This is a genomic window from Streptomyces lacrimifluminis (assembly GCF_014646095.1).
Classification (GTDB): Bacteria; Actinomycetota; Actinomycetes; order Streptomycetales; family Streptomycetaceae; genus Streptomyces; species Streptomyces lacrimifluminis.
Genome location: NZ_BMMU01000003.1, coordinates 1 through 114,635 on the forward strand (window position 1 = coordinate 1; position 114,635 = coordinate 114,635).

Below are 114,635 nucleotides of genomic sequence, written 5' to 3' on the forward strand. Positions count from 1 at the left end.
TGTGTTTACTGCATCAAAGGAACCTCGCCCTCCCGAACGGGAGAGACGGGGTATCAACAAATTTGGCGTTGATTTTTGGCACGCTGTTGAGTTCTCAAGGAACGGACGCTTCCTTCGTACTCACCCTCTCGGGCTTTCCTCCGGGCACTTTCCCTTCGGTGTTTCAAACTCTATCAGTGATTTTCCGTCCCCCTGACCATCGTTCAGCAAGCATGCAGAACGAGACCCCGGGATAGGATCTGACAAGTTGGATGCTGCCAGGCAAGGACACTTGATCGCGTCACTCAGCCCCGGGCAGGAGAACGACTGTACACGGGCTGTCGGAGCGGGCGCAAATCGATTGCCGGTCCTCCAGGACGCCAACCGGCGTCTCTCCCACGGAACCGGCACTTCATATGACATACGCTGCTCAACAGCGTGCCGTCCGGGAACAGGCAGCGACGGCCCGTATGAATCTCCACCCCCGGGAGGCTTCCCTTGACCACCGTGACGTCCCCTCTTGCTGGACGTGCCATCGGACTGGCCGCCGTGCCTGATCCGGTCTTCTCCGGGGCCATGGTCGGCCCCGGCACCGCGATCGACCCCGTGCGTGAACCCTCGGAGGCCGTCGCCCCCGTGACCGGAGTCATCGTCTCGCTCCACCCGCACGCCTTCGTCATCGTCGACGACGAGGGCCACGGCGTACTCACTCATCTCGGTATCGACACCGTGCAGCTCAACGGCGAGGGCTTCGAACTGCTCGTCAACAAGGGTGACACCGTAACGCGTGGTCAGAGCGTGGTTCGCTGGAACCCGGCCGCCGTGGAAGCTGCCGGCAAGTCCCCGGTGTGCCCGGTCGTGGCACTGGAAGCCACGGCCGATTCCCTCTCCGATCTGATCGAAGACGGCACGGTCAAGGCCGGCGACAGCCTCTTCGGGTGGCAGTGACGTCAGTGCCGGTCCATGACGGTAAGCAGGAAATCCACCGCGGCGGTGGGACCCGCCGCACTATCGGAGACGGTGAGATGGAGACAACGCTGCGAGGCGTCGGCGTGAGCCACGGTGTGGCGATCGGCGAAGTTCGGCACATGGGAACCGCAGTACTCGAACCTCCGGCCAAGCAGATCCCGGCGGAGGATGCAGAGCGCGAACAGGGTCGTGCCCGCCAGGCCGTGGATGCTGTGGCGGCGGACCTGAACGCACGTGGCAACCTCGCGGGCGGCGAGGCCCAGGCGGTGCTCGAGGCGCAGGCAATGATGGCTCAGGACCCCGAGCTGATAGCGGACGTGGACCGGCGTATCGCGGTCGGCAGTACGGCGGAGCGGGCCGTGTACGACGCGTTCGCCGCGTATCGCGCTCTCCTGGCGGGTGCGGGCGAGTACCTCGCTGGTCGCGTGGCCGACCTCGACGATGTGCGGAATCGTATCGTGGCCCGGCTCCTCGGGGTGCCCATGCCCGGCGTCCCCGACAGCGACGAGCCGTACGTCCTTATTGCGCGCGACCTCGCACCCGCCGACACGGCGCTGCTGGACCCGACCCTGGTGCTCGGCTTCGTCACCGAGGAGGGCGGGCCGACCAGCCACAGCGCGATCCTGGCGAGGGCCCTCGGTGTCCCCGCTGTGGTGGCGTTGCCCGGTGCGGGTGAGCTTGCCGAGGGCACCGTGATCGCGGTGGACGGCAGCACGGGGGAGATCTTCGTCGAACCCAGTGCGGAGAAGAAGGCTCAGTTGGAGGCCGCAGCAGCCCAGCGCAAGGCGGCACTGGCAGCCTCGACCGGGCCTGGCGCCACCTCCGACGGCCACAAGGTGCCGCTGCTGGCCAACGTCGGCGGGCCCGCGGACGTACCGGCTGCCGTCAAGGCCGGGGCCGAGGGTGTCGGTCTCTTCCGTACCGAGTTCCTCTTCCTGGACGACAGCAAGAACGCGCCGTCCGAGGCGAAGCAGATCGAGGCGTATCGCCAGGTCCTCGAGGCTTTTCCCGAGGGACGCGTCGTCGTTCGGGTGCTCGACGCGGGCGCCGACAAGCCACTCGACTTCCTGACGCCGGCCGACGAGCCGAACCCGGCTCTGGGTGTGCGCGGTCTTCGGACCCTGCTCGACCACCCCGATGTGCTGCGTACGCAGCTGACGGCGCTCGCGAAAGCCGCGGAGGGGCTGCCTGTCTACCTTGAGGTCATGGCTCCGATGGTCGCGGACCGTGCCGATGCCAAGGCGTTCGCGGACGCGTGCCGTGCGGCCGGGCTGCGGGCGAAGTTCGGTGCCATGGTGGAGATTCCGTCGGCCGCGCTGCGGGCGCGCTCGATCCTGCAGGAGGTCGAGTTCCTGTCCCTGGGAACCAACGACCTCGCGCAGTACACCTTCGCCGCCGACCGTCAGGTGGGTGCGGTTTCCCGTCTGCAGGATCCGTGGCAGCCCGCGCTGCTCGACCTGGTTGCGCTGGCCGCCGAGGCGGCAAGGGCCGAGGGCAAGAGCTGTGGTGTCTGTGGGGAGGCTGCGTCGGATCCGTTGCTGGCATGTGTGCTTATCGGTCTGGGTGTCACCTCTCTCTCCATGGGCGCGGCTTCGATTCCTTATGTGCGGGCATCGCTGGCCAAGTACACGCTGGCGCAGTGCGAGCGGGCCGCCGCGGCGGCCCGGGCTGTGGACAGCGCCGACGAGGCTCGTGACGCTGCTCAGGCAGTGCTGTCGGGCGAGTAGTCGGCCGCTCGGCCCACGTGTCCGATCAGCTGTTCGGGCGGGCTCAGGGCAGTCCGTTCGTGCGAGGGGCGTTTCACTTCGTGTGGAACGTCCCTCGCACGTTTCCCGTTTCCCGTTCAGTGAGCGTGGCCCGTCGTGGGTTCCTCTCCGAGGTCGGGGGGTGTGCAGTAGTCGACGTCCGATTCAGGGGAGATGAGATCGCCCGATTCGGCGTCGGTCGGGTAGGCGGGACGCATCGCTGCGTCCCGCCCCCCTCAGAACCGTGCGTGCGAGTCCCCCCGCACACGGCTCAAGCGGGTCTCTAGGACCTCGCGCTCTCCGAGCGGTCGTGCCCGCCAGCGTGAAGTTGCTGGTGGCACTCCGTGTGACGCAGTTCCAGGTTGTTCAGGTCATCGGAACCACCGTTGACCTTGTGGATGACGTGGTGGACGTTGAACGCCCGGCGTGACCGGTCGAACCATGCCACCCAATCGCGGAGATTGTCCGGCTCGTAACCGGCCCCCTCCATGAGATCCAGACCGCAGCCAGGGCACAGGCCCTTCTGACGGACAGCCAGCCGGATGACGAGCTTGCGCTCGGTTTGCGGCATGCCCCTCTTCCGGGTCCTGTTCGCCCAGTACTCCGCCTTCGCCGGATCGTCCTTCGACACATTCGCCGGGACGCCCCTGCGGTAGCGGGTCTGGGTCCACCCGAACTTGAGCAGGTATGTTCCATCACGGGGACCGAACACCCACCTGTCCTTCGGGCGGCTCGGGTTTTGATGGCCCCAGTACCTGTTGGCAACCCACACCCGACCCTTTCTGCGGTGCCTATTCAGCGCCCATTTCCATAACGTCCGGAACACGTAGGCGTCGAGCGCCCTGTATTCCGCACGTGCGGATACGGGCGAGTAATAGGCGCACCAGCCACGGATGAAGGGATTGAGCTTGGCAGTGATCGCCGTCTCGTTCCCACCATGGATGGTGATGATCTCCTTGATCCTCTTCCTGGCTCTCTGCACAGCCTTTCTCGTCGGCCTCAAGAGGGTTGAGCCGTTTCTGTACGTCCTGACGTTCATGCCGAGGAAGTCGAATCCCTCGGTCGTGCGGATCACGCCGGTCTTTCCTTCGTTCAAGGTCAGACCTCGCGGACCCAGCCAGTCACGCAGCTTCAGCATCCCCTCGTGGGCGTCCCGCTCTTCGTGGTACATGACCACGAAGTCATCGGCGTATCGCACCAAGACCGGGGAGTCCAAGTGTGTCTTGAGCATCCCCTTAACGACCTTCGTCCGCACACCGACGGCTGTTTCCATCCCGTTCAGCGCAATGTTCATCAGGAGCGGGCTGATCACCCCACCCTGTGGAGTTCCCTCCACAGTGGCGGAGTACGTTCGCCCCTCCAGAACACCCGCCCTCAGCCACCCTCTGACCGCCTTACGGGCCGGGAACGACCCGAGTTGCGACATGAGATGGCCGTGGTCGATACGGTCGAACGCGGCCTCCAGGTCCGCCTCAAGGACCCACTTACGTTTTCCCCTGCTGACGACCGTATGGATCATCTCCAGGGCGTCGTGGCATCCCCTTCCTGGGCGGAAGCCGTAGGAGCGCGGATCAAAGATCGCCTCCCACTCCGGTTCCAGGGCGTTTTTCACCCTGGCCTGTTCCACTCGATCCCTGATGGTGGGGATACCGAGTGGCCGCGTCTTCCCGTTCGCCTTCGGGATGAATACCCGGCGCACCGGCCTGGCCTTCGAGGCACTGTTTTCCGAGACCTCCGCAGCCAAACGGCCACGTCGCTCCGGGGTCAGCACCTTCTCTCCGTCCACGCCGGCTGTACGCCGTCCGGTGCTCTGCTGCGTCACCCGTCGCACGCTCTGAAGCGTGTTGGAGTGCGAGCGGAGCATGAGCTTTTGCAGGTTCCTGACCTTGGCCAAATCACCTGCCTGCGAAGCCTTGAAGATCCTCTGACGAAGCCGTCGTACCTCGTTCTCCACCTTGGCCCAGTCGGTTCCGTGCCAGTCGGCGGCGAAGTCGGGGGTTCCGTTCCGGGAGTTCACGTCTCCCTCGACGCTCGTCTCGTTCAACATTCCCTCCTTGTCTAACTTGCGCCCTCGTGCGGGCGGTTTCTCAGGTTCTCTTCACAGACCTACCTGGTCCGCTTGGGCATATCCGGCGGGTTGGACCGGAGGGGTGGAGCCCCCTTCCATCCCGGTCATTCCCCTGGGCTTTCGCCCTACCGGCCTTGGCTTCTCGGACCATCCTGTTCCCGTCGGAGACTTGTGCCTTCGTTGCCTCCGGCCTACCCCTGGTTAGGGGGACTCCGACGGGGTTTCCGGGTTCCTCTCCTGTGAGACTGCGGACGGGTCGGGTGCCGCCTCTGATCCGGGGCCGAGGTGATCCTCCGCGCGAAGTGCACTCTCCGCGCGGCTCGTTGTGCACGCCTCAATTACCTGGCGTCCATCAGTGCCCTTCATCGTGTCTCTTGCTCCTGCTCCACGACGTCGCTATATCGGATCTTTAGTAACAGCGGTTCGCTCGCTCACCCTTTCGTCCTTCCTCTCGTCTGTTGGGCCTTGGCAGGCTTAGCCCTCTTGGACTTGAGCCATCCGCTTAGCACCCGAGTCTTGCGACTCACGCACCGGATGGTGAGGACCGACTTTGATCACAAGTCGTGGTTGTGCGGTCTCCTTTCACCCCCACTCACGGGGAGAGGCTTTTCCCGTCGCACGTGCAGTAGGCGTCGAAGACCTCGCCGGCAGTCAGCGGTTCGACACCGTTGCCGCGCAGGTGCCAGCCGTAGATGCGGTCGGTGGTGGCGGGGGCGGTGGTGCGCATGACCAGGCCTCCGGGGCTCTGGGTGGCGAGGCCGAGTGCCAGAACCGTGGTGAATTCAAGCGCTTCGGCCTCGTCGAGTCCTGTCCCGCCTTCCCCGTCGTCGTCTGCGTGGAGGACTGCGACGAGTGTTTCGGCTGGTGTCGTGACGCTGCAGACGAGGTGCCTGTTTCCCTGGGGTGCGGTGTCGAGGATGCGGACGAGGAGATTCGAGGCACGGGCGAAGGCTGCGCGTCCGATGTCCTCACCACAGGATGCGCAGGCGCCGATGCGTGCCAGGAGTGTGGCCGCGTACTCCCAGGTCGCCTGGCGGACGGCCTCGTCGACCAGGTGTGCAACCAGTTCGGCGAGGGGTTGGCCGTCGTACGGAACGGTCGGGCCCGTGGTGGCGAGTTCCGCTGTGAAGCGGGTGCGGCTGGACGGGGCGTCCGGGTCGAGGCCGGTGGCGGTGCAGAATTCGGCGTACTCCTCGGGGTCGAAGAGCGCGACGGTGGTGTGGTTTCCCTGGGCTGCAAGGCTCTTCAGGAGAGCTTCCACCTCACGGAGGTAGTTCGCGTGGTTCTGGAAGGTGAAGGTGCGGTAGCGCCGCATCGCCCGGAAGTCGTGCTCGTCGGTGAGCAGGCCGATGGTGCCCGCGATTTCGCGGCGCAGAACGCGCCGCATGGTCGGGTGGCCGGTGTTCGCCATGGTTCCCCCTGTGCGCTGTCGATCAATGCTCACTCACAGTAACGGGAGCCACTGACAATGACTTTCGGGTCAGGCGGTCGCGGACGAGGCGGTGTTGAATCATGCAGGTCACAGCGATGCCGATACCGAATCCGGTCCAGCCGAGAGGGCCGGCGGCGATGGCCGCCGTGACAGTCAGTGGGCCAATACTGCGCTGGACGGCTTGCGCGAGTCCGTGGACCCCGAGGTACGCGCCCTGAGCGGTGTCGGAGGCGAGGGCGACGGAGAGTTCCCAGGAGACAGTGGCATGGAGCATCTCGGCCAGGGTGAAGGCGGCGGCCGAGGCAGTGAGGAACAGTGTCGCGGAGGCGGCCGTGCCGGTTGCCGACAGCGCCATGGTGACGCCGCCCAGGGCGAAGACCGCGGAGAGCGGGAGCAGAAGCGTGCGAGCGGCTTTGGTGGTGGCGCCGAAGCGGGCAAGGGGGACCTGGAGGGCGACCACCATCACGTTGTTGAGAACCATCAGCAGCGGTGCGAGGCCGGTCGGTGCGCTGCTGGTGTGGGCGATCCAGAGGGGCAGGCCGACCTTGAAGACGGCGTCGTCGAGGAAGAGGACGGTTTCGGTGGCGACGTAGGCGAGGTAGGTGCGATCGCGCCAGGGATTCGCCGGTCTGGTCGTGGGCGTGGCGTCGGACGACGTGGTTACCGTGCGGGAGGGCGAGGGCGGTTCGGCGCAGCGGAGGGTGAGAATCGCGGTGGCCACGAACGTGAGGGCGTCGCCGACGAGAAGCCATTGGTACGCCGCGGTCGTGCCGAGGGTCAGTGCCGCAGCGGCGGCGAGGCCGCCGAGTGCCCAGCCCGCGTTGGCGGCCGTCCGGTTGATCGCCTGGTAACGGACGCGGTCCGGTCCGGCGACGCGGGTGGCGTAGAGCTTGGTGATGACGCTCGACGCGCGGTCGCCGAAGCCGCCGACGGCCGTACACCCGAGGAGCACCGCGTAGTGATCGGTCGTGAGCAGGACCAGCGAGGCCAGGGCGCGTATCAACTGGAGGGCGACCAGGACGCGCGTGAGCGGAAAGCGGTCGGCGAGGCGGCCGCCCATCGGCGCTCCGGCGATGCCGATGGCTCCGGCGGCGGCGACAAGGGTGCCGACCTGCGCGATGGAGAGGCCGGACACGTAGGTGAAGTACAGGACGGAGACGGATGCCCACAGACCGCTGCCGACGCGGTCGACGAGGGTGATCAGGAGCATTCTGCGGCCGTGGGGGCCTCCTGGTACGCGGTCTGTCCAGGCGGCGGCACGGCGCAGTGGATTCACGTCTCCCCTTGCTTCAATTTATGTACTGATACATACTTGCCAACGTGGCAACACAATATGGGATCAGTGGTACGACGGCCAAGGGAATTGCCTCGTCCGTCGAAAGAGGTGTGTCCGAGGGGTTGTTGGGGCCGGGGGTCGCACTGCCTCCCGTGCGTCGGCTCGCCGATGAACTGGGGGTGAGTCCCGGGACGGTCGCGACGGCGTACAAGGAGTTGCGGCAGCGCGGGATCGTGGTCACGCGCGGCCGGGGTGGAACTGTCGTGGCGGCTGCTCCCGCGGTCGCCTCGCGGCGGCCTCCCAGAGTCCCGGACGGGCTGCGCGACCTGGCCGGCGGTCACCCGGACCCCCAGCTGCTTCCCCGGCTGGTGCCGCCCTCGCGCCTCTCTCCCGGTGCCCGGTCGCATCGCGCGACGCCCCGGGTGACGCGGCTGGAGCATGCCGTCCGGGAGTGGCTCGGCCCCGACGGGGTGCCGACGGAGCACGTGGCCTTCGCGCACGGAGCGCTGGATCTGATCGGGCGACTGCTGTCGGTGGAGCTGCGACCCGGCGATGCGGTGGCCATGGAGGACCCCGGCTACCACCATCTGCTCGACCTGGTGACCGCGTTGGGGCTGCGCAACGTCCCGGTAGCCGTGGACGACGAGGGGCTGCTTCCGGAGGCACTGCGAACGGCACTGCGGGCGGGTGTGCGGGCCGTCGTGTGCAGTCCGCGCGCGCAGAATCCGCGCGGCGGGTGCTTCTCGGCGGCGCGCCGGGACGCGCTGGTCGCGGTACTGCGGGAGGAGCCGGAGGTTCTCGTGGTGGAGAACGATCACGCCTCCGCCGTCGCGGACGCTCCCTTGTACACGCTGACCTCGGGTGGGCTTGCCCGGTGGGTGCACGTCCGCACGGTGAGCAAGTTCCTCGGGACCGACCTGCGGTGGGCCGCTGCGGCTTGTGACCCGACCACGCTGGCCCGCCATGACGGACGGATGCTGCTGACGTCCGGCTGGGTCAGTCATCTGCTCCAGGAGACCGTGTACGGGCTGATGACGGACGACGGCACGCGCGCGTTGGTCGCGCGTGCGCGGGAAACGTACTCACTGCGTCGGACCGCGCTCCTGCAGGAGCTCGAACGGCATGGGATCCCGGCCCATGGGGCGAGCGGGATGAATGTGTGGGTGCCCGTGCCGGACGAATCCGCTGTGGTGAACGGGCTGCGGTCGTACGGATGGTGGGTCGCGTCCGGGGCGCGGTTCCGGCTCGCGTCCGGGCCCGCGGTGCGGATCGCGGTGGCCGGCCTCCAGTCGGCCGACGCGGCGCGGCTGGCCTCGGACTTCGCCGCCGTGCTGGTCGAGTCCGAGGCCACCTACGGTGGTTGACCGCTGTTCCGGGTTGCCCGTCAGCCGCGCTTGCGGGCCAGCTCCTCGTAGAAGTGCAGCAGGTCGAGGTTGTCGATGGAGCCGGGGTTGACGGCCTTCTCCAGGGGGCTGCCCTGGAGAAGGCGTTTCACCGGGACCTCGATGCGTTTGCCCGTGAGGGTGTGGGGAACTCCGGGGACCTCGATGACCTCGTCGGGGACGTGGCGTGGGGAGAGTTGTTCCCGGATGGTCTGTTTGATGCGGTTCAGGAGGGCCTCGTCGAGGACGGCTCCGGGCGCGAGGTGGACGAAGAGCGGCATCCAGTAACCGCCGTCGGGTTGTTCGACGCCGATGACGAGGGATTCCTTGATCTCGGGGAGTCGTTCGACGGCTTCGTAGATGTCGGCCGACCCCATGCGTACGCCCTGGCGGTTGAGCGTGGAGTCGGAGCGGCCATGGATGATCACGGAGCCGCGCGAGGTGAGGGTGATCCAGTCGCCGTGGCGCCACACGCCGGGATAGGTATCGAAGTAACTGTCGTGGTACCGGCTGCCGTCGGGGTCGTTCCAGAAGTGGATGGGCATGGACGGCATCGGGTTGGTGACCACGAGTTCGCCGACCTCGTCCACGAGGGGTCTTCCGCTCGGGTCCCAGGACTGGAGGTCGGTGCCCAGTCCGGGCGCCTGGAGTTCGCCGATGTGCACCGGGAGGGTCGGCACGGCTCCTGCGAAGCAGGAGCACACGTCCGTACCACCGCTGACCGAGGCGATCCACAGGGCGGCCCCGCTCGCCGCGAACTCGTCGTGCAGCCAGCGGAATCCGTCGGGGGGCAGCGGCGATCCGGTCGTGGCGACGCACTGCACCTTGGACAGGTCGAACTCCCGGGCGGGGTGCACTTCGGCCTTGCGGCAGGCCATGACGTACGCCGCCGAGGTGCCGAAAAGGGTCGTCCCCGTACGGTCGGCGATCCGCCACTGGGCACCCGTGTCGGGGTAGCCGGGGCTGCCGTCGTAGAGGACGATCGTGGTGCCCGTCAGGAGGCCGGAGACGAGGAAGTTCCACATCATCCAGCCGGTGGACGTGTACCAGAAGAAGCGGTCCTCCGGCCCCAGGTCGCAGTGCAGGCCGAGTTGTTTGAGGTGCTCGACGAGGATGCCGCCCTGGGACTGGACGATCGCCTTGGGGAGGCCGGTCGTGCCCGAGGAGTAGAGCACCCACAGAGGGTGGTCGAAGGCGACCTGCTCGTAGGCGGGGGTCACGTCCGAGGACGTGAGGATGGACCATTCCAGGGCGTCTTCGGGGGGCTCGGTGCCCAGCAGCGGGATGTGGACGACGGCGCGCAGGGTGGGCAGTTCGCGGCGGAGTTCGGCGACCGTGTCACGACGGTCGTGCTCCTTGCCGCCGTAGCGGTAGCCGTCGACGGTGAACAGCACGACCGGTTCGACCTGCTGGAAGCGGTCGAGGACGCTGCGGGCGCCGAAGTCGGGCGCGCAGGACGTCCATACGCCGCCCACGGCCGCTGTGGCGAGCAGAGCGACCACTGCCTGGGGAACGTTCGGGAGATAGCCGCTCACGCGGTCGCCTGGGCGCACTCCGAGCGCACGCAGCTCGGCGGCGAGGGAGCCGACCTGGCGGCGCAGCTCGGACCAGGTCATTGGGCGGGGTTCGTGGTTCTCGTCGACGTACAGGAGGGCCGGTTCGTCCCCACGGGTGTCCGCGGCGCGCAGGGCGTGCTCGGCGTAGTTGAGCTTCGCCCCGGGGAACCATCGCGCGCCGGGCATCGAGCGATCGCCGAGCACGTGCGCGTATGGCGTCGAGAAACGCACGTCGAACCACTCGGTGACGGCCTGCCAGAACGTGTCCAGCCGGTCCACGGACCAGCCGTGCAGTGCCGCGTAGCCACCGTCGGCGGGGGCCCCGTGCCGCTCGGCCGCCCACGCCTGGAACCTGGTGATCCGGGCCCGGGCGACGCGTTCTCGGTCGGGCTCCCAGAGGGGCGTGGGGTTCGTGGTGGACATGGGGCGGCTCCCGGACTGTGCGCGTGACACGGCTGACACGGACCATGCCATCTGATCGACTCCGGCACCAGGGCGCGCCGCGCGGGGGCCGTGTCATGGAGATGAAGATGTGCTCCCTGCCAGGGTGAACGGCTGCTGAACAGTGCGCCCATCGGGTGAAGTCAGTGGCAGGCTGAGGAGCATGGAAGGTCGTGACCTGGTGCGTTCGGTGAAGGCTGTCGGTTCGGCGGGGGTGACCCAGGGGTTGCGTACCGTACGGGCCGCCTGGCGCCGGAGGCGTGCCGACGCTACCGGGCTGCCGCCTCGGGGCACCGAGCGCGCGCGGGTGCCCGGGCCCGTGCTGAACGTGGAGCCGGAGCCCGGTGGCGGTGTCGTCCGGTTCGCGAAGTCCGAGCTGCGGATCGTTGTCGCCGTCAACGGGGCGGTCTTCTGGGGCTGGGACGGGGCCGGTCCCGAGCCGTCGTACGCACTCGCCGGCCGCTGTCCGGAGCCGGATCCCCGTGCCTCGCTGGAGCCGGACACGGAGGGTGGCTGGCGGGTCGTTGCCGAGCGGGTGACGGTCGTGGTCTCGCGGCACGGAGCGGTGGAACTGCTCACCCCCGGAGGGGTGAGACTGCGACGGGAGTTGCCGCCTCGCTGGTGGGAACCGGTGGGCGGTGGCACGAGCCGCTGGACGCAACGCTCCGAGGTGGCCGCGGACGCGCGGTTCTTCGGGCTCGGCGGGCGTGCCTCGGGACCTCGGTTGCGCGAGGGGACGTACCGCCTGTGGAACACGGACCCCGCTCGCGCCTTCGGTCCCGGCGACGATCCGCTGTCCATCACCATGCCGGTGCAGTTGGTGGTGGCCGACGCGGCGACCCATCTGGTGTTCCAGGACACCTCCTGGGACGGCACGGTGACGCTGCGGGAGGGTGAGGAGGGCGCGGGTTCGGGCCATGACCGGGTCGGCACGTCCGAGCTGCGGATGGACGGTGGGCCGCTGCGCTGCTGGATGGTAGTGGGCACCCCCGCGCGCGTGCTGCGCACCTGGGCCACGCTCACGGGTGCGCCCGCGCTGCCGCCTTCATGGGCGCTGGGCCACCACCACGCGCGTGGGGGCCCTGGCGGCGAGCAGGCGGTGCGGCGGATCGTCGCGGGCTATCAGGAACACGATCTGCCGCTCGACGCGGTCCATCTCGGCATCGGCCACCTGGACGGGCACCAGGTGTTCACCGTCGACGAGGAGCAGTTCCCGAAACTGCCGACGCTCGCCGAGGATCTGCGGCGCGACGGCATACGACTGGTGTCGGTCGTCGACCCCGCGGTCACGGCCGAGCCGGGCAACGCCGTGTACGACAGCGGGAGCGCCGAGGACGCGTTCGTACGGGATGCGTCGGGGCAGCTCGTCCGGGGAGTCGCCCGTTCCGGGGAGTCGGTGCACCCCGACTTCACGCACGCGCGTGTGCGTGCCTGGTGGGGCCGACTGTACGAGGAGCGGCTCGGGCAGGGGTTCGCCGGTTTCTGGCACGACATGGACGAGCCCACGTCTTTCAGCGCTTTCGGAGAGTCGACCCTTCCGCGTTCGGCCCGCCACGTCCTGGAGGGGCGCGGCGGCGACCATCGCGAGGCACACAACGTGTACGGCCTGTGCATGGCCCAGGCCGCCTTCGAGGGGCTGCGTGAACTGGCGCCGGAGGAGCGGCCGTTCATATTCTCGCGCTCCGGTTGGGCCGGTATGCAGCGCTACGGAGGGGCGTGGTCCGGGGGTGTGGAGACAGGCTGGCCGGGGCTGCGGGCGTCGCTGTCGCTGGTCATGGGTCTCGGGTTGTGCGGGGTGCCCTACTCGGGCCCCGATGTGGGCGGCTTCGGCGGGAGGCCGTCGCCGGAGCTGTATCTGCGGTGGTTCCAACTGGGCGCCCATCTGCCGCTGTTCCGCACGCACTCGAGTCTGCGGGCGGGGCACAGGGAGCCCTGGGAGTTCGGTGCGGAGGTCCTGGCACACGCGCGCGTGGCGCTCGTCGAACGCCGGCGTCTGCTGCCGTATTTCATGACCCTGGCTCATCTGGCCCGTCGCACGGGGGCGCCCTATGTGCGGCCGTTGTGGTGGGGGGCGCCCGAGGAGCGGGCTCTGCGGGACTGCGAGGACGCCTTCCTCTTGGGTGACTGTCTTCTGGTGGCGCCGGTGCTCGACCCGGGTGCGGACCGGCGCGCGGTGCAGCTGCCGCGCGGGCGCTGGTACGACACGGTGACGGAGCAGGCGTACGAGGGGCCCTGCCAGGTGCTGGTCGACGCCCCTCTGTCGCGGATTCCGGTTCTCGCGCGCGCGGGCGCCGTCGTACCCGTGCGGGACGACGACGGCGGCCTGGAGTTGGAGGTGTGGGCGCCCGCCCGCGGACGTACCGGGGGCGGGCTGGTGGTGCAGGACGCGGGTGACGGGTGGGAAGAGCCGGAGATCGAGCGGTACGTCACGCGTTGGGAAGGGCGTCGGCTGGTCGTCGAGCGGGACGGGGAGGACGGCGTGAGAGAACCGGCCCACCCTGTGCGCGTACGAGGACTCGGCGGGCGCTGAGGGAGCTCAGTAACGACCCTCGAACCACGCGCGTGCGGCCACCGTGTGCAGCGGGAAGGCGAGCTCCTCCGGCCTGCGCAGAAGGTGCCAGCCGTCGGTCTCGTCCGTGGCTGCGGACTGCGGCAGTTGGTCGGCCGGGCGTTCCGGCAGGGTTCCGAAGAGCAGCAGGTGCCCGTCGGGCGAGCTCAGCGCGTCGACGAGCCGGACGTCGCGGCTCGCCGCCTCGATGCCTGTCTCCTCCCTGAGTTCACGGACCACGGCCTGCCGCCAGTCCTCTCGATGGTCGACGTACCCGCCGGGCAGGGCGGTGCCTCCGCGCGCGGGGTCGATGGTTCGGGTGATGACGACCAGGGCGGTGCCCTTGGTGTCGTACACGGGCTGGAGTGCCACTGCGACGGGCAGCGGGTTGCGGTAGGCCACGGTGCCGCAGGCGGGGCAGGTGCGGGGCCAGCCGGAATCGCCCTCTCCGTAGGGCGCTCCGCAGCTCGAACAGTGGGAGCCCGGCGCGGAGTTGTCGGTTGATAGTTGTTTTACGGACACGCGGCGGACTGTATCCGATCATGCGGACGGAGGCCTTCCGGGGGCACCCCTGGAGCCTGTCGCGGCGGGGACGGCCGGAACCACCCCCGTGGACTCCGGCCGTCCCTACCGATACGACGACGCACACAGGGCGTGTGCGGTTCTGTGCGACGGCTGCCCAATCCGAAGTGACCGTGCCACACTTCTGACGTTCCGTCAGATCCAGTTATCTGGAGGGGATGTGGCACGCATCCGTACACCTGTGGTCGCCGGGTGGTTCACGGAGGACGGGGACGACTTCCGGCTCCTCGGCACCCGCTGCTCGGCCTGCGCCTCGGTTTTCTTCCCCCGTGAGGACGTCCACTGCCGCAACCCGGGGTGCCGGGGCGGCGGGTTGGACGAGGTGCCGCTGTCCACGCGTGGGCGCGTCTGGTCGTACACCGACGGCCGATACCGGCCTCCGTCACCGTATGTGACCGATCCGGAACTTCCTTGGGAGCCGTACGCGTTGATCGCTGTGGAGCTGGAGTCCGAGCGGATGGTGGTACTGGGACAGGCTGTTCCCGGGGTCACCGTCGCCGATCTGACGGTGGGCATGGAGGTGGAGGTCGTCCCGGGGGTGCTCCACGAGGACGCGGAGACGACCTGGACGACCTGGCACTGGCGGCCGACGGGGGCGGTGAAATGACCGGAGAGGTGGCAGTACTCGGTGTGGGCATGCACCCCTGGGGCAAGTGGGGGCGAGGCTTCACCGAGTACGGCACGGCCGCCGCGCGCGCGGCGCTCGCCGACGCGGGGGTCGACTGGCGGGACGTCGACTCGGTCGTCGGCGCGGACACCGTGCGCGGCGGCTATCCCGGGTACGTGGCGGGGGCGACGTTCACCAAGGCGCTGGGCTGGCAGGGTGCCCGGGTGACCAGCGTGTACGCGGCGTGCGCGTCGGGGGCACAGGCGGTCGCCGTCGCACGCGCACAGATCCTCGCCGGGCTCGCGGAGGTGGTGCTCGTCGTGGGCGCGGACTCGGCGCCGAAGGGGTTCTTCCGGCCGGCCGGCGGGGACCGTTCCGACGATCCGGACTGGCTGCGGTTCCGGGTCCTGGGGGCGACGAACCCGGCGTACTTCGGGCTGTACGCGCGGCGGCGAATGGCCGTGCACGGCGACACCCTGGAGGACTTCGCGCAGGTCAAGGTGAAGAACGCCGCTCTGGGTGCCCTCAACCCGAACGCGCGCTACCGCAAACGGGTCACCGCCGACGAGGTCGCCGCGTCCGCGGTGGTCGCCGATCCCCTTCGGCTGCTCGACATCTGCGCCACCTCGGACGGCGGGGCCGCGCTGGTGCTGACCGGCATGGAGTTCGCGCGCCGGCACGGGGTGGCGGAGCCGGTGCGGATCCGGGCGGTGTCCACGGTGACACCCCGGTACCCCACCACCGTGCTGGACCTGCCGGACATCGCCACGGACTCGGCGGCGTCGGTGGAGCCGGCGGGCGGGACCTTCCGGGCGTCGATCGCGCGGGCAGCCTACGAGGAGGCGGGCATCGGCCCCGAGGACCTCTCCCTGGCCGAGGTCTACGACCTGTCCACAGCCCTGGAGTTGCAGTGGTACGAGGATCTGGGTCTGTGCGACGAGGGCGAGGCGGCGAAGCTGCTGCGGGAGGGCGCGACGGCCCTGGGCGGGCGCATACCCGTCAACACCAGCGGTGGCCTCGCCTCTTTCGGAGAGGCGGTGCCCGCGCAGGCCATCGCCCAGGTGTGCGAGCTGACCTGGCAGTTGCGGGGCGACTCCGGTGACCGGCAGGTCGTGGGAGCACGTGTGGGTATCACGGCCAACCAGGGCCTGTTCGGGCACGGTTCCTCCGTGATCGCGGTGCGGTGAGGCGCAGGTGCCCGGGCGGATCGCATGGGGTGGCTCACCCGGGAACTTTCACACTGCGTGATCAGCCGGAAATCGTGCGTGAACACCTCGTGAACTGAACTCGGGCGGACGTCGGGGGCGCGATCATGCTCCCGTGCCCTCCTGGACGGACGCTCTCCGTTTCGCCTTCCAGCCGGTCGTCAACCTGACGACCGGCGGAGTCGCGGCGCTGGAGATACTGGCCCGCCCCGAGAGCGGCGACATCCTCGCCTGGGCTCGCCGTGACCCCGAACTCGACGGCCGACTGGCCGCGTTGGCGGTGAGGGCGGCGGCCGGCCGGGAGACGCTGCTGCCGTTCCACGTCAACGTGTTCGCCGGCACCCTCGCCGACCTCGGCGGGCTCGCCGCCCTGTACGAGGCCGTGCGCGAGGCGGGGCGGCTGCCGTGGGAGGTGACGGTCGACGTGGGCCCGCCGTTCACCCACGTGCCGCAGCGGGCACTGCTGGAGGCGGTGTCGGCGCTTCGGGAGCAGGGCTTCCGGATCTCTGCCGACGGCGTCGGCGACGGGGACGTCCCGCTGAGGCTGCTCACGGACCTGGCCCCCGACCTGGTGAAGCTCGACGCGTCCCTGCTGGCCCGGCCTGCGGCGGTGCGGGCGATGCGGACTCTGTGCGAGCAACTGGGCGCACTGCTGTCGGTGGAGGGTGTGGAGACCGAACTGCAGTGCGCCGGCGCGGTGTCGGCCGGAGCTCAGCTGGCCCAGGGCGTGCTGTTCGCCCCGCCGGCCAGGCTTCCCGTGGTGGACGTGTTCGTGCCGCCCGTCTCCCCGGGGACGGACGGCACGCCCCGCCCCGGGCCGTCGGTGCGGCAGTTCGTCCGACCCGGCGCACTGCTGCCGGCCACCGCGCCGGCGGGCCGGGTACGGGCGCTGCTGACGGCGTCGCCCGACGTGTCAGGTGTGGTGCTCGTGGACGAGGGCGGCGTTCCCGTCCGGTCGGTGGACCGGTCCCGCTTCATGCTGTCGATGTCGGGGCGCTACGGGCACGCCCTGTACGCCGACCGGCCCGCCGCCAACCTCGGCGACGCGCCGCGCACGGTCGCCGTCGACGCGACCGCCTGGGAGGTCCTGGACGTCGTCGCGGACGGCGACCGGGACCGTACGTCGGACGACGTGGCGGTCGTCGACCGGTCCGGGCGGTGTGTGGGCGTCGTACGGCCGGCGGATCTCGTACGGGCGCTCGCCGAGAACCGGGTCGAGGAGGCGGCGGGACTCAATCCGCTGACGCGGCTGCCGGGTTCTGACGTGATCACCTGGGAGGTGGACCAACGGATCGCGGACGGGCGGGCGTTCGCGCTGAGCTGGCTGGACGTCGACCACTTCAAGCGGGTCAACGACGGTGCCGGGTTCGCGGCGGGTGACGAGCTGATCCGGTCGGTGGGGCGGGCGTTGTCGCACGCGGCGTCCGGCGACACGCGCGTGGGGCACATCGGCGGGGACGGCTTCCTGGTGCTGGCGGACCCGGAAGGTCTCGACCCGCTTGCGTCGGCCGTGCTCGACGCGTTCTGGTCCGCCGGCGGACATGCCGTCACGCTGTCCCTGGCGACGGTCCTGTGCGCGCCCGGCAGCGTCATGGACCACCGGCAGGCCGCCGCGTGCCTGGCACCGCTGAAGCAGGCGGCCAAGTCCCTCGACGGGGCGAGCTGGGTGCTCGGACGGGCGGGTCTGCCCGGGCACGAGATCCGGCGGGGTTCGCGGGTGGCACCCGCCCGGGCGAGGTGAGAACGGCGGCAGCGGAGGAGCCGCCGCACGGTGACCGCCACCGCGACCCCCGAGGAACGAACGCCTCAACCATTGTCGTCGGCGACCTTGACGCCCACAGGAGGTCGGAGAACACTTCCGGTGTCAGTCGGCATCGCCGCACATTCTCGGCGTATCACGACAATGCGCCGTGCGGGCCCCGCTGAGCCACGGGCCCTTCCCTGCGTGCGATTCGGCTGCGGCAGCACGCTCGTCACGGACGCCGGGTGGGCGCGGGAACTCCCCGCCCTCGGCTGAAGTAGCCATGGGAACGTACTCTGCACGGTCGGCCGGGGCCGGATCGCCCCGGGCGAGGGCCCAGGAGCCGCCATGAGCAATGGGGACGTCTTTGTCGGCGAGATCATCGGTACAGCGATTCTGATCCTCTTCGGCGCCGGCGTGGTCGCCGCTGTCGTACTGAACCACTCCAAGGCGAAGGACGCCGGCTGGGCCGTCATCACGTTCGGCTGGGGCTTCGGGGTGCTGGCCGGGGCATACACCGCCGCACCGCTGTCCGGCGGGCATCTCAACCCCGCGGTGACCGTCGGTATCGCCTTCGACACCGGAGACTGGGACCAGGTGCCCGTCTACATCGCCGGGCAGATGGTCGGCGCCTTCCTCGGCGCGATCCTGTGCTGGCTGGTCTACTTCGCCCAGTTCCAGGCCAACGCGGAAGAGGAGACCGCCCAGCCGACGCTCGGGATCTTCTCCACCACGCCCGCGATCCGCAATCCCGTCGCGAACCTCGTCACCGAGATCATCGCGACCATGGCTCTGGTCCTGCCGATCCTTGCCTTCGGGCTCACCGAAGGGCTCGGCCAGTCCGGCACGGCGATCCTGATCGTCTCCTTCCTGGTGGTCGGCATAGGCCTGTCGCTCGGCGGTCCCACGGGGTACGCCATCAATCCGGCCCGCGATCTGGGCCCGCGCATCGCCCACGCCCTGCTTCCGATCCCCAACAAGGGCACCTCGGACTGGAGTTACGCGTGGATCCCGGTGGCGGGGCCGCTGATCGGCGGCGCGCTGGCGGGGATCGTCTTCACCGCAGCCTTCTGACGCACACACGCCTTTCCGGGCCGCAGACTTCCGGAGCTTCCCACGAAAGGGACGTCATGACGGAGAAGTTCGTCGCCGCGATCGACCAGGGCACCACGTCCAGCCGCTGCATCGTCTTCAACCAGGACGGCGCGATCGTCGCCGTCGACCAGCGCGAGCACCGCCAGATCTTCCCCAAGCCCGGGTGGGTGGAACACGACGCCACCGAGATCTGGTCCAAGGTCCAGGCGGTGGTCGCGGGCGCGCTCGCCAAGGCCGGGCTGCGCGCCGACCAGCTCAGCGCGCTCGGCATCACCAACCAGCGCGAGACGACGGTCCTGTGGGACCGCGCCACGGGCAAGCCGGTCCACAACGCGATCGTCTGGCAGGACACGCGTACGGCGACGCTGTGCCACGAACTCGGCGGCACCGACGGGCAGGACCGTTTCCGCCAGCAGACCGGGCTGCCCCTGGCCAGCTACTTCTCCGGCCCCAAGGCGGCCTGGCTGCTGGACAACGTGCCGGGGCTGCGCGCCCGCGCCGAGCGCGGTGAGATCGCCTTCGGCACCGTCGACTCCTGGCTGATCTGGAACCTGACGGGCGGCACGGACGGCGGACGGCACGTCACCGACGTGACCAACGCCGGCCGGACCATGCTGATGGACCTGGAGACCCTCCAGTGGGACGCGTCCATCCTGGCCGCGATGAACGTCCCCGAGAAGATCCTCCCCGAGATCAGGTCCTCGTCCGAGGTGTACGGCACCGCGGTGGGCCAGCTCGCGGGCGTCCCCGTGGCCTCCGCGCTGGGCGACCAGCAGGCCGCGGTGTTCGGCCAGGCCTGCTACGACGTGGGGACGGCCAAGAACACGTACGGCACCGGCAGTTTCCTGCTGCTCAACACCGGCAACCGGCCCGTTCCCTCCAAGAACGGTCTGCTGACCACGATGGGCTACAAGATCGGCGGCGAGGCTCCCGTCTACTGCCTGGAAGGGTCCATCGCGATCACCGGCGCGCTGGTGCAGTGGTTCCGCGACCAGCTCGGCATCATCCGTACCGCCGACGAGATCGAGACCCTCGCGGCGAGCGTCGACGACAACGGCGGCGCGTACATCGTGCCCGCGTTCTCCGGCCTGTTCGCGCCCTACTGGCGGTCCGACGCCCGCGGGGTCGTCACCGGCCTCACGCGGTACGTCACCAAGGGGCATCTCGCGCGCGCGGTGCTGGAGGCGACGAGCTGGCAGACCCGGGAGGTGGTGGACGCCATGTTCCAGGACTCCGGGGTGAGCATCACGACCCTGAAGGTGGACGGCGGCATGACGAAGAACAACCTGCTGATGCAGCACCAGGCGGACGTCCTCGGGGTGCCGGTCATCCGCCCGAGGGTCTCCGAGACGACCTGCCTGGGAGCGGCGTACGCGGCCGGGCTGGCGACCGGGGTGTGGAACGACCTCGACGAGCTGAAGACGCACTGGCGGAAGGACGTCGAGTGGACCCCCGCCATGGAGGCGTCGGTCCGCGACCGTGAGTACCACAACTGGCGCAAGGCCGTGGAGAAGAGCTTCGGCTGGGAGGAGGACGGCCGGGGCTAGAGCCACCGCTCGCGCGTCACTCCACGCACGCACGCGCGTGGCCTGGGACCGCGGCCCGTACCCCGGTCGGCGGGGGTACGGGCCGTGCGCGTGCGCAAGGGTGAGGAGCCGTCAGGTGGTGACGGCCGCGCGGCGGTCGGCCGCGTACGCCATCGCGTGCTGGACGACTCCGATGAGGACCTCCTTGACCGACTCCCGGTTGCGCGCGTCGCACAGCACGAGCGGCACGTTGGGGTCGAGGTCCAGCGCCGCGCGGACGGACTCCGACGGGTAACGGGCCGCTCCGTCGAAGCAGTTGACACCGACCAGGAAGGGGATGGAGCGCCGCTCGAAGTAGTCGACCGCGGCGAAGCTGTCCTCCAGGCGGCGGGTGTCGGCGAGGACGACCGCACCCAGCGCGCCGGTGGCGAGCTCGTCCCACAGGAACCAGAAGCGGTCCTGCCCGGGTGTCCCGAAGAGGTACAGCACAAGGTCCTCGCGGAGGGTGATGCGGCCGAAGTCCATGGCCACGGTGGTGGTGTTCTTGCCCTCCACCCCTCTGATGTCGTCGACCGGGCGCCCCGCCTCGGTGAGCAACTCCTCCGTGCGCAGCGGCCTGATCTCGCTGACCGCGCCGACGAGGGTCGTCTTGCCCGCGCCGAATCCGCCGGCCACGAGGATCTTGAGGGTGACGGGCTCGACCGGGGGCTTGCCGCGCTCAGAACGCCCGAAGATCATCGGTCTCTTCTCCTGCTGGTTCGGGGTCGGTCGACGGTGGGCCGTAGCCCCCGCCGCCCGGGGTTTCCATGACGAGTACGTCGCCGGGATCCGGCGTCCGCCGACTCGCCGCCGCCGAGCACGGCGACCGTGCCGACCGCGCGTTCGACGCGCCATTGTCCCCCACCGCCGCCACGCCGAACGGCCGTGTACGCACACGGGACGCGTCTCGTGAGCGGACCGGCCTTTCTGGACAGCGGGACCTGCGGGGAGCCGATGCGGGCGGCCGGTGCGCCGACTGCCTGTTCGCGGGCGAGGTGGAGGCGGCTGTACGCGCAGACCATGACGGCGGCGCGGATCCCGTCGGCGGAGGCCTCCTGGCGTACGCCTGTGACGGCCGCGCCGGTGTACCGGACGGGGTGGCCGGCGAGCGGTTCGTGGGTGGGCGGGCCGCCGTCCGGGCACCGCTCGACGACGTCGGTGAGCAACCCGCCTCCATCGGCCCGGAACCGTCGGTCTGTCACGTCCCCACCCCGCTTCCGTGCTGCTCAGAGCGCCCGGAGGCCGTTGATGACGTCGCGCAGAATATTCTCGTCCACCAGCTCGGCGGGGGGCACGGGACGCGTCACATGGACCATTTCCTCGTCCACGAGATCTCCGATGAGGACCCGCACCACACCGATGGGGAGATTGAGTTCGGCAGCGAGTTCGGCGACCGACTGGGGGGCGTCACGGCAGAGTTCGACGATGTCCACGTGTTCCGGGGACAGCGTGCGATCCGCTTCCGGGTCGTCCGCGTGCGCCTCCGTGACGACCACCGCGATCAGGTCCAGGCGGTGCTGGGCCGAATGGCTGGTGCGGCCTCGCGTCATGGCGTACGGACGGACGACCGGTCCTGCCTCGTCGTCGAACCAGTGGCTTCTGGGGTGGCCGTCTCCGCTCATGTCATCCCACTACCCGCCTGCGGGCAGATCGGTGCGCGGAGCAGCCGCCAGATGCACACCGACACGCTTCACCAGGAGAGTCATCTCGTAGGCGACCTGGCCCACGTCCGAGTCCGCGTCCGAGAGCACGGCCAGGCAGCTGCCGTCCCCGGCTGCCGTCACGAACAGAAAGGCGTCGTCGAGTTCGACGACCGTCTGGCGGACGCTGCCGGCGTCGAAGTGACGTCCCACGCCCTTGGCGAGGCTGTGGAACCCGGAGGCGACGGCGGCCAGGTGCTCGCTGTCCTCCCGGCTGAGGTCCCTGGAGACCCCGGTGGGCAGTCCGTCGCCGGAGAGCACGAGCGCTCTGCGGATGCTGGCGACCCGGTCGACAAGGTCGTCGAGGAGCCAGTTGAGCTCCCCCGACGCCTTGTCGCTCGCGGTGTGGCCGGTCGTCTTCGGTGCGGTCATCGACCGTCCCCCTTACTCGTTCCTTGCCCTGTGCCGTCCTGGGCGCTGTCGCCCTCGGCGTTCTCGTCACGACCGCGCTGCCAGCCGCGCTGCAGCGAGGCCATGCGGCTGCGGACCTCGTCGGCGTCACGGTCGAAGACGTCGGCCCCGTCCTGGGGACGTGGCTTCACCCGTTCGGCGCGCCGCTCCGGACCGTCCCTCAGCTGCGGAGCCAGGTTTGCCTGGCGTACGCGACGGGGCAGCCCTCCCGTACCGGGCGTGGCGGCGTCGGCCGCCGCACCGGGGCGGGAGGCAGTCCCTGCGGAGCCACCGCGCCGGTCACGCTGCGGGAGCGCAGGGGCTTCCGGCGACCGGTCGCCGAAGCCGTTACGGCCGGTCTCCGCGCGCCCGCCGACGCCACGGGCGGGCACGTCGGGACGGCCGCCGACGGATCGGTCTCCGAAGCGCGAGGCAGACAGTTCCGTGCGGTCGGTGAAGCCCCTGGAGCCCGCTGAATCCGTGCGGTCGTCGAGGCCACGGCCGATGTTCTCCCCTCTGCCCTCCCAACGCCGCACCGGGGACCCGGTGCGGTCGCCGAAGCCGTCACCCGGCTCTGTCTCGCGGCGCACCGGCGTCTCACCCCGGCGCCGGGCCGGGAGCGGGGCCAGTGTGTCCGGGTCCGTCGAACCCGCACCCTCCGCCGGCTGTTCGTCCGACGACGCGTTGCGCCGGGGAGGCTGTTCGGAGACCGGACGGCCGTGCGAGCTGACCAGCTTCGGTGTACGGCGGCGCGGCAGCGCCATGGGATCCCCCGACCGGCCGATCGTAGCGTCGGGGGCGGATGCGCCCCAGCCTCCGGCGGGTTGCTGGTTCTGCTCACGCGGGACGTCGCTCGTATCGCCCGTCGCTCCGGGCATCGAGCGGTGCGGCCGGGAGAGTACGCCGTGTTCGCTGTCCGCGTCGCCGAAGGAACCGGGAATGTCGTCGAGGGCGTCCAGGTCGACCGGCGCCTCCAGTTCGACCGGCCCGTCGATGAGCGAGGCGGGCAGGCCGGGGAGACGCACGGGGGCCGGAGAGAGCGCTGCCCTGCGGCTCTCCCCGAACTCGGTCTCCTTGGAGGGCTGGGCGCGGTCGAGGCGGAAGCCGATGCCGTTGGTGTCCGGGACGTCGTCCGTGAGGAGTGCGTCGGGGACGAAGACGACCGCCGTGGTGCCGCCGTACGGGGACGGCTGGAGGGAGACCCGGACGTTCTGCCGCTGGGCGAGCCGGCTGACGACGAACAGGCCGAGCCGGTCCGTGTCGGACAGCTCGAACTCGGGTGTCTCGGCGAGCCGCAGGTTGGCGTCGAGAAGGGCTTCGGCCGCCATGCCCAGACCCCGGTCGTGGATCTCCAGGGTGAAGCCGTTGGCGACTCGCTCGCCCAGAACCTGGATGGCCGTGTGCGGGGGCGAGAACACCGTGGCGTTCTCCAGGAGTTCGGCCACGAGGTGGGTCAGGTCGGCGACGGCGGGGCCGGTGACGGCCATCCGCGGCAGCCTGCGGACCTCGATGCGCTCGTAGTCCTCGACCTCGGCGACGGCGGCGCGTACGACGTCCATCAGCTGGACGGGTTTGCGCCACTGCCGGGAGGGGGCGGCTCCGGAGAGGATCACCAGGCCTTCGGCGTGCCGACGCATACGGGTGGTCAGGTGGTCGAGGCGGAACAGGTCGGCGAGTTCGTCGGTGTCCTCGGTCCGGCGTTCCATCGTGTCGAGCAGGGTGAGCTGCTTGTGCAGCAGGACCTGGCTTCGGCGCGCGAGGTTGACGAAGACCTCCGAGACCCCGGAGCGGAGTTCGGCCTGCTTGACGGCGGCCTCGACGGCAGCGCGCTGCAGGGTGTTGAGGGCCTGACCGACCTCGCCGATCTCGTTCTTGTCGTACTCCAGGCGTGGCACCTCGGTCTCCACGTCGACCTGTTCGCCGGCCGACAGACGCCGCATCACGCTGGGCAGCCGGACGCCGGACGCCTCGTGGGCCTCCAGGCGGAGTCGGCGCAGGTCGCGGATGAGGGCGCGGCCGATGCGTACCGACAGGAAGAGCGAGAACAGCAGGGCGACCAGTCCGAGGACGCCGGCGACGACGGCTTTGACGATGACCCCCATCGCCACCGGGCGGACCCGGTCCTGGTAGCGGTCGCCCGACTCGTCGTTGAGCTTGCGGAGTTCGTCGAGGACGTCGCCGGCGGTGGTGTCCCAGCTCTTGGCCGTGACGCCCCGCGGCTTGCCCGACTCGGCGCCGATGGCGGCCTGTTCGGCCACCCGGAGCGGTGCGGTGGAGGCGCTTTTCCAGAACCGTTCGTAGCGCGCGCGGTCCGTCAGCGGGAGCAGCGGCAGGCTGACGTCGTACATGACGGTGCGCTGTGCCACGAGGTCGGAGATGTCGCGGGACTCGTCGCGGGTGAGTCTGCCGACGACCAGGGCCGAGCCGAGCAGGGCGTCCTCGCGGGAGAGCAGTTCGCGCGCGCGGGCGGCGTTGACGAGGGCGCGGGCCTGCTTGTCCATCTCCAGGTTGTCGATGATGTGGAGATTGGCGAGCAGGACGTAACAGGGGTCGACCAGATGGTTGTAGAGGTTGAGGGCCTGGGACCGGGTGACGGTGCCTTCCTCGACGCTGCGGCGCAGCGGGCCGATACCGTCGAACGCCTCCAGGACGGCGGTGAGCCGCTCGCTGTCGCTGTCGCTGATCGAGTTGCGCACGTCGGACTTGTCGGCGTTGCCACGGATCTTGTCGATGACGTCGTCAGTGGCGGTGCGGCTGCGCCGAAGGGCGGCCAGGGCATCGGACGTACGAGGGTCGGCGAGATAGACGAGGGTCTGGCGCCGCTCCTGCTGAAGCACGCGTACAGCGTCCTCGGTGGGGTAGCTGACTTTCTCCACGACCGACGACACATTGAACAACTCGGCCGCCTCACGCCCCGTGAGTACGGTGGCGAAGCCCCAGATCGCGGTGAGGGACACCAGCGGCACGAGAAGCAGCGCCACGATCTTCCGGCGGATGGACTTCCCGCGAAAGCGCATGGCCTCCCCCAGCTCGCCCCCGTCGAGGCGGGGGTACACATGTGCGTCAATAATCGGCGTGAGCCTACTACTGACCCACACAGAACTCGAAGACCTGTCTGATGGCTGAACTGCCGTGCTCCGGGCGAGACATGGCGAGTTGTCCGATCATTACGGGAGATTGCCTCCTGGAATCCGGCATCGACCGCGGGACGGAAGCCGTCGGTCAACTTGGCCGTTTGGCTGGTTTTTTGCGTTTGACGGGAATCTTCGAGACATGCCGAGCGTCTTTGTACACAGGAGATGGGTGGCGGAGCCGTCAGTCAGGGTCCGCATCCCGCGTCCAGGCCGCGTAAAACAGCGTAAGCCGGGCAACCACTGGGGAGACCGGTGTCACCGACACCGGGACGGGCGGTCTGCTGGGCGGTGGGGAGTGACACGTGATGGGCACGGCGGAACGACGCGAAGCGCTCGGGAACAGCGTCGCGGCACCTTTGGTGGTGCGTGGGGGTCTCAGGAGCATCAGTACGGGCCGGGGCATGGACGGCGGCAAGGACAGTGACGGCACCGGACCGTCCTCCGCCTCCGTCGAACAACTTTCCCGGCCCGTCAGGGCGGAGGCGCAGCCCTCCTACCGACAGCTGTGGGTCGAGGAGCCGGCGCGTCGGCGCCGACTGCCGGACTCCGTACGTACGGCGGCCGTGCGGGCGGTGCTCGTCATCTCCGTCACGCTGATCCAGGCGATGGTGGCCTTCCTGTCCACGCTGGCCGGTTCCTGGCTGGCCTTCCCGATGGTGATCAGCAGCGTGGCCAGTACGGTGGTGGCCACCTGGGCGGCCCTCGACGTATGGGTGACGCGCCAGGTCTGGCGCCAGCGCAACGGCGTGGTGTCGACCCCCAGCAGCACAGCACGCGCACTGCGGCGCGAGCGCCGCAAGGCCCGACGGCATGCTCGGGCGACCGCCCGGACCCAGGAGCGCATACGCAGGCAGGGCGGCGGGTCCGGGCAGCTGTCACACCCCTGAGGACCCTGGGACGGGGCAGACCCTCGCAGGGGGCACGCTCTGGGCCCTGAACAGCCGCACGTGTTCGAGGATGGTCAGTCGCAGGCAGGCTTCCACGCGGGCGGGGCGGCCTGGCCGGGCCGAGCTGAGCCATATGAACGAGCGCGTGCGGCAGCTGGTCCGTCGCGTCGCGTCCCCTCCGCCACTTCTACGACCCGGCGCCGACTCGGCGGTTCGATGAACGCCGCCACCGGCGGTATGCCGGCTCCCCTGCGCATTCCTCAGCGCCACCGAGGCGGCGGAATCCGCGCCGTGCCCACCGCCAGCAGTTCGAGCACTCTTTCGATTCGCGCGGCCGGATAGGACCTTCGACGACATCGCGGACACGCCGGAAGGATGGTGTGCTGGTTGCCGGACGAGGAGTTCACCGACAGAGCCCCCGGTCGCAGCACTTCACCGAGCACCCGATCGGGCGTGTCGAGGATCACATTCGGCATGAACCGTTCTCGGCCGGAAAGGGGCACAACCGGAAGGGCGCCTTCAGCACGGCGCTGACCAGGAGGAACGAGAACATGCCCGAACTCTTCATCGGCGGTACCTGGAGATCCGCGCTCGACGAGCGCACCCGCGAGATCCGCTGCCCCGCCGACGGCTCCCTGGTCGGTGTCGTCGACGAGGCGGGCGGCAAGGACACGGTGGAGGCCATCAGCGCCGCCCGCCGCGCTTTCGACGAGGGTCCCTGGCCGGGTACGCCGGCCGCCGAGCGCGGCGACCTGCTGCTGCGCGTCGCCGACCTCATGGTCCGCGACAAGGACGAGCTGGCCCGCGCGGAGTCCCTCGACACCGGGAAACGACTGGTGGAGAGCGCCTTCGACATCGACGACATCGTCAACTGCTTCCGCTACTTCGGCCGGCTCGCGGCAAACGAGACCGGACGGGTCATCGACACCGGCTCGCCGGACGTGGACAGCCGGGTCGTCTACGAGCCGGTCGGTGTCTGCGCGCTGATCACCCCGTGGAACTATCCGCTCCTCCAGACCGCATGGAAGGTGGCCCCGGCACTGGCGGCCGGGAACACCTTCGTCCTCAAGCCGAGCGAGCTGACCCCGCACACCGCGATCCATCTGATGCGGCTCCTGGAGGAGGCCGGACTGCCCGCGGGCGTGGCCAACCTCGTCCTCGGTGCCGGTCCGGAGGCGGGTGCGCCGCTCGGCGACCATCCGGACGTCGACCTCCTCTCGTTCACGGGCGGACTCCAGACCGGCCGCCGCCTCATGGCCGCGGCGGCCGGAACCGTGAAGAAGGTCGCGCTCGAACTCGGCGGCAAGAACCCCAACATCGTGTTCGCCGACGCCGACTTCGAGACGGCCGTCGACATGGCGCTCACCGCCGTGTTCCTGCACTCCGGACAGGTCTGCTCGGCCGGGGCCCGGCTGCTGGTGGAGGACTCACTGCACGACCGGCTCGTGGACGAGGTCGTCCGGCGGGCCCAACTGATCAGGCTCGGCGGCCCGTTCGACGAACAGGCCCAGACCGGCCCGCTGATCTCCGCGGCACACCGTGCGAAGGTCGAGGCGTATGTCGCCCAGGGCCTGGCCGAGGGCGCGGTGCTGCGCTGCGGCGGGGAGCGTCCCCAGGGACTCGACGACGGCTTCTACTACCCGCCGACGGTGCTCGACGAGTGCGACGCCCGCATGACGGTCGTACAGGAGGAGTCGTTCGGTCCGGTGCTCACCGTGGAGCGGTTCACGGACGAGGCGGAGGCGGTCCGGCTCGCCAACGACACCGTGTACGGGCTCGCCGGGGGTGTCTTCACCACCGACGAGGCCAAGGCGGCGCGGGTCGCGGCCCGGTTGCGGATCGGCACGGTGTGGATCAATGACTACCACCCTTACGTCCCTCAGGCGGAGTGGGGCGGCTTCAAGCAGTCCGGCTTCGGCCGCGAGCTCGGACCCTCGGGACTCGCCGAGTACCGCGAGGCGAAGCACATCTACCGGAACACCGCTCCTTCGGCACAGGGCTGGTTCGCGTAACACCCCTTGTGCGCCTTTTGCGTGCTCTCCATGCGCCATTCCCCTTGTGTACGCCCTGAATGTGCGCGCCCACTGTTCCCGGCACCCGCAACGAGCCGCTCCCTCCCGCTCCCCGGTCCCCCAGGAGTCCGCTCATGGCAACCACCGACCGACCAACAGGCCCAGGGCATACGGACGACGCCGAACTCGCCGAGTTCGGGTACAAGCCCGAGCTCAAGCGCACCCTCGGCAACTTCCACACCTTCGCGGCCGGGATCAGCTACATCTCGATCCTGACCGGCACCTTCCAGCTGTTCTACTTCGGTTACGGCAGCGGCGGCCCCGCGTACTGGTGGTCGTGGCCGATGGTGTTCGTCGGCCAGTTCATGGTCGCCCTCTGCTTCGCGGAGCTGGCCGCCCGCTACCCCGTGGCGGGCTCGGTCTACAACTGGTCGAAGAAGATCGGCAATCCGCACCTGGGCTGGCTCGCCGGCTGGATGATGCTGATCGCCTCCATCGTGTCGATCGCGGCGGTGGCCCTCGCCTACCAGCTCACGCTGCCGCAGATCTCCGACGTGTTCCAGATCGTCGGGGACGGCACCGGCAAGTACGACGTGGCCACCAACGCGGTGATCCTGGCCGGCGTGTTGATCCTGTTCACGACCGTGGTGAACGCCTTCGGCGTCAAGCTGATGGCCACGATCAACACGGCGGGTGTCTTCATCGAGCTCGTCGCCACGGTCGTCCTGATCGTCCTGTTCGCCGTGCACATCACCCGTGGTCCGCAGGTGGTCCTGGAGACGAACGGCACGGGCGCGGGCCACGGCGCCGGCTACCTCGGCGCGTTCCTGGTGGCCTCGCTGGCATCCGCGTACGTCATGTACGGCTTCGACACCGCCGCCTCGCTCGGCGAGGAGTCCCGCGACCCGTCCCGGAACGCGCCCCGCGCCATCATCCGGGCGATCGTCGCCTCCTTCGTCCTCGGCGGTCTGATCCTCCTCCTCGCGCTGATGAGCGTCTCCAGCCTGAAGGGCGAGCAGCTGTCCACGGACGGCCTGCAGTACATCGTGCTAGACGTCCTCGGGCCGACGGCCGGCAAGGCGATGCTGTGGTGCGTTCTGATCGCGGTCACCGTCTGCGCGCTGGCCGTCCACACGGCGGCGATCCGGCTGGCGTTCGCGATGGCCCGCGACAACAACCTGCCCGCGTCCTCGCTCCTCGCGAAGGTCAGCCCGCGTTTCCAGACGCCGGTGCTGCCGGCCGTGATCGTCGGTGTGCTGGCGCTGTCGATCCTGGTGGTCAACATCCGCCAGCCGCAGATCTTCACCGTCGTCACCAGCATCGGCATCATCATGATCTACCTCGCTTATCTGGGGGTCACCGGCCCGATGCTCGTGGCGCGGCTGCGCGGCAGGTGGCAGCCGGCCGGCGACGGCAAGTTCTCGCTGGGCCGCTGGGGACTGCTCGTCAACATCGGGGCCGTGACCTGGGGCACCGCCATGACGATCAACCTGATCTGGCCGCGGGCCTCGGTCTACAACGCCACCGCCCCCTTCCACTGGTACCTCCAGTGGGGCGCCGTGCTGTTCGTCGCGGTCATCGCGGGTGGCGGCTTCGCCTACTACTGGTTCGTCCAGCGGCACCGGACGGGTGTGCTCGCCGGACACCGTCTTGAGGAGAACCCGGCCGCGCCGGCCGCTCCCCTCGCCGCCCCGGCGGCAGACTGAAGGAGGTCAACCCCACATGGACCAGCCGATCATGGACCAATCACTCATGCACACCGATGAGTTCGACTATGTGGTGGTGGGCGGTGGCACCGCGGGCAACGTGGTGGCCGCGCGGCTCTCGGAGGACCCGTCCGTCACCGTGTGCGTACTGGAGGCGGGCCCCAGCGACGTCGGCGACGACGACGTCCTCAGACTGGAGCGCTGGATGGGCCTGCTGGAGTCCGGCTACGACTGGGACTACCCCGTCGAACCGCAGTCCAGCGGCAACAGCTTCATGCGGCACGCCCGCGCGAAGGTGCTCGGGGGCTGCTCGTCCCACAACTCCTGCATCGCCTTCTGGGCCCCGGCCGAGGATCTCGACGACTGGGCGGCGGCAGGCTGTACGGGGTGGAGCGCTGCCGACCTCTTCCCGCTCTACCGGCGTCTGGAGACCAACGACGCCCCCGGCGACCACCACGGCCGCACCGGCCCGGTGAAGCTCCGTACGCTGAAGAGCGAGGACCCGTGCGGCGCCGCCCTGCTGGAGGCGTGCGCGCAGGCGGGCATCCCGACCACCCCCTTCAACACCGGCGACACCGTGGTCCGCGGGGCCAACTGGTTCCAGATCAACTCCGACGAGAACAACATCCGTCAGTCGTCCTCCGTCGCCTATCTCCATCCGGTCATGGGCAAGCGGCCCAACCTGGAGGTACGGACAGGAGTACGGGCGAAACAGCTCGTGCTGGAGGGACGCCGGTGCGTGGGCGCCGAGTACCTCGACCCGGATCTCATCCACACGAGGACCGTACGGGCGCGCCGCGAGGTCATCGTGTCGTGCGGTGCGATCGACACCCCGAAGCTGCTGATGCTGTCCGGCATCGGACCGGCCGAGCAGCTGCGCGACGTCGGCGTCGAGGTGGTCGTGGACTCGGCGGGCGTCGGCGAGAACCTGCAGGACCACCCGGAGGGCGTCATCATGTGGGACGCCAAGCAGCCGATGACCACGACATCCAGCCAGTGGTGGGAGGCGGGCATCTTCTACGACACCGAACCGGGCCTGGACCGGCCCGACCTGATGTTCCACTACGGCTCGGTGCCGTTCGACATGAACACGGCACGTTGGGGCTATCCGACCTCGGAGAACGCGTTCTGCCTCACCCCCAACGTGACCCGGGCGAAGTCCCGCGGCACGGTGAGGCTGCGTACCCGTGACTACCGGGACAAGCCGATGGTCGATCCGCGGTACTTCACGCACGAGCACGACGCACGCGTGATGACGTACGGGCTGAAGCTGGCACGCCGGATCGCCGCCCAACCGGCGCTCAGCGGCTGGGCGGGAGCGGAACTGGCCCCCGGTCCGGACGTCCGGACGGACGACGAGCTGCTGGACTACATCCACAAGACCCACAACACCGTCTACCACCCGGCCTGCACCGTGAAGATGGGCGCTGACGACGACACGTCGGCGCCGCTGGACGCGCGGCTGCGGGTGAAGGGGATCGAGGGGCTGCGGGTTGCCGACGGGTCGGTGATGCCGGAGTTGGTGTCGGTGAATCCGTGTATCACGACGATGATGATCGGGGAGAAGTGCGCTGACCTTTTGAAGGGGGACGCATAGGGGTGGTGCGGGTAGGGGGGAACTGCGGCGCCGTCGTTGCTGGTCGCGCCCGCGCGGCGGAGCCGCAGATCGACAAAGCCCCGCGCCCCTAAGGGGTTGTCCCTGAGGGAGTTGCCTGTGCCGGGGGAGTTGTCGACGCCGGGCGCTTGAACATCCTGGTCGCCGTGATCTCGCTGTGCGTCCCGTCCCCCTCCCCGGCCGGGGTCTGCTGAGGCAGCCCCGGTCGGAGGTGTTCCTCCACGCGGATGTACTTCAGACCCGCGCGGAGGTCGGCGTCGTTGCGGAGGCGGATGACCAGAGGGAACTCGGCGAGCGCGGTCGTGTCGAACAGGCCGGTGGTGTAGAGGAGTTGGACGCCGAGCGCGTCGGACACGGCACGCTGGAGCTCCAGCAGGTACGTCGCGTTCGCGCGCCCGATGGGGTTGTCGAGGAACAGCGTGCCGGCGTGCCGGTGCTTGTCGCGGCCCCGGTCGTTGCTGCGCAGCGCGGCCATCGTGCAGTACAGGGCGATGGCCGCGGTGAGCAGCTGACCGCCGGAGAACACGTCGCCCATCTGTCCGACGGGCACGCGCTCGGCGCGCAGTACGGCGTCGGGCTTGAGGATCTCGACGGCGATGCCCTTGGGCTGGAGGGCGGCGCCGACTCCCCTCAGGAGCAGGGACATCCCGTCCCGGCGCAGGTCGGAGTTCTTCTTCACGGCCGCCCGGGTAGCCTCGTCGATGACCTCGCCGAGCCGCTCGGTGAGCGTCGCCTGGTCGGGCTCCTCGAACCGGATACGCAGGAACTCCTGCCCGGACCACTCGCCGAGGCCCTCGGGCAGCCGGGACAGCCGTTGCGCGGACCGCAGGGTGGCCAGCGCCGACTCCACCAGCCCGCGCAGCCGGTCCACGATCGAGTCCCGGTTCCGCTCCAGCTGCGCCAACTCGTCGGTCAGGACCCGGAGTCGGGGTGCGAAGGCGTCCGCCCACTTCTGCGCGTGCTCGGGCAGCGAGGACGCGGGCAGTTCACGGATCTGCTGGCGGGCGGGGGTGCGCACCGCTTCGTACCGCGTGGAGTTGGCATGCCGTACGAGGATGTCGCTCGCCTCGCGCACAGCGCCCTCGGCGGCGGACAGGTCGGCGGCGCAGCCGCGCAGGGAGCGGCGGGCCTCGGCAGCCGACTGCCGGGCCTCTTCCGGGCTGCCGGGGTAGGGCTCCTGGGCTTCCTGCTCGTCGTCGGAGGCCTGCTCGCGCAGCAGGTCGCGGAGCATGGCGGCGATCTCGTCGAACCCGGAGGCCGCGTCCTCGGCCGCCCGGTGAGCGCCGAGAAGTTCGGCGTGCGCCTCCCTGGCCCGGGTCAACGCCTCGCTGCGGGAGGCGAGTTCGGCGGTGGCGGTGCGCAGCAGGGCCTGGGCGTGCTCGGCGTCGCGCGGGACGAGCTCCTCCGCCAGCTCGGTGTGCTCCCCGCCGTCCTCGGGCGCGAGCCGCTCGGCCTCGCCGCGCAGCCGCCCCAGCTGCTCGCTGGCCGTGGACACCCGGGTCTCCAGGAGCTGCACCAGTTCCTCGGCCCGCGCGGAGGCGGCCTGCCGGGACGGTCCGTCGGATCCGTCGGGCGACTGCAGCATCTGCTCGGCGCGCGTACGCACCTTGTTGCTCAGCCGGTCCAGCTCCGCACGACTGGCGCTCTCCTCGCTCTCGGACCGCGCCTGCTCCGCCCGCAGGTCGGCTCCGACGCCGACCTTCTCGTAGAGCTGGGAGGCGGCCCGGTAGGCCTCGCGGAGGGCGGGCAGTGACGACTTCGCGGTCTCCTCGTCGGCTTCCGGTAGGTCATCGGGGGCGCCCGCGATCTCCGCGCGCTCGGCGCGCAGGGCGCGGGCCGTGCGGCGTGCGTCGTCAGCGGCGCGCTGGGTGGCTCGCCGGTCCTCGTCGGCGGACCGGGCACGCTCCAGCAGGACCTGGGCGCGGGCCTCCGACTCGACGGCCTCGTCGGCCAGTTCACGCACCTTGACCTGCCAGCCGGCGCGTTCGCGCAGCCGGTACGCCAGTCCGGCGAGCGCGTCGGCGGCGCGCCGGGCGCGTTGGGCGGCCTCCTGCCGCTCGTCCCGCACCCGGGACGCCTCGCTCGCCACCTCGTCGGCCTCGGCCCGCACGGTCCGCGCCTCGGCCAGCTCGGCCTCGGTCTCCTCGGCGAAGGCGCGCGCGTCGTGTGCGGCCCGGGCCAGCTCGACGAGCCGCCCGGCCGGACAGCCCGTACGCCAGGAGGTGAGCCGCGCGGCCAGTTCCCGGTCCTTCCCGAGCCGAGCCGCGAGCGAGCGGATCTCCTCCTCCCGCTCGCCCGCCCGGGCCCGCAGCGCCTGTCGTTCCTCGTCGGCGGCGTGCTCGTCGTGCATGGCCGGGTTCGGCGGTACGAGGAACACGTCGCCGTCGCCCGGTCCGGGGGCCGGAGTGGGGGCGAGCAGGGCGGCTGCCGTACCGACCGCCACGGCCGACCGGGGCAGCAGGGCCGCTTCGGCGAGTGCCTCGCGGGCACGCGCGTGCGTGGCGGGGTCGGTGATGATGACGCCGTCGACCAGCTCGGGGCGGGCGGCCAGCACGCGCGCGTGGTCGGCGGGGTCGACGGCCTGGGCGAGATAGCGCCAGCCGGGCAGCGCGGGGATGCCGTGTTCGCCGAGGAACTCGACGGTGGCCAGCACGTCGGGGCCGGGCGGCAGCAGTCCGCCGTCACCGAGCGCACCGAGGATCCTGGCGTCGTCGGCCGCACCGGTCCGCAGCTCGAAGAGCTGTCGCTCGGCGGAGGTGACACCGTCGTCGAGCAGCTCACGGAGTTCGTCGGCGAAGCGGTCCAGTTCCCCGGCGGTCAAAGGACCTTCGTCGAGGCCGCGGGTCGTACCCTCGGCTGCCTCGGCACCGCCCCGCGCGACCGACGTCCCGCCGCCGCTGCCCTCGCTCGCACCCTGCTGGTGCGGCAGCGCGGCCCGGCCTCGCTGCCGCACACCGCCGGCGGACGGCAGGTTCAGCAGTTCGGCGAGCCGTTCCTCTGCCGCCAGGGCCTCCGCGGTGCGCCGCTCGGCGTCGTACGCGCGCTCGGCCGCCGTGGCGGCATCCGCCGCGCGGGCCGCCGTCAGCTCCGCGCGGGACTCGGCGGACGCCGCCTCACGCGCGTGCTCGGAAGCCCGTTGGGAGGCTTCACGGGTGGTGTCCCAGGCTTCGACGGCCGTCTTCTCGGCGTCGCTGGCGGCAAGTGCGGCCCGTGCCGGGTCGGCGTCGGGAGCGCTGTCGTCGAGCCAGCCCGCGCGCACCGCCTCGGCGGTCTCCTGTTCGACCTCGCTGAGCCGCTGCCGCAGATGCCCGACCTCGCTGCGGGCGCGCTGCGCCTCGGTGGCCGCGCCGGTCGAGTCCCGGTGGGCGGCCTCGCTGACCTCCTGAAGGGCGGCGGACCGCTCCTCCTCCTCGTTGGCGAGCGCCTCCGCGCCTTCCGCCGCCGAGTGCAGTGCCCGTACGAGGTCGGCGGCGGCCTTGGCGCGGGCGGCGAGCGCCGGGGCCGCGTCCCGCTCGGCCTCGCGGATCGCGACCGCCACGCGCGCGGAGCGGTCGGCGGCGGCTCGGTGCCGCAGCACGACCTCGGCGGCCTGCCAGGCGGAGTGCATGGTGCGCGCGTCGGCGAGTTCACGCTTCTGCGCGGCTGCCGTCCTCTCCGCCGCCGCGAGTGCCAGCGAGGCGTGCCGGAAGGCGAGTTCGGCGGCGATCAGCGCGCTGCGCTCCCGCCCGCCCTCGGAATGGGTGACGGCGTACGCCGCCGCGGTGACCCGCTGGGCGAGATCGCCGGCCCGGACGCGTTCCTGGACGCCCCGCGCGGACAGGCGGCGGGCGAGGGTGCGCGTACGCCGCTCCGCACCCGTGTGGACGTCCCGCGCGCGGGAACGCGTTTCCGCGGCCTCGACGATCCGTCCTAGCAGGTCCACGGACCCGGCGGTGAAGTCCCGTTCGGCGATCAGTTCGGACCGTCGGCCCAGCTTGTTGCCGAAGCCGCCGACCAGGTCGGCAAGTCCGTCCGTGTCCCGGGTGTCGGTGACCGCGCGCAGCAGCAGGTCGGTGAAGTCGGAGTCCTTCTTGACCGCGAAGAGGCCGGCTGCCTCACCCTCGTCGGCGTTCATCTCCCGCTGGTATCGGAAGAGTTCGGGGTCCAGACCCAGCTCCCCCAGATGTTCGATCCAACGGTCGTGGATCTCCTCCCAGTGCACTTCGAGATGCGGATACGCCTTGCCCGCCTCGGTGATCGCGTCCCGGAAGCCCTTCATGGTCCGGCGCCGCCCCTGGGCACCGGAGGCACCCTCCACGGGCGGCCGTACGGCGGTGGACTCCGCGACGGGAAGGTTGTCGAGGCTCAGCCCCGGGCCGGGCCGGAAGGAGTACCAGGCCTCGGCGAACTTCCGCGGATCGTTGGAGACCTGCCGCCCCCGCCACTCACTGGCCTTGCCGACCACCACCAGCTCACCGGTCAGCGTGTGCTGCCATTCCAGGACCACATGCCCGCAGTCGTCGGCGAGCAGGAACTTCCGCAGCACACCGGAACTGGCGCCACCGAGCGTGTTGCGGTGCCCCGGCAGCATCACGGAGAAGATCAGCTTGAGGAGTACGGACTTGCCGCCGCCGTTCTCCAGGAAGAGCACGCCCGCGGGCGCGGGCCGGCGCGGCGGGCCGACGGGCTCCTCCTCGAAGAACTCCGCCTGGGTGGGCGCGGGGTCGGGCACCGGCTCGCCGACACCCCGCAGGTCAAGCACGGTGTCGGCGTAGCGCGCACCGGCAGGACCGATGGAGTAGAGGCGGACCCGGGACAGCTCGTACATGGCGGGACTCTCGTAGTCGTAAGGAGTAGTCGGGTTGCGTGTGAAGGGAGTTGGGGCGGGAAGGGAGTCTGAGCTGCGGTCAGGAGTGGTGGAAGGGCAGTCCGGCGTCGGCCACCAGGTCAAGGTCGTCGGTGTCCTCGGCGGGCAGCAGCGTCGGCGTCCCGTCGGTGACCGGCACGACACCCAGCTCCAGCAGCTCGGCCATGGCGGCGTTGCCCGCCATGTCCCGGACCTGGAGCTGGTAGCGGGCCGTCGTCCGATACGTACCGCCGTTGTCGTCGCCCGTGCGCTGGAGGAAGCCGGAGTCGGTGAGGAACACGACGGCCTTGCCGACGATGCCGGTCGTCGAACCGGCCGGTCTCCGCGCGTCCTTGGTGGCCCCCGTGGCGCTGCGCCTGATCCAGATCCGCCACGCGGCCTCGAGTCCCGGGGCGTCGCTGACCGGGTCGGTGTTCTCGCCCTGTTCCTCGGCCCGTTCCTCCAGCCGCCGACAGGCCTGCCGGACGAAGGCCTCGACCCCGTTGACGGTGACGCGCCCGATGTAGCCGTCGTCGGCGAGATCCTCGGGGCGCGGAAACGCCATGGCGGCCACGGCGAGATGGGCGAGCCCGTGCAGAAAACGGTCCGAGCCGTCGGCGGACGTACGACGTGCGTAGTCCCCCATCCGCACGGCGAAGACGGAGTCCTCGGCGGCGGTCACCGCCATCCCCGCGCGCGGGGACACCTCCAGCACGACCAGCCCCAGCCCGGCTGCCACGGCATCGGCGAGCCGGGCGAAGGCCGGGTCCTCGCGATACCGCCGCAACATCTCGGCGTACTCCTGGTCCCGGGCGGCCTGAAGCCTGGGCTGCAGCCCGAAGGCGACCAGCCGCGCGGCATCGGCGGCGTCGGCAGGAGTAACGGGAGCAGCGGCAGCCGGCGCCGCGACAGCCTCCGACTCGCTCCACTCGACCTGCTCGTTCACGGCTGGGACTCCCTACGGTTCGTGTGGACAGGGGTACGGCCAGACGCCTCGACAGGGGCGCGGGGAACTGCGCGACGAGCCCCCACCGGCCGCAAGCCGAAGAACAACCCGGGGAACATCACGCCGCCTCCGACCTGCCCGCGGCCATCCCCGCCGCATCCAGCAACGCCATCCCCACGATCAGATCCGCACCCCCGAACTCCGGATCGTCCAGCTCCGTCCCGTCGTCGACAGCGAACAACAGCTTCTCCTCGCCCTGCCGATAGGCCGTCCCGACCGGAGGACTGGCCGCGTGCACGGCCAACAGGGCCACCAGGTACGGAAGTTCCGTGTCCCGAAGACGCGCCTCCGCCAACAACCCCGACAACCGCCGAGGCGCGTCCGCGGGCAGATCCAGCAACTCCATCGCCGCCGCCAACTGCTCCTCGCTGAACCGGCTGTCGTCCGGCGTGGCGATCAGGTCCGGCTCCGGCATCTCCGCCCCGAGATGCTCCCGCTCCACCGGTGGCGTCAGCAGTATGTCCACGAGGTCGCCGACCCGGACCGACACCGGCGTACGAAGCCCCGTCCCGCGCGCGAAGAACGCGTCGGTGACCCGCACCGCGGCCTCCAGGGGCAACGGCAGCACAGGGGCGACCAGATGGCCGTACAGGTCTATCCCCGCGGACGTCATCGGTGTCGCGAAGGCCTGCCGGTCCTGTTCCGCGCGGAACAGCGGCCCCGCCTCCAGAAGGCGCGACTGGAGCAAGGTGTGCCGCCGGATGCAGTCCTTCACGATGTCGACGAGTTCGGCGGCACGCCTCTTCTGCTCCGGGTCCTCGGACTCGTCACGGGCCTTGCGGATGTTGGTCAGGATGGCGTTCTCGTGGCGGTACCGGTCGGCGACGTGGTCGAGCGCTTCGGCGATCATGTCGGGGACGGTCTGGAGCCAGTCCACCGCGCGCACGTTCCGACGGGTGGCGTCCAGCGCCCTGCGCAGGGTCTCCGAGTACTGCACGGTCCGGTAGCGGGCCTGCTCGGCGGCGAGCTGGGCGTCGGCCAGCCTGCCCCGGCTGATCAGCACCTCCAGCTTGACCTCGGCCGCGATCTGGGCGCTGGTGACATCGGTGTCGAGGGCGCCGACGAGGACGTTGACCGCCTCGTCCGTCGTGCGGAGGTAGACGCTTCCGCCGTACCCCGGGACCTCTTCGATCAGCTTGAAGTCGTAGTCACGGCGTACATACGTGCCGTCCGGTGCGAACGTGCCGTATACGGCCCGGAAGCCCCGGTCGACGCTGCCGACGTTGATCAGGTTCTCCAGGACCCAGCGGGCGACGCGCTCGTGCTCGGTGACGGGCCGCCGCGGGGCCTGGGCGGCGATGCGCGGGATGAGGCGGGCGACGATCTGGTCGTGGTCGGCACCGGTGTCGAAGTCCATGTTCAGGGTGACCAGGTCGATGGCCGAGAGGGCCACCTCCGCCATGCCGTACACCGAGTACTCGCCCGCGAGATTCGCCTTGCGCGCGTCCAGGTCGTGGAGCGGGGCGGTGCAGGCGAGCGCGCGCAGGCGCCGCGCCAGTCCCTCGTCGGCGGCCGGGCCCGGAGCGGGGCGCGGCCCCGCGCTGAGCTGGGGCGGAACGCTGTCCGTCGATGCAGGCGAAGTCACGGTGCACAGACTAGGTCCTCGGTCTGACAACGGCCCAAACGACTCAGAAGCGACCCGCTGCCGCCCCGCCACCATGCCGTTCGCACCCTGCGGAACAGCGCAGGTCCCGTGCCCCGTACCGGCTAGCCGTCCTCGGCGACCCGCCGCCGGTAGACCTCGACAACCCGTCTGAGCGAGTCGTCGAGGTAGACCGAAAGGAGTCCCTCGGCCCGCTCCCGGTCGCCCGTCCGGAGGGCCTGCAGTATCTGCTGGTTGCGCGCGAGATTGGGCTCGTGCAGGCGCCGCGGGTCGTCCACGACGTGGAAGGCGAGGCGCAGTTCGGCGAAGACGCTGCGCATGAGCTCGTCGGTGCGGGCGCTGCCGGCCAGTGCGACGAGTTCGCCGTGGAAGTGGATGTTGGCCGTACCCAGCCCTTTCCAATCACCGTCGCGCGCCGCCCGCTGTCCCTCCTCGACGGCCGCGGCGAGGTTCTCCAGGGCGTAGGGCGGCTCGCCGAGGCCGCGGACCACGGCGCACTCGACGAGGGCGCGGATGCGGTAGATGTCCTCGACGTCCTCGACCGTGAGGACCCGTACGAAGACGCCTCTGTTGAGCTCGTGGATCAGCAGGCGTTCGTGTGTGAGCAGCCGGAACGCCTCGCGCAGGGTGTTGCGGGAGACGCCGAGGGCCCCGCCGATGCTGTCCTCGGAGAGCCGGGTCCCGGGCGGGAAGTACCCGTCGGCGATCCGGCTCCTGAGGATGTCCGACACCCGCTCGGCGGTACTGGTGCGCCCGAGGAGCGCACGGTCGTCGGCCAGTCCCGTCAACTGCTCTGCCATGCCCGGAATTCAATCGTAGATACAAGAACGAAACAACACGGGTATTGAAGGATCGTTCAACGATCCTCTACCTTGCTGAACAGGCGCCGGCGGATCCACGCGGTGCCGATCGCTCCCGCACCGCTCATTCCTGAAGCACCCTCCGTCCCTCATCTGCGAGGTGCACATGAGCACGACCCCTCCACCCCAGGCCGCCCTGGCCGCCGAAAACCGCCCTGGAGCGGGCGAACCCGCCGTCGATGAAGGCGCGTTCGCCTGGCTGCGGGCATTGGGCCCGCGCGGTCGCCGTGCCTTCGGGGGCGCGTTCGGTGGCTACGCCCTGGACTCGTACGACTACTTCACGCTGCCCTTGACCATGGTGGCGCTGTCCGCGTACTTCGGCTTGAACAGCGGCCAGACCGGGCTGTTCACCACTGTCACCCTGGTCGTCTCCGCGGTGGGCGGCGCCGGCGCGGGAGTGCTCGCGGACCGGATCGGCCGGGTCAAGGCGCTGATGATCACGGTGATGACGTACGCGGTCTTCACCGTCGCCTGCGGCTTCGCGCCCAACTACGAGACCCTCCTGGTGTTCCGCGCCCTCCAGGGCCTCGGTTTCGGCGGTGAGTGGGCCGTCGGCGCGATCCTGGTGGCCGAGTACGCGAGCCCGAAGCACCGCGGCCGTACGCTCGGCGCGATCCAGAGTTCCTGGGCCGTCGGCTGGGGCCTGGCCGTGGTCGTCTACACCGTGGTCTTCTCGTTCCTCGACGACGACCTGGCCTGGCGCGTGATGTTCTGGACCGGCGCTCTGCCCGCGCTGCTGGTCGTCTGGGTGCGCCGCTCGGTGCAGGACGCGCCCCAGGCGGTCGCCGAGCGCGAGAAGAACCCCAGGAAAGGTTCGTTCGCGGCGATCTTCAAGCCCGGCACGCCCGAGGCACCCGGACTGCTGCGCATCACGATCTTCGCGGGCCTGCTGTCCACCGGTGTCCAGGGCGGCTACTACACCCTCGCCACCTGGGTGCCCACCTACCTGAAGACGGAACGCGGACTGTCGGTCGTCGGCACCGGTTCGTATCTCACGTTCCTGATCTCCGGAGCCTTCATCGGCTATCTGACTGGCGGATACCTCACCGACCGGATCGGCCGCAAGCGCAACATCTGGCTGTTCGCGGTCCTCTCGGCGCTGTGCATCCTCGCCTACGCGAACATTCCCAGCGGTGCCAACACCCTTCTCCTGGTGCTCGGTTTCCCGCTCGGGTTCTGTATGTCGGCGATCTTCAGCGGCTTCGGCTCCTATCTGAGCGAGCTGTACCCGACCGCGGTACGCGGCACGGGACAGGGCTTCACCTACAACACCGGGCGCGCCGTCGGCGCCGTCTTCCCCACCACGGTCGGCTTCCTGGCGGACAGTTGGGGCGTGGGCGGTGCGCTGGTCTTCGGTGCGATCGGATACGGCATCGCCGCCCTGGCACTGCTCGGCCTGCCGGAGACCCGCGGAAAGGAACTCCAGTGAACCGTACGGAAGACCGCCCCCTGTCCCTCGTCGACGAGCACGCGCACGCGTGGAGCCCGAAATCCGCGCGAGCCCGGTTCCGTGCGGGCCTGACGGGCCCCACGGCGGGCGTCGCGGCCGGCCACACCCAGGTCAACCTGATCTCGGTGCCCGCCGACTGGGCGTACGACATGCTGCTGTTCTGTCAGCGCAACCAGAAGCCCTGCCCGGTCCTGGACGTCACGGACGCCGGTTCCTGGACCACGGTCCTGGCCGAGGGCTCGGATCTGCGCACCGACCTGCCGCGCTACCGGGTCTGGCGGGACGGTGAGCTGACGGAGGAGCCCACGCACGTGGTCGCGCACTGGCGCGACGACCTCGTGACGTTCCTCATCGGGTGCAGCTTCACCTTCGAGTGGGCGCTCGCCGAGGCGGGCGTCCCGATCCGGCACATCGAGCAGGGCCGCAACGTCCCGATGTACGTGACCGACCGCCAGTGCCGTCCCGCCGGGCGGTTGCACGGACCCATGGTGGTGTCCATGCGCCCGGTGCCGCCGCAGCACCTGTCGGCCGCGATCCGGGAGAGCAGCCTGCTCCCGGCGGTGCACGGCAGCCCCGTACACTGCGGCGACCCGTCGGGGCTCGGCATCGGCGACCTCGGCCGGCCGGACTTCGGCGATCCGGTGGACCTCGCGCCGGACGACATCCCGGTGTTCTGGGCCTGCGGGGTGACCCCGCAGGCCGCGGTGATGGCGTCCCGCCCGCCGTTCGCCATCACGCACGCGCCGGGCCAGATGTTCCTCACCGACACCCGCGACGAGCAGTACCGCGTCGCCTGACCGGAGCGTGACAGGAGTCCGGAACATGATCGACCTCAACGCCGACCTCGGCGAGGGCTTCGGCCGCTGGCACCTGACCGACGACGAACAGCTGCTGTCCGTCGTCACCAGCGCCAACGTGGCCTGCGGCTTCCACGCCGGGGACCCGGTCACCATGCGACGCGTGTGCGAGCTGGCTGCCGAGCGCGGTGTACGGATCGGCGCCCAGGTCTCCTACCGCGACCTGGCGGGCTTCGGGCGGCGCGCGATGGAGGTTCCGCCCGACGAGCTGACGGCCGAGGTCGCCTACCAGATCGGTGCCCTGGACGTCTTCGCGCGCGCGGCGGGCACGCGCGTGTCGTACGTCAAACCGCACGGCGCGCTCTACAACCGTGTCGTGCACGACGCGGAGCAGGCGCGGGCGGTGATCGACGGCGTGCTGCTGGCCGACAAGGGACTGCCGGTGCTCGGACTGCCGGGTTCGCGCCTGCTGGAGCTTGCCGAGGGGGCGGGCCTCCCCGCCGTCCCCGAGGCGTTCGCCGACCGCGCGTACACCGAGGAGGGCACGCTCGTGCCGCGCGGCCAGGAAGGGGCGCTGGTGACCGACCCGGAGGCCGTCGTCGCACGTTCCGTGACCCTCGCCCGGGCCGGCGTGGTCGCGTCGCACTCCGGGACGCCTCTCGCGATCCACGCCCGCTCCCTGTGCGTCCACGGGGACACGCCCGGCGCGGTGGACCTGGCCCGCCGGGTCCGCGAGCGCCTGGAGGCGTCGGGCGTCCGCGTGGAGGCCTTCACATGAGCGGGACGAGCGGTTCGACGCACGGGATGAGGGCGCTGCCTGTCGGCGACGACGCGCTGCTGGTCGAGGTCTCCTCGGGCGAACAGGCCCAGGCCCTGCACGCCGAACTGCTGCGCCGCCGCGCGGAGGGCACCCTGTCCGTAAGGGAGATCGTCCCCGCCGCCCGTACGGTCCTCCTAGACGGCCTCGACGACCCCGCCCGGCTGGCTTCCGAACTGACCGCCTCCGAAGTGCCCCCTGCGCTCCCCCGCACCCAGGAGATCATCGAACTCCCGGTCCGCTACGACGGCCCGGATCTCGCCGATGTCGCCGTCCTGTGGGGCGTGTCCGAGGAGGCGGTGGCGCGCATTCACGCGGGCACCGAGTTCCGGGTCGCCTTCTGTGGTTTCGCGCCCGGCTTCGGCTACCTCACCGGTCTCCCGGCACGTTACGACGTACCGCGGCGGGCCACTCCGCGGACGTCCGTCCCGGCCGGTGCGGTGGGACTGGCGGGCCCGTACACGGGTGTGTACCCGCGTTCGTCGCCGGGTGGCTGGCAGCTGATCGGTACGACGGGCGCGGTCCTGTGGGACCACACGCGCGTGCCGGCCGCGCTGCTGTCGCCGGGCACCCGGGTCCGTTTCGTCCCATTGGGCCGCCGATGACGGACCGCGCGCTCTTCGTCGTACGGGCTGGGGCGCTGACCACCGTGCAGGACCTGGGGCGTCCCGGGTACGCCCATCTCGGGGTGCCCCGCTCCGGCGCCCTGGACGCGTCGACGGCGGCGCTCGTCAACCGGCTGGTCGGCAACCCGTCCGGGGCGGCCGTCCTGGAGTCCACCCTCAACGGCTGCGCCCTGCGCCCCCGTTGCCCGGTCACCGTCGCGGTCGGCGGCGCCCCCTGCCCGGTCACGGTGGACGGCCGCCCGGTGGCCTGGGGCGCTCCGGTCCAGGTGCCCGGCGGCGCGCTGCTGAACATCGGAACGGCGCTCTCCGGAGTACGCGGTTACGTGGCCTTCTCGGGCGGAGTCGCCGTCGAGCCGGTGCTCGGCAGCCGCTCCACCGACCTGTTGTCCGGCCTGGGCCCACCACCGCTCACGGACGGCGCGGTGCTGCCCCTGGGGCAGGTGATCGGCGGGCACGCACGCGTGGACGTCGTTCCGCAGCCCGCGCCCCCGGCCGAACTCGTGCTCCGGGTGACCGTCGGGCCACGCGACGACTGGTTCACACCGGCGGCGCTACGAGCCTTCACCACGTCCACGTACCGGGTGTCCTCCGCGAGCAACCGGATCGGGCTGCGCACGGAAGGCCCTGCCCTGGAGCGCGCGTTCTCCGGCGAACTCCCCAGCGAGGGCATGGTCCTGGGCGCGGTCCAGGTGCCCCCGGACGGCAGGCCGGTGGTCTTCCTCGCCGACCACCCCACCACCGGCGGCTATCCGGTGATCGCCGTCGTCCGCACCGCGGACCTGCGCGCCGCCGCCCAGGCAGCCCCGGGCACCCCGGTCAGGTTCGTGCCCGTACGCCGCGGCTGAGCCCCCGGGCCGGGCCGGAGACACGGGGCCGCGGTGCCATCCGCCGCGCCGCAGGCGGGCGCCCACCTGCGGCATTGGCGTGGTTGCCGACTCTGTCCCGGCACCGGCTGATGTCGGCGTCTCCTCCGCCTCGCGGCCGAACCCGCCGTGGCCTCACGCACTCGCGCCTGTCGGACGCCGGGCCGTCCTCCGCCCGGCCCGCCGGATCATCCCGACGACGCGGGGGCGGCAGCGCCATCAACCGCGCCGTAGGCGGGCGCCCGCCTACGGCGTTGTCGTGGTCGCCGACTCCCCGCTGCGGCAACGGCCGACGTCGGCATCTCCCCCACCTTGCGGCCGGACCCACCAATCCCGCACGCACCCGCGCCTGCTCGGCGCTCTGGCCGCCCTCCGCCCGGTCCGGCGGACCATGCCAGAGACGCGAGGCTGCGGTGCCACCAACCGCTCCCCGGCGGGCCGCCCGCCTATGGCGTTGTCGTGGCTACCGGCTCCCCCGCCGCAGCAGCGGCTGACGTCAGCACCGCCCCCGCCTCCCGGCCGGACCCCCCGAACCCACGCGCACCCGTACCTGTTCGGCGCCGTAGCCGCCCTCCGTCACGTCCGCCGGACAGGCTCTACGCCACATCCGGCCCGGCCCGGTGCTCCGCCACCGTCAGGGCGGCCAGGGCCGCCGCGACGGCGTGGGACGCGCCCAGGTCGAGGCGGGCGCTGGTGCCCCGCGCGCGGTGGCGGACCTCCTGGGCGGCGAGCCGGAGGAGCTGCGGCAGCAGGTCGGTGCACCGCCGTGCCACCCAGCCCGTGCCCGCGGTGGCCAGCCAGCGCAGGCTGGCCGACCGGGTGGGCGCGGGATGTTCCGGCTCGGGCGACGGACCCGCCCCGCCCGCGACGCCCGCCTCCGTGAGCAGCGCGTGGAAGCGGACCGCGAGCTGCCGGTGCCCCTGCTCGCCGGGGTGCAACCGGTCCGCGCTCCACATCTCGCGCCCGCTGAGCCACTCCCCCTCGGCGGCGTGCAGATGCACGGCCCCGTAGCGCTCGGAGAGCGCGTGGACGACCGCGTTGACCGCCCGTTGACGCCGGGCCAGCGGGTTCGCCAGGACACCGGGCAGCCCCAGCATCGCCCCGGGGTCGGGCAGACACGCCGTGAGCAGGAGCGCGCCCCGCTCGGTGAAGGCCGCGTACACCTCGTCCAGCCGGGCGGCCACCGCATGGATGTCGAACGTGCGGCGCAGCGTGTCGTTCACCCCGATGACGACGGACACCACGTCCGGCTCCAGGTCGAGGCCGGCCGGCGTCTGCCGTTCCAGCACGTCACGCGTCTGCGCCCCGCTGACCGCGAGGTTGGTGAACTCCACCGGCCCTTCTCCGAACTCACCGGTGAGCAGCGCGGCCCAGCCGCGCCATTCGCCGTCCACGGGATCGCCCACGCCCTCGGTCAGCGAGTCGCCGAGCGCCACGAACCGCAGCGGTCTCATCCGACGCCCTCCGGCACCACGGGCCGCACGGGCGCGTCACCGACGGACGGCACCATCGCGTCGTGCGCCGCGAGAAACGCCTCGACCGCGGTCGACCAGCCGAAACACTCCGCACGCGCGCGTGCCTTCTCCCGGCGCTCGCGTTCGGGCCGTGCCAGCAGCAGCCGTACGGCGTCCGCGAAGGCCTCTCCGTCGTCGGCCGCGACGGCCCCGGCGGACCCGATCACCTCGGGCAGTGCGGAGGACGCGCTGACGACCACGGGTGTGCCGCAGGCCATCGCCTCCAGTGCGGCGAGCCCGAACGTCTCCGCGGGCCCGGGCGCCAGGCACACGTCTGCGGACGCCTGGAGTCCGCCCAGCAGTACCCGGTCGGTGACGTGCCCGAGGAAGGTGACGGGCAGCCCGCGCTCCCGCGCCCGCTGCTCCAGACGGGCCCGCAGCGGCCCGTCCCCGGCCACCACCAGCCTCGCCCGCTGTCCGCGCCGCAGGAGGGCCTCCAGCGCGTCCAGCGCCGTACCGGGCCGCTTCTCGACGGACAGCCTGGAGCACATCACCAGGAGGAGTTCGTCCCCGCGCGCGTGCGCGGCCCGCACCGCCGGGTCCCGCAGCGACGGATGCCGCCGCACGAGATCGACGCCCAGGGGGGCCCGTACGACGTTGCGCGCCCCGATCCGCACGAACTCCCGCTCGGCGAACTCCGTGGTGCACACGACGCGCGCGTAGGTGTGTGCCGTACGGACGTTGAGGGCGTCGGCGGCGCGCCGGGAGAGGTTCTCCGGCAGTCCCCAGGTACGCAGGACACCGTCGGCGGTCTCGTGGGAGACCATCACCGCGGGGACGCGGGCCCGGCGGGCCCACCTGCCCGTCCACCTGAGGGTCGTCCGGTCGGACACCTCCAGGCGGTCCGGCGCGAGTTCCTCGAGGAGGGCGGCGACACGGCGCTTGTCCGTGAGGACGCGGTAGCCGCCGGTACCGGGCAGCAGCGGACCGGGCAGGGTGATCACCCTGCCCTGCTCGGTGTCGCGGTCGCTCGCCCGCTCACCGGGCACGATCAGGACGGGGTCGTGCCCTGCGGCCCGGTAACCCGCGCCCAGTTCGCGCAGCGCGGTGCGCAGGCCGCCCGAGGCGGGGGCGACGAAGTTCGCCAGCCGGACGATGCGCAGCGGTCCGCTCGTGCCGCGTGGTGTCCCGGCGTTCACGCTGCCACCGCCGTCCGCGCGGTGAGGATGTCGGCGTAGTGCCCGACGAGCTGGTCGCCGACCGTCGCCCAGGTGCGGCCCTCGACCGTCGCCCGGGCGGCGGCTCCGTAGGCGGCCCGCAGGCCAGGGTCACCGGCCAGGGACCACACCGCGTCCCGGACGGCGGAAGCGTCGCGCGGCGGGACCAGGAGTCCGGTGCGCCCGTGGGCGACCAGGTCCAGCGGTCCACCGGCGGCGGGCGCGACGACGGGCACTCCGCTCGCCATGGCCTCCTGCACTGTCTGGCAGAAGGTCTCGAACGGGCCGGTGTGCGCGAAGATGTCCAGCGAGGCGAAGATCCGGGCGAGTTCGTCGCCGGTGCGGCGGCCCAGGAAGACCGCTCCCGGCAGCTGCTCGCGCAGTCCCGGCTCGCTGGGGCCGTCGCCCACGACGACGACCCGCACGCCGTCCAGCGCACAGACCCCGGCGAGGAGTTCGACCTGCTTCTCGGGGGCGAGCCGGCCGACGTAGCCGACGATCAGTTCGCCGTTGGGGGCGAGTTCACGGCGGATGGCCTCGTCCCGCAGTTCGGGGCGGAAGCGCGCGGTGTCCACTCCGCGCTGCCACAGCTTCACCCGGGGCACGCCGTGCGTCTCCAGGTCGTGCAGGGCCGCGCTGGAGGGCGCGAGGGTGAGGTCGGCGGCGGCGTGGACGGAGCGGATGCGCCGCCAGGCGGCGGCCTCGCCCGCGTGCACATACGTGCGGGCGTATCCGGCCAGGTCGGTCTGGTAGACGGCCACGGCGGGGATGCCGAGCCGGGCGGCGGCGGCCATGCCGCGTACGCCGAGGATGAAGGGGCTGGCCAGGTGGACGATGTCCGCGCGGTGCTCGGTGATCGCGGCGGCGACGCGTCGGCTGGGGAGGGCGACGCGGACCTGGGGGTAGCCCGGGAGCGGTAGGGAGGGGACACGGACGACGGGGCACGGCGCCGAGGCGTCGGGCCCGTTCCCGGCGGCGGTGGCCGGGGCGACGACGAGGGGAACGTGACCGCGATCGACGAGGTGCCGGGCGGTCTGGAGCGCGCAGTGGGCCACGCCGTTCACATCGGGGGGAAAGGATTCGGTCACGATGACTACACGCATAGGGGTGTTGTCGCCGTACTGGACGTGGTCGCGTCAACGTCGATCTTTCCGGACGGGGAACGTCCAATGAGCGTTGCGCACCGCCCCCTCCCGGGTCGGCGCGCGTCCACACGCTCATGATCCCCGGGTCATCCCCCGTTCATACGGCGGGTGCTGTCGGGCCCGATCCTGCTTCGTACGGCCGTCTGGACCTCGGCCTCCTCAGCCGGGTCGGCGGCGAGTCGACGCAGCTGGTCGACGACCCTGGCGTCACCGGTCTCGGCGTGCCGGGCGGCGACCTCGCGGGTGGTCTCCTCGCAGTCCCACAGGCATTCGACGGCGAAGCCGGCGGCGAAGGACGGGTCGGTGGCGGCGAGGGCCCGGGCCGCCCGGCCGCGCAGATGGGACGAGGCGGTCTCGCGGTAGATGTGGCGCAGCACGGGGGCCGCGCAGACGATGCCGAGCCGTCCCGCCCCGTCCACCAGGGTCCACAGGGTCTGCGCGTCGGGTCCTTCGCCCCGTACGGCCTCCCTCAGTGCGCCGAGGACGAGGTCGCTGTCCCGGGTGCCGCCCAGGCAGGCGAGCATCCGTCCGGCGGCGGCGCCCAAGGGGTCGGGTCGGTGGACCCACCCGCGCGCGCGGTCGACGGCGGCGATGCTGCGCATGCGTTCGAATGCGTCGACGGCAGCCTCCACAACCGCCGTCGTGCCGTCGGTGACCGCCCCCTCGACCAGGTCGAGGGTGTCGGGATCATTGCTGTCCGCGAGATACCGCAGGGCCGTACAGCGGGCGCCGTCGCCACCGCTGCGGGCGGCTTCAAGGATCTCGGGCCGGTCCTCCGGTCCCGCCACGGCCGTCAGACACCGCGCGGCGGGCACATGCAGCACGGCACCGCGGTCGATGCCCTGCTGGGCCCACTCGAAGACCGCCTGCACACTCCAGCCCGGGCGGGGCCCGGAGGGTCGCATCTGGCGTTGCCAGCGGTCGAAACAGCCGGTCTCCTGGGCGGCACGCACGCGTGTGGAGATCGATTCGCGCGGATCGTCGGCCCACAGCCGCCAGGGCCGGGGCTCGAAGGCGTCCCGCACGGCGGCGGCGAGTTCCGCCTCGCCCTCCGCGTCGGTACCGAAGCGGGCGAGTACGGGGGCGGCGAGGGCGCGCAGTCCCGCGTCCTCGTCCCGGAGCGCCAGCTCGTCCAGCGCCCAGGCCCAGCTGGTGCCGGTGGCGGCGTACCTGCGCAGCACCTCGAGTGCGTCCCGCCTGCCGTAGGAGGCGAGGTGCCCGAGGACCGCGAGGGCGAGCCCGGTGCGTGACTCGTCGGTGTCGAGGACGTCCTCGGCGTCGAAGAGATGGGCCTCGATCTGGTCGAGCTCGCCATGGAGGTCGACATAGAGACGTGCGTAGTAGAGGGAGCGGTTCTCCACCTGCCAGTCGTGGCGCGGGTCGTGGAGCACGCAGTGGTTCAGTGCCGCGAGCGCGTCGGCCCGCGGTGCGGTGAGCGCGTGCAGCGTGCCGTCGCCGCGGCCCCTCTGAAGCAGGCCGAGCAGCGTTCCGCTGGGCGCTATGACCGGATCGAACATGGGAAACAGCCTCACATCAAGCGTCGACGCAACCGGGATCCTGCTTTACCTGGCCACGTGACAACACGTCGGAGCGTCCGCCGTTTCCTGCTTGCTGTAGACCATCTTCCTCTGCCTCTCGTAGGTGGGCCCATGCGGACCGCATCACGGCCCGCGCGGTGCGGCAACATCTGCCCAGCCATCGCGTCCATGAATCACGACGTCATGATGACCCGGCTGTTCAAGCTGCCGCGACCGTATTTCCGGCGGCCCCGTTCCGCCTCCCCCGTTTTCCTTGTCCCAGCTGGTCGGTGCGTACGGCTCAGTGTGCGCCGAACAGCTCCAGCAGTTCCGTCTTGCCGAACATCCGGGCGGTGTCGAGGGCCGACGGCATACCCGCGGCCGGATTGGCACCGCCCTCCAGGAGTGCCTGGATGACGTCCTGCGCACCCTTGAAAACGGCCCCGGCGAGTGGCGTCTGACCCCGGTCGTTGACCCGGTCCCCGTCGGCACCGCGCGCGAGGAGCGCCCGGACCGCGTCGGCGTGGCCGTGATAGGCGGCGAGCATCACCAGGGAGTCCCCGCGGTCGTTGGTGAGGTCGGCCGGTACACCCGCGTCGACGTACCCGACGAGCGTCTCGGTCTGCCCCTGCCGGGCCAGATCGAAGATCTTGGTCGCCAGCTCCACGACCTCGGGGTCGGCAGCTTCACTCATCGGCCGGACCGCCTCTCGTTACAACCGTACGGGTGAATCGCCAGAGTACTGGCTTAACAGGCGCATGACCCGACACCTCAGCAGCAAAGATCAGCCCGCCCGGATGACACCAAACAGGTAGGCCGCGCGAGTGAAATACGCCGAAATTCACCTGATTGCACCTTTTATCGTATGGATACATGCGGTGATCCTGGAAGAACTCATGGTGACTGTCCCCACCACACCAGGAGATCCTCATGATCCTCTCCATCTCAGGCGTCGTTCTGCTCGGCATCATCGTCTTCCTCTTCTTCAAGAAGGACGGGCTCAAGGGCTCGCACGCCTTCGTCGCCGCGCTGTTCGGCTTCTACCTCGCGAGCACCGCCATCGCACCGAGCATCAAGGCCGGCGGCGAGAGCCTGGCGAGCCTGCTCGGCGGAATCAAGTTCTGACGCCCGTACCGCCCACACGCACCCAGGAGACAGCAGTGGCCCGGCGCCCCCTCCCCCGCATCCTGAGCAACGGCAGCGCACAGATCGCCCGGAGCCGGGAGCTGGCCCGGACCGCCGCGGACAGCGCCACCGACGTCCTCCACCCGCTGATCACGATCAGCCGGGGTCTTCGCCGACTGGCCGCGGCCGGGCGGCGCAGGTGGGCGGACACGCCCAAGGACAGGCGCGGGTCGCTGCTGTTCCTGGCGGCCTCGGTGGTCCTGGTCGTGGCCCTCGTGCCGTACGGCCCGCTGCTCGCCGTCATCTCGGTGATGGCGGCAGCGGCCTGGCACGGCCGGGACCGCGCTCCGGCGGAGCCCGAGGGCCCCGACGAGTCCCAGACCCAGCGCCTCCAGTCCCTGTACGAAGCGCTGGTCCCCTACTTCTCCACCCCCGACGACCCCGCTCCCCTCTACGCCCATGGCGGGGACTGGGAGAAGACCTTCCCCGTGTACGAGTTCGACGGCACCGGCCGCGTCTCGCACCTGGTGGTGCGCTACCCGGCGTACTTCACCGACGGCGAGGCCGACTCCCGCGCGCGGATCGAGCAGTTGCTGCGCGCCAAGTCGGGCCGGGGCCGCGAGTACCACTTCGCGTGGGACGAGGAGGGCAACCAGCTCGCGGTCACCGTCCTGCCGCCACTGCCCACCGATATCGCCGCGCAGCGTTTCGTCACGTCCCCGGGCGAGACGGTGCTCGGCTTCACTGACCCCACCCAGGTGCAGCGCACGCTCCCCCTCAGCCACGGCGAGGAGCAGCGTGACGTCCCGCCGGTCGTCTGGCGCACGGGTTTCCGCTCCACCGAACCGCACCTCCTGGTGGTGGGCGAGCCGGGCAGCGGCACCACGACGCTCCTGCGTTCGATCGCCCTCCAGGCCCTCCAGTACGGCGACATCCTGATCGTCGACGGCAGCGGCACCGGCGAGTACGCGTGCCTGACCGGCCGGGACGGCGTGCTGGCCGTCGAGTGCGCCGCGGCCGGCGCCGTTGCGAGCCTCGAATGGGCCAGGCACGAAACGGAACGGCGTCTGATCGCGGCCAACCACGCCCGGCAGGCCGGTCAGCCGCTCCCGGACGACATCCGACGCCCGCTCTGGCTCCTCCTCGACCGCCCCGGGGCCCTCGCCCACCTGGCCGCCGCCGACGGCCGCCCCGACCCCCAGTCCCTGCTCCAGGTCCCCCTGCGGCACGGCCGGGCGGCGAACGTCACCGTCGTGGTGGCGGAACAGTTCGACAGCGCGGACACCCTGAGCGAAGCCGTACGCCAGCACACACGCGCGCGTGTCGTCCTCGGGCCCGCGTCCTCCACTCAGCTGGAAGCGGTCCTGGGCGCGCCCCCGCACACCACACCGGCCCCGGCCATGCCCCCGGGCCGCGGCTACGCCCGCCTGGGCACGGGCCCGGTGCACCGCCTCCAGGTCCCGGCCACCCCGGACCCCCACGACGACGCGACGAGCGACGTACAGCGCCAGGCGGTGCTGGAGCTGTTGCCGCCGCGGTCGGCTCAGGCACTCGTGAAGCAGGAACAGGAGCCGGTGGCCTAGCTAGCCGCGCCCACCGCTCACGCCACGAAAGTACGGGGGGACTCGGCTCCCCCGGATCCCCCACTCGCCACGATCCGCGCCGCGGCTGCCAAACGGGCAGCCGCCTCGTCGGCCACCGCTCCTTTCACGGTGAACGGCAACCGCACATACCCCTCGAAGGCACCGTCGACCCCGAACCGCGGTCCCGACGGCACACGCACCCCCACCCGCTCCCCCACCTCAGCCAGCCGTGACCCCGACAGCCCACCCGTACGGACCCACAACGTGAGTCCGCCCCTGGGCACCGTGAACTCCCAGTCCGGCAGCTCCCGTCGTACCGCCGCGACCAGGGCGTCCCTGTTGTCCCGGGCCTGTTCACGCCGCATCTCGACCGCCTGTTCCCAACCACCCGTGCTCAGCAACCAGTTGATGGCCAGCTGTTCGAGTACGGGCGTGCCCAGGTCAGCGTAGGCACGCGCGGCGACGAGGCTGCGGATCACGTCCGGAGCGGCCCGCACCCAGCCGATGCGCATCCCGGCCCAGAATGCCTTGCTGGCGGAGCCCACGGTGATGACCGTCGACCCGGCGGGGTCGAACCCGCACACCTGGCGTGGCATCTCGACGTCCGGGTCGAGCCACAGTTCGGTCATCGTCTCGTCGGCGACGAGCACCGTGCCCGCCGAGCGGGCCGCGTCGACGAGTTGTCGTCGCTGGTCCTCGTCGGCGAGCGCGCCGGTGGGGTTGTGGAAGTCGGCGACGACGTAGGCGATCCGGGGCGCGGCCTCGCGCAGCACCTGGCGCCAGCGGTCCAGGTCCCAGCCGGCGAGCCCCTCGGCCATCGCGACGGGCACGAGCCTGGCGCCCGCCTCCCGCATGAGCTGAAGGATGTTGGCATACGAGGGCGACTCCACGGCGATGCGCTCGCCCCGGCCGGAGAACAGATGACAGATCGCGTCGATGGCGCCCATCGCGCCGGTCGTCACCATGATCTGTTCGGGCATGGTGGGGATCCCGCGCGCGGTGTAGCGCTCGGCGATCATCGCGCGCAGCGCGGGCAGCCCGGCCGGGTAGTCGCCGTGCGTGTGCGCGTACGGGGGCAGTTCCTCCAGGGCGCCCTGGACGGCGCGGGTGAGCCAGGGTTCGGGCGCGGGCAGGGCCGCCGTACCGAGGTCGATCACCGAGCCGAGTGCTTCGGGAGGCAGGGGTTCGAGCCCGCGCGCGGGAAGGGGGTTACCGGCGGGTACGGCGGTCCAGCTGCCCGCGCCGCGCCTGGATTCCAGGAAGCCCTCGGCGCGCAGCGCCTCGTAGGCGGCGGCGACCGTGGTCCGGCTGACGGAGAGGGAGAGGGCCAGTTCCCGTTCGGCGGGGAGGCGGGCGGCGACCGGCACCCGGCCTTCCAGCACCAGCAGGCGGATGCCGTCGGCGAGGGAGCGGTAGGCGGGCGGGCGGCGGGTGCCGGGACCCGCGGGGCGGTCCTGCTGGGAGGTGAGCAGCCGGGCGAGCTGCGCGGTACCCACCGCCGAAGTCCACTGCACCATGCGGATCAGTCCACCTTCCTCGAATTGGCCATGGATACGCTTCGACACCAAGCCACAGGGTGTCATGTGCCAGGCCACTACCACCACAGGGGCAGCTCGTGAGTTCGTTGTCGGCGCCGGACCGTCTCGGCCGACGGTTGATCCAGCTCTACGCCGGTCTCGCGCTGTACGGCGCGAGCTCCGCCCTGCTCGTCGAGTCGGGGCTCGGCCTGGAGCCCTGGGGCGTGCTCCACCAGGGGCTGGCCGAACTGACCGGGCTGACCATCGGTGTCGTGTCGATCTTCGTGGGCGCCGCCGTACTGCTCCTGTGGATACCGCTGCGGCAGCGTCCGGGGCTCGGCACGGTCTCGAACGTCTTCGTCGTCGGCCTCGCCATGGACGGCACCCTCGCCCTGGTCCCCGACGCGCACGCCCTCGCCGCCCGCGTCCCCCTCCTGGTGGCGGGCATCGTCCTCAACGGTGTGGCCACCGGCCTGTACATCGCGGCGATCTTCGGCCCGGGCCCGCGCGACGGTCTGATGACCGGCCTCCACCGGCTCACCGGCCGCTCGATCCGGCTCGTCCGTACGGCGATCGAGGTGGCGGTGGTGGCGACGGGCTTCGTCCTGGGCGGCACGGTGGGGATCGGTACGGTGGCGTACGCGGTGGCGATCGGACCGCTGGCCCAGCTGTTCCTGCGTGTGTTCGCCGTCCCGGCGGCATCGGGCGGCAGCTCGGCCGTTGCCGCCGGTCAACCGGGAGAGGCGATACTGCGACCGTGACCACGCGGATACGTCATCCCTACCTCGACCATCCCGGCCCGATTCCCTTCGCCCACCGGGGCGGGGCGGCGGACGGGCTGGAGAACACGATGTTCCAGTTCCGGCGGGCGGTCGAGACGGGCTACCGCTACCTGGAGACCGACGTGCACCGCACGGCGGACGGAAAACTCGTCGCCTTCCACGACTCGACACTGGACCGGGTGACGGACGGCGGCGGCCTGATCGCGGACCTCCCCTGGTCCGAAGTACGGCACGCGCGCGTGGCGGGCAGTGAACCGATACCCCTCTTCGAAGACCTGCTCGAAGCCTTCCCCGAGGCTCGCTGGAACGTCGACGTCAAGGCCGAGCCGGCCCTGCGCCCGCTCCTGGACCTGATCGAGCGCACCGGCTGCTGGGACCGTATCTGCGTCGGTTCCTTCTCCGAGGCGCGCGTGGTGCGCGCCCAGCGGTTCGCCGGTCCCCGTCTGGCGACCTCGTACGGCGTCCGGGGCGTCCTCAATCTGCGGCTGCGCTCATGGGGCGTGCCCGCGGGGGTGCGTCGGTCCGCGGTCGCCGCACAGGTGCCGGAGTCGCAGTCGGGCATTCCTGTGGTCGACCGGAGCTTCGTGCGCACCGCCCACGCGCGCGGGCTGCACGTCCACGTGTGGACGGTCAACGATCCCGATCGCATGCACCGGCTCCTGGACCTGGGAGTCGATGGCATCATGACCGATCACATCGACACACTGCGCAAGGTTCTGGAGGACCGGGGCACCTGGTTCTGACTCCCCGTGCGCATCACTTCACGGGGAAGCGAGGGGCACTGGTGGGCACCGACACCGTGCGGGACGAGGCGGCCGACGAGGCAGCCGGGCGCCGCCGCGAGCAGCGGGGCTGGTACTTCTACGACTGGGCGTGCTCCGTCTACTCGACGAGCGTCCTCACCGTGTTCCTGGGCCCCTATCTGACCTCGGTCGCCGAGCAGGCGGCGGACGCGGACGGGTTCGTGCATCCGCTGGGCATACCGGTCCGCGCGGGCTCGTTCTTCGCGTACTCGGTGTCCCTGTCGGTCATCGTGGCGGTGCTGGTCATGCCCCTGGTGGGCGCCGCCGCCGACCGCACCGGCCGCAAGAAGCCCCTCCTGGGAGCCGCCGCCTATGTGGGCGCCACGGCCACGGCCGGCATGTTCTTCCTCGACGGCGACCGATATCTGCTGGGCGGGCTGCTGCTGATCGTCGCCAACGCCGCCCAGTCCGTGTCGATGATGCTCTACAACTCCTACCTCCCCCAGATCGCCACGGTCGCGGAGCGCGACGCGGTCTCCTCGCGCGGCTGGGCGTTCGGCTACGCGGCGGGCTCACTGGTCCTCGTCGTCAACCTGGTGCTGTACACGGCCCACGACTCCTTCGGCCTCTCGGAGGGCATGGCCGTCCGCGTCTGTCTGGCCTCGGCCGGCCTGTGGTGGGGCGCCTTCACCCTCGTACCGCTGCGCAGGCTCCGCGACCGCCGGGCCGCCAAGGAGGAGGGCGCCACGAAGGAGGCCACCGCCCGGGGCCTGCGGCAGCTCGCGGCGACGGTCCGCGACATGCGCCGTCACCCGCTCACCCTCTCCTTCCTGCTCGCCTACCTCGTCTACAACGACGGCATCCAGACCGTGATCTCCCAGGCCTCGGTGTACGGCTCGGAGGAACTCGGGCTCGGCCAGTCCACCCTCATCGGAGCGGTGCTGCTGGTGCAGGTGCTGGCGGTGGTCGGCGCCCTGGGGATGGGCCGGCTGGCCCGCGTGTACGGGGCCAAGCGGACGATTCTCGGCTCGCTGGTGGCCTGGACGGTGACGCTGGCGGCGGGGTACTTCCTGCCGGCCGGCGCACCGGCGTGGTTCTTCGTGCTGGCCGCCGGCATCGGCCTGGTCCTCGGCGGCAGCCAGGCTCTGTCCAGGTCCCTGTTCTCGCATCTGGTACCGCCCGGCAAAGAGGCCGAATACTTCTCGGCGTACGAGATGAGCGACCGCGGTATGAGCTGGCTCGGCCCGCTTCTGTTCGGGATCACCTACCAGCTGACCGGAAGTTACCGGGACGCGATCATCTCGCTCGTGGTCTTCTTCGTCCTCGGGTTCGCGCTGCTGGCCCGGGTTCCGGTGGGGCGGGCGATCCGCGACGCGGGCAATCCCGTTCCCGAAAGGATTTAGCATCCGCGGCAAAAGAGCGGTAGTGTACGCCGTTGGCCTGCCAGGCGTACCGTTACTGCGCGTCAAAGGTGACGAAACGCTGGGTGATATCTGCTTGCAGATGTGACAAACCGGGCACTGGTGGGTACAACAAGGGACAGCTACGACGGCGACGCATAACCCCGAAACGGGACACGGGACGGGAATCTTTACCGCCGACCGGACGTTGACCGGATGACGACGACAGCGACACCTGTCCTGTGGGCGACAAGCCCGGGAGGCACGATTCATGAGTGAGCGAGCTCTTCGCGGCACGCGCCTCGTGGTGACCAGCTACGAGACGGACCGCGGCATCGACCTGGCCCCGCGCCAGGCCGTGGAGTACGCATGCGAGAAGGGGCATCGGTTTGAGATGCCCTTCTCGGTCGAGGCGGAGATTCCGCCGGAGTGGGAGTGCAAGGTCTGCGGGGCCCAGGCACTCCTCGTGGACGGCGACGGCCCTGAGGAGAAGAAGGCCAAGCCCGCGCGTACGCATTGGGACATGCTGATGGAGCGGCGCACCCGAGAGGAACTCGAAGAGGTCCTTGAGGAGCGACTGGCCGTACTCCGCTCCGGAGCGATGAACATCGCGGTACATCCGCGGGACAGCCGCAAGTCCGCGTAGTCCCTCCGGGGCTGGGCGGCATACAACGCACGCGTGACACCGCGGGTGCCGTACGTGTGGTTCGCGTACGGTGCCTGCGGTTTTGCGTTTTCCGGGGCCGGCGACCCAGGGGCTGCGGCCGGCGCGGCGGGTGAACGCGACAGGCCCGCGCCTCTTCGGCGCGGGCCTGTCGCGTGCGGAGCCGGGCGTCAGCCGGTCAGCGGCGGGCGCCGCTCCCCCGCGGTCCCGCCCGCCCGGTCCTCGCGAATGACCTCGCCCTGGACCACCTTGCCGTCCGGGCGGCGGATCCTCGCCTGCTGGAAGGCGTCGCCCAGGGTGCCCGGGGTCGCCTCCCTCAGTTTGCGTTCGAAGGTGCGCTCCGCGTAGCGGCTGATCGCCTTCTGGATCGGGGGGACCAGCAGGAGCAAACCCACCGCGTCCGAGATCAGGCCGGGCAGCATCAGCAGCAGACCGCCGAGCATCAGTAGGCCGTTGCCCTCGCTGCCGCCGGGGCGGGCGGCCGTGCCCGTGGCCGGCATGCCCCCCTGCTGCTGTTGGAGCGTCTGAGTGAGGTTGCGGAAGGCCCGGCGGCCCGCCCGCTTGATGACCACGGAGCCGAGCACGAAACCGGCCACCAGGAGCAGGAAGACCGCGAACCCGCTCGCCGCGCCGGCGACCACGGACAGCAGCCAGATCTCCAGCACCAGCCAGGCGGCGATGCCCAGCGGCAGGAAAGTGCGCAGCCGGGAACGCCGCGGCCGGGCGGAGTGGGTGGGGGTCGGTGCGCCAGTCGTCATGGGTCCAGTGTGCCTGGGCCGGGCTCAGCACAGGATAAGAGGACGATCAACAGGGCCTGTGACGTCGTACGGGCATACCCGGAGGGACCGCTACGGCTTCCAGGTCCTGCCGCGGGCCCGGTTCACCCGCTCACCCACGCCCCACGTCGTGACCCGCCACAGCGCCTCGACCAGGATGTCGCGGCTCATCTTGGAGTCGCCGTACTCGCGCTCGACGAAGGTGATGGGCACCTCGACCACGTGGTAGCCGGCCCGGATCGCGCGGCGGGCCAGGTCGACCTGGAAGCAGTAGCCCTGCGAGGCGACCTCGTCCAGGCCGAGGCCTTCGAGGGTCTCGCGGCGGAAGGCCCGGTAGCCCCCGGTGACGTCCCGGATGGGTACGTCGAGCAGGACCCGGGAGTAGAGGCTGCCGCCGCGGGAGATGAACTCACGGGACTTGGGCCAGTTGACCACCCGGCCGCCGGGCACCCAGCGGGAGCCGAGGACCAGGTCGGCGCCCTTGAGGGCGGTCAGCAGACGGGGCAGTTCCTCGGGCTGGTGCGAGCCGTCGGCGTCCATCTCGATCAGGACGCCGTAGCCGTTGTCCATTCCCCACCGGAAGCCCGCGAGGTAGGCGGCGCCGAGGCCCTCCTTGCCCTTGCGGTGCAGGACCTGGACCTGGTCGTCCTCGGCGGCCAGCTCGTCCGCGAGCTTGCCGGTGCCGTCGGGGCTGTTGTCGTCCGCCACGAGAACGTGGACGTCAGGGACCGCCTCGCGCACCCGGCCGACGATCTTCTTGATGTTCTCCGCCTCGTTGTAGGTCGGAATGATCGCCAAGGCCGTGCCGAGCGGGCCGAACCGCCGCCCCTGGGCTTCTGCCGCGAGGGTCCCGTCGCCGTCGTTCACTGCTGCCCCTTCAAGTCCGTACGCAGAGGTCCACCATAGTGGCCGCAGCCTGCGCCGACGTGTCAGCACGTGCGTACGGGGGTGTCTATTCGGCAAGAGCCGAGCAAGGGGGTCCGCTTCGTCACCTTGCGCACGCTGCGGATCGGGGCCCGGCGCCCTTCGGGCCGGCCTGGGACCCGCTGGCTGCGGGTCGACCGAAAGCCGTTGTCTACTGGACGTCCGGGCCCCACCCGGGTCACACCTTGCCGACCGGGTGGAACGTTCCGGCGCCGTGGCGCGGGCGCTGAGCCTGGCTGCCAGTGGTGGTGCGCCGGTGCGGCACACCATCCCTGACCCAGCGGCGCTGCGGCGACTGCGCGGAGGTTCCCCGGTCGGGCGTCCGGTGGTGGACCCGGCCGAACCTACCGGCCGGCTGCCGTCGGCTGTCAACAGCTGTTTGAACTGCGGTTCTTTCCTCAATCGCCTGGTCAACGCCGAGGATGCGCAGGTCGCGCGACAGCGTTTCGGCCGCCGATCCGTACCGCGCCACCCCGGGAGATCACTCGCCCGGCCGTACGAACACCGTCCATCCGCCCACCACCGTGCGCAGGCATACGGGGAGGTCCGTGCCCGGGGTGAGATCGGGCAGGCCGGGGGTGCCGGAACGGGGGTCGGTGGACCAGCGGGCGACCCGGCCGTCGGGGGCCTGGACCACGAGGGCGTCGGTGCGCCAGACGGCGTAGTCCGCGGGCGCGCCCGGCACCAGGACGCCCGCGTCGTCGCGCCCGACGGCCCGCCAGCCGCCTCGGGTATGGGCAGTGAACGCCGCGCGGACCGAGACGCGGTGTTCCGGGGTGCGGTGGAAGGCCGCGGCGCGGACCGTGCCCCAGGGGTCGAGCGGGGTGACGGGGCTGTCCGAGCCCAGGGCAAGCGGCACGCCGGCCTTCAGGAGGGCCGCGAAGGGGTTCAGGGCACGCGCTCGGTCGCCGCCCAGGCGCTGGGCGTACATGCCGTCCTCACCGCCCCACAAGGCGTCGAAGGCGGGCTGCACGGAAGCGGTGAGGCCCAGCTCGGCGAAGGCGGCGATCGTCTCGGGCGTGAGCATCTCGGCGTGTTCGACACGGTGCCGGGCGGCTCGGACCCGGGCCGGGCCGACCTTCTCGGAGGCAGCGCGCACGCCGTCGACCACGGAGGCCACGGCGGCGTCCCCGATGGCGTGGAAGCCCGCCTGGAGGCCCGCCTCCGTACAGGCGACGACATGGGCGGCGACGGCGGCGGTGTCCAGGTAGGCGGTGCCCGTGTGGCCGGCCCGGTCGCTGTACGGCTCGTGCAGGCAGGCGGTGTGCGAACCGAGAGCACCGTCGACGAACAGGTCGCCGGCGGCACCGATCGCACCCAGGGCGCGGGCCTTCTCGACATCCTGTTCGGCCCAGTAGCCGACCACGCGGGGGCCCGGCTCCTCGGCGGCGAGGCGCAGCAGGCCGGTGAAGTCGTCCTCCGAGGAGATCTCCGGTCCCCCGCACTCGTGGACGGAGCCGATGCCGAGCGAGGCGGCACGCGCGAGGGCTGCCCGCTGGGCCTCGGCGCGCTGCCCCGGGGTGACCGCGCCCAGGGCCGCGGCCCGGACCGCGTGGTGGGCGTCGCCGGTCAGCGGGGCGTCGGGGCGGACGGTGTCACCCCTGACCAGGTCGAGCAGTGCCGTCGTCACGACCGCCGAGTGGACGTCGATGCGGCTGAGGTACAGCGGGCGTCCGCCGGTTGCCTCGTCCAGCTCGGCGCGGGTCGGCGGACGGCCGCCGGGCCAGCGGGCTGCGTCCCAGCCGTGGCCGAGGAGGACGCGGTCGGCGGGGCGGGCGGCGGCGAACGCGCGTACGAGGGTGAGGGCCGCGTCCAGGGAGGGGGCGTCGGACAGGTCGAGGCCGGTCAGCGCGAGGCCGGTGGCGGTGGTGTGCACGTGTGCGTCGGTGAACGCCGGGGTGACCAGGGCGCCGTCGAGGTCGATCACCTCGTCCGCCGGGCCCGTGAAGGCGTCTGCGGCGCCTTCCGAGCCGACCCAGGCGATGCGCCCGCGCTCGACGAGCATCGCGGTCGCGAAGGGGTCGGCGGGACTGTGGACTTCGCCTCCCCGGAGGAGGACGGTGTCGGGGGGTGCCGGGCGTTCACTCATGGGGACAGTTTCTCGCGGGTGCCCGGCGGACCTGCACCTGGGGCGTCACCACCGGGCCCCAGAACGCGGCTGAGCGGCCTCAGATCTTCGGTGGTCTCGCCTCGTACGGTGTGGACAGGACCACCGTCGTGCGGGTCGAGACGCCCGCGAGAGTGCGCACCCTGGCCAGCAGCTCCTCCAGCTCGTGGGGGGTGGCGACACGGACCTTGAGGATGTAGTTCTCCTCGCCCGCCACGCTGTGGCACGCCTCGAGTTCCGGGACGTCCCGGAGGCGTTCCGCGATGTCGTCCGGGGCGCTGGGGTCGAAGGGTTTCACCGAGATGAAAGCCGTCATGGGCAGCCCCACGGCCTCCGGGTCCACGACCGCGGCGTAGCCGCGGATGACGCCGCGCTGTTCCAGCCGGCGCACCCGCTGATGCACGGCAGACGTGGACAGGCCCGTGGCCTTGCCCAGGTCGGTGTAGCTCATCCGCCCGTCCTTGACGAGCAGCTGCACGATCTGTCGGTCCAGCTCCTCCATGGCGCTGAACCTACAGTGCGGTTGATCTCCTCCGATACCTGAGCGGTGCAGGTCATGCCCTGTTCGTGATGTGGCTGATGGTGCGCTGTGGGCCGGACAGGGGACAAAGGCATCGCCACGGGCACCTACGGACAGCATGTGACGAACACCACAGCCCTCGAACATGCTCCGTGATGGTCTCGTGATTACCGCCGAGACGGGGCGGGAAGTGCTTGCTGTGGCCGAGGCCGCAGTTGCCTGGTCGGCCCAGCCCGAGGGGGAGTTACCCATGCAGAGTCTTAAGCGCCCTGGTCGCACCGCGCCCAAGAGGCCCCAGTTGGTCGTCGAACCCGAGCCGGAGGGCGTCGAACCCGACGCGCTCGGCATCGAGGAACTCGACGATGACGACACCTTCGAGATGCTCCGGGTGATCTGCCCGGACTGCACACAGCCCATCGCGCTGCTCGCGGACGAGGAGATCCTTCCGGAGCACGCACTGTGCGCGTCTCCGTGGAACCCGTTCGGGCTCACGGTCTGCGCCGGTACGGGCCGCGCGGCGGCCGACGCCCGGCCCGCGGACGAGTCGGCGGAGCTCCAGGAGCAGCACACCGCCCTGCTGTTGACGCTCCCTCAGGGGCTCGACTGGCGGACCCAGCCCTTCTCGCACGTCGGCGGCCCGGCCTCACGCCCGATGCGGGTCCCCGCGCTGCGTCGCCACGCCGCCTGAGCACATTCGCTCGTACCTCCTGAACCGTCCGCACCACGGCGCACGCAGGCTGCCGTGGTGCGGGTCCAGTGCGCGCGTGTGGCGTCGCGAACGCAGGGCCGAATCCGGCACGCGGTGACCTGATCGACCGTCACCGCGTTGCCCTGGCATGACGACCCCCGTGTACGCGGCGCCGGGACGCCCGCGCCAGTTCTACGACCACAGCCCGGCAGAATCGGTTCAGCGGGGCCTGCCGAACCAGGGCCGGCCGAACCCACCTGCCCCGTCCGACCCGCCCATCTACCGCGCCCTGCTGCGCACATGGGCCGACGATGGCCGCACCCTGCCGGGGCGCTACGACCCGGAGTGGGTCAGGCTCGCGGCGCCGCCGCTCGGGCTCGGGATCGTGATCGACCCGTTCAGCGCGTCTCCGGGCCCGCCAGATGACGGGCGATGACCATCCGCTGGATCTGGTTGGTGCCCTCGACGATCTGCAGGACCTTGGCCTCGCGCATATAACGCTCCACCGGGAAATCCGCGGTGTAGCCGTAGCCGCCGAGCACCTGGACCGCGTCTGTCGTGACCTTCATCGCCGTGTCGGTGCACAGGAGTTTGGCCATGGCGGCCTGCTTGGCGAACGGCCGGCCCGCGTCGCGCAGCCGCGCCGCCGCGAGGTACAGCGCCCGGCCCGCCTCGATCTGCGTGGCCATGTCGGCGAGCAGGAAGCGCAGACCCTGGAAGTCGGAGATCGGCCGCCCGAACTGCCGACGTCCGGTCGCATAGCCGACCGCCTCGTCAAGTGCCGCCTGGGCCAGGCCGATCGCACAGGCCGCGATACCGAGGCGTCCGGAGTCGAGCGCGGACAGGGCGATCGCGAAGCCCTGCCCCTCCTCGCCGATGCGCCGGCTGCCGTCCAGCCGGACCCCGTCGAAGTTGATCTGCGCGGTGGGCGAGCCCTTGAGACCCATCTTCCGTTCCGGCGCTGCCGCACCCAGCCCGGCGGCATCGCCCGGGGCGAGGAAAGCGGTGATTCCGCGTGGGCCCTCCTCGCCGGTGCGCGCCATGACCGTGTAGAAGTCGGCGATGCCCCCGTGTGTGATCCAGGCCTTGGTCCCGGTGAGCACCCAGTTGTCGCCCTCCCGGACCGCCTTCGTACTCAGGGAGGCGGCGTCGGAGCCGGACGCGGGTTCGGAGAGGCAGTACGCACCGAGGAGGCCGCCGCCGAGCATCGCGGGGAGGTGTTCGGCCTGCTGCTCCTTGGTGCCGTAGCTCGCGAGGGCGTGGCAGGACAGGGTGTGCACGCTGGCGCCGAGTCCGACGGTGAGACGGGCCGCGGCGAGTTCTTCCAGAACCTGGAGATAGACCTCGTAGGGCTGGTCGCCGCCGCCGTGGTCGGAGGAGTACGGGAGGCCGAGCAGCCCCGACTCCGAGAGCAGCGCGAAGACTTCGCGCGGGAAACGGCCGGCGTCCTCCTCCTCGGCCGCCTTCGGGGCGATCTCGCGCTCGGCGATGTCACGGACGAGCGAGATCAGGTCCCGGGCCTCGTCCGTGGGCAGTTGACGGTCCACCGGCTGCGGGGCGTGGTCGGGCATGTCTACGCTCTCCTCCCTGTCGGGCGCGACGGCACACGCGCGCCTGAGTAGGGTGGCGTCCGCCGGTCTCACTGGTCACGGCCGATGCTGGCCCTTCCGGGTCACGGAAGCGGTCGGCGAACGGCTGTGGAGCTGCGAGTATGCCCGATCGGCGGCACCGCGTCACTGGTTAACGAGCGTTTATTCGATCACACCTCGGAGCATCGGACTCGACCGGAAATTGGTCCGAACCATTGACCGCACTGGTCTAGTCCTCCTACTGTGCCCTCGGTTCCCGGCACCACCTCCCCCACGTTCCCCTCCCCCCGAGGTGACAGCTCCATGCACCGACCGCATCTCCCCCACCTCCGTTTCAAGGCCCTTGTGTCCGCGGCGTGTTGTGCCGTTCTCGGCGCCGGGCTCCTGGCCGGCGCGGGCACCGCGACCGCCGCGCAGACAGCCTCCGAGGCCGCCGCGCAGTCCGTCCCGAAGGCCGCCGGCTCCAAGGTCGTCGGCTACTTCACCGAGTGGGGCACATACGATCGCGAGTACTACGTCAAGAACATCGGGACATCCGGCTCGGCCGCCCGGCTGACCCACATCAACTACGCCTTCGGCAACGTCACCGGCGGCAGGTGTGCGATGGGCGACGCCGAAGCCGCGACCGGCCGGGCGTACACCGCCGCCGAGTCGGTGGACGGGGTCGCCGACACCGCGAGCCAGCCGTTGCGCGGCAACTTCAACCAGCTGCGCGAGCTGAAGAAGAAGCACCCGAAGCTCAAAGTCCTCTGGTCGTTCGGCGGTTGGACCTGGTCGAGCGGTTTCGGCGAGGCCGCGCAGAACCCGGCGGCGTTCGCCAAGTCCTGCTACGACCTGGTCGAGAACTCCCGGTGGGCCGACGTGTTCGACGGCATCGACATCGACTGGGAGTACCCGAACGCCTGCGGCGACACCTGCGACACCAGCGGCAGGGCGGCCTTCAGGAACGTGATGGCGGCGATGCGGGCGCGGTTCGGCTCCGGCAGCCTGGTCACGGCGGCGATCACGGCCGACGCCAGCGCCGGCGGCAGGATCGACGCGGCGGACTACGCGGGCGCGGCCGAGTACGTCGACTGGTACAACCCGATGACGTACGACTACTTCGGCGCCTGGGCCGCGACCGGGCCCACGGCACCGCACTCGGCACTGAACTCGTACTCCGGCATCCCCCAGGCCGGCAACCACACCTCGGCGACCATCGCGAAGCTCAGGGGTCTCGGCATCCCGGCCTCGAAGCTGCTGCTCGGCATCGGCTTCTACGGGCGCGGCTGGACCGGCGTCACACGGTCGGCACCCGGCGGGACAGCGACCGGTCCCGCCGCGGGTACGTACGAGGCGGGCTTCGAGGACTACAAGGTGCTCAAGTCGACGTGCCCCGCGACCGGCACCGTCGGCGGGACCGCGTACGCCAAGTGCGGGAGCGACTGGTGGAGTTACGACACCCCGGCGACCATCGGGACGAAGATGGCGTACAAGAACCAGCAGGGGCTGGGCGGCACGTTCTTCTGGGAACTGAGCGGCGACACCTCGAACGGTGAGCTGATCAGGGCGATCAAGTAGGCGCACCCGGAGGGCGGTTGGGGGCGGGGGCCACGAGCCTTCGCCCCTCTGCCGTCAGTTGTCCCGGCGGGCAGGCTCGGGTGTCACATACGCCGGGTCGAGTTCCTCGATGGCGCGCATGGCGCCGCCCAGCATCTTCACGAGGAGTTCGCGCATGATGTCGCGGGAGAGCTGGGGCCGGTCGATCCAGTCGAGGGTGGCGCCCTCCACGCTGCACACCCAGCCGAACAGGCCCATGCGGGCCAGCGGGCCGATGTCCTGTCTGCCGTACGCGCCTTCGGCGATGGTCGCGACGATCACCTCGCGCACCCCGTCCCGGATCGCCTGCACCTCGGCGTCGAAGCCGACGCCGCCGCTGACGATCGTGCGGTAGGCGGCCTGGTTGTGCTCGGCGAAGCGCAGGTAGGCGTCCATGGTGCGGTGCACCCGGTTCACGGGTGCGTGGGCGTGACCGCTGGACGCGAAGGTGACCAGGTCGGCGACCGAGTCCTCGACGATGGCGAGGTAGTAGCCGCGCTTGGACTGGAAGTAGTAGTAGATCAGCCCTTTGGCGACCTGCGCCTGCCGTGCGATGTCGTCCATCGACAGTGCGTCGTACGACCTGTCGGCGAACAACTTGCGTCCGATGGCGATGAGTTCGGCGCGTCGCGCCAGAGAGCGGTCGGTGCCGCGCGCCCGCGGGCGTTCGGTGGCAGGCTGTCGACTACTGTTCAATTCGGGGCCCTGGTCTCCAACTGCGGGCGGGACATCCGAAGTATGGCAGACCCGAGCCACCTGCACGTTCGACTCCGATCGACAGGGCGGGCGCCCGGTTCGTGGCGGATCGCACCGATCAGATCAGGCCGATCTGGGCTACCAGCATGGCGAGCACGACCACGAACGTCCAGCCCATGACGTGCTCGAAGATCTTCGGACCGTCCTCCCGGGGACCGCCGGTACGGGTGCGGGCGGGGGCTGCGGCAGTGCTCGCGGTCATGGCATCTCACTGAGGTCGGTGTGCGATGGACTCCCCCCACCGTTCTGTCCACCTTGCCATTCATCGGGGCTTTCGCGGCAGAGACGTTGGTCACATCCCGCCGGATAACGGACAGCCCCCGGTCTCCCGGGGACCGCCTCGCACCGTCGTGCGCTCCTCCGCTCAGCGCACGCCCACCGCCGCGAGCGCGGCGAGCTGGGCGGTGGTCGGCCGCGCCGGGAAGTACAGGTAGCAGACGCCGCCGGTGCCGGACACGACCTTGCCACTGGCGTTGTAGCGCTTGGTCCGCAGCCAGATGTTCTCGAACTCGCGCCGCGGATAGACCCGGCGTACGGCCTCGTTGGTCGCCGAGAACGGGTCGTTGGCGATCACGTCGCCGTCGGCCGTGAAGCCGATCACCGTCATCAGATGGCCGGAGGTGCCGTAACCCGCCCCCGTCAGCTCGGTCTTGAGGAACGACTGGGACGTTATGGCCGGGATACCGGCCGCGATCAGCGTCTCCAGGTCGGTGAGCGAGCCGAGCCGGGTGACCACGCCCTGGAGGTCCTTGTAGGTCGCCGCGTAGGCCGCGTTGAAGGGCCAGTTGCCGCAGCCGCCGTACTGGAAGTCGTAGGTGAAGCGGGCCGCGTGGCACACCTGCGGGTCGGCGTAGGCCGGGTCGACCCAGGCCAGTTGGGCCGCGGTGGGCTTCCGCCCCCAGTACTCGATGATCATCTGTGAGGAGGTGGGGCTGCACCAGGCCTCACCGCCGTTGTCGTACTCGGGGTACTGGCCGGTGTGGATCTCCTGCGAGTAGCGCGGGACGATCAGCTCCCCGGCCTGTCCGGGCGTCGAGGCGGGGACCGTGAAGCGGTCCGGGACGTCGGACCCCATCGCGCCGAGCCGCCAGACCGTGGGCGTGGCGGTGCCGCCGGGCCTGCGGTGGAGGGTCAGGCGCAGCCGGTAGGAGGCCAGGCGCAGGCCCGTGGCCGGGTCGTCGATGGCGAAGGTGTCGGTCCAGACGGTGCTCCTGTCGTCGGTCTGGCCGTCGACGGAGGTTCGCCTGATGTCCTGGTCGCCGGAGGCCCAGCGGCCCATGACGTACCAGGGTGTGGCGGTGCCGTCGGAGTACGTGCCGGCCAGCTCCACCTGGAGCCAGGTCCCGGCCGGGGTACGCGCGTTCCAGGTGGCGATGACCTCGGTGGCGGGCACCGTGAGCCGGTGCACGGGGGACGTCCAGGTCGCGTACTCCCAGGCCGCGGTCGTACCGGTGTGCGGATCGGTGTAGTCGACCGTGCCGACCGGAGCACCGATCTCGACGCCGGGCCGCGCGCCGGCGACCACACGGGTGCCCTTGGCCGTGCCCGCGCACCAGTCCGCGGACGAGGTCCAGGCTCGGTTGTCGACGGATCGGGCCGCGTCGGCCGCTGCCTCGTGGCCGGTCACGTCCGTGGTGCCGGCGGCAGCCTGGCCGGTGCTGCCCGCGACGGCGGCGGCGACCGCCGCGGCGAGGACTGTTCTGCGGGACGGCTCTTCGGCTCTGCTCATGGGCGGGTGACCCCCAGGTGTCCGAGGCGGGCGGGACAGTGCACGGCTGTGCGCCCACTATGGCCGCCGACGACCGCTCCGGCCAGCACTCGGGGCCGTGCCACGCCCAGCGATTTTGGTCTCGACCATTGGCGTGACCTGGGGTGCCGACGGCCGTGGTGTCCTGCCGTTCCCTAGGATGGGGCCTGGCAATATGTCCGAATCCCATCGTCCTCCGGGAACCGTCATCCACGACCTCGCACGCACCCTGCGCCGACTGCCGCCCTCCTGCGGTCCGGTCCGGCTGATCGCCGTCGACGGACACGCGGGGTCCGGGAAGACCACGTTCGCCGGACGACTGGCCGCCGCTCTCGACGGGGCGCCCGTGCTGCACCTCGACGACATCGCCACCCACGACGAACTGTTCGAGTGGACGCGACGCCTGGTCGATCAGGTGATCGAGCCACTGCGGCGCGGCGAGAGCGCCTCCTACGCTCCCTACGACTGGGCGTCCCGGCACTTCGGCCCGCCCCGGACCCTGTCGGCCGCGCCCGTGATCCTGCTGGAGGGGGTCGGCGCCGGCCGGCGTGCGCTACGGCCGTTCCTGGCGCGGCTGTTGTGGATGGAGCTGGCCGTCGAGGAGGCCTGGGCGCGCGGGCGGTCGCGGGACGGGGCGGAACAGAGCGAGTTCTGGGCCGGGTGGGTCGACGCGGAGCGGCGTCACTTCGCCGCGGACCCCTCCCGTCCGTTCGCCGACACATTGGTGCGGCAGTGCGCCAAGGGGTACGAGGTGCTCCCGGGGCCCGCCGGGGCCGCTGGATCGGACCAGGATCTCACTCACCGTGACGGTCCGTCCGCTGTGTGCTGAACTTGTGAAGACCCTTGCCGCGCAACTCTTCGGAGTGCTTCAACTCCGCTTGACCGGTGGGCCGTACAGGACTTACGTTCTCAATGCGCGGCCGTCCGTGGCCGCCCGCAGTCGCGAAGCCCCCGGTTGTTCCCCCGTGATCGGGGGCTTCGTTCTGCCCGCGGACCGTTTTCACGGCCGCTCCGAGGTGCGATCTGTTCACCCTCGGTGACCGCGCCGCGTGCGCCCCATCTGCTCCCACCTCGTCAAACGGCCCGTGCGGCACCCTGCTGCGGGCAGGTGAAGCGCAGGTACGATGCCCTCGGTGCGACTCGGACGGCTGCTCTGCGCACCGTTGCAACTCCCGTCCGCGGCGCAGTGGTTCGACCAAGCTGCCGACGGGCACCGGCCCGTCGGAGAGGCAATCGGGGGCACGGTTTGTGGGGGACGTGATGGACTTCGGCACGCAGGGCCCCGAGGCCCCGGCCGACCTCGCCTGGCTGCGAGGTGTGGACGCCTACACGATGGGCGCCTATCCGCAGGCGGAGGAGGAGTTCCGCACCGCGGTGCGGATGGATCCCGGGATGGCCGACGGCTGGCTCGGACTGCATGCGCTGCGCGTGGACACGACGACCGCGCTGCTACGGATGTTCCGGCACCGGGAGCGTTTCGGGGAGCAGCGTTCCCGGCACCGCCGAACCCTCAACTCCTGGTACTGGCTGGGCTGGTGGGTGCAGCCCGTGCTCGAAAGCCCGCGCGATCTGCTGCTCGCGCACGCCTCGCACTGGCTGGACGGCCGCCATGTGCCGGAGCTGGACCGGGCGTTGGCCGGTCTGCCACCGGTGGACACCGACCCCCAGGTCCGTTTCCTGCACGCGTGCCGGGCCTATCTCGTCAAGGACTGGGAGCAACTGGTCCGGCACACCGACCCGTTGATCAACGACGCCATGCTGGGTATCGAGGCGGGTCTGTTCGGCGGCATGGCCCGGGTGCGCCTGGAGATGTACGGGCAGGCGGAGCCACTGCTGTCGGCCGCGCTGATGCGTTGTCGCAGCGAGCAGCCGCAGCGCAAGGAGCTGCGGTACTGGCTGGCGCGGGCCCACGAGGGTACGGGCCGCTCGGCGGCGGCCCTGCCCCTGTACCGGGCGGTGCATCGCGTGGACGCCGCCTTCATGGACACGTCGGCGCGGCTCGCCGCGATCTCCGAGGGCGACGGGTACGACGAGGCGGCCGACCTCGCGGCGATCGCGCTCACCGGGATCGGGCAGGAGCTGCTGGAGGGCCCGGACGGCATCGACCCCCTCTTCGGCGGCGAGGGCCGCGACCTGAAGCTGTCGGAGCCCGAACTCCCGCCGCCCGGCAGCCCGTTGCCGTCGGCGACCGACTCGGTGCGGGAGAAGGCCGCCCTTCCGGTGCAGCCGCTGCCGACCGGCCCGACCGACCCCGCACTGCTGGAGGAGGCCCTGGCCCAGCTGGAGCGCATGGTGGGCCTGGAACCGGTGAAGCGCCAGGTGAAAGCGCTCTCCGCCCAGTTGAACATGGCGCGACTGCGGGCGGGGCAGGGACTGCCGGTGCAGCCGCCGAAGCGGCACTTCGTCTTCTCGGGCCCCTCGGGAACGGGCAAGACGACAGTGGCACGCATCCTCGGCCGGGTGTTCTACGCGCTCGGGCTGCTCGGCGGCGACCATCTGGTGGAGGCGCAGCGGGCGGACCTGGTCGGCGAGTATCTCGGCCAGACCGCGGTGAAGGCCAACGAGCTGATCGACTCCGCGATCGGGGGCGTCCTGTTCGTCGACGAGGCGTACTCGCTCTCCAACTCCGGATACGGCAAGGGTGACGCGTACGGCGACGAGGCCCTGCAGGTGCTGCTGAAGCGGGCCGAGGACAACCGGGACCACCTGGTGGTGATCCTGGCCGGCTATCCCGAGGGCATGGACCGGCTCCTCACCGCCAACCCCGGACTGTCGTCCCGCTTCACGACCCGCGTCGACTTTCCCTCGTACCGTCCGCTCGAACTCACCTCCATCGGCGAGGTGCTGGCGGCGGAGAACGGTGACGTGTGGGACGAGGAGGCGCTGGACGAGTTGCGCTCGATCGCCGGGCACGTGGTGGACCAGGGGTGGATCGACGAGCTGGGCAACGGGCGGTTCCTGCGGACGTTGTACGAGAAGAGCTGTGCGTATCGGGATCTGCGGCTGTCGGTGTATCCGGGGATGCTGACGCGGGACGACCTGTCGACTCTGCGGCTGCCGGACCTCATGCAGGCGTACGGGGAGGTCTTGTCGGGGCGAGGGCCCCAGGATCCGTCAGCCCTGTGACCAGACCGGTCCCCCGGCGCCTGTTTGTTCGGCGCCCGGGGACCGGTGCGGGGGTGGGGTGTGGTCGCGCAGCCCGGCGCCAACGGGGTGCCGCCTGCGCCCACCCGTGGCACCGCCCCTAGCGGCACGCGTGCCCGCAGCGCGGTGCCTGCGAACTCCGGCCCGCGGAGCGTCAACTCGCCAGCGCCTCCTCCTGCGCCTCCGCCCGAGGCTCCTTCACCTTCGCCACCGGTGGCGGCTGGCGGTGGGCCGGGTCGCGTACCTCGCCCACCAGGAGTTCCAGTACGTCCTCCATCGCGACCAGGCCGATCACCCGGCCCGAACCGTCCGCCACCTGGGCCAGGTGCGTCGCCGCCCGGCGCATCACCGTCAGCGCGTCGTCCAGCGGAAGTCCCGAGCGCAGCGTCGTCATGGAGCGCCAGATGTGCTGCGGCACCGCCCGTTCCGACTCCTCCAGGTCCAGTACGTCCTTCACGTGCAGGTAGCCCATGAAGGCGCCGTTGTCCGCCACCACCGGGAAGCGGGAGTAGCCGGTGCGGGCGGTCAGGGCGACGACCTGGCCCGGGGTGACCGACGGGCCCACCGTCACCAGGGACTCGCGGTCGAGGAGGACGTCGGTGACCAGGCGGGAGCCGAGTTCCAGCGCGTCCTCCAGGCGTTCCTGCTCGCCGGGGTCGAGCAGCCCGGCCTGGCCGGCGTCCTCCACCAGGCGGTTGAGCTGTTCGCTGGTGAAGACGGCCTCGACCTCGTCCTTGGGCTCGACACGGAAGAGCTTCAGGACGAGCCGGGCACAGGCGCCAAGGCCCACCGTGACCGGCCCGCACACACGGGCGAAGGCGACGAGGCCCGGGCTCAGCCACAGGGCGGTCTTCTCGGGTGCCGCCATCGCCAGGTTCTTCGGGAGCATCTCCCCGATGACCAGGTGGAGGAAGACCACCACCGCGAGCGCGATGACATAACCCAGCGGGTGGATCATGCCCTCGGGCAGGTGGGCCGCCTCGAAGACCGGTTCCAGCAGATGGGCCACGGTCGGTTCGGCGACCGCGCCCAGGGTCAGCGAGCAGACGGTGATGCCGAACTGGGCGGCGGCCATCATCCGCGGCAGCCGTTCCAGGCCGTACAGCACCTGGCGGGCCCGCGTCGTGCCGAGCGGTTCGATCTGGCTTCGGCGGACGGAGACGAGGGCGAACTCGGCGCCCACGAAGAACCCGTTGGCGAGCACGAGGAGAAGGGCGAAGAGGAGTTGGAGCACGCTCATCGGGCCGCCTCCACGGCGAGGTCCGCCGGCTTCGCGCTGTCCGTGTTCTCGGCGTTGTCCGGGGTCTTGATCAGGCGTACCCGCTCGGCCCGGTAGTGGCCGACCTGGCGGACCGACAGGCACCAGCCCGGCAGTTCGGCCCTGTCGCCGGGGACCGGGATCCGGCCCAGCAGATCGGCGACGAGGCCGGCGACCGTCTCGTACGGCCCCTCCGGCACGTCGAGGCCTATGCGCTGGAGGATGTCGACACGGCAGCTGCCGTCGGCGTCCCAGGCGGGGCGGCCGTCCTCGGGCGGGGCGGCGGCCAGTTCGGTCGGTTCGTTGAGCACGTCGTCGTGCTCGTCGTGGACCTCGCCGACGAGTTCCTCGACGATGTCCTCCAGGGTGACCACGCCCGCCGTACCGCCGTACTCGTCGACGACGACGGCGATGGGCTGCTGGCTGCGCAGCAGTTCGAGCAGCGGCTGCACGGGGAGGGTCTCGGGGACCAGCAGCGGTGATTGGGCGATCCGCCCGACCGGTGTGCGCAGCCGGTCCCCCGCCGGCACCCCGAGGGCGTCCTTGAGGTGGGCCATGCCGACGATCTCGTCGATCCGCTCCCGGTAGACGGGAAAACGGGACAGGCCGGTGGCCCGGGTCAGGTTGACGACGTCCTCGGCGGTGGCCGACGACTGCAGCGCGCTGACCCGCACGCGCGGGGTCATCACGTGCTGCGCGGTCAGCTCGCCCAGCGACAGCGTCCGTACGAAGAGGTCCGCGGTGTCCTGTTCCAGCGTGCCTGCCTGGGCCGAGTGCCGGGCCAGGGAGACCAGTTCGCCGGGGGTGCGGGCCGAGGCCAGTTCCGCGGTGGGTTCGACGCCCAGGGCGCGGACCAGGCGGTTGGCCACCGCGTTGAGCCCGGCGATCACCGGGCGGAAGAGACGGGAGAAGGCGTGCTGCGGGCCGGCCACGAAGCGGGCGACCTGCAGCGGCCTGGAGACCGCCCAGTTCTTGGGCACGAGCTCGCCGATCACCATCTGCACGGCCGAGGCCAGCAGCATGCCGACGATCACCGAGACGCTCGGGACAGCCCCTTCGGGCAGGCCGATCGCGGTGAACGGGCCGTTCAGCAGCTCCGCGAGCGCCGGCTCGGCGAGCATGCCGACGACGAGGGAGGTGATGGTGATGCCGAGCTGGGTGCCGGAGAGCTGGAAGGACAGCTCCTTGAGGGACTCGACGACCGTACGGGCCCGTCGGTCGCCCTCGGCGGCGGCCTTCTCGGCGTCCGGCCGCTCGACCGTGACGAGGCCGAACTCGGCCGCCACGAAGAACCCGTTGGCCAGGATCAGCAGGAAGGCCGCGGCAAGGAGCAGCAGGGGGGTGGTCATGATGCCGCCGCCTCGATATGCCGGGAGGGGGCGGCGCAGGTACTACAGGACGATCCGTCCATCGCTGGAGGGAGTCACTCCTCGGGTAGCAGGGGGCCTCTGAAGACCGGGGGGAACATCAGTGGCGGAGGCGCGCGAAAAACGCCTCCGCCAACAGATTAATCAAGACATGGGCCTGTGCGGCAGGGTGGACGGCCCTGAGTCAGCCCTGATCTTGCTCGGGGGCACCCGCGGACCGCGCCTCGGTGAGCGCCCGCAGGGTGCGCGCGTCCTCGATGGCACGCTGTTTGGCGACGCCCGGCTGGATGCCGAGCACGGGCAGACTCGTACCGTCGCTGAGGTCGAGGAACACCCAGGGGTCGCCCGGCCGGAGGTTCACCCGGAGGATCTCCGCCCAGTCCAGGCGCCTCCTGCTCGCGATGTTGACGACGGTGACCCCGGACTCGTCGGCGACCACCTTCGGCCGGGACAGGAGCAGCAGTACGGAGGAGAGCAGCGCGCCGGTGAGGACGAAGCTGAGGCGCTCCCCGGGGCTGAGCGTCTCCAGGAGCAGCGCGATCGTCGTGATGACGACGAAGATCGCGACGCCGGCGGTGGCCAGCACGGCCCGGGTACGGCCCGGCCGGAAAGTGACGGGCAGCGCGGGCAGCGCGGGCAGCGCCGGCGGTACGGCTGCGGAGGGCGGATCCTGCATCGGTGTACGGTTCCTGTCGCTCACGGTGTCGGTCGCTTGCCGTGTCTCAGAGACGGCAGGCGTGGATGGCCGTGGTCAGGATGGCCCGCGCGCCGATGTCGTACAGATCGTCCATGATCCGCTGGGCTTCCTTGGAAGGAACCATCGCGCGGACGGCGACCCAGCCCTCGTTGTGCAGCGGGGAGACGGTCGGCGATTCCAGACCGGGCGTCAGGGCGACGGCCTTCTCCAGCTGCTCGACGCGGCAGTCGTAGTCCATCATCACGTAGGTCCGGGCCACCAGGACGCCCTGGAGACGGCGCAGGAACTGCTGGACCTTGGGCTCCTCGGCCTCCGCTCCGACCCGGCGGATGACGATCGCCTCGGACTTCATGATGGGCTCGCCGAACACCTCCAGGCCCGCGTTGCGCAGTGAGGTGCCGGTCTCGACGACGTCCGCGATGACCTCGGCGACGCCGAGTTCGATCGCGGTCTCGACGGCGCCGTCGAGGTGGACGACGGAGGCGTCGACGCCATGGTCCGCGAGGTGCTTGGCGACGATCCCCTCGTACGAGGTGGCCACGGTCAGACCGGCCAGGTCCTCGATTCCGGCCGCGGTGCCGGGCTTGCCGGCGAAGCGGAAGGTGGAGCGGGCGAAGCCGAGCGGGAGGATCTCCTCGGCGTTGGCCCCGGAGTCGACGAGCAGGTCTCCACCGGTGATGCCGATGTCGAGGCGGCCGGAGGAGACGTAGATCGCGATGTCGCGGGGGCGGAGGTAGAAGAACTCGACCTCGTTCTCCGGGTCGACGATCCGCAGTTCCTTGGACTCGCGGCGCTGCTGGTAACCGGCCTCATGCAGCATCGCCGACGCAGGGCCTGACAGGGAACCCTTGTTGGGGACGGCGATGCGCAGCATGGGGTCGGCTTCCTTTGCGTGAGATGCGTGGAGCGGTGGACGTGACGGTGGCGTGTGCCGGGCGGGCGGGACCTACAGGTGGGCGTACACGTCGTCCAGCGAGATTCCGCGGGCGACCATCATCACCTGGACGTGGTAGAGCAGCTGCGAGATCTCCTCGGCGGCTGCTTCCTTGCCCTCGTACTCGGCGGCCATCCAGACCTCGGCGGCCTCTTCTACGACCTTCTTGCCGATGGCATGGACGCCCTTGCCGACCAGCTCTGCGGTGCGGGAAGTGGCGGGATCGCCCGTGGCGGCCTTGTGCTGGAGCTCGGCGAAGAGCTCCTCGAACGTCTTATTGGACATGGTGGCGCCCACTTTAGCGTTGTGTCGGCCGACCTACCTCCACGGTTCAGATACTGAGCGGAGGGTGGCCGCCGTCGCCACGGCCGCCGTCACCGCCTCGTGCCCCTTGTCCTCGTTGGAGCCCTCGATGCCCGCGCGGTCGAGGGCCTGTTCCTCGGTGTCGCAGGTCAGCACGCCCATGCCGATGGGAACGCCGGTGTCGACCGAGACCTGGGTGAGGCCCTGGGTGACACCCTGGCACACGTACTCGAAGTGGGGGGTGCCGCCGCGGATGACGACACCGAGGGCGACGATCGCGTCGTAGCCCCGTCCGGCCAGGACCTTGGCGACGACCGGGAGTTCCCAGCTGCCGGGGACCCTCAGCAGGGTCGGCTCGTCGATGCCCAGGTCGTGCAGGGCGCGCAGCGCGCCGTCCACCAGACCGTCCATCACCTTCTCGTGCCACTGGGCCGCGATGACGGCGACGCGCAGGTCACCGCAGTTGCGTACGGACAGTTCGGGTGCACCCTTGCCGCTCACGTTCTCGTCTCTCCTTGGCGATCTCTGAGGTGTTCTCTGCAGCGATCTCTACTGGTTGGCGCAGGGGGACACGGGGGCCGTGTCCAGCCAGGGCAGGTCGTGTCCCATCCGGTCCCGCTTGGTGCGCAGGTAGCGGAGGTTGTGCTCGCCCGCCTGTACGGGCATCGGCTCGCGGCCGGTGACCTTGAGGCCGTGGCGGACGAGCGCGTCGGTCTTGTCCGGGTTGTTGGTCATCAGGCGCACGCTGCGGACGCCGAGGTCCTGGAGTATCTGCGCGCCGGCGCCGTAGTCCCGGGCGTCGGCGGGCAGGCCGAGCTCCAGGTTGGCGTCGAGGGTGTCGCGCCCCTGCTCCTGGAGCTCGTACGCCCGGAGCTTGGACATCAGTCCGATGCCGCGCCCCTCGTGGCCGCGCAGGTAGACGACAACTCCCCGGCCCTCGTCCCGGATGCGTTCGAGGGAGGTCTCCAGCTGGGGGCCGCAGTCGCAGCGCAGGGAGTGGAAGACGTCGCCGGTGAGGCATTCGGAGTGGATGCGGACCAGGACGTCCTCGCCGTCGTCGGCACCGATCTCGCCGTGAACCAGGGCGACGTGCTCGACGCCGTCGACGGTGGAGCGGTAGCCGTACGCCGTGAACGTGCCGAAGGCCGTGGGGAGCCTGGTCTCGGCCTCGCGGCGGACGGTGGGTTCGGCGCTCTTGCGGTAGGCGACCAGGTCCTCGATGGAGATGATCGTCAGGCCGTGCTTGCGGGCGAAGGGGATCAGCTCGGGCAGGCGGAGCATACGGCCGTCCTCGCCGGCGATCTCCACGATGGCGCCGGCCGGGCGCAGTCCCGCGAGGCGGGCGAGGTCGACGGCGGCCTCGGTGTGGCCGTTGCGGACCAGCACGCCGCCGGGCCTGGCGCGCAGCGGGAAGATGTGGCCGGGTCGGACGAAGTCGTCGGCGCCCGCGTCGCCGCTGGCGAGGAGCTGAAGCGTGGTCGCGCGGTCGGAAGCCGAGATACCGGTGCTCACACCGTGAACAGCCGAGGCGTCGACGGAGACCGTGAACGCGGTTTTCATCGACTCGGTGTTGTCGTCGACCATCTGCGGCAACCGGAGCCGGTCGAGTTCGTCGCCCTCCATGGGGGCGCAGATGAGCCCGCGGCACTCGCTCATCATGAACGCGACGATCTCGGGGGTCGCCTTCTCGGCGGCGATGACGAGGTCGCCCTCGTTCTCCCGGTCCTCGTCGTCGACGACCACGACCGGGCGGCCGGCCGCTATGTCGGCGATGGCCTGCTCGATCGGGTCGAGGGACCAGTCCTCGATGTTGTCGGTGCTGTAGAGGATCGGGGCCATGGTCATGCGGGCGCTCCTTCCAGGACGGGCCGCGTGTCCTTGCGGGAGCGCAGCCACCAGTCGCGCATGCCCCACAGGACGAGCGCGCCGTAGATGACGTAGACGAAGCCGGAGAAGGCGTAGCCGTTGGCGAAGTTGAGGGGGACGCCGACGAGGTCGACGAGGAGCCAGGCGAACCAGAACTCGACCATGCCGCGGGCCTGGGCGTACATGGCGACGATGGTGCCGACGAAGATGTAGGCGTCCGGCCAGGGGTCCCAGGACAGGGTCGGGTAGGCCTTGAAGAGCAGGGCCACGGCGACCGTGCCGACAGCGGCGGCGCCGATCATGGCCCCGCGCTCGCGCCAACTGGCGAACCGCGGGGTGATGTGACCGTCCGCGGACTCCCCCTGGCGCCGGTTCCACTGCCACCAGCCGTAGCCGGCGACGGCCATGACGACGACCTGCTTGCCCGCGCTGCCGGTGAGGTGGCCGAAGAAGGCGCCGAAGAGAACGAGGCCGGACAGGAACTGCACGGGCCAGCTCCAGATGGAGCGCCGCCAGCCGAGGGCGAGGGCGACCAGGCCGAGGATGTTGCCGATCATGTCCGACCACAGGATGTGCTGGTCGAGGAGCGTGAACGCCTCGGTGTTCAGCCCGTTCACTTCGCCGCCCCCTGCGGTCCGAGCAGCCGCTCGACGTACTTGGCGATGACGTCGACCTCGAGGTTGACCGGGTCGCCGGGCTGCTTGCGGCCGAGCGTGGTCAGGTCGAGGGTGGTGGGGATGAGGCTGACGGTGAAGTAGTCGGGCCCCGCGTCCACGACGGTGAGGCTGATGCCGTCGACGGTGATGGAACCCTTCTCGACGATATAGCGGGTGAGGTCGGCGGGGAGGGAGATCCTGACGATCTCCCAGTTCTCGGACGGCTTGCGTTCGAGGACCGTGCCCGTGCCGTCGACGTGGCCCTGCACGATGTGGCCGCCGAGGCGGGCACCCAGGGCCATGGGGCGTTCGAGGTTGACGCGGGAGCCGACGGCGAGGGCGCCCAGGCTGGAGCGGTCGAGGGTCTCCGCCATGACGTCGGCGGTGAACTCGTCGCCCTCGTGCTCGACGACCGTGAGACATACGCCGTTGACGGCGATGGAGTCGCCGTGTCGGGCGCCTTCGGTGACCACGGGGCCACGGAGCCTGAAGCGGGAGGCGTCGCCGAGGTTCTCGACGGCCGTGACTTCGCCCAGTTCTTCGACGATTCCGGTGAACACTTCCCGGGTCCTCCCTGCCTCTTCGGGCACGGACTCCGGGGCCTGTCGATGACGACAGCTGTAAACGGGCAGGAGCACCTCGGGAGCGACGCCGGACGGAGCTCGGCCCACGGCCGAACGGTACGGCGGCGCGCACGCATGCTCGCCCGCCGCGCACTGCCTCCCATCCGGACTTTAACCGTCGGTCCAGGAATTCCACCTGGTCAACCGGCCGCCGAAAAGATGCGGACGGGTCGCGGACTGTAACCGCCGGTTCGGACTTTCACCGACCCCGGAGTGCGCTGCTTCTGTTACAGGCCAGTGTGCCACGCCGTGTCGTACTCCATGCGGGTGAGTTGTGTGGACTGGCTCACAAGTCCTGAGGGGAATAACCGACGGGAATGGACGGCGGGCGCGGGGCGGCCGATCAAGCCACGCAATTGGTCCATACCTATTGACCGTCATGCTCCGGACCTCCTAGCGTCGGTGCCGGACCGGCGGCGGTGACGACGGCCCTTGCCCGCCGCCGGGCCCTCACGCCCTCCCGCCTACCCGACCGGCACCCCGAACAACTCCTCCTGCGCACCCTCCCGTGCCGTCAGCAACGCTCCGCGCAGTACCGCTCCGCCGCCCAGGGCGCTCGCCCGTACCTGGGTCGGGAGGGGTGACATACGGGCGAGCCGCGCCTCGACGCGGGCGGCGAGCACGTCACCGCCGGCCCGGCCGACCTCGCCGCCCAGCACCACGCACCCCGGGTCGAGGACGGCGACGACGGACGCGGCGCCGATGGTGACGCGATCGGCGACGGTGTCGAGGAAGCGGGCGTGGGCCGGGGCCCCAGGAGTCGCCACGGCCGCCCGGACCAGAGCCGCCGCGTAGGGCTCGTGGGCGTCGCCGTCGGCCACCAGGTCGTGCACGTCCGCCAGCCGGGAGATGGCCGCCGCCCCGACGAGGGAGTGGAAGCCGCCCCCGCAGTCGGTCGCCGACGGCAGTTGCCCCGTGCCCGGCACCGGCAGGAAGCCGATCTCGCCGGTACCGCCGGAGACCCCCCGGCGCAGGATGCCGTCGAGGACCACTGCCGCGCCGGTGCCATGGCCGAGCCACAGCAGCACGAAGGTGTCCCGGTCGCGGGCGGCGCCGTCGCGCTGTTCGGCGAGGGCGGCGAGGTTGGTCTCGTTCTCGACGATCACCCGGGTCCCGGGAAGTCGTTCCTGGAGCGCGGCGACCAGCCTGCGGTGCCACTGGGGCAGGCCCGTGGAGCCCCGGAGTTCGCCGGTCGCCGGGTCGATCAGGCCGGGGGCGCCGATCCCGACCGTGTGCAGCTTCCCCCACGTTCGAACGCCCGCGCGCGGGGGGACCCCCATGGCCCCGGCCTCCTTGGCGACCCGCTCGACGAGAGCGACCGCCTGTTCCACGGCGGGGCCGGTGCCGGTGTCGTCCCCGATCGGCGCGGACGCCTCGGCGAGCACCTCGCCCAGCAGGTCGGCGACGACGACGGAGACACCTTCGGTACGGATGTCGAGGGCGGCCAGGTGGGCGAGGCCGGCGACGATCCCGTACACCTTCGCGTTGGGGCCTCGCCGCTGTTCCCCCGACTCCCCCACGACCATGACCAGCCCGGCGGCGGTGAGGCGTTCGACGAGGTCGGCGACCGTCGGCCGGGACAGGCCGGTGAGTTGCTTCAGCCGCCCGGCCGTCAATGGGCCCTCCTGCTGGAGCAGACGCAGGGCGAGCCGGTCGTTGATGGCCCGGGCGGTGCTCGGTGATGCGGGCATGCCGAGATCCTTCCAGATCGGCGGGGCCGCTCCCGCTGCGGACGGCCGGTATCCCGCTATCTATCAGGCAGGGTTCCTGATAATTTACGGCAGCGCGTGGCAGAGCCCGCGCGACACAGCTGGAGACACATTGGAGAGCCGACCCGGGGAGGGGCGCAGAATGAGTGCGGTGCTGTACGAACGACACGAGGTGAGGCGCGCCCGGTACGCCGTGGCCGCCGTCTTCGCCGTGCACGGCGCCGTCACCGGCTCGTTCGCGACCCGGGTGCCGTGGATCCAGGACCATGCCTCGGTCAGCGCGGGGCAGTTGGGGCTGGCGCTGGCGTTCCCCGCGCTCGGCGCGTCCCTCGCGATGCCGCTCGCGGGCAGCGTCAGTCACCGTTTCGGCGCCCGTACGGCGCTGCGCGGTCTGATCTCGCTCTGGACCCTGTCGCTGGTACTGCCGGCCCTGGCCCCGAACCTCCCCACGCTCTGTCTCGCCCTGTTCGTCTACGGCGCCACGGCCGGTATGGCGGACGTGGCGATGAACGCGCTGGGCGTCGAGGTCGAGAACCGGCTGGGCAGGTCGATCATGTCCGGCCTGCACGGCATGTGGAGTGCGGGCGCCCTGATCGGTGCGGCGGGCGGCACCCTCGCCGCGCATCTGGGTTCGGACGCGCGCCTGCATCACGTGCTCGCGGCGGCGACCCTCACGGTTCTCGGCGTGGCCGCCTGCCGCTGGGTGCTCGATCTGCGCCCCACCGAGGACGAGGAGCCGCCCCCGAGGTTCGCGCTGCCGCCCAGGTCCGCGCTGCTGATCGGCGCGATCGGCTTCTGCGCGGTGTTCGCGGAGGGGGCCAGCCTGGACTGGTCGGCGGTGTATCTGCGGGACGAGCTGGGCACCTCGGACGGTCTGGCGGCGGCTTCCACGACCGGGTTCATGCTGACGATGGCGGTGGCCCGGCTCGTCGGCGACGCGGTCGTGAACCGCTTCGGCGCGGTGCGCACGGTCCGCGCGGGCGGCGTGCTCGCCGTTCTCGGCGGTGTGCTCATCGTCGTCGCGGAGCATCCCGCCACGGCGATGACCGGCTTTGCCCTGCTCGGCCTCGGCATCGCCGTGGTCGTCCCGCTGTGCTTCGCGGCGGCGGGCCGCAGCGGCCCCAACCCCAGTCAGGCCATCGCGGGCGTCGCCACCATCACGTACACCTCGGGCCTGGTCGCGCCGAGCGCGATCGGGACGCTGGCCCAGGCGACGAGCCTGGTGGTGTCGTTCGGGCTGGTCACGGTGTTGGCGGGCGGGCTCGCCGGGTTCGCGGGGGTGCTGCGCAACGGCGACAAGGACCGCCCGAAGGTCAGTCCGCCGAGCGCAGCAGTTCCCGACCGCAGGCCCTGAACCGCTCGCTCCACGGCGTGGGCCGCAGGGTGTCGGCGTCGAGCCGGACCAGCACCCGGGTGCCCCGGGCGTACGTCGTCCCGCCGTCGGCCGAGCAGAGCCGGAAGCCGTAGGTGAGGCCGGTGGTGCCCAGGCGCTCCACCCACAGGTGCACGGCGTAGTCGCCGGGACGGGCGACCGGTGCCTCGTAGCCGATGCGCAGTTCCCTGACCACGTTGCAGAAGTCGCCGGCCGCCGCCCAGTCGCCGTCGAAGGTGAAGCCGTATCCGTGCAGCAGCTCGTTCCAGGCGCGCTCGACGAGCAGCGGGTAGCGGGCGTTGTGGAGCATGCCGAGGGAGTCGAGGTCGTCGAAGTGGACGGTGACGGGCATCAGCCGCCCGTACGAGCCGTCCGGATCGGCGTCGGCGGAGGGCGTGGGCGCTGCGACTTCGGCTTCGGCGGTCACGGGCGGGGCTCCTGGACGTACGGGACGAGTGGCGGATGCGGTTGTCCGCGCCTCCCCATCCTAAGCGGACGCTCAGATCGCTCTCGGCAGTCCCTGCATGGACCCTTCCCTCGCAGGTCAGCGCGCCAGGTCGTAGGCGTACGACGCGGTGAACGTGCCGGGGGTGCCCTTGCAGCCGTCCGACTCCCCCGGCAGCTTGACCCAGAGGTAGGCGTCGATCCGCGCCTCGCCGGTGTTCGTGGTCGGCGCCCGGCCGAGTTTCCGGCCTGCCGGGTCGCACCACTCGCCGTCGGCGGGGGCGCCGTTGCCGTTGCGGCTGGTGTCGATCACGGCACCCAGACCGGCGGGGCCGCCGAGGGCGTCGAGGACCTGCCGGTCGTGCGCCATCTCGTCGTCCGTGCGGTGGAAGTTGGAGACGTTGCTGAAGACACCGTCGGAGGAGGCCGCCGAGGCGGCGCCCGCCTGACGGAGCAGGGCCGCCTGCTTGGCGGGGGCGTTCCAGCCGGAGTGGCCCGCGTCGTAGTAGACACGGGCGTCGGGGTTGGCGGCCTTGAGGACGCGGCCCGCGCGGGCCAGCGAGGCGAAGCGGGCGGTGCGCTGCGCCGGGGAGAGACAGTCGGCCAGGGCGACCGAGTCGGGCTCCAGGATGACGATGACCTCGTCGGAGCCGAGGCCCGCCGCGAACGCGTCGATCCAGCCGTCGTAGGCGCCCAGATCGGGCGCGCCGCCCTGGGAGGCGCCGCCGCAGTCGCGGTCCGGGACGGCGTACGGCACGAGCACCGGGACCCGGCCGGCGCCCGCCGCGCCCGCGGTGACCGCGCGGACCCGGGCGGTGATCGTCGACGGCGAGAAGTCGGCGAACCAGACCGCCGCCGGACGGTCGGCGATCTCCGTCTCGATGACGGGACGGCGCGGATCGTCGCGGTGGGCACCGACCCAGTCGAGGACCTGGGAGTCGGGGTAGCGGTAGAGGCGGGTGGACACCTGGGCGGGCGCCCGCTTGGCCTCCGGCTTCGTCGCCGGCTTCGTCGCCCCGGGCGAGGGCGGGTGGCTCGCCTTCTTCGCCTTCGTCGTACCGGCGGACGGGGAGGGTGACTTCGAGGCGCTCGGCGTGGGCGAGGCCGGCGTGACGGCGGGCAGCGGGGCGAGCAGGGGTGAGCTGGTCACCTCGGGCCTGGCCTGGTCGGCACCGCCACCGCCGTCGTCGAGCGCGGAGAGCAGCCCGGTTGCGGTGCCGACGGCGACCACGACCGAGGCGGCGGCGACCATGACGGAACGCCGGGCGGCGCGCCTGCGTTCGGCCCGGCGCGTGGCCAGGCGCTGGGCGCGCAAGCCTGACACGTACTGCTCCCCCTCCTCTGCCGCGGTGGGCGCGTTCCCCCGTTCTGGGGAAGCGTCCGGCCCGGCGGCACGTGCGCCAGCCTAGGACTGGGACCCTGCCCCCATGGTGCAATTGGAACAGTTCACCACTTCTGTCGACCACGTCCTCTCCCGGATGCGCGCGCTGGAGACACACCTGCCGCCGCGTGACGGGCTCGCGGTCTTCAACCGCGTCTACCTCGCCGTCACGGAGGCTTTCGACCGGCGTCTGTCGGCCGGCGCGTTCCCCGACGCGGAGGCCGCGATCGCCCTGGACGTGCGGTTCGCCGAGCGGTATCTGCGGGTGGCCGAGGACGACCACGCGCCCGCCTGCTGGCGCCCGTTGCTCCAGTTCCGCCGCCATCCCGGTGTACGGCCGCTGCAGTTCGCGCTGGCGGGCATCAATGCGCACATCGGCCACGATCTGGCGCTCGCCGTCGTGGACGCCTGTCGTACGCTCGACTGCGAACCGTCCGATCTGGAGGACGAGTTCGAGCGCGTAGGCGATCTGCTCGTCTCGCTGGAGGAGCGTATCCGCGAAGAGCTGATGCCGGGTCCCGACCTGCTCCAGATCGCCGATCCGCTCACCCACCTGCTCGGCGCGTGGAGCATGGAGCGGGCCCGGGCCGCCACCTGGTCGGCGGCCCGCACGCTGTGGGCACTGCGCCGACTGCCCGATGTCGCCGAGGAGTTCACCGATCGCCTCGACGCGGCGGTCGGCTTCGCGAGCCGCATGCTCCTCACGCCACTGCCGGACTGATCCGGCCACTCCTGCGCAGGGCCTCCGCCACAGTAGGTGAACGTTGTACGTTCGAAGGCGAGAGCATCTCTTGCGAAGGAGCACGAGTATGGCCGTCCGCCTGGGTCTGGGTCTTCCGCAGTCACGCCAGTACGAGATCGGACGGGACGTGCCGGACGTGGCACGCGCGGCCGAACAGATCGGCTACGAGAGCCTCTGGGTGTTCGAACGCGCCCTGTACCCGGAACCGGCGACCCAGGGCCTGTACGGCATGGAGGGCGTCCCCTGGCCCGACGCGTACCGCGGTCTCGCCGACCCCCTGGTGACGCTGACGCTGGCCGCCGCGGCCACCGAGCGCGCCCGTCTCGGCACCAGCGTGCTGGTCGCCCCGCTGCACGGTCCCTTCCAACTGGCCCGCACGCTCGGCACGTTGGACGCGGCGAGCGGCGGCCGGGTGGTGGCGGGCCTGGGCACCGGATGGTCCCACGACGAGTACGCCGCCGCAGGGGTGGCGCCGTTCGCCGAGCGCGGCCGGGTCCTGGACGAGATCCTCGACGTGTGCCGGGCCGTCTGGGGCCCGGACCCGGTGCGGTACGAGGGCGACCTGACGAAGATCGCGTCGGCCGTCGTCGGCCCCAAGCCCGCCCGGCCGATACCGATCTTCCTGCCCGCCTTCAGCAAGAAGTCCCTGACCCGCCTCGTCGAGCGCGGCGACGGCTGGAACCCGATCGCCATGGGCGTCGAGCAACTCGCCGCCCAGTGGCAGCAGGTGCGGGACTTCGCCGCCGAGAAGGGCCGCACGAGGCCGATCGAGACGGCGGTGCGGGTGAACCCCGCCTACACGGCGAAGGCGTACGACGGCGCCGACCGCCAACCCTTCCAGGGCAGCGTCGACCAGATCGTGACGGACCTCGCCGCCCACGCCGAGATCGGCCTCGACGAGTTCTTCCTCGATTTCGGCGACACCCCGAGGGACGCCGGCGAACTCAAGGACCTGGCCGCCGAGTTGTACGAGGCGGCACGGGCGGCCGGGATCTGATCAGTCTTCCGGAAGTTCGACGGGCGCGATCTCGTCGTACACGTCACCGGGACCCGGGTTGGTCCTGTCGGTGGTCCCGCCGAAGTGGTGCATGACGCCCCAGACCGCGTTCAGCGCGGTCTGGACGGCACCCTCGGCCCAGCCCGCCGTCCAGGAGATGTCGTCGCCGGCGAGGAAGATGCCCCGCTTGTCGGCGGGCAGCCGGTCCTGCATGAAGTGCGTGAACAGGCGCCGCTGGTAACGGTAGTGGCCGGGCAGGTTGGCCTTGAACGCGCCCATGAAGTAGGGCTCGTTCTCCCAGGACACGGTGACCGGGTTGCCGATCACGTGCTTCCGGATGTCGACCTTCGGATAGATCTCGCCGAGCGACTTCAGCATGACCTCCATCCGCTCGTTCGCGGACAGCGGCAGCCACTTGAGGCTGTCGTCGCACCAGGTGTACGAGAGACAGATGACGGCGGGCCTGTCCGGCCCATCGTCGAGGAGGTAAGTCCCCCGCGTCATACGGTCGGTGAGGGTCATGGACATCACGTCACGCCCCGTGTTCTCGTCCTTGTCGAGCCAGAAGGGCCGGTCGACGGGCACGAAGAGCTTGCTCGACTCCATGTAGTGGGTGCGTTCGATGGCGGTCCAGTGGTCGATCGGGAAGAGCGAGTCGTCGCAGGCGATCTTCGAGAGCAGCATCCAGGACTGGGCGGTGAAGACCGCCGCCGGATACGTACGGATGTCGCCGCCCGCGTCGGTGACGGTGATCCGGTTGCCGGCCGTGCGGTGCAGGCGGGTCACGGCCGGGCGCGGTACGCCGTTGACGTGCAGGGACGCGAGGGAGGTCCCGTACGGCCAGTGGACGATCTTCCCGGGCTCGCGTTCCCAGAGCCGCAGCGGCAGTTGCTGGCTGCCGCCCACGATGCCCCGGTGGTGGTCGTCGGCCTCGGTGTAGACGACCCGCAGGATCTCCAGGATCGAGTTGGGGAAGTCGGTGTCCCAGCCGCCCGTCCCGAAGCCGACCTGGCCGAAGATCTCCCGGTGGCGGAACGACCTGAAGGCCTCGGAGTCGCAGAGGAAGCCGTAGAAGGTCTGGTTGTCGAGCTTCTCCACGAGCCGGGCCCAGATCTCGCGGATGCGCGGGACGTCGCGATCACGCAGGGCCCGGTTCATGTCGGAGAAGTCGGCGCCCTCTTCGAGGCACGTGTTCCAGGCCTCGGCGACATCCCTGTAGACCTGCGGCAGGTCACCGGCCGTCTCGGCGTAGTGCGACTCGCCCTTGAGGTCGACGACCGTCGAAGGGGTGCACTCCGCAAGGGGGTTGGGGAACGGCCGGGTCTCCAGGTCCACCAGGTCGATGTAGTGCTGGAGAGCGGTGGAGGAGGGCGGGAAGCGCATCGCGCCCATCTCGGCGGTGAGGGAGGGGTCGCAGCCGTCGAACCCGACGGTACGCAGCCGCCCGCCGATCTGATCCGCCTCGTACACCACGGGCTTGAGGCCCATCTTCATCAGCTCGTACGCGGCGATGATCCCCGACAGCCCGCCGCCGATGACGGCGACCTCGGTGCCGTGCTCGGTCGCGGGAACCTGCCCGAGGCCGGCCGGGTGGGCGAGGAAGTCGTCGTAGGCGTAGGGGAAGTCCGGCCCGAACATGGTGATCGGCGGCTGCTGCGCATCGGCGTGCTGGACGGCGGTGGGCACCGTGGACGTCATGGGGTACGGACTCCTTGCGGGGTGGAGCAGATGAAGGGGAGGAAAAGGAGAGGAGAAAAGGGAGGCGGCTCAGCCGAGGGAGCCGTACAGGCCGGGACGCCGGTCCTGGAGATACGGGTTCGCCTCGCGGGAGGCGGCGAGGAGAACGGGGTCGACGTCGGCGAGGAGGAGTTCCTCACCACGGCCGGCCCGGGTGCGGGCGACTCCGTCGGGTCCGGCGAGCGTGGAAAGCCCGACGAAGTCGAACTCCCCTTCCTGGCCGACCCTGTTGACGTAGGCGACGTACAGCTGGTTCTCGAAGGCCCGCACCGGTACGACGGACTCCGCGACGAACTGGAACGGGTGCATCTGCGCGGTGGGGACCAGGAGGAGGTCGGTGCCTGCGAGGGCGTGGGCGCGGACGTTCTCCGGGAACTCGACGTCGTAACAGATCATCAGGCCGACGCGGAGACCGCCCAGTTCGGCCTGGACCACGGGCTGCTCGCCCGGCGTGAAGTGGTCGCGTTCGAAGCAGCCGAAGAGGTGGGTCTTGCGGTAGTTGGCGAGACGGTCGCCGTCGGCGGAGACGATCTGCGCGGAGTTGAAGACCTGGTCGCCGGCCCGCTCCGGGTAGCCGTAGGCGATCGCGAGGCCGTGCCGGGTGGTGATCTCGGCGACCGCGTCCGCGGAGTCGCCGTCGGCGGGCTCGGCGAGGTGGCCGATGCCGTCGCCGATCGCGTACCCGGTGAGAAACATCTCCGGCGCGACCAGCAGCGCGGCGCCCGCGGCGGCGGCCCGGCCCGCGGCCTCGTCGAGCACCTTGAGGTTCTCGACGAGGGAGCCGGGGCGGCCGGAGCTCTGGAGCAGGGCGGTGCGCATGCGGGGTCCTTGCAAGGGCTTGAGGGGGTTGGGGGCCAGAGTTAGACGGTACGGGGGGCGGGCTCGGCGGGACAAGGAGGAGCCGTTGCGCGCCGGTGAGCGAATCGTTGCGCGGGGAGGGGGCTGGGCAGCGATTCATTGTCCTCGCCCCTGCACGGGCTGGGTGTTCCAGCCCCTCCGGCGTTTGAGGAGCGGGGGGTCGGGGGCAGCGCCCCCGAGGACGGGTAGGGGAGGCGGGGGCGGAGGCGGAGGAACGCCTCTAGCTCAGCCCGAAGATCGTCAGTACCGCCGCGTGGTCCGAGGGCCAGACATTGTCGGCCACCTCGGGCCACGCCCGCACCACCCCGTTCACGACCACGCGCGAGTCCAGCACCCTCAACCCCGCCCCCCTGTACAGCACGAAGTCGATCCGGTCCTGCGGCTCCACCCGCCCACTCCCGTCCTCGTGCTCGACATGAATCGGCGACCAGGTATGACCGGGCTCCCGGACCGCGTCCGGATGCACCTCCCGGTACGAGTCCCTCAATCCCGCCTCCTCCACCGCCTTCGTCACCGGCCACTCCAACCCCGGCCAGTCCAGATGCGAGGGCGTGTTGAAGTCCCCGGCGAGCACGACGGGCGTGGAGTCGTCGGCGACGGAATCCCCGATCCGCCGCAGGATCTCCCGCATCCGCGCCAGCCGCCCGCCTTCGTGGGCGATCACCTCGGACGCCGGAAGCCCGTCGAACCGGACCTCGTACGGCCCGTACGGCGCACAGTCGAGGTGGGCGCTCCAGACGTCCACCTCCAGCCCGCGGTCCAGCCGGATCCGTACCCCGGTCGCCCCGTAGAAGCCGACGTCCGGGTCACCGAGCCGGGCGGTGATCGGATACCGGGTGATGACGCCGAGGTTCGGGCCCGCCTGATGGTGGTGCCAGCCGAGCGCATCGGCCAGTTCCCGGGCGGAGGTGCCGTTCGTCTCCTGGAGACCGACCACGTCGGCGCCCGTGTCGACGATCACCTTGAGCTGCTTCTCACGGTGGCCGTCCACCTTCGCGCCCCCGAGCCAGAGGTTCCAGCTCATCACCCGGAGCCGAACGTCGTGAGTGACCATGGCGCCGAGCCGCGCCGCGGTGACTCCGGCCAGGCTGTCCAGTACCGTCCGGCCCGGCGCCGCCTCGATCGGCGCGAGCGACGGCACCGCCAGCACCGCGCAGCCCGCCGCGTCGGCCGACGCGACGCCGGTCGCCGTGTCCTCGACGGCGACACAGGCGGCAGGGTCGACGCCCAGGGCGCGGCAGGCGGCGAGGTACGGGTCGGGGGCCGGCTTGGTGCGTTCGGTGTCGTCGGCGGTCACGGAGACCGCGAAGCGGGTGGCCCCCAGCGCTTCGAGCACGGTGTCGGCGACGGCCCGGGGGGAGGCGGTCACCAGGGCGGTGGGTATCCCTGCCCGGGCGAGTTCGTCGAGCAGGTCGAGCGCGCCGGGGCGGGGCACGATGCCGGTGCTGACGCGGGCCGCGAACTCCCGGTGCAGTTCGGCGGCGAGTTGCCCGGCCTCCACGCCTGTGGCGGCGGCCAGCCAGTCGGCCGTGTGCTCGACGGGCCGGCCGAGCACCTCGGGCTGGTCCGCGACGGTCAGCGGTCTCCCGGCGACCTGCTCCACCGCCTCCCACCACAGCCGCTCGGTGTCGACGAGCGTGCCGTCCATGTCGAACAGGACAGCTTGGAGCGGGAGTTGGGGCGGGTGGGGGATATGGGAGGCATGGGGGGCGTGGGGGGTCACGTTTCTCTCTCTCGCAAACTCACGGAAGACTCACGGAATCCGGCAACGCGGACTCACGCACTCATGGATTCACGGCCGGTCCGCGCGCCCGGCCACCAGCACCGGCCGCTCCGGCAGCGACACGCGCACGGCGGCACCCGCGCCCAGCGTGGCGGCCTCGTGTGCGGGCACGTCGGCCTTCACCTCGGTGCCGTCTCCGAGCCGTACGCTGATCCGGGTGACCGCGCCGAGGAACGCCGTGGCGATGACGCGTGCGTCGCCCGCCGCATCCGCGCCGACCCGGACCGCCTCGGGCCGGACCAGCACATCGACCTCGACGGTGTCGGGCGCCTCGCCGTCGGCCGGTAGCCGCTGTCCGAGCACCTCGACCGAGCCGCCGGACAGCCGTCCCGGAATCCGGCTCATCGTGCCGACGAACTCGGCGACGAAGGCGGTGGCGGGCCGACCGTACAACTCCGCGGGTGCGGCGCACTGTTCGAGCCGCCCGGAGTGCATCACGGCGACCCGGTCGGCCATGGACAGGGCCTCCTCCTGATCGTGCGTCACGAACAGGGTGGTGATGCCGAGTTCCTGTTGCAGTCGCCGGATCTCCTCGCGCAGGTTCAGTCGCACCTTGGCGTCGAGGGCCGACAGCGGTTCGTCGAGGAGCAGCACGCGCGGGCGCAGGGCGAGTGCGCGGGCCAGGGCGACGCGCTGCTGCTGGCCGCCGGAGAGCTGGTGCGGAAACCGCTCGCCCTTGTCGGCGAGGCCCACCAGGTCCAGCAACTCGGCTGCGCGGGCCCGCCGTTCGGATGTGCGCACCTTGCGCATCCGCAGTCCGAAGGCCACGTTGTCGAGGGCACTGAGGTGCGGGAAGAGGCTGTACGACTGGAAGACCATCCCGGCGTCGCGGCGGTGGGCGGGGACCTGGGTGACGTCCTCCCCGTCGACCAACACCTCCCCGGAATCAGGCTGTTCGAACCCGGCGAGCATGCGCAGCGCGGTGGTCTTGCCGCAGCCGGACGGGCCGAGCAGCGCGAGCAGCTCCCCCGGGCGCACCGCGAGGTCGAGTCCGTCGAGGGCGACGGTCGGGCCGAACTCCCGCCGCAGGCCCCGGAATTCGACAGTGGCGGCCTTGTCGAGCGTCATGTGGTTCATCCCTTGGCGGCGGTTCGGGGACGCCCGCCGAGCCCGGCGAGCGCGAGGAGGAGGGCCCAGGTGACGAGCAGGCTGAGCACGGAGACGGCGACGGACAGCTGGGCCTGCGAGCCGCCGACGCTGTAGATCCACACGGCGAACGGCTGGAAGCCGAGCAGCTGCGCCACCGTGAACTCGCCCAGCACCAGGGCCAGGGTGAGGAAGGAGGCGTTGAGAATCGCCCCGCGCAGGTTGGGCAGCACGGCCGTCACCAGTGCCTGTGCCGGGCTCGCACCGCAGCTGCGGGCTGCTTCGACCAGCGTGCGGACGTCGATCGCGCGCAGCCCGGCGTCCAGCGACCGGTGAACGAAGGGCAGCGCCATCACCACGTACGCCAGGACGAGGACGACCGGGAAGTCGGGGTTCTGGATGGCGACGAGGGTCTGGAACAGGGGCGTGCGGGAAAGGTGTTCGGGGCCCCACTTGAGCACCGTGGAGATCCCGGCGACGAACGCGATCGGCGGGACGACCAGCGGCAGCGAGCAGATCACCTCGACGACCGGCCGCAGCCGGGGTGCGCCGAGCCGCAGCGCGACCATCGCGGGCACCATCAGGAGCAGGACCACGGCGATGGTGGCGGCGGCCAGTTCGAGGGAGAGCACCAGGCCGGGCAGGAAGCCGTCGGCGCCGACGATCTGGCCGTAGGCGTCGAAGGTGACGCCCTCGCCCGGTACGTCGACCGTGAAGATCACGGAGGCGGCGAGCGGGACGAGGAAGTAGACCGCCGCGCCGGTCAGGACCACCCCGCGCCACAGGTTCAGGCGAGCCATCGCGCGCTCCTCCGTTGCAGGGGCAGGTACACGGCCATGACCAGGCCCGCGATCAGGACCATGTCGAGGCTGAGTGCGAGCGCCACGTTCTCCTGGCCGACGAGCACGTTGCCGGAGATGGCGTCGGCGATCTGGAGGGTGACCAGCGGGACCGAACTGCCCACCATGGCCGCGGCCGTGGCGTACGCGGCGAAGGCGCTGCCGAAGAGGAGCACGAACCCGCCGAGCAGCGAGGGCAGCAGCACGGGCAGGCCGACGTGCCGCCAGTACTGGACGTTGGTGGCCCCGTTGTTCCGCGCGGCCTCGCGCCACTGGGACCGAAGGCCGTCGAGCGCGGGTGTGATCGTGAGGACCATCAGCGGGATCAGGAAGTAGAGGTAGACGATCACCAGCCCCCAGAAGCTGTACAGGCTCCAGCCCTGGTCCGCGAGCCCCAAGTGCCTGGTCAGCACACCGGAGTTGCCGAGGGTGGCGACGAAGGCGAAGGCCAGCGGCACCCCGCCGAAGTTGGCGAGCACCCCGGAGGCGGTGAGCACGGCCTCGCGCAGCGCCCGGAACCGGGAGGTCACCACGGCCTGGGCGAGCAGCAGTCCGAGGACGGTCGCGATGAGCGCCGACACGGCCGACAGCTTGACGCTGCCGAGCAGGGCGGTGAGATACGCGCCCTGGAGGGAGTCGGTCAGATTGGCCGTGGTGTACGAAGTGGCGCCGGTGGCCTGGTTCTTGACGGTGAAGGCACCGTTCAGCATGGCCAGGGCGGGCACCCCGAAGGCGACCGCCACGAAGACGAGCAACGGCAGCACGGCGAGCCAGCCGGGGGCGCGACGCCGCCGCTTCACGGAAGCGGCGGGCGTCACGTCGACCCGTGTGAGGGTGGCGGTCATCCGGAGACGGCCTTGCCCCAGCCCTCGGCCAGCACGGTCTTGGCCTTGCTCTGCTGCGCCTCGGTGGGGAAGGACGGCGTGCCGGAGACCTTGGGCAGCTTGGCGGCGGCGGCCTTGTCGAGCGTGCCGGCCTTCTCCATGGCGGGCATCAGGGCCGGGCGGGCGTACCCCTTGAGCCAGAGGTTCTGTCCCTCGGCGCTGTAGAGGTACTCCTGCCACAGCCGGGCGGCGGCGGGGTGCGGGGCGTCCTTGTTGATGGCCTGGGAGTAGTACTGGGAGAACTCGCCGTCGCTGGGCACGGACACCGTCCAGTCGACGCCCTTGGACTTGAACTCGTCGGCGTAGCCCGCGTTGAGGTAGTCCCAGTCGATGCTGATCGGCGTCTCGCCCTTCTCGACGGTTGCCGGGCTGGACTCGACGGGCGTGTAGTTGCCGTTCTTCTTCAGCTTGGCGAAGAAGTCGAGGCCGGGCTGGATGTCGTCGAAGGAGCCGCCGCTGGCGAGGGAGGCCGCCCATACGCCGCCGAAGGCCGAACCGGACTTGGTGGGGTTGCCGTTGAGGGCGACCTGACCCTTGTACTGGGGCTTCAGCAGATCGGCGAAGGAGGTGGGACAGGTCTTCACCCGCTTGGCGTCGCATCCGATGGAGATGTAGCCGCCGTAGTCGTTGAACCAGCGCCCCTCCGGGTCCTTCTGCCCCTCGGGTATGTCGGCGAAGGAAGCGACCTTGTAGGGCGCGAGCAACCCCTGCTGGGCGGCACTCAGCGCGAACGAACTGCCCAGGTCGAGGACGTCGGGTGCCCGGTCCTGCCCCTTGCGGGAGGTGACGGCGTTGATCTCGTCCTGACTTGCCCCGTCGGGGTTCTCGACCTCGATCTTGATGCCGTACTTCTTCTGGAATCCGTCGATCAGGGCGCCGTAGTTGGCCCAGTCGCGGGGCAGCGCGATGGCGTGGAGGGTGCCCTCCTCCTTGGCGGCGGTGACCAGTTGGGCCATGCCGCCGAAGTCGGCGGCGGAGGTCGCGGTGGCCGCGCTCCTGCCGTTCGCGGTGGTCGACGTGTCGTCGGGGGCCGCGCCGCAGGCGCTCAGGGCGAGCGCGGCGACGACGGCGAGGGCGCCACCGCGGACGGCTGTTCTCGGCAGGGACACGATCACGGTCTCTCCAGGGGTGCGCACGAGGGGTGAGTAGTGCGAGAACTTGTCTGAACAAGTTGGCCTCAGTACGCCCTCCTCCGGTATCACGCTCGTAAACACTGGCGAAACGCTGACCGCTGATTCCCTGCACAATCCGGCTGTGCCTGGACGGCTCGCGGATGTCGACTAGGCTGCTCACGCTGTGCACAGCGATGAACCCGGAGGGGAAGCATGACGGCGCGACACGAGGAGATCGCCGACGAGCTGCGCCGGGCGATCGACCGCGAGCAGTACACGGTCGGCAGCCGTCTGCCTGCGGAAACGGAACTCGCCGCCCATTACGGCGTGGCCCGCGGCACGATCCGCCAGGCGGTGGCGGCCCTGACGGCCGAGGGCCTGATCGGCTCCCGCCAGGGCGCCCGCCGGGTGGTCCTGGCCAGCCGGCGCAGCCAGACCTTCGAGGAGCTGCGCAGCTTCGCCCAGTGGGCCCGCGCGATGGGCCGCGAGGCGACGGGCCAGGTGGTGCACCAGGAGTACCGCCCGGCGACGGCGGAGGACGCGATCCGCCTCCAACTCCATGAGAAGGAACGGGTGTTGCACGTCCTACGCCTACGCGGCCTGGACGGCGAACCGGTCCTCCTGGAGCGCACGGTCTACGCCGGCTGGATCGCCCCGTCCGTGGAACGCATCGAGCCGGACTGCCCCTCAGTCACCCAACGCCTCTTCGAGGACACGGGGTTGGTCTTCGCATACGGCGAACACGTCATCGACGCGGTGGCGGCCGGCGCCCAGGACTCCGAACTCCTCGGCATCCGCCGCACGAGCCCTCTCCTACGCGTCCGCCGCGTGACAACGACGAGGGAAGGCCGCCCGGTCGAATGGTCCGACGACCGCTACCGAGGCGACGCGGTGAGCTTCAGCGTCCACAACTCGATCGCGAACAACGCCCTGGCGAGAAAGACAACAGAGTAGGGCAACTTGTAACGGGCGCTGCGGAGTTGCCGGAAAGGGGCGCGGGGAACTGTGCGACAAGCCACAACGAACCCGCACCCGCACCCGCACCCGCCGAAATCCCAAGAACCCACCTACGTAGGCGACCCGGAAGAAAACCTCCGCAGCAACGGAGACAGCACCAGCACGGACTTCGTCCGCTCGACGAACGGCTCCCCCGCGATACGCTCAAGCACCCGCTCGAAGTGCCGCATGTCAGAGGCGAAAACCTGCACCACCGCATCCGCCTCCCCCGTCACGGTGGACGCGGCCACCACCTCCTGATACCGCTCCAGCCCCCGCTGGATCGTCTCCGGCGAGGTGTTCCGCCGGCAGTAGATCTCGACGAACCCCTCCGTCTCCCACCCCAGCGCCGCCGGGTCCACCCGCACGGTGAACCCGGTGATCGCCCCGCTCGCCCGTAGCCGGTCCACCCGCCGCTTCACGGCCGGCGCGGACAGCCCGACCAGCTGCCCGATGTCCGCGTAGGAGCGACGCGCGTCCTCGGCAAGGGCGTGCACGATACGTTCGTCGAGATCGTTCAGCACCGTCGGGTCAGCTCCAGCTGGCGTGGAGCGGCTTGCCCTCCGCGTACCCGGCGGCGCTCTGGATGCCGACGATGGCCTTCTGGGCGAACTCCTCCAGGGAGTTGGCGCCCGCGTAGGTGCACGAGGAGCGGACGCCCGCGATGATCGAGTCGATCAGGTCCTCGACGCCCGGACGGGCCGGGTCGAGGAACATCCGGGACGTGGAGATGCCCTCCTCGAACAGCGCCTTGCGGGCCCGGTCGTACGCCGACTCCTCCGACGTACGGTTGCGCACCGCACGCGCGGACGCCATGCCGAACGACTCCTTGTAGAGGTGCCCGGCGGCGTCCTGCTGGAGGTCGCCCGGGGACTCGTACGTCCCCGCGAACCAGGAGCCGACCATGACGTTGGACGCACCGGCGGCCAGCGCCATCGCGACGTCGCGGGGGTGCCGTACCCCGCCGTCCGCCCAGACGTGCTTGCCGTACTTCTTCGCCTCCGCCGCGCACTCCATGACCGCCGAGAACTGCGGGCGGCCCACGCCCGTCATCATGCGGGTGGTGCACATGGCGCCCGGTCCGACGCCGACCTTGATGATGTCGGCGCCAGCCTCGACGAGGTCCTTGACACCCTCGGCGGCGACGATGTTGCCCGCGGCGATCGGGACGTCCGGGTCGAGGTCGCGGACCAATTTGATGGCGCTGAGCATCGACTCCTGGTGACCGTGCGCGGTGTCGATGACGAGCGTGTCGACGCCCGCGTCGAGCAGTTGCTGCGCCTTTCCGGCCACATCGCCGTTGATGCCGACGGCGGCGGCGATACGCAGCTTCCCGTTCGCGTCCGTCGCCGGCGTGTAGAGGGTCGCGCGCAGGGCGCCCTTGCGGGTGAGGATGCCGGCGAGCCTGCCCTCGGCGTCGACAGCGGGCGCGTACCGCCGGTTGGCGCCGTCGAGGCGGTTGAAGGCCTCGCGCGGGTCGATGTCGGCGTCGAGGAGGAGCAGGTCCCTCGACATCACCTCGGAGAGCTGGGTGAAGCGGTCCACACCGGTCAGGTCGGCGTCCGTGACCACACCGACCGGCCGCTGCTCGGCGTCGACGACCACACCCGCGTTGTGCGCCCGCTTGGGCAGCAGGGCGAGGGCGTCGGCGACGGTCTGGTGCGGCGCGAGCATGATCGGCGTGTCGAGCACGAGATGACGGCTCTTCACCCAGGAGACGACGTCGGTGACGACCTCGATCGGGACGTCCTGCGGAATGACCACGAGTCCGCCGCGCCGCGCGACCGTCTCGGCCATCCGGCGGCCCGCGATGGCGGTCATGTTGGCGACGACCAGCGGGATCGTCGTACCCGTACCGTCCGGGGAGCTGAGGTCCACGGCCTGCCGGGAACCCACGGCGGAACGGCTCGGAACCATGAAGACGTCGTCGTACGTCAGGTCGTACGGGGGCTGGATGTCGTTGAGGAAACGCACGTGCTGCACATCCCGGTCGATCAGAGGTGGCCCCCGGACAGGACAGCCAGGGGGAAGAGCACGTACCTCATTGTCCCATGCCGGTGACCTGAAACCGCCTGGTCGGATCGTCCAGACGGATCGGGGGACGGATCGTGGCATCCTCCGACGGACGCCACCGCCCGGACGGCACACGAGTGCGCACCACAGCGCACGACGGCACGGGCGTCAGGCGAGCACCATCACCACCGCCAGACCCGTCTCCGTCTCCCGCCAGCTCGCGGCGGCGTCGGCGAAGATCTCCTGGAGCGTGTTCCACTCCTCGGGCCGGGCCGCCGCGTACACCTGCCAGTTCCGGACGAGCAGGAGCCGGCCTCGGCTCGCGGGCCACCATGCCAGGTCACCGAGACAGTCCGCCAGGGCATCCCAGTTCGAGCCGAAGTGGTCCGGGAACCGCATCGCGGTGGCGCAGGCCGTCATCAGCCCGGCCTTGTCCGACACGTCGGTGAGGTCGAGGTCGGCGCTCTCCCAGCCCGCCTCGCGGGCGGCTACGAGTGCGTGCTCCGCCGGGAGCGCGGCGGGCCAGGACAGGACACCGGCGGGCGCGCGGCCGGCGAACACCGGAGCGAGCGGGTGGTCGGTCATCTCAGCACCGCCGTGAGGAGTCGCGAAGGATCGAAGTGATCATCGCTGTAGTAGATCCCACCGCCCCACCCCATGACAACGACGACCCGGGCGGGAACGTGGGCGCGCCGCCCGCTTCGACGTCCAGCCGTTCACCCGTCCCCCCTCGACAACGACTACCTCGACGGCGTCGACACCTCGGTGAAACCGCTGCGGCCGGCCGGTGCGCGAAGCGGGTACGGCGGACCGCTGGTCGAACCGGTCCGGCCCGCCGACGACGACCGGGTCAGCGAGCTGATCGGGTTCGCGGTGGCGATCGCCGGCCCGCTGGTCGGCTTCGACGGCGTCCTCACCACCGGCCTCCCCCTGCTGACCGCGCTGGTCAGCGTCATCGGCGGTCTGGCCTGCCCCGAGCTCGGCCTGCACTGGCACTGGCACTGGCGGTGAGCGTGCTCATCGACGTGACGGTCGTACGGCTGCTGCTGCTCGTGCCGGCGGTCACGACGGTGCTTGGCGAACACGCCTGGCGGACGCCCGGCCCGCTCGACCGGACCCTGCCCCATGTGGCCCCGGAGGCCGACGAGCACGACTCAGGGCCTGCGACCATCCACGTGAGCATCGCCCCGAACAGGGTGAGGGAACAGAACGGTGCCCGGGCCCCGAAGGGAGCCCGGGCACCGCCCGCATCCTCACAACCCGTCAGATCCCGTCGGGGTCCGCCCTGTTGAGCGCCGGCTTCGGCGTCGGGCCCGCCGTCATCAGGTAGTCCGCGGCTGCGGTGTCCGTGACCAGGCTGGTGACCAGCCCGGACCGCAGCACCGCGTCGATCGCGGCGGCCTTGCGCTGACCGCCCGCGATCGCGACGACCTCGGGGACCCGGCGGAGCTGGTCCGTCTTGACCGTGATGCACCGCTCGCCGAGGTCACGGCCGACCCGGCGCCCTTCGCTGTCGAAGAGGTGCGCGGACATCTCGGCGGCGACACCAAGGGACGCGTAGTGGCCGCGTTCCTCGTCGCTGAGCATGTCGTGCACCGTCGAGATACCGGCCTCCCAGGAGCCGATGGAGACGCAGGCGACGGTGACCTTGTCGAAGTACTCGAAGGCCCGCGCGATCCCGGTCTGGTTGCGCAGCGCCGCGGCGGTGGCCGCGTCGGGCAGCAGCATCGGGGCGTAGATGGGGTGGGCGTCGCCGCCCGACACCTGGGCGGCCCGGCGGACCGCCTCGACGGAGCCGCGCTCGGCGGTTCCGGCGTCGTACACCCCCGTCAACTGGACCACCGTGCAGGGCGGCAGCCGGTCGAGGGCCGCCGCCATGTGGATCGTGGACCGGCCCCACGCGAGACCCAGCACATCACCTTCGTTGACCAGCTCGCCGAGCAGGTCGGCGGCCACTTCACCGAGGTTCTCGGGATCGGGTGACTCCTCGGACGCCTCGGCCGGGGACTCGACCACGACCGCGTGCCTGAGGCCGTACCGGGCGCGCAGCGCGTCCGAGCGCTCGGCGTCCAGTTCGGCCGGGACACGGATCTCGATCCGCACCAGATCCCGTTCGAGAGCGGTCTCCAGGACCCGGGCCACCTTGAAGCGGCTGACGCCGAACTCCTCGGCGATCTGGATCTTGGACTTGCCCTCCAGGTAGAAGCGGCGGGCCATGGCCGCCGCCTGCACCAGCTCAGCGGGTCCCATCCGCATGGCTGACCGGCCAGCCGACATACCCGACACGGCGATCTCCTCACTGCTCTTACATCGCTGCTGTTCACATTCTGGATTCGCCGTTCATCCTGTCAGATCCCGCGTGCATGATCTGCCCAGAAGTACGTCGTTCACGTTCCCTTGGCTCAGTGGTCGCACGCCCAGGACGCACCGGCGGTCGCCGTCTGCGCCTGCGTGCGCAGTGCACGTACCGCCTCGGCGGGGTCCGCGGCGCCGTAGACCGCGGATCCGGCGACGAAGACATCGGCGCCGGCCTCGGCACATCGCTCGATGGTGGAGGCGGACACGCCTCCGTCGACCTGGAGCCACAGCTCAAGGCCGTGCTTGCTGATCAACTCGCGGGTGCGGCGAATCTTGGGGAGCATGATGTCGAGAAACGCCTGGCCGCCGAAACCCGGCTCGACCGTCATGATCAGCAGCATGTCGAGTTCGGGCAGCAGGTCCTCGTACGGCTCGATCGGGGTCGCGGGCTTGAGGGCCATGGAAGCCCGGGCACCCTTCGCCCGGATCTCACGGGCGAGCCGCACCGGAGCGGCGGCGGCCTCCACATGGAAGGTGACGGAACTTGCACCCGCTTCCACGTACTGCGGTGCCCATCGATCGGGGTCCTCGATCATCAGGTGGCAGTCCAGCGGGGTGTCCGTCGCCCGCGCCAGGGACTCTACGACCGGCACACCCAGTGTGAGGTTCGGTACGAAATGGTTGTCCATCACATCGACATGAAGCCAGTCGGCCCCGTCGACCGCCTTCGCCTCCTCGGCGAGTCGGGCGAAGTCTGCGGACAGGATACTGGGGTTGATCTGCGCGGCCATGCCCCAAGCCTGCCATGCCCTCCGGGGGTTGCGTGTTCGGGTCCGTCGTGGCATGGGTTGTGTGGAGTCCGCGGGTCGGGTGTGGCTGGTCGCGCAGTTCCCCGCGTCCCTAGGTGGGAGCAGGCGAGGTGGGTATGAACGGGAACCGTGGGATCGCTCACCTCGTCTGTGGGCGGCGGGCCAAGTGGCTGGTGCTGGCCCTGTGGCTGGTGGTGCTGTTCCTGACCGCGCCCTTCGCGCAGAAGCTCACCGACGCCCAGGACAACGACGCCGCCTCCTGGCTGCCGGGGTCCGCCGAGTCCACTCAGGTGCTGCACCTCTCCGAGGACTTCAGGCCGGAGCAGATCCCCGCGATCGTCGTCTACGCGCGCGGGAGTGGTCTCACGGCGGCGGACCGGGCCCGGATCACCGAGGGCACGGCGCGGCTGGAGAAGCTGCGGGACCACGGTATCCGGGGCTCCGAGACGCGGGGCCCGGTGTACGACCGCGCCTCAGATCCTCGGGCCGCGCAGATCTTCGTACCCATCACGATGGACGAGAAGGGCTGGGAGCGGATCGCGCCCGCCGTCGACTCCATCCGGGCCGCCGCCGGTACCGGTGCGGCCGGGCTGGCCGTGCACATCACGGGTCCCGGTGGTACGTCGGCGGACTTCTCGGAGGCCTTCGAGGGCATCGACTCGACGCTGCTGCTCTCGGCGATGGGCGTCGTCATCGTGATGCTGCTGCTCACCTACCGCAGTCCCACCCTGATCCTTGTGCCCCTGCTGGGCGTGGTCGCCGCCCTGTTCACCGCGCAGGCGCTGATCTACTTCCTCGCCGAGCACGCGGGCCTGACGGTGAACGGCCAGAGCGCCGGCATTCTCACCGTGCTGGTGTTCGGCGCGGGGACGGACTACGCCCTGCTCCTGGTCGCCCGCTACCGGGAGGAGCTGCGCCGCCACGAGGACCGCCACGAGGCGATGGCGCTCGCCCTGCACCGTGCGGGCCCCGCCGTCATCGCGTCCGGTGCGACGGTCGTGCTCGGCATGCTGGTGCTGGTGGTCGCCGAGATGAACTCGACGAGCGGCCTGGGCCCGGTGGCGGCGATCGGGGTGGCGGTGGCCCTGCTGGCCATGATGACGCTCTTCCCCGCCCTGCTGGTGATCTGCGGGCGCTGGATCTTCTGGCCGGTGATCCCGCACAACGGTTCGCCCGACCCGACCGAGCGCGGTCTGTGGGCCCGGATGGGCCGGAGCATCGCCGTCCGCCCCCGCATGATCTGGGGCATCACGGCGGCAGCCCTGGTCGCGTGCTCGTTCGGCCTGATGCAGCTGCGTGCCGAGGGCCTGAGCAACGCGGACGCGTTCACCGACAAGCCGGACTCGATCGTCGGCCAGGAGGTGTCCGCACGCTACTTCCCGGCGGGCAGCGGTGATCCGCTCGTCGTCATCAGCAACCAGGCACAGGCCCAGCAGGTCGGCCGGGCGGTCGCGGAGACGCGTGGCGTGGTGCCCACGTCCCTCGGCCTGCCCCCGGGCACGAAGTCCTCCCACGAGGGCAAGGTGCTCTTCGAGGCCACGATGACCGCCCCCGCGGACAGCGAGGCCGCGAAACAGACCGTGGAGCGGGTCCGGGACGCCGTGCACGCGGTGCCGGACGCCGACGCCCAGGTGGGCGGCGGTACGGCGGCCCTGCTGGACATGGACAGGGCGACGACGCACGACAACATACTGATCATCCCGCTCGTCCTGGTGGTGGTCCTGCTGATCCTCTGCGGCCTGCTCCGGGCCCTGATCGCCCCGCTGCTGCTGATCGGCACGGTGGTGCTGTCCTTCGCGGCGGCCCTGGGCATCAGCGCCCTCGCCTTCCGCCACCTGTTCGACTACGCGGGCGAGTCGACGGACTTCCCGCTCTTCGTCTTCGTGTTCCTGGTGGCGCTCGGTATCGACTACAACATCTTCCTGACCACCCGGATCCGCGAGGAGTCGGCTCGTCAGGGCACCCGCAAGGGCGTGGTGACGGGCTTGTCGACGACCGGCGCGGTCATCACCTCGGCGGGCCTCGTCCTTGCGGGCACGTTCGCGGCCCTGGGCACGCTCCCGATGGTGGCGTTCGCGGAGATCGGCTTCGCGGTGGCCCTGGGCGTGGTCCTGGACACGTTCGTGGTCCGGTCGGTGCTGGTCCCGGCCCTGTTCCTGGACGTGGGCCCGAAGGTCTGGTGGCCGCACCGGCTGGCCGAGGAGGACGGCGGGGCCACGCCCCGCGAGTCCGCCCCGGGGGTCACCCGGTCCGGCGGATGAGGGCCAGATACATGGCGTCGGTCCCGTGCAGATGCGGCCACAGCTGTACGTCGGGACCGTCGCCGAGGTCGGTGACGCCCTCCAACAGCGGCCGGGCGTCGACGAGTTCGGTGTTCGGGTGCTGCTTGATCAGGTCGTCGACCACGGCCCGGGTCTCGGCGAGGTGCGGCGAGCAGGTGGCGTAGCCGACGATGCCACCGACGCGTACCGACTCCAGCGCGGTGGCCAGCAGCGCACGCTGGAGCGGCGCGAAACCTTCCAGGTCCTCGGGGCGTCGCCGCCAGCGGGCCTCGGGCCGCCTGCGCAGCGCCCCGAGCCCGGTGCACGGCACGTCCATCAGCACCCGGTCGAAACTGCCGGCCCGCCACGGCGGCCGGGTCCCGTCCCCCACGACGACCTGATACGGGCCCGGATTGCCGTTCAGCGCCTTCGCGACCAGCCCGGCCCGGTGCGGCAGCTTCTCGGAGGCGAGCAGCAGCGCACCCCTCTCCGCGGCGAGGGCGGCGAGCAGCGCGGCCTTGCCGCCGGGCCCGGCACACCCGTCGAGCCAGGCCTTGTCGGGCCCGTCGATCGGAGCGTTGGCAAGGGCCAGCGCGACGAGCTGACTGCCCTCGTCCTGCACGCCCGCCCGCCCGTCCCGTACGGCGTCGATGGCCCCGGGTTCTCCGCCTTCGGCGAGGCGCACGGCGTACGGCGACCAGCGCCCGGGCACCGCGGCCTCCTCGCGGAGCAGTTCCTCGGTGGTGGACCGGCCGGGCCGTGCGACCAGGGTGACCTCGGGCCGCTCGTTGTCGGCGACGAGCAGTTCCTCGATCCCGGCACGGCCGCCACCCAGTGAATCCCACAGCGCGGAGACGACCCACCGGGGATGCGAGTGCGCGACGGCGAGATGGTCCTCGGGATCATCGTCGTAGGGCGGCGCGACCCGCTCGATCCAGCCGTCCAGATCGTGCTGGGCGACCTTGCGCAGCACGGCGTTCACGAACTTGGCCCGCCCGTCGCCGAGCACGACCCGGGCCAGCTCGACGGAGGCGGACACGGCGGCGTGCGTGGGGATCCGCGTCCCGAGCAGCTGGTGCACACCGAGGCTCAGCACATCGAGCACCGGCGGATCGACCTCGCGCAGCGGCCTGTCGACACATTCGCTGATCACGGCGTCGTAGGTCCCCTGCCTGCGCAGCGTCCCGTAGACCAGCTCGGTCGCGAGAGCCGCGTCCCGTCCGTCGAAGCCCCCCTTCGCGCGGGCCGCCCGAAGCAGCGGCGGCAACACCAGATTGGCGTACGCGTCCCGCTCGTCCACGGCCCGCAGCGCCTCGAAGGCGAGGATGCGGACGGGGTCCTTCTGGGGCCGACGGTAGGGCTTGCCGGGCTTCTGGGGCCGACGGGGCTGCTCGCTCACGAAAAAGGTGCTCCGGATACGGGATAAGGGGTGCGGTTTCCAGCGTACGTCGTGTCAGGCCGGCCCGAACCTCGCGGTACGGCTACCGGCGCGGACCGCGCGAACGGCTCAGGCGCCGAGCACTTCGCCGTCGGCGATCCGTACGCCCCGTGCCCAGTCGGCGGCGCGCATCGGCTTCTTCCCCTGTGCCTGCACCCACAGCAGCTCGACGGCGTGCGACCCGGTGCCGACGTACACGTTGTTCTTGCCGACCAAGAGCACGCCGGGAGCGAGATCGGTGTGCTCGGGCACGGGCGTGACCTGGATGAGCTTGAGCCGCTCGCCCCGGAACACGGTCCAGGCGCCGGGCGCGGGAGTGCACCCGCGCACGATCCGGTCGGCCCGGAGGGCGGGCACTGACCAGTCGACGTGCGCGTCCTCGACGGTGATCTTCGGCGCGAGGGTGATGCCGTCGACAGGCTGGGGTACGGCCTTCAGGGTGCCGTCCTCGATGCCGTCCATGGTCGCGGCCAGCAGCCCGGAGCCGGCGAAGGCGAGCCTCGTCAGCAGGTCACCGCTGGTGTCGGTGGGCCGGATCGTCTCGGTCACCGTGCCGTAGACGGGCCCGGAGTCGAGGCCCTCCTCGATGAGGAAGGTGGAGGCGCCGGTGATCTCGTCGCCGCCCATGATGGAGTGCTGCACGGGTGCGGCGCCACGCCAGGCGGGCAGCAGCGAGAAGTGCAGGTTGACCCAGCCGTGGGCGGGGATGTCGAGGGCGACGCGGGGCAGCAGAGCGCCGTAGGCGACCACGGGACAGCAGTCGGGCCCGATCTCGCTCAGCCTCGCGAGGAACGCCTCGTCCCTGGGCCTGACGGGCTTCAGCACCTCGATCCCGGCCTCCTCGGCCCGCTGGGCCACGGGACTGGCGACCAGCCTGCGTCCCCGCCCGGCAGGCGCGTCGGGTCGCGTGACGACGGCGACCACTTCATGCCGTCCCGACCCGATCAGGGCATCCAGGGCGGGAACGGCGACCTCGGGGGTACCAGCGAAGACAAGCCTCATGGGTGGACGGGGGCCTCTCGGACGGGATTCTGCGGGCAGCGCACCAGTCTATGACCGCACTCCAGGGGGGGCGTACGCATATGCCCCTACGCCCCCGCACCGTGACCACTCACGCAAAATCGCGTTGGTCAAGAAAGAGTTGACCACAACGGGCCGCACACCGCGCGGCCCTTCCTTTTCAACGCCGGTTCGAGAGGCTTGTTCATGGCCGACCACGCAACCCACGACGCCCAGGCTCGGGCCAGCCTGCACTTGCTGGTGCGGGACATCGAGCGGGTCCGCCGGCAGGTGGACGCACTGCGCACGCTCACCGCCCAGTTGGGCAATGTCTACCGCCCGCGCCGCTCCGGCCCCTCCGCGGGCTTCGTCGTCTACGGACGCGCCCCCGCCCCGACCGTCCGCCTCGCTCAGGAGCTGCGGGACAGCGTCGAGACCCTGGTCACGGCCGCCGTGGACTTCGACCGCTCGCTCGGCTTCTCGTGGGACGCGGTGGGCTCCGCACTCGGGGTCACCAAGCAGGCCGTCCACCGCCGTTACGGCGCCCGCCGCGCCGCCGCCCAGGCAGCGGCCGACGCCGAGCGCGCCACGGAAACCTCGGCGAACCGCACGGTCGGCGTCGGCACGGTCAGCGGCGTCGGTACCGTCATGCCCACGGTCCCCGCGGCCCGCTCGATGCCCACCCAGCCGACAGCGGGCAGCCCGACCCTCCGCGACGAGGCAAGGCCCCCGGCCTTTCCCCGCGACGAGTCGAGGCCCACGGCCTTCCCCGGACCGCGCAACGGCTGACCCGAACCACGCCCACCCCACCCTCTGCCCTCCCGCACCACACCCGGGAGGGCAGAGGCATGCAACCCCCCAGGCCCAGGCATATCCAGCCCGTCCGGCGCTTGAGGACGAGGCCCCTTCAGGGCCGAAGCGGGGGTCTGGGGGCCGCAGGCCCCCAGGGACAGGACGGGTAGCGGCGGGGGCGAAACCCGCGCTCCCAGCCACTAGAAGCGTCCAGACCGACATCCACCCCCCTGCCCCTGCTCACCCAATGTCGGGCGGATCGATCCGCACCCACACGCCCACCTCCCCACCCCGCCCCGCCCGAGCCATCCGCGCGGCCTGAGCCGCCTTCAGCGCCGCGGCAAGCACTGCCCCGCTGCCCTGCGGCACCCGGACCAACGCACGCTCCCAGTTCTCCCCGGGCGGCGGCGCCCCCGCCCGCCGGGGCCGCCCCACCGGCGTGACAGGCAACGGCACCGGCCCCAACACCTCGGCGTCCCCCGGGAGTTCGACCCCGGCAAGGAACCCGGCGACGGCCTCCGCGGTCCCGGCCACGGACGCCATCCGGGACACCGGCGGAAACCCGAGCTCCGCGCGCTCCGCGAGCTCCCGCACGGCATGCCCGACGGGATCCCACCGCACCAGCGCCTGCACCGGCCGCAGCGTGGGCTCGGCGACCACGACGACCGTCCCCCCCGACGGCCCTTCCCCCCGCGCGCCCTGCCCCCGCACAAGCGCCGCAGCCGCCATCCACCGCCGCAGCGCGTCCTCCCCGGCCCGCAGGTCGGGGCGCCCGAGCATGGCCCAGCCGTCCAGCAACAGGGCAGCCGCATAGCCGCCCTCGGCGACGGGCTCGGCGCCGGGCGTGCTGACGACCAGCGCGGGCGTCCCCGGCACCGTGTCCAGCACATGCTCGCGCCCGGAGGTCCGCACGGGCACGGCCGGAAACGCCCGCCCCAGCTCCTCGGCGGTCCGCCGCGCGCCCACGATCTGCGCCCGCAGCCGGAACCCACCGCACTCCGGACAGTGCCAGCCGCTCTCCTCCCGGCCGCACCACGCGCACCACGGCGCCCCGGCGTCCCGCGCCTCCAACGGCCCGGCACAGTGCCGGCAGCGGGCGGGTTCCCGGCACCGGGCGCAGGCCATCCGCGGCACGTAACCCCGCCGGGGTACCTGCACCAGCACCGGCCCGTGCTTCAGTCCCTCCCGCGCCGCCTGCCAGGCGAGGCTCGGCAGCCGTGCGGCCCGCGCCGCCTCGTCCCGGGCGAGATCCCCGTCGCCGACGGTCCGAACGAGCGGGGCAGCCGACCGAACCTGCTCCCGGCCTGCGACCAGCGGCCGGGCCCACCCGGTCTCGACGAGTTGCGCGGCCTCCACCGTGCAGCTCCAACTCCCCAGCAGGAAGGCACACTTGTCCTGCGCGGCCCGCAGCAACAACACCTCACGCGCATGCGGCTGCGGGGCGTGCGGCTCACTGTGACTGTCGTCGCCGTCGTCCCAGATCGCGACGAGCCCCAGATCCCGGACGGGCGCGAACATGGCGGCCCGGGTCCCGACCACGGCCCGTACAGCGCCCCGCCGCACGGCGAGCCACTCCCGGTAGCGCTTCTCCGGGCCGGCGTCGGCGGTGAGCACGGCGTGCCGCCCCTCGCCCAGGAGTGAGGTCAGGGCGGCGTCGACGCGCGCGACGGCCCGCCCGTCCGGTACGACGACGAGTGCCCCGCGCCCGGAGGCGAGCGTCGCACCGACGGCCCGCGCCAGCTCCTCGCTCCACTCGGGCCCGGGCAAGGCGTTCCACACGGCACGCGGCGCGCTCCCGGAGGCGAGCGCCTCAAGAAACGCGCCCCCGCGCTCGTACCGCCCCCAGGACCCGGCATCCGGCGCCCCGGTGACGGGCAGGGCCACGGCCGAGGCCGCCTTCTCGGCCCGGGCGTTCCTCGGCGGTACGGCCAGTTGCAGCACATCGGCGAGGCTCCCCGCGTACCGATCGGCAACAGCCCGGGCCAGCGAGAGCTGCTCCTCGCTCAGCACGACCTCGGGGGACACGACCTGGGCCAGCGCGGCCAACGGCCCGGAGTAGTCGGACTCGGCGAGCCGCGCGACAAGGAACCCGTCGATGAGCCCGCCGCCCTCACGGCGCCCGTCGCGCACCCGATGCCGCCCGGCCCCGAACCTGACCCGCACCCGCACCCCGGGCTGGGCGTCGGCATCCAGTTCCTCAGGCACGGCATAGTCGAAGTACCGGTCGAGATGCAGCACCCCCTTGTCGACCAGCACCCGTGCGACGGGCAACTCCTCGGCCAGCGCGGCCCCCCGCCAGGTCCGCGGCTTGGCCCGTGGCGCCTTGGCCTGCCGCACACTCTCCCGGATCAACGCGAGCTGCTCGGGCGGAGCGCCGTCGCCATTCCGGGCCCCGCCGCCCTCTCCGCTCCCCTGCCCGTTCTCGCTGCTCACGCCTGCATTCTTACCAAACGCCACTGACAACGGGCGGCGTCCGAACGCCCGAGATCAAGTCGGCAGCGGCTGGAAATCCCAGATCCACCGCACGCCCGACGGACGCACTCCACCGGAGCAACCGCGGCCTGCGCACCCGGAAAGCCCCACAGCAGGAACCCGCGCCCCCACCCCGCCTGCTATTTCCCGACACGAAGAGGCCCGGCGCCCCTGGCAGGGCACCGGGCCTCGACGCATCAATCAAGCAGTCCGCTCCAGGCCTTACAGGCCCACAGCCTTCCGCAGCGCCTCCACCCGGTCCGTCCGCTCCCACGTGAAGTCGGGCAGCTCGCGGCCGAAGTGGCCGTACGCCGCCGTCTGGGCGTAGATCGGGCGCAGCAGGTCGAGGTCGCGGATGATCGCGGCCGGGCGGAGGTCGAAGACCGTCGTGATCGCGGCCTCGATCTTCTCGGCGTCGACCTTGGCAGTGCCGAAGGTCTCCACGAACAGGCCCACCGGCTCGGCCTTGCCGATCGCGTACGCGACCTGGACCTCGCAGCGCGAGGCCAGGCCCGCGGCGACGACGTTCTTCGCGACCCAGCGCATCGCGTACGCCGCTGAGCGGTCGACCTTGGACGGGTCCTTGCCCGAGAAGGCGCCGCCGCCATGGCGGGCCATGCCGCCGTACGTGTCGATGATGATCTTGCGGCCGGTGAGGCCCGCGTCGCCCATCGGGCCGCCGATCTCGAAGCGGCCGGTGGGGTTGACGAGCAGGCGGTAGCCCTCGGTCTCCAGCTTGATGCCGTCGTCGAGGAGGGCCTTCAGCTCGTGCTCGACGACGAACTCGCGGATGTCGGGGGCGAGGAGTGAGTCCAGGTCGATGTCGCTGGCGTGCTGCGAGGAGACGACGACCGTGTCCAGGCGGACCGCCTTGTCGCCGTCGTACTCGATGGTGACCTGGGTCTTGCCGTCGGGGCGCAGGTACGGGATCGTCCCGTTCTTTCGGACCTCGGACAGGCGGCGCGAGAGACGGTGCGCGAGGTGGATCGGGAGCGGCATCAGCTCCGGGGTCTCGTCCGTCGCGTAGCCGAACATCAGGCCCTGGTCGCCGGCGCCCTGCTTGTCGAGTTCGTCCTCATCGCCCTCGACGCGCTGCTCGTACGCCGTGTCCACGCCCTGGGCGATGTCCGGCGACTGCGAGCCGATCGATACCGACACACCGCAGGAAGCGCCGTCGAAGCCCTTCTTCGAGGAGTCGTAGCCGATCTCCAGGATCTTGTCGCGCACCAGCTGCGGGATGGGCGCGTAGGCCTTGGTGGTGACCTCGCCGGCCACATGCACCAGGCCGGTGGTGATCAGCGTCTCGACGGCGACGCGGGACGTGGGGTCTTCGCGCAGAAGCGCGTCGAGAATCGTGTCGCTGATCTGGTCAGCGATCTTGTCGGGGTGACCTTCGGTCACGGACTCCGAGGTGAAAAGGCGACGGGACACAACGCTCCCTGTGGTTGCAGCGGCTGCTGGCTGATCATTGGCGGACGGTTCGGGAGCTGCGCCCGGTGCCGTCCGAGAACAGTTTATCGGTCGCACTCGGCCATCGGCCCCTCCGTCTCGCCTCTCGGAAGCGTCGTGACCTGCGACACGGGCATTCTGCCCAATCACGAGCGGTGTGCGCCAGGGGACACTACGCCCCGAAGCACGAGGTAGGAGGGATGTCCGGGGTCTGTCCGGGTCTGCCCCGGCGGCAGACCCCGTCACTCCAGGCGACTGGCGACCAGATCCCAGACGATCTCGGCCAGCGCCTCCTTCGGCCCGTGCGGCACAGGGGTCTCGCTGCCGTCCGCGCCCAGCACCACGGCCTCGTTCTCCTCGGAACCGAAGGTCCGGCGCTCCCCCACCTCGTTCACGACGAGCAGGTCGCACCCTTTGCGCCGCAGCTTCTTACGACCGTTGGCGAGGACGTCGTCCGTCTCGGCCGCGAAGCCGACGACCACCTGGCCCACTCGGGCGCGGTCCGCCGAGATCTCCGCGAGGATGTCCGGATTGCGGACCAGGACCACGGGTTCGGGCTCCTCGCCGTCCTTCTTCTTGATCTTTCCGGCCGCGTAGTCCGCCGGGCGGAAGTCCGCGACCGCCGCGGCCATCACCACGGCGTCGGCGTCCGCGGCTGCCTTCAGCACGGCCTCGCGCAGGTGGACCGCCGTCCCCACCGGGACGATGTCCACACCCGCCGGGTCCGGCAGACCGGTGTTCGCGGCGATCAGTGTGACCCGGGCGCCTCGCGCGGCGGCCGTGCGGGCGAGCGCGTAGCCCTGCTTGCCGGAGGAGCGGTTGCCGAGGAAGCGGACCGGGTCGAGGGGCTCGCGGGTGCCGCCGGCGCTGACGACGACATGCCGGCCGACCAGGTCGGGTGCCGTCACACCGCGGGCCAGGACCCGGCGGCAGGCCTCGAAGATCTCGGCCGGGTCGGGCAGACGCCCCTTGCCCGTGTCGACGCCGGTGAGGCGCCCGACGGCCGGCTCGATGACCAGGGCGCCGCGGCGGCGCAGCGTCGCCACGTTCTCCCGGGTGGCCGGGTGCTCCCACATCTCCGTGTGCATGGCGGGGGCGAAGACCACCGGACAGCGAGCGGTGAGGAGGGTGTTCGTCAGCAGGTCGTCCGCCAGGCCGTGGGCCGCCTTCGCGAGCATGTCGGCGGTCGCCGGGGCCACGACGACCAGGTCCGCCTGCTGGCCGATGCGGACGTGCGGAACCTCGTGGACGTCGTCCCAGACCTCCGTGGAGACCGGGTGGCCGGAGAGCGCGGACCAGGTCGCGGCGCCGACGAAGTGCAGGGCCGACGCGGTGGGGACAACGCGGACGTCGTGCCCAGACTCCGTCAGCCTCCGCAGCAGCTCACAGGCCTTGTAGGCGGCGATGCCGCCGCTGACCCCCAGTACTACCCTCGGCTTGCCCACCGGGCCTCCCCTGACTCGACACGCGACGCGACACCCGACTCGGTACGCGTACGCCGTGGTTCTTCGGCGTACGCGTCTATGACACACCACAGGCCCGACAGTCGGGCTGTCGGGCCTGTGGATAAGTGAACCGAAAGTTGAAAATACTACTGCGCGGGACCCTCGACGGCCTCGGACGTCAGCAGACCCGCGTTGATCTCACGCAGGGCGATCGAGAGCGGCTTCTCGTGGACGTGGGTGTCGACGAGCGGACCGACGTACTCAAGGAGGCCCTCGCCGAGCTGCGAGTAGTACGCGTTGATCTGGCGGGCACGCTTGGCCGCGTAGATCACCAGGCTGTACTTCGAGTCGGTGGCTTCGAGGAGCTCGTCGATCGGAGGGTTGATGATGCCCTCGGGCGCAGTAATGGAAGAGGACACGCTCTGCCTTCCGAAAGGTGGGATGGGATCGAAAACGATCACACAACTTCCATCAAGGCTAGCAGCTCGCGCGCCACGTCCTCGACGGAGGTGTTGACCAGGGTCTCGTCGAACTCCGGCTCGGCGGCCAGTTCGATCTTGGCCGCCTCCAGGCGGCGCTCGATCACCTCGGGCGGTTCGGTGCCCCGCCCGGTCAGTCTGCGCACCAGCTCCTCCCAGGAGGGAGGAGCCAGGAACACCAGCAGGGCGTCCGACATGGACTCACGGACCTGCCGGGCGCCCTGGAGGTCGATCTCCAGGAGGACCGGCTCGCCGGACTCCAGCCGCTCCAGCACGGCCGCACGCGGCGTGCCGTAGCGGTTGCCGGCGAACTCGGCCCACTCGAGGAGCTCGCCATTGGCGATCAGCTTGTCCATCTCCTCGTCGGTGACGAAGAAGTAGTGGACGCCGTGCCGCTCACCGGGGCGTGGCTTTCGGGTCGTCGCCGACACCGAGAGCCAGACCTCGGGGTGTGCCTTGCGCATATGGACGACGACCGTGCTCTTGCCGACGCCCGAGGGGCCGGAGAGCACGGTCAGCCGCGGACGTACGTCCGGGGGCTCGGGGGTCGTCCCCCGGAATGTTGCAGCCATGCGGCGATTATTCCAGGAATCCCGGGGTGCCAGGACTCAGGAGCCGGTGCTGCCGAACTCGCGCTCCAGGGAGGCGATCTGGTTGGAGCCAAGACCACGCACCCGGCGGCTCTCGGAGATACCGAGTCGCTCCATGATCTGCTTGGCGCGGACCTTGCCCACGCCCGGGAGCGATTCGAGCAGGGCGGAGACCTTCATCTTGCCGATGACGTCGTTCTCCTGGCCCTGCTTGATGACCTCGTGAAGGGAGGCGCCGGAGTGCTTGAGTCGATTCTTGACCTCGGCCCGCTCCCGGCGAGCCGCGGCGGCCTTTTCGAGCGCGGCTGCGCGCTGTTCAGGGGTAAGGGGCGGAAGAGCCACGCCTACGTCACCTCGGATGTCGAACTGTCGGATACGGACCGGTGAGGAACCCAATCGCCCCTCACCTGGTGAGCTACGGGCCACATGCTCGCTCGTTGGCTCTGGTCGGAGACTAGCGGCCAACTCCGCCAGAGTCAGCGAGAACAGCGGAAAAGTCCTGGTCAGCCTTTGCCAGGCCGGATATTTCGGTCAAACTGCCCTGGATTTGAGAATGTATTCAGTCTCAAGGAGTCCGGAAGTCACTCATCCGAGGACTCCGCCGAACTGTACGAATGCTCAGGTAGCGGCCACGGCGGCCCGGATCTCGTCCGCGAAGCGGTCCGACGAGTCCCGCAGAGCGATCAGTTCGGGACCGTGACGCAGAACACCTCGGCTGACGTTCGGAACCACGTTGCCCAGCGCCGCCCCGAACACCCCGCGAAGATCTGCCGGGGTCGCCCCCTGCGCACCGACTCCGGGTGCCAGGAGAGGTCCGTTGATGTCGAGGTCGTAGGACGAGAGGTCGCCGAGGGTGGCCCCGACGACCGCGCCGAAGGAGCCCATGGGCCGTTCCCCCGCGTTCTCCGCGGCGAGGTACGCCAGCATGGCCGCGCCGACGTTCAGCCCGTCCTCGCGGACAGCGTGCTGCACCTGGCCACCCTCCGGGTTGGACGTCAGCGCCAGCACGAACAGGCCCGCGCCGCTCTCCCGGGCGAGGTCGACCGCCGGCTGCAGCGAGCCGTAGCCGAGATACGGCGAGACGGTGAGAGCGTCCGAGAACAGCGGGGCGCCCTTCTCCAGGAAGGCTGCGGCGTACGCGGCCATGGTGGAGCCGATGTCGCCGCGCTTGGCGTCCATCACGACCAGCGTGCCGGCCTCCCGCGCCTCCTGGACCGTCTTCTCCAGTACGGCGACCCCGCGCGACCCGAACCGCTCGTAGAAGGCGCTCTGCGGCTTCATCACCGCGACACGCCCGGCCAGCGCCTCGACCACCGTGCGGCTGAACCGCTCCAGGCCGGCGACGTCGTCGTTCAGCCCCCAGTCCAGGAGCAGCGAGGCATGCGGGTCGATGCCGACGCAGAGGGGGCCGCGCTCGTCCATGGCGCGGCGCAGGCGCGCGCCGAAAGGTTCCAGAACCGTCATGCCGTCTTCCTCGCGTCGGCGCCCACCGCGTCGGCGAGCGTGGCGTACGGGCTCGTACGGAGACGGGCGGCGAGCCCCTTGTGGATGGCGCGTCCCCAGAAAGGACCCTCGTACACGAAGGCGCTGTAGCCCTGTACGAGGGTGGCACCGGCGAGGATGCGCTGCCAGGCGTCCTCGGCGTTCTCGATGCCGCCGACGCCCACCAGGGTGATCCGGTCGCCCACGCGCGCGTAGAGACGGCGCAGCACCTCCAGGGAGCGGGCCTTCAGGGGTGCGCCGGAGAGGCCGCCGGTCTCCTTCAGCAGGTTCGGTTCGGAGGTCAGACCGAGTCCCTCGCGCGCGATGGTGGTGTTCGTGGCGATGATCCCGTCCAGGCCCAGTTCGACGGCGAGGTCGGCGACGGCGTCCACGTCCTCGTCGGCGAGGTCGGGCGCGATCTTCACCAGCAGGGGGACGCGGCGCGCGGTCACCGTGCGGTCGGCGGCCTCACGGACGGCGCTGAGCAGCGGGCGCAGCGCCTCGGTGGCCTGGAGGTCGCGCAGGCCGGGCGTGTTGGGCGAGCTGACGTTGACGACGAGGTAGTCGGCGTACGCGGCGAGCCGCTCGGTCGACTTCACGTAGTCGGCGACGGCTTCACCCTCGGGGACGACCTTGGTCTTGCCGATGTTGACGCCGACGACGGTCCGGAAGACCGCCTCCCGGCTCGCCAGACGGGCCGCCACGGCCAGCGAACCCTCGTTGTTGAACCCCATGCGGTTGATGAGCGCCCGGTCCGGCCCAAGGCGGAACAGCCGCTTCCTGGGGTTGCCCGGCTGCGGCTCCCCCGTGACCGTGCCGATCTCGACGTGGTCGAAGCCGAGCATCGACATCCCGTCGATCGCGATCGCGTTCTTGTCGAAGCCGGCCGCGAGCCCGAAGGGCCCGTGCATCCGCAGCCCGAAGGCCTCGGTACGCAGTTCCTCGTACCGGGGCGCGAGCGCGGCGGCGACGAAGGTCCGCAGCACGGGGACGCGGGCGGCGAGGC

The 114,635-nt window shown here is 71.0% G+C and carries 97 protein-coding genes, 1 pseudogene and 1 riboswitch (1 of these 99 running past the window's edge); of the genes and pseudogenes, 36 read left to right on the forward strand and 62 right to left on the reverse strand.

Annotated features, from left to right (window positions below):
- Positions 1-477: 477 nt before the first annotated feature.
- Together IEY89_RS05430 and ptsP are read left to right on the forward strand one after the other, a co-directional pair.
- Entirely contained in the window at positions 478-927 is a 450-nt protein-coding gene (locus tag IEY89_RS05430; protein WP_189146119.1) for a PTS sugar transporter subunit IIA, read from the forward strand.
- Between the two features lie 77 nt (positions 928-1,004).
- A complete protein-coding gene (gene ptsP / locus IEY89_RS05435; RefSeq protein ID WP_189146120.1) occupies positions 1,005-2,675 on the forward strand; it encodes a phosphoenolpyruvate--protein phosphotransferase in 1,671 nt (556 codons plus the stop codon).
- A gap of 301 nt (positions 2,676-2,976) precedes the next feature.
- Here ptsP and ltrA read toward each other — a convergent pair whose 3' ends face one another.
- The 3 genes from ltrA to IEY89_RS05450 form a co-directional block, all read right to left on the reverse strand.
- On the reverse strand, positions 2,977-4,740 hold the full coding sequence (gene ltrA, locus IEY89_RS05440) for a group II intron reverse transcriptase/maturase (protein ID WP_189146121.1): 1,764 nt from the start codon (positions 4,738-4,740) through the stop codon (positions 2,977-2,979).
- A gap of 613 nt (positions 4,741-5,353) precedes the next feature.
- Positions 5,354-6,172, reverse strand: a complete 819-nt coding sequence (locus tag IEY89_RS05445; protein ID WP_229695067.1) for a DUF8829 domain-containing protein — start codon at positions 6,170-6,172, stop codon at positions 5,354-5,356.
- A gap of 22 nt (positions 6,173-6,194) precedes the next feature.
- Positions 6,195-7,403: an MFS transporter gene (locus IEY89_RS05450; protein ID WP_189146122.1), complete on the reverse strand. Its 1,209-nt coding sequence runs from the start codon at positions 7,401-7,403 to the stop codon at positions 6,195-6,197.
- A 110-nt stretch (positions 7,404-7,513) separates the two neighbouring features.
- Between IEY89_RS05450 and IEY89_RS05455 the strand changes: the two genes are divergently transcribed.
- Entirely contained in the window at positions 7,514-8,833 is a 1,320-nt protein-coding gene (locus IEY89_RS05455) for an aminotransferase class I/II-fold pyridoxal phosphate-dependent enzyme (RefSeq protein ID WP_189146123.1), read from the forward strand.
- Positions 8,834-8,853: 20 nt separating this feature from the next.
- On the opposite strand, the gene IEY89_RS05460 is transcribed toward IEY89_RS05455, so the two are convergent.
- Positions 8,854-10,830, reverse strand: coding sequence for an acetoacetate--CoA ligase (locus tag IEY89_RS05460; protein WP_189146124.1), 1,977 nt, complete (start codon positions 10,828-10,830; stop codon positions 8,854-8,856).
- A gap of 181 nt (positions 10,831-11,011) precedes the next feature.
- Here IEY89_RS05460 and IEY89_RS05465 point away from each other — a divergent pair, with 181 nt between their 5' ends.
- Positions 11,012-13,378 carry a glycoside hydrolase family 31 protein gene (locus IEY89_RS05465; protein ID WP_189146125.1) on the forward strand — a complete coding sequence of 789 codons (2,367 nt, stop codon included), beginning with the start codon at positions 11,012-11,014 and terminating at the stop codon, positions 13,376-13,378.
- Between the two features lie 6 nt (positions 13,379-13,384).
- Here IEY89_RS05465 and IEY89_RS05470 read toward each other — a convergent pair whose 3' ends face one another.
- Complete coding sequence (locus tag IEY89_RS05470) at positions 13,385-13,918, reverse strand: NUDIX domain-containing protein (protein ID WP_189146126.1); 534 nt, start codon at positions 13,916-13,918, stop codon at positions 13,385-13,387.
- A 241-nt stretch (positions 13,919-14,159) separates the two neighbouring features.
- Between IEY89_RS05470 and IEY89_RS05475 the strand changes: the two genes are divergently transcribed.
- From IEY89_RS05475 to glpK, 5 genes are all read left to right on the forward strand, one after another.
- The gene (locus IEY89_RS05475) at positions 14,160-14,585 is read left to right on the forward strand and encodes a Zn-ribbon domain-containing OB-fold protein (RefSeq protein ID WP_189146476.1); all 426 of its coding nucleotides are present in this window, start codon (positions 14,160-14,162) and stop codon (positions 14,583-14,585) included.
- Positions 14,582-15,772: a lipid-transfer protein gene (locus IEY89_RS05480; RefSeq protein ID WP_189146127.1), complete on the forward strand. Its 1,191-nt coding sequence runs from the start codon at positions 14,582-14,584 to the stop codon at positions 15,770-15,772. The genes IEY89_RS05475 and IEY89_RS05480 overlap by 4 nt, the downstream gene beginning before the upstream one ends.
- Before the next feature lie 133 nt (positions 15,773-15,905).
- Positions 15,906-17,531 carry a GGDEF domain-containing protein gene (locus IEY89_RS05485; RefSeq protein ID WP_189146128.1) on the forward strand — a complete coding sequence of 542 codons (1,626 nt, stop codon included), beginning with the start codon at positions 15,906-15,908 and terminating at the stop codon, positions 17,529-17,531.
- 348 nt (positions 17,532-17,879) lie between these two features.
- A complete protein-coding gene (locus tag IEY89_RS05490) occupies positions 17,880-18,605 on the forward strand; it encodes an MIP/aquaporin family protein (protein WP_189146129.1) in 726 nt (241 codons plus the stop codon).
- Between the two features lie 56 nt (positions 18,606-18,661).
- Entirely contained in the window at positions 18,662-20,173 is a 1,512-nt protein-coding gene (gene glpK, locus IEY89_RS05495) for a glycerol kinase GlpK (RefSeq protein WP_189146130.1), read from the forward strand.
- A 111-nt stretch (positions 20,174-20,284) separates the two neighbouring features.
- On the opposite strand, the gene IEY89_RS05500 is transcribed toward glpK, so the two are convergent.
- The 5 genes from IEY89_RS05500 to IEY89_RS05520 are packed head-to-tail and all read right to left on the reverse strand — an operon-like array spanning position 20,285 to position 25,298.
- Positions 20,285-20,890 carry a GTP-binding protein gene (locus IEY89_RS05500; protein WP_189146131.1) on the reverse strand — a complete coding sequence of 202 codons (606 nt, stop codon included), beginning with the start codon at positions 20,888-20,890 and terminating at the stop codon, positions 20,285-20,287.
- Complete coding sequence (locus tag IEY89_RS40440; protein ID WP_229695087.1) at positions 20,887-21,393, reverse strand: hypothetical protein; 507 nt, start codon at positions 21,391-21,393, stop codon at positions 20,887-20,889. Before IEY89_RS40440 ends, IEY89_RS05500 begins: the two co-directional genes overlap by 4 nt.
- 24 nt (positions 21,394-21,417) lie before the next feature.
- Positions 21,418-21,813, reverse strand: a complete 396-nt coding sequence (locus IEY89_RS05510; RefSeq protein ID WP_189146133.1) for a DUF742 domain-containing protein — start codon at positions 21,811-21,813, stop codon at positions 21,418-21,420.
- A gap of 9 nt (positions 21,814-21,822) precedes the next feature.
- Positions 21,823-22,263: a roadblock/LC7 domain-containing protein gene (locus IEY89_RS05515; protein WP_189146134.1), complete on the reverse strand. Its 441-nt coding sequence runs from the start codon at positions 22,261-22,263 to the stop codon at positions 21,823-21,825.
- Positions 22,260-25,298, reverse strand: coding sequence for a sensor histidine kinase (locus tag IEY89_RS05520; protein WP_189146135.1), 3,039 nt, complete (start codon positions 25,296-25,298; stop codon positions 22,260-22,262). The genes IEY89_RS05515 and IEY89_RS05520 overlap by 4 nt, the downstream gene beginning before the upstream one ends.
- Before the next feature lie 422 nt (positions 25,299-25,720).
- Between IEY89_RS05520 and IEY89_RS05525 the strand changes: the two genes are divergently transcribed.
- From IEY89_RS05525 to IEY89_RS05540, 4 genes are all read left to right on the forward strand, one after another.
- Positions 25,721-26,302, forward strand: coding sequence for a hypothetical protein (locus IEY89_RS05525; RefSeq protein WP_189146477.1), 582 nt, complete (start codon positions 25,721-25,723; stop codon positions 26,300-26,302).
- A 551-nt stretch (positions 26,303-26,853) separates the two neighbouring features.
- Positions 26,854-28,314 carry an aldehyde dehydrogenase family protein gene (locus tag IEY89_RS05530; protein WP_189146136.1) on the forward strand — a complete coding sequence of 487 codons (1,461 nt, stop codon included), beginning with the start codon at positions 26,854-26,856 and terminating at the stop codon, positions 28,312-28,314.
- A gap of 134 nt (positions 28,315-28,448) precedes the next feature.
- Positions 28,449-30,020, forward strand: a complete 1,572-nt coding sequence (locus IEY89_RS05535; RefSeq protein WP_189146137.1) for an APC family permease — start codon at positions 28,449-28,451, stop codon at positions 30,018-30,020.
- 46 nt (positions 30,021-30,066) lie between these two features.
- Complete coding sequence (locus tag IEY89_RS05540) at positions 30,067-31,617, forward strand: GMC family oxidoreductase (RefSeq protein ID WP_189146478.1); 1,551 nt, start codon at positions 30,067-30,069, stop codon at positions 31,615-31,617.
- Between the two features lie 88 nt (positions 31,618-31,705).
- Here IEY89_RS05540 and IEY89_RS05545 read toward each other — a convergent pair whose 3' ends face one another.
- The 4 genes from IEY89_RS05545 to IEY89_RS05560 all read right to left on the reverse strand — a co-directional run bounded on the left by IEY89_RS05545 (position 31,706) and on the right by IEY89_RS05560 (position 39,869).
- Complete coding sequence (locus IEY89_RS05545) at positions 31,706-36,442, reverse strand: hypothetical protein (protein ID WP_189146138.1); 4,737 nt, start codon at positions 36,440-36,442, stop codon at positions 31,706-31,708.
- Between the two features lie 79 nt (positions 36,443-36,521).
- Entirely contained in the window at positions 36,522-37,406 is an 885-nt protein-coding gene (locus IEY89_RS05550; RefSeq protein WP_189146139.1) for a hypothetical protein, read from the reverse strand.
- Positions 37,407-37,524: 118 nt separating this feature from the next.
- The gene (locus tag IEY89_RS05555) at positions 37,525-39,051 is read right to left on the reverse strand and encodes a hypothetical protein (RefSeq protein ID WP_189146140.1); all 1,527 of its coding nucleotides are present in this window, start codon (positions 39,049-39,051) and stop codon (positions 37,525-37,527) included.
- A gap of 122 nt (positions 39,052-39,173) precedes the next feature.
- Positions 39,174-39,869 carry a GntR family transcriptional regulator gene (locus IEY89_RS05560; RefSeq protein ID WP_189146141.1) on the reverse strand — a complete coding sequence of 232 codons (696 nt, stop codon included), beginning with the start codon at positions 39,867-39,869 and terminating at the stop codon, positions 39,174-39,176.
- 166 nt (positions 39,870-40,035) lie between these two features.
- Here IEY89_RS05560 and IEY89_RS05565 point away from each other — a divergent pair, with 166 nt between their 5' ends.
- The 5 genes from IEY89_RS05565 to IEY89_RS05585 are packed head-to-tail and all read left to right on the forward strand — an operon-like array spanning position 40,036 to position 44,464.
- Positions 40,036-41,358, forward strand: a complete 1,323-nt coding sequence (locus IEY89_RS05565) for an MFS transporter (protein WP_189146142.1) — start codon at positions 40,036-40,038, stop codon at positions 41,356-41,358.
- The gene (locus IEY89_RS05570) at positions 41,355-42,176 is read left to right on the forward strand and encodes a putative hydro-lyase (protein ID WP_189146143.1); all 822 of its coding nucleotides are present in this window, start codon (positions 41,355-41,357) and stop codon (positions 42,174-42,176) included. Before IEY89_RS05565 ends, IEY89_RS05570 begins: the two co-directional genes overlap by 4 nt.
- A 25-nt stretch (positions 42,177-42,201) precedes the next feature.
- Positions 42,202-42,954 carry a LamB/YcsF family protein gene (locus IEY89_RS05575; RefSeq protein ID WP_189146144.1) on the forward strand — a complete coding sequence of 251 codons (753 nt, stop codon included), beginning with the start codon at positions 42,202-42,204 and terminating at the stop codon, positions 42,952-42,954.
- 26 nt (positions 42,955-42,980) lie between these two features.
- Positions 42,981-43,598 (forward strand): 5-oxoprolinase subunit B family protein, encoded by a 618-nt coding sequence (locus tag IEY89_RS05580; RefSeq protein WP_189146479.1) that lies wholly within the window; start codon positions 42,981-42,983, stop codon positions 43,596-43,598.
- Positions 43,595-44,464 (forward strand): 5-oxoprolinase subunit C family protein, encoded by an 870-nt coding sequence (locus IEY89_RS05585; RefSeq protein ID WP_189146145.1) that lies wholly within the window; start codon positions 43,595-43,597, stop codon positions 44,462-44,464. Before IEY89_RS05580 ends, IEY89_RS05585 begins: the two co-directional genes overlap by 4 nt.
- Positions 44,465-45,078: 614 nt before the next feature.
- Here the strand turns inward: IEY89_RS05585 and IEY89_RS05590 are convergent.
- The 5 genes from IEY89_RS05590 to IEY89_RS05610 form a co-directional block, all read right to left on the reverse strand.
- Positions 45,079-45,936, reverse strand: a complete 858-nt coding sequence (locus IEY89_RS05590) for an SGNH/GDSL hydrolase family protein (protein WP_189146146.1) — start codon at positions 45,934-45,936, stop codon at positions 45,079-45,081.
- On the reverse strand, positions 45,933-47,135 hold the full coding sequence (locus tag IEY89_RS05595) for a glycosyltransferase (protein ID WP_189146147.1): 1,203 nt from the start codon (positions 47,133-47,135) through the stop codon (positions 45,933-45,935). Before IEY89_RS05595 ends, IEY89_RS05590 begins: the two co-directional genes overlap by 4 nt.
- Positions 47,132-48,256 (reverse strand): glycosyltransferase family 4 protein, encoded by a 1,125-nt coding sequence (locus IEY89_RS05600; protein ID WP_189146148.1) that lies wholly within the window; start codon positions 48,254-48,256, stop codon positions 47,132-47,134. Before IEY89_RS05600 ends, IEY89_RS05595 begins: the two co-directional genes overlap by 4 nt.
- Positions 48,257-48,384: 128 nt before the next feature.
- Positions 48,385-49,815, reverse strand: a complete 1,431-nt coding sequence (locus tag IEY89_RS05605) for a HEAT repeat domain-containing protein (RefSeq protein WP_189146149.1) — start codon at positions 49,813-49,815, stop codon at positions 48,385-48,387.
- 301 nt (positions 49,816-50,116) lie between these two features.
- Positions 50,117-50,509 (reverse strand): ankyrin repeat domain-containing protein, encoded by a 393-nt coding sequence (locus IEY89_RS05610; protein ID WP_189146150.1) that lies wholly within the window; start codon positions 50,507-50,509, stop codon positions 50,117-50,119.
- Between the two features lie 236 nt (positions 50,510-50,745).
- On the opposite strand from IEY89_RS05610, the gene IEY89_RS05615 reads away from it, so the two are divergent.
- Both IEY89_RS05615 and IEY89_RS05620 read left to right on the forward strand, forming a co-directional pair.
- Positions 50,746-50,940 carry a hypothetical protein gene (locus tag IEY89_RS05615; RefSeq protein WP_189146151.1) on the forward strand — a complete coding sequence of 65 codons (195 nt, stop codon included), beginning with the start codon at positions 50,746-50,748 and terminating at the stop codon, positions 50,938-50,940.
- A gap of 35 nt (positions 50,941-50,975) precedes the next feature.
- Entirely contained in the window at positions 50,976-52,523 is a 1,548-nt protein-coding gene (locus IEY89_RS05620) for an ATP-binding protein (protein WP_189146152.1), read from the forward strand.
- Positions 52,524-52,540: 17 nt separating this feature from the next.
- Here the strand turns inward: IEY89_RS05620 and IEY89_RS05625 are convergent, their stop codons facing one another.
- Positions 52,541-54,040 carry an SCO1417 family PLP biosynthesis transcription factor gene (locus IEY89_RS05625; RefSeq protein ID WP_189146153.1) on the reverse strand — a complete coding sequence of 500 codons (1,500 nt, stop codon included), beginning with the start codon at positions 54,038-54,040 and terminating at the stop codon, positions 52,541-52,543.
- A gap of 107 nt (positions 54,041-54,147) precedes the next feature.
- Between IEY89_RS05625 and yczE the strand changes: the two genes are divergently transcribed.
- The 4 genes from yczE to IEY89_RS05645 all read left to right on the forward strand — a co-directional run bounded on the left by yczE (position 54,148) and on the right by IEY89_RS05645 (position 57,611).
- Positions 54,148-54,801 (forward strand): membrane protein YczE, encoded by a 654-nt coding sequence (yczE, locus tag IEY89_RS05630; protein ID WP_189146480.1) that lies wholly within the window; start codon positions 54,148-54,150, stop codon positions 54,799-54,801.
- Positions 54,798-55,565, forward strand: a complete 768-nt coding sequence (locus IEY89_RS05635) for a glycerophosphodiester phosphodiesterase family protein (protein ID WP_189146154.1) — start codon at positions 54,798-54,800, stop codon at positions 55,563-55,565. The genes yczE and IEY89_RS05635 overlap by 4 nt, the downstream gene beginning before the upstream one ends.
- Positions 55,566-55,606: 41 nt before the next feature.
- A complete protein-coding gene (locus tag IEY89_RS05640) occupies positions 55,607-56,968 on the forward strand; it encodes an MFS transporter (protein ID WP_189146155.1) in 1,362 nt (453 codons plus the stop codon).
- Between the two features lie 268 nt (positions 56,969-57,236).
- The gene (locus tag IEY89_RS05645; protein ID WP_003977404.1) at positions 57,237-57,611 is read left to right on the forward strand and encodes an RNA polymerase-binding protein RbpA; all 375 of its coding nucleotides are present in this window, start codon (positions 57,237-57,239) and stop codon (positions 57,609-57,611) included.
- Between the two features lie 188 nt (positions 57,612-57,799).
- Here the strand turns inward: IEY89_RS05645 and fxsA are convergent, their stop codons facing one another.
- The 4 genes from fxsA to IEY89_RS05665 form a co-directional block, all read right to left on the reverse strand.
- A complete protein-coding gene (gene fxsA / locus IEY89_RS05650; RefSeq protein WP_189146156.1) occupies positions 57,800-58,387 on the reverse strand; it encodes an FxsA family membrane protein in 588 nt (195 codons plus the stop codon).
- A gap of 90 nt (positions 58,388-58,477) precedes the next feature.
- The gene (locus IEY89_RS05655) at positions 58,478-59,272 is read right to left on the reverse strand and encodes a polyprenol monophosphomannose synthase (protein ID WP_189146157.1); all 795 of its coding nucleotides are present in this window, start codon (positions 59,270-59,272) and stop codon (positions 58,478-58,480) included.
- Positions 59,273-59,810: 538 nt separating this feature from the next.
- Positions 59,811-61,418 (reverse strand): amidohydrolase, encoded by a 1,608-nt coding sequence (locus IEY89_RS05660; RefSeq protein WP_189146158.1) that lies wholly within the window; start codon positions 61,416-61,418, stop codon positions 59,811-59,813.
- A 79-nt stretch (positions 61,419-61,497) separates the two neighbouring features.
- Positions 61,498-61,938: an Lrp/AsnC family transcriptional regulator gene (locus tag IEY89_RS05665; RefSeq protein ID WP_053740313.1), complete on the reverse strand. Its 441-nt coding sequence runs from the start codon at positions 61,936-61,938 to the stop codon at positions 61,498-61,500.
- Positions 61,939-62,206: 268 nt separating this feature from the next.
- Between IEY89_RS05665 and IEY89_RS05670 the strand changes: the two genes are divergently transcribed.
- Both IEY89_RS05670 and IEY89_RS05675 read left to right on the forward strand, forming a co-directional pair.
- Positions 62,207-62,644 (forward strand): hypothetical protein, encoded by a 438-nt coding sequence (locus IEY89_RS05670; RefSeq protein WP_189146159.1) that lies wholly within the window; start codon positions 62,207-62,209, stop codon positions 62,642-62,644.
- Positions 62,645-62,792: 148 nt separating this feature from the next.
- Entirely contained in the window at positions 62,793-63,080 is a 288-nt protein-coding gene (locus IEY89_RS05675; protein WP_229695068.1) for a hypothetical protein, read from the forward strand.
- Here the strand turns inward: IEY89_RS05675 and IEY89_RS05680 are convergent.
- Entirely contained in the window at positions 63,043-64,215 is a 1,173-nt protein-coding gene (locus tag IEY89_RS05680; RefSeq protein ID WP_189146160.1) for an acyl-CoA dehydrogenase family protein, read from the reverse strand. The two genes, IEY89_RS05675 and IEY89_RS05680, sit on opposite strands and share 38 nt — an antisense overlap.
- A 321-nt stretch (positions 64,216-64,536) precedes the next feature.
- On the opposite strand from IEY89_RS05680, the gene IEY89_RS05685 reads away from it, so the two are divergent.
- Complete coding sequence (locus IEY89_RS05685) at positions 64,537-65,793, forward strand: glycoside hydrolase family 18 protein (protein WP_189146161.1); 1,257 nt, start codon at positions 64,537-64,539, stop codon at positions 65,791-65,793.
- A gap of 54 nt (positions 65,794-65,847) precedes the next feature.
- On the opposite strand, the gene IEY89_RS05690 is transcribed toward IEY89_RS05685, so the two are convergent.
- The 3 genes from IEY89_RS05690 to IEY89_RS05700 all read right to left on the reverse strand — a co-directional run bounded on the left by IEY89_RS05690 (position 65,848) and on the right by IEY89_RS05700 (position 68,296).
- Positions 65,848-66,507, reverse strand: a complete 660-nt coding sequence (locus tag IEY89_RS05690) for a TetR/AcrR family transcriptional regulator (protein WP_189146162.1) — start codon at positions 66,505-66,507, stop codon at positions 65,848-65,850.
- 118 nt (positions 66,508-66,625) lie between these two features.
- Positions 66,626-66,769: an SCO1431 family membrane protein gene (locus IEY89_RS05695; protein WP_189146163.1), complete on the reverse strand. Its 144-nt coding sequence runs from the start codon at positions 66,767-66,769 to the stop codon at positions 66,626-66,628.
- 162 nt (positions 66,770-66,931) lie between these two features.
- The gene (locus tag IEY89_RS05700; protein ID WP_189146164.1) at positions 66,932-68,296 is read right to left on the reverse strand and encodes a C39 family peptidase; all 1,365 of its coding nucleotides are present in this window, start codon (positions 68,294-68,296) and stop codon (positions 66,932-66,934) included.
- A gap of 193 nt (positions 68,297-68,489) precedes the next feature.
- On the opposite strand from IEY89_RS05700, the gene IEY89_RS05705 reads away from it, so the two are divergent.
- Positions 68,490-69,143 carry a uridine kinase family protein gene (locus IEY89_RS05705; protein WP_189146165.1) on the forward strand — a complete coding sequence of 218 codons (654 nt, stop codon included), beginning with the start codon at positions 68,490-68,492 and terminating at the stop codon, positions 69,141-69,143.
- Between the two features lie 431 nt (positions 69,144-69,574).
- Positions 69,575-71,440 carry an AAA family ATPase gene (locus IEY89_RS05710; protein ID WP_189146166.1) on the forward strand — a complete coding sequence of 622 codons (1,866 nt, stop codon included), beginning with the start codon at positions 69,575-69,577 and terminating at the stop codon, positions 71,438-71,440.
- Between the two features lie 172 nt (positions 71,441-71,612).
- Here the strand turns inward: IEY89_RS05710 and IEY89_RS05715 are convergent, their stop codons facing one another.
- The 10 genes from IEY89_RS05715 to IEY89_RS05760 all read right to left on the reverse strand — a co-directional run bounded on the left by IEY89_RS05715 (position 71,613) and on the right by IEY89_RS05760 (position 80,853).
- Positions 71,613-72,698 (reverse strand): hemolysin family protein, encoded by a 1,086-nt coding sequence (locus tag IEY89_RS05715; RefSeq protein WP_189146167.1) that lies wholly within the window; start codon positions 72,696-72,698, stop codon positions 71,613-71,615.
- On the reverse strand, positions 72,695-74,065 hold the full coding sequence (locus IEY89_RS05720) for a hemolysin family protein (protein ID WP_189146168.1): 1,371 nt from the start codon (positions 74,063-74,065) through the stop codon (positions 72,695-72,697). Before IEY89_RS05720 ends, IEY89_RS05715 begins: the two co-directional genes overlap by 4 nt.
- Before the next feature lie 202 nt (positions 74,066-74,267).
- Entirely contained in the window at positions 74,268-74,759 is a 492-nt protein-coding gene (locus IEY89_RS05725; RefSeq protein WP_189146169.1) for a PH domain-containing protein, read from the reverse strand.
- A gap of 46 nt (positions 74,760-74,805) precedes the next feature.
- Complete coding sequence (gene hisG, locus IEY89_RS05730) at positions 74,806-75,654, reverse strand: ATP phosphoribosyltransferase (protein WP_164314947.1); 849 nt, start codon at positions 75,652-75,654, stop codon at positions 74,806-74,808.
- A gap of 72 nt (positions 75,655-75,726) precedes the next feature.
- Positions 75,727-75,999, reverse strand: a complete 273-nt coding sequence (locus IEY89_RS05735) for a phosphoribosyl-ATP diphosphatase (protein WP_055533705.1) — start codon at positions 75,997-75,999, stop codon at positions 75,727-75,729.
- A gap of 33 nt (positions 76,000-76,032) precedes the next feature.
- Positions 76,033-76,518 carry a 6,7-dimethyl-8-ribityllumazine synthase gene (ribH, locus tag IEY89_RS05740; protein ID WP_053740326.1) on the reverse strand — a complete coding sequence of 162 codons (486 nt, stop codon included), beginning with the start codon at positions 76,516-76,518 and terminating at the stop codon, positions 76,033-76,035.
- 48 nt (positions 76,519-76,566) lie between these two features.
- Positions 76,567-77,862: a bifunctional 3,4-dihydroxy-2-butanone-4-phosphate synthase/GTP cyclohydrolase II gene (locus IEY89_RS05745; RefSeq protein WP_189146170.1), complete on the reverse strand. Its 1,296-nt coding sequence runs from the start codon at positions 77,860-77,862 to the stop codon at positions 76,567-76,569.
- Complete coding sequence (locus IEY89_RS05750) at positions 77,859-78,500, reverse strand: nicotinamide mononucleotide transporter family protein (RefSeq protein ID WP_189146171.1); 642 nt, start codon at positions 78,498-78,500, stop codon at positions 77,859-77,861. The genes IEY89_RS05745 and IEY89_RS05750 overlap by 4 nt, the downstream gene beginning before the upstream one ends.
- A complete protein-coding gene (locus tag IEY89_RS05755) occupies positions 78,497-79,099 on the reverse strand; it encodes a riboflavin synthase (RefSeq protein WP_189146172.1) in 603 nt (200 codons plus the stop codon). The genes IEY89_RS05750 and IEY89_RS05755 overlap by 4 nt, the downstream gene beginning before the upstream one ends.
- Before the next feature lie 149 nt (positions 79,100-79,248).
- A riboswitch (FMN riboswitch) is annotated at positions 79,249-79,383 on the reverse strand.
- A gap of 243 nt (positions 79,384-79,626) precedes the next feature.
- On the reverse strand, positions 79,627-80,853 hold the full coding sequence (locus IEY89_RS05760; RefSeq protein WP_189146173.1) for an ROK family transcriptional regulator: 1,227 nt from the start codon (positions 80,851-80,853) through the stop codon (positions 79,627-79,629).
- Positions 80,854-81,013: 160 nt separating this feature from the next.
- Between IEY89_RS05760 and IEY89_RS05765 the strand changes: the two genes are divergently transcribed.
- On the forward strand, positions 81,014-82,225 hold the full coding sequence (locus tag IEY89_RS05765) for an MFS transporter (protein WP_189146174.1): 1,212 nt from the start codon (positions 81,014-81,016) through the stop codon (positions 82,223-82,225).
- Here the strand turns inward: IEY89_RS05765 and IEY89_RS05770 are convergent.
- Positions 82,185-82,670, reverse strand: a complete 486-nt coding sequence (locus tag IEY89_RS05770; RefSeq protein ID WP_373287199.1) for an acyl-CoA thioesterase — start codon at positions 82,668-82,670, stop codon at positions 82,185-82,187. The genes IEY89_RS05765 and IEY89_RS05770 overlap by 41 nt on opposite strands.
- A 117-nt stretch (positions 82,671-82,787) precedes the next feature.
- Positions 82,788-83,939, reverse strand: a complete 1,152-nt coding sequence (locus tag IEY89_RS05775) for a glycoside hydrolase family 6 protein (protein WP_189146483.1) — start codon at positions 83,937-83,939, stop codon at positions 82,788-82,790.
- Between the two features lie 175 nt (positions 83,940-84,114).
- On the opposite strand from IEY89_RS05775, the gene IEY89_RS05780 reads away from it, so the two are divergent.
- Together IEY89_RS05780 and IEY89_RS05785 are read left to right on the forward strand one after the other, a co-directional pair.
- Entirely contained in the window at positions 84,115-84,789 is a 675-nt protein-coding gene (locus IEY89_RS05780) for a DUF5995 family protein (protein ID WP_189146175.1), read from the forward strand.
- An 88-nt stretch (positions 84,790-84,877) separates the two neighbouring features.
- Complete coding sequence (locus tag IEY89_RS05785) at positions 84,878-85,807, forward strand: LLM class F420-dependent oxidoreductase (RefSeq protein WP_189146176.1); 930 nt, start codon at positions 84,878-84,880, stop codon at positions 85,805-85,807.
- On the opposite strand, the gene IEY89_RS05790 is transcribed toward IEY89_RS05785, so the two are convergent.
- The 7 genes from IEY89_RS05790 to IEY89_RS05820 all read right to left on the reverse strand — a co-directional run bounded on the left by IEY89_RS05790 (position 85,808) and on the right by IEY89_RS05820 (position 94,109).
- A complete protein-coding gene (locus tag IEY89_RS05790) occupies positions 85,808-87,505 on the reverse strand; it encodes a flavin monoamine oxidase family protein (protein ID WP_189146177.1) in 1,698 nt (565 codons plus the stop codon).
- Positions 87,506-87,574: 69 nt separating this feature from the next.
- Positions 87,575-88,363, reverse strand: coding sequence for a carbon-nitrogen hydrolase family protein (locus IEY89_RS05795; RefSeq protein ID WP_189146178.1), 789 nt, complete (start codon positions 88,361-88,363; stop codon positions 87,575-87,577).
- A 259-nt stretch (positions 88,364-88,622) separates the two neighbouring features.
- Positions 88,623-90,125 carry an HAD-IA family hydrolase gene (locus IEY89_RS05800; RefSeq protein WP_268240721.1) on the reverse strand — a complete coding sequence of 501 codons (1,503 nt, stop codon included), beginning with the start codon at positions 90,123-90,125 and terminating at the stop codon, positions 88,623-88,625.
- 69 nt (positions 90,126-90,194) lie between these two features.
- Positions 90,195-91,253 (reverse strand): ABC transporter ATP-binding protein, encoded by a 1,059-nt coding sequence (locus IEY89_RS05805; RefSeq protein ID WP_189146179.1) that lies wholly within the window; start codon positions 91,251-91,253, stop codon positions 90,195-90,197.
- Positions 91,254-91,258: 5 nt separating this feature from the next.
- On the reverse strand, positions 91,259-92,071 hold the full coding sequence (locus tag IEY89_RS05810; protein WP_189146180.1) for an ABC transporter permease: 813 nt from the start codon (positions 92,069-92,071) through the stop codon (positions 91,259-91,261).
- On the reverse strand, positions 92,059-92,955 hold the full coding sequence (locus tag IEY89_RS05815; protein WP_189146181.1) for an ABC transporter permease: 897 nt from the start codon (positions 92,953-92,955) through the stop codon (positions 92,059-92,061). The genes IEY89_RS05810 and IEY89_RS05815 overlap by 13 nt, the downstream gene beginning before the upstream one ends.
- Entirely contained in the window at positions 92,952-94,109 is a 1,158-nt protein-coding gene (locus tag IEY89_RS05820; RefSeq protein WP_189146485.1) for an ABC transporter substrate-binding protein, read from the reverse strand. Before IEY89_RS05820 ends, IEY89_RS05815 begins: the two co-directional genes overlap by 4 nt.
- Before the next feature lie 210 nt (positions 94,110-94,319).
- Here IEY89_RS05820 and IEY89_RS05825 point away from each other — a divergent pair, with 210 nt between their 5' ends.
- On the forward strand, positions 94,320-95,060 hold the full coding sequence (locus IEY89_RS05825; protein WP_189146182.1) for a GntR family transcriptional regulator: 741 nt from the start codon (positions 94,320-94,322) through the stop codon (positions 95,058-95,060).
- A 113-nt stretch (positions 95,061-95,173) separates the two neighbouring features.
- Here IEY89_RS05825 and IEY89_RS05830 read toward each other — a convergent pair whose 3' ends face one another.
- The 3 genes from IEY89_RS05830 to IEY89_RS05840 form a co-directional block, all read right to left on the reverse strand.
- Entirely contained in the window at positions 95,174-95,626 is a 453-nt protein-coding gene (locus IEY89_RS05830) for an Lrp/AsnC family transcriptional regulator (protein ID WP_189146183.1), read from the reverse strand.
- Between the two features lie 7 nt (positions 95,627-95,633).
- The gene (locus IEY89_RS05835; RefSeq protein WP_189146486.1) at positions 95,634-97,076 is read right to left on the reverse strand and encodes a GuaB1 family IMP dehydrogenase-related protein; all 1,443 of its coding nucleotides are present in this window, start codon (positions 97,074-97,076) and stop codon (positions 95,634-95,636) included.
- Positions 97,077-97,283: 207 nt separating this feature from the next.
- Entirely contained in the window at positions 97,284-97,700 is a 417-nt protein-coding gene (locus IEY89_RS05840; RefSeq protein WP_189146184.1) for a barstar family protein, read from the reverse strand.
- 129 nt (positions 97,701-97,829) lie between these two features.
- Here IEY89_RS05840 and IEY89_RS05845 point away from each other — a divergent pair.
- Positions 97,830-98,102, forward strand: a pseudogene (locus IEY89_RS05845) (MMPL family transporter); the annotation flags it as partial.
- Between the two features lie 276 nt (positions 98,103-98,378).
- Here the strand turns inward: IEY89_RS05845 and IEY89_RS05850 are convergent.
- Entirely contained in the window at positions 98,379-99,371 is a 993-nt protein-coding gene (locus IEY89_RS05850; RefSeq protein WP_229695069.1) for a sugar-binding transcriptional regulator, read from the reverse strand.
- Between the two features lie 146 nt (positions 99,372-99,517).
- The gene (gene rpe, locus IEY89_RS05855; RefSeq protein ID WP_189146186.1) at positions 99,518-100,204 is read right to left on the reverse strand and encodes a ribulose-phosphate 3-epimerase; all 687 of its coding nucleotides are present in this window, start codon (positions 100,202-100,204) and stop codon (positions 99,518-99,520) included.
- A 134-nt stretch (positions 100,205-100,338) separates the two neighbouring features.
- Here rpe and IEY89_RS05860 point away from each other — a divergent pair, with 134 nt between their 5' ends.
- Positions 100,339-102,483: an MMPL family transporter gene (locus IEY89_RS05860; RefSeq protein ID WP_189146187.1), complete on the forward strand. Its 2,145-nt coding sequence runs from the start codon at positions 100,339-100,341 to the stop codon at positions 102,481-102,483.
- Here IEY89_RS05860 and IEY89_RS05865 read toward each other — a convergent pair.
- Together IEY89_RS05865 and fmt are read right to left on the reverse strand one after the other, a co-directional pair.
- The gene (locus IEY89_RS05865) at positions 102,464-103,882 is read right to left on the reverse strand and encodes an RsmB/NOP family class I SAM-dependent RNA methyltransferase (protein WP_189146188.1); all 1,419 of its coding nucleotides are present in this window, start codon (positions 103,880-103,882) and stop codon (positions 102,464-102,466) included. The two genes, IEY89_RS05860 and IEY89_RS05865, sit on opposite strands and share 20 nt — an antisense overlap.
- 108 nt (positions 103,883-103,990) lie before the next feature.
- Positions 103,991-104,923 carry a methionyl-tRNA formyltransferase gene (gene fmt, locus IEY89_RS05870; RefSeq protein WP_189146189.1) on the reverse strand — a complete coding sequence of 311 codons (933 nt, stop codon included), beginning with the start codon at positions 104,921-104,923 and terminating at the stop codon, positions 103,991-103,993.
- Between the two features lie 204 nt (positions 104,924-105,127).
- On the opposite strand from fmt, the gene IEY89_RS05875 reads away from it, so the two are divergent.
- Positions 105,128-105,709: a hypothetical protein gene (locus IEY89_RS05875; RefSeq protein WP_189146190.1), complete on the forward strand. Its 582-nt coding sequence runs from the start codon at positions 105,128-105,130 to the stop codon at positions 105,707-105,709.
- Between the two features lie 243 nt (positions 105,710-105,952).
- Here the strand turns inward: IEY89_RS05875 and IEY89_RS05880 are convergent, their stop codons facing one another.
- The 8 genes from IEY89_RS05880 to IEY89_RS05915 form a co-directional block, all read right to left on the reverse strand.
- Positions 105,953-108,145, reverse strand: coding sequence for a primosomal protein N' (locus IEY89_RS05880; protein ID WP_189146191.1), 2,193 nt, complete (start codon positions 108,143-108,145; stop codon positions 105,953-105,955).
- Between the two features lie 261 nt (positions 108,146-108,406).
- Complete coding sequence (metK, locus tag IEY89_RS05885; RefSeq protein WP_189146192.1) at positions 108,407-109,615, reverse strand: methionine adenosyltransferase; 1,209 nt, start codon at positions 109,613-109,615, stop codon at positions 108,407-108,409.
- Positions 109,616-109,875: 260 nt separating this feature from the next.
- The gene (gene coaBC, locus IEY89_RS05890) at positions 109,876-111,078 is read right to left on the reverse strand and encodes a bifunctional phosphopantothenoylcysteine decarboxylase/phosphopantothenate--cysteine ligase CoaBC (protein WP_189146193.1); all 1,203 of its coding nucleotides are present in this window, start codon (positions 111,076-111,078) and stop codon (positions 109,876-109,878) included.
- Between the two features lie 146 nt (positions 111,079-111,224).
- Positions 111,225-111,497, reverse strand: a complete 273-nt coding sequence (gene rpoZ / locus IEY89_RS05895) for a DNA-directed RNA polymerase subunit omega (protein WP_003982715.1) — start codon at positions 111,495-111,497, stop codon at positions 111,225-111,227.
- Positions 111,498-111,535: 38 nt separating this feature from the next.
- A complete protein-coding gene (gene gmk, locus IEY89_RS05900) occupies positions 111,536-112,129 on the reverse strand; it encodes a guanylate kinase (RefSeq protein ID WP_189146194.1) in 594 nt (197 codons plus the stop codon).
- Between the two features lie 36 nt (positions 112,130-112,165).
- Positions 112,166-112,489, reverse strand: coding sequence for an integration host factor (locus IEY89_RS05905; RefSeq protein WP_003977346.1), 324 nt, complete (start codon positions 112,487-112,489; stop codon positions 112,166-112,168).
- A 276-nt stretch (positions 112,490-112,765) separates the two neighbouring features.
- On the reverse strand, positions 112,766-113,611 hold the full coding sequence (pyrF, locus tag IEY89_RS05910; RefSeq protein ID WP_189146195.1) for an orotidine-5'-phosphate decarboxylase: 846 nt from the start codon (positions 113,609-113,611) through the stop codon (positions 112,766-112,768).
- Positions 113,608-114,635, reverse strand: partial view of a quinone-dependent dihydroorotate dehydrogenase gene (locus tag IEY89_RS05915; protein WP_189146196.1) — the 3' portion only. Its footprint extends 79 nt past the window's final position; the window shows 1,028 of its 1,107 coding nt (coding positions 80-1,107); its start codon lies beyond the right edge, outside the window — the gene reads right to left on this strand; it ends in the stop codon at positions 113,608-113,610. Before IEY89_RS05915 ends, pyrF begins: the two co-directional genes overlap by 4 nt.

Coding starts and splice junctions, on each gene's coding strand:
- ptsP (WP_189146120.1), top strand. CDS start 1,005: ATGGAGACAACGCTGCGAGGCGTCGGCGTGAGCCACGGTGTGGCGATC.
- ltrA (WP_189146121.1), bottom strand. CDS start 4,740: ATGTTGAACGAGACGAGCGTCGAGGGAGACGTGAACTCCCGGAACGGA.
- IEY89_RS05445 (WP_229695067.1), bottom strand. CDS start 6,172: ATGGCGAACACCGGCCACCCGACCATGCGGCGCGTTCTGCGCCGCGAA.
- IEY89_RS05450 (WP_189146122.1), bottom strand. CDS start 7,403: ATGCTCCTGATCACCCTCGTCGACCGCGTCGGCAGCGGTCTGTGGGCA.
- IEY89_RS05460 (WP_189146124.1), bottom strand. CDS start 10,830: ATGTCCACCACGAACCCCACGCCCCTCTGGGAGCCCGACCGAGAACGC.
- IEY89_RS05465 (WP_189146125.1), top strand. CDS start 11,012: ATGGAAGGTCGTGACCTGGTGCGTTCGGTGAAGGCTGTCGGTTCGGCG.
- IEY89_RS05480 (WP_189146127.1), top strand. CDS start 14,582: ATGACCGGAGAGGTGGCAGTACTCGGTGTGGGCATGCACCCCTGGGGC.
- IEY89_RS05490 (WP_189146129.1), top strand. CDS start 17,880: ATGAGCAATGGGGACGTCTTTGTCGGCGAGATCATCGGTACAGCGATT.
- glpK (WP_189146130.1), top strand. CDS start 18,662: ATGACGGAGAAGTTCGTCGCCGCGATCGACCAGGGCACCACGTCCAGC.
- IEY89_RS05500 (WP_189146131.1), bottom strand. CDS start 20,890: ATGATCTTCGGGCGTTCTGAGCGCGGCAAGCCCCCGGTCGAGCCCGTC.
- IEY89_RS05510 (WP_189146133.1), bottom strand. CDS start 21,813: ATGAGCGGAGACGGCCACCCCAGAAGCCACTGGTTCGACGACGAGGCA.
- IEY89_RS05515 (WP_189146134.1), bottom strand. CDS start 22,263: ATGACCGCACCGAAGACGACCGGCCACACCGCGAGCGACAAGGCGTCG.
- IEY89_RS05520 (WP_189146135.1), bottom strand. CDS start 25,298: ATGCGCTTTCGCGGGAAGTCCATCCGCCGGAAGATCGTGGCGCTGCTT.
- IEY89_RS05525 (WP_189146477.1), top strand. CDS start 25,721: ATGGGCACGGCGGAACGACGCGAAGCGCTCGGGAACAGCGTCGCGGCA.
- IEY89_RS05530 (WP_189146136.1), top strand. CDS start 26,854: ATGCCCGAACTCTTCATCGGCGGTACCTGGAGATCCGCGCTCGACGAG.
- IEY89_RS05535 (WP_189146137.1), top strand. CDS start 28,449: ATGGCAACCACCGACCGACCAACAGGCCCAGGGCATACGGACGACGCC.
- IEY89_RS05540 (WP_189146478.1), top strand. CDS start 30,067: ATGCACACCGATGAGTTCGACTATGTGGTGGTGGGCGGTGGCACCGCG.
- IEY89_RS05545 (WP_189146138.1), bottom strand. CDS start 36,442: ATGTACGAGCTGTCCCGGGTCCGCCTCTACTCCATCGGTCCTGCCGGT.
- IEY89_RS05560 (WP_189146141.1), bottom strand. CDS start 39,869: ATGGCAGAGCAGTTGACGGGACTGGCCGACGACCGTGCGCTCCTCGGG.
- IEY89_RS05565 (WP_189146142.1), top strand. CDS start 40,036: ATGAGCACGACCCCTCCACCCCAGGCCGCCCTGGCCGCCGAAAACCGC.
- IEY89_RS05575 (WP_189146144.1), top strand. CDS start 42,202: ATGATCGACCTCAACGCCGACCTCGGCGAGGGCTTCGGCCGCTGGCAC.
- IEY89_RS05580 (WP_189146479.1), top strand. CDS start 42,981: ATGAGGGCGCTGCCTGTCGGCGACGACGCGCTGCTGGTCGAGGTCTCC.
- IEY89_RS05585 (WP_189146145.1), top strand. CDS start 43,595: ATGACGGACCGCGCGCTCTTCGTCGTACGGGCTGGGGCGCTGACCACC.
- IEY89_RS05590 (WP_189146146.1), bottom strand. CDS start 45,936: ATGAGACCGCTGCGGTTCGTGGCGCTCGGCGACTCGCTGACCGAGGGC.
- IEY89_RS05600 (WP_189146148.1), bottom strand. CDS start 48,256: ATGCGTGTAGTCATCGTGACCGAATCCTTTCCCCCCGATGTGAACGGC.
- IEY89_RS05605 (WP_189146149.1), bottom strand. CDS start 49,815: ATGTTCGATCCGGTCATAGCGCCCAGCGGAACGCTGCTCGGCCTGCTT.
- IEY89_RS05610 (WP_189146150.1), bottom strand. CDS start 50,509: ATGAGTGAAGCTGCCGACCCCGAGGTCGTGGAGCTGGCGACCAAGATC.
- IEY89_RS05615 (WP_189146151.1), top strand. CDS start 50,746: ATGATCCTCTCCATCTCAGGCGTCGTTCTGCTCGGCATCATCGTCTTC.
- IEY89_RS05625 (WP_189146153.1), bottom strand. CDS start 54,040: ATGGTGCAGTGGACTTCGGCGGTGGGTACCGCGCAGCTCGCCCGGCTG.
- IEY89_RS05645 (WP_003977404.1), top strand. CDS start 57,237: ATGAGTGAGCGAGCTCTTCGCGGCACGCGCCTCGTGGTGACCAGCTAC.
- fxsA (WP_189146156.1), bottom strand. CDS start 58,387: ATGACGACTGGCGCACCGACCCCCACCCACTCCGCCCGGCCGCGGCGT.
- IEY89_RS05660 (WP_189146158.1), bottom strand. CDS start 61,418: ATGAGTGAACGCCCGGCACCCCCCGACACCGTCCTCCTCCGGGGAGGC.
- IEY89_RS05665 (WP_053740313.1), bottom strand. CDS start 61,938: ATGGAGGAGCTGGACCGACAGATCGTGCAGCTGCTCGTCAAGGACGGG.
- IEY89_RS05670 (WP_189146159.1), top strand. CDS start 62,207: ATGCAGAGTCTTAAGCGCCCTGGTCGCACCGCGCCCAAGAGGCCCCAG.
- IEY89_RS05675 (WP_229695068.1), top strand. CDS start 62,793: ATGACGACCCCCGTGTACGCGGCGCCGGGACGCCCGCGCCAGTTCTAC.
- IEY89_RS05680 (WP_189146160.1), bottom strand. CDS start 64,215: ATGCCCGACCACGCCCCGCAGCCGGTGGACCGTCAACTGCCCACGGAC.
- IEY89_RS05685 (WP_189146161.1), top strand. CDS start 64,537: ATGCACCGACCGCATCTCCCCCACCTCCGTTTCAAGGCCCTTGTGTCC.
- IEY89_RS05695 (WP_189146163.1), bottom strand. CDS start 66,769: ATGACCGCGAGCACTGCCGCAGCCCCCGCCCGCACCCGTACCGGCGGT.
- IEY89_RS05700 (WP_189146164.1), bottom strand. CDS start 68,296: ATGAGCAGAGCCGAAGAGCCGTCCCGCAGAACAGTCCTCGCCGCGGCG.
- IEY89_RS05705 (WP_189146165.1), top strand. CDS start 68,490: ATGTCCGAATCCCATCGTCCTCCGGGAACCGTCATCCACGACCTCGCA.
- IEY89_RS05710 (WP_189146166.1), top strand. CDS start 69,575: ATGGACTTCGGCACGCAGGGCCCCGAGGCCCCGGCCGACCTCGCCTGG.
- IEY89_RS05715 (WP_189146167.1), bottom strand. CDS start 72,698: ATGAGCGTGCTCCAACTCCTCTTCGCCCTTCTCCTCGTGCTCGCCAAC.
- IEY89_RS05720 (WP_189146168.1), bottom strand. CDS start 74,065: ATGACCACCCCCCTGCTGCTCCTTGCCGCGGCCTTCCTGCTGATCCTG.
- IEY89_RS05725 (WP_189146169.1), bottom strand. CDS start 74,759: ATGCAGGATCCGCCCTCCGCAGCCGTACCGCCGGCGCTGCCCGCGCTG.
- hisG (WP_164314947.1), bottom strand. CDS start 75,654: ATGCTGCGCATCGCCGTCCCCAACAAGGGTTCCCTGTCAGGCCCTGCG.
- IEY89_RS05735 (WP_055533705.1), bottom strand. CDS start 75,999: ATGTCCAATAAGACGTTCGAGGAGCTCTTCGCCGAGCTCCAGCACAAG.
- IEY89_RS05745 (WP_189146170.1), bottom strand. CDS start 77,862: ATGACCATGGCCCCGATCCTCTACAGCACCGACAACATCGAGGACTGG.
- IEY89_RS05760 (WP_189146173.1), bottom strand. CDS start 80,853: ATGCCCGCATCACCGAGCACCGCCCGGGCCATCAACGACCGGCTCGCC.
- IEY89_RS05765 (WP_189146174.1), top strand. CDS start 81,014: ATGAGTGCGGTGCTGTACGAACGACACGAGGTGAGGCGCGCCCGGTAC.
- IEY89_RS05775 (WP_189146483.1), bottom strand. CDS start 83,939: ATGGTCGCCGCCGCCTCGGTCGTGGTCGCCGTCGGCACCGCAACCGGG.
- IEY89_RS05780 (WP_189146175.1), top strand. CDS start 84,115: ATGGTGCAATTGGAACAGTTCACCACTTCTGTCGACCACGTCCTCTCC.
- IEY89_RS05785 (WP_189146176.1), top strand. CDS start 84,878: ATGGCCGTCCGCCTGGGTCTGGGTCTTCCGCAGTCACGCCAGTACGAG.
- IEY89_RS05790 (WP_189146177.1), bottom strand. CDS start 87,505: ATGACGTCCACGGTGCCCACCGCCGTCCAGCACGCCGATGCGCAGCAG.
- IEY89_RS05795 (WP_189146178.1), bottom strand. CDS start 88,363: ATGCGCACCGCCCTGCTCCAGAGCTCCGGCCGCCCCGGCTCCCTCGTC.
- IEY89_RS05805 (WP_189146179.1), bottom strand. CDS start 91,253: ATGACGCTCGACAAGGCCGCCACTGTCGAATTCCGGGGCCTGCGGCGG.
- IEY89_RS05810 (WP_189146180.1), bottom strand. CDS start 92,071: ATGGCTCGCCTGAACCTGTGGCGCGGGGTGGTCCTGACCGGCGCGGCG.
- IEY89_RS05815 (WP_189146181.1), bottom strand. CDS start 92,955: ATGACCGCCACCCTCACACGGGTCGACGTGACGCCCGCCGCTTCCGTG.
- IEY89_RS05825 (WP_189146182.1), top strand. CDS start 94,320: ATGACGGCGCGACACGAGGAGATCGCCGACGAGCTGCGCCGGGCGATC.
- IEY89_RS05840 (WP_189146184.1), bottom strand. CDS start 97,700: ATGACCGACCACCCGCTCGCTCCGGTGTTCGCCGGCCGCGCGCCCGCC.
- IEY89_RS05850 (WP_229695069.1), bottom strand. CDS start 99,371: ATGCGGATGGGACCCGCTGAGCTGGTGCAGGCGGCGGCCATGGCCCGC.
- rpe (WP_189146186.1), bottom strand. CDS start 100,204: ATGGCCGCGCAGATCAACCCCAGTATCCTGTCCGCAGACTTCGCCCGA.
- IEY89_RS05860 (WP_189146187.1), top strand. CDS start 100,339: ATGAACGGGAACCGTGGGATCGCTCACCTCGTCTGTGGGCGGCGGGCC.
- fmt (WP_189146189.1), bottom strand. CDS start 104,923: ATGAGGCTTGTCTTCGCTGGTACCCCCGAGGTCGCCGTTCCCGCCCTG.
- IEY89_RS05875 (WP_189146190.1), top strand. CDS start 105,128: ATGGCCGACCACGCAACCCACGACGCCCAGGCTCGGGCCAGCCTGCAC.
- gmk (WP_189146194.1), bottom strand. CDS start 112,129: ATGGCTGCAACATTCCGGGGGACGACCCCCGAGCCCCCGGACGTACGT.
- pyrF (WP_189146195.1), bottom strand. CDS start 113,611: ATGACGGTTCTGGAACCTTTCGGCGCGCGCCTGCGCCGCGCCATGGAC.